General features: G+C 67.5%; 102 protein-coding genes, 2 tRNA genes and 2 pseudogenes (1 of these 106 only partly in view). 40 read left to right on the top strand and 66 right to left on the bottom strand.

The features are described from left to right. Positions 1-154: 154 nt before the first annotated feature. Genes QM788_RS14570 through QM788_RS14550 form a run of 5 tightly spaced genes read right to left on the bottom strand, consistent with a single transcriptional unit; the run spans position 155 to position 6228 of the window. Positions 155-1339 carry an efflux RND transporter periplasmic adaptor subunit gene (locus tag QM788_RS14570; RefSeq protein WP_415662179.1) on the bottom strand — a complete coding sequence of 395 codons (1185 nt, stop codon included), beginning with the start codon at positions 1337-1339 and terminating at the stop codon, positions 155-157. 3 nt (positions 1340-1342) lie between these two features. Beyond that, complete coding sequence (locus tag QM788_RS14565; protein WP_415662178.1) at positions 1343-2779, bottom strand: efflux transporter outer membrane subunit; 1437 nt, start codon at positions 2777-2779, stop codon at positions 1343-1345. Positions 2780-2787: 8 nt separating this feature from the next. Continuing rightward, the gene (locus QM788_RS14560; protein WP_415662177.1) at positions 2788-4293 is read right to left on the bottom strand and encodes a DHA2 family efflux MFS transporter permease subunit; all 1506 of its coding nucleotides are present in this window, start codon (positions 4291-4293) and stop codon (positions 2788-2790) included. Between the two features lie 50 nt (positions 4294-4343). After that, positions 4344-4778 (bottom strand): MarR family winged helix-turn-helix transcriptional regulator, encoded by a 435-nt coding sequence (locus QM788_RS14555; protein ID WP_415662176.1) that lies wholly within the window; start codon positions 4776-4778, stop codon positions 4344-4346. A gap of 46 nt (positions 4779-4824) precedes the next feature. Further along, positions 4825-6228: a short-chain fatty acyl-CoA regulator family protein gene (locus QM788_RS14550; protein WP_415662175.1), complete on the bottom strand. Its 1404-nt coding sequence runs from the start codon at positions 6226-6228 to the stop codon at positions 4825-4827. A 117-nt stretch (positions 6229-6345) separates the two neighbouring features. Between QM788_RS14550 and QM788_RS14545 the strand changes: the two genes are divergently transcribed. From QM788_RS14545 to QM788_RS14520, 6 genes and pseudogenes are all read left to right on the top strand, one after another. Beyond that, positions 6346-6783 (top strand): acyl-CoA thioesterase, encoded by a 438-nt coding sequence (locus tag QM788_RS14545; protein WP_415662174.1) that lies wholly within the window; start codon positions 6346-6348, stop codon positions 6781-6783. 34 nt (positions 6784-6817) lie between these two features. Further along, complete coding sequence (prpC, locus tag QM788_RS14540) at positions 6818-7972, top strand: 2-methylcitrate synthase (RefSeq protein ID WP_415662173.1); 1155 nt, start codon at positions 6818-6820, stop codon at positions 7970-7972. Positions 7973-8096: 124 nt separating this feature from the next. Then, a pseudogene (acnD, locus tag QM788_RS14535) lies at positions 8097-10725 on the top strand (Fe/S-dependent 2-methylisocitrate dehydratase AcnD). Position 10726: 1 nt separating this feature from the next. Continuing rightward, positions 10727-11905, top strand: a complete 1179-nt coding sequence (gene prpF / locus QM788_RS14530; RefSeq protein WP_415662172.1) for a 2-methylaconitate cis-trans isomerase PrpF — start codon at positions 10727-10729, stop codon at positions 11903-11905. A 20-nt stretch (positions 11906-11925) separates the two neighbouring features. Beyond that, positions 11926-12786, top strand: a complete 861-nt coding sequence (locus tag QM788_RS14525; RefSeq protein ID WP_415662171.1) for an isocitrate lyase/PEP mutase family protein — start codon at positions 11926-11928, stop codon at positions 12784-12786. Between the two features lie 7 nt (positions 12787-12793). Continuing rightward, entirely contained in the window at positions 12794-13459 is a 666-nt protein-coding gene (locus tag QM788_RS14520; protein WP_415662170.1) for a phosphohydrolase, read from the top strand. Between the two features lie 70 nt (positions 13460-13529). Here the strand turns inward: QM788_RS14520 and QM788_RS14515 are convergent, their stop codons facing one another. Together QM788_RS14515 and QM788_RS14510 are read right to left on the bottom strand one after the other, a co-directional pair. After that, positions 13530-13733, bottom strand: a complete 204-nt coding sequence (locus QM788_RS14515; RefSeq protein WP_415662169.1) for a hypothetical protein — start codon at positions 13731-13733, stop codon at positions 13530-13532. A gap of 265 nt (positions 13734-13998) precedes the next feature. Beyond that, positions 13999-15456, bottom strand: coding sequence for a short-chain fatty acyl-CoA regulator family protein (locus tag QM788_RS14510; RefSeq protein ID WP_415662168.1), 1458 nt, complete (start codon positions 15454-15456; stop codon positions 13999-14001). A gap of 133 nt (positions 15457-15589) precedes the next feature. Between QM788_RS14510 and QM788_RS14505 the strand changes: the two genes are divergently transcribed. The 5 genes from QM788_RS14505 to mmsB all read left to right on the top strand — a co-directional run bounded on the left by QM788_RS14505 (position 15590) and on the right by mmsB (position 21211). After that, the gene (locus QM788_RS14505; protein ID WP_415662167.1) at positions 15590-17098 is read left to right on the top strand and encodes a CoA-acylating methylmalonate-semialdehyde dehydrogenase; all 1509 of its coding nucleotides are present in this window, start codon (positions 15590-15592) and stop codon (positions 17096-17098) included. A gap of 150 nt (positions 17099-17248) precedes the next feature. Next, entirely contained in the window at positions 17249-18409 is a 1161-nt protein-coding gene (locus QM788_RS14500; protein ID WP_415662166.1) for an acyl-CoA dehydrogenase family protein, read from the top strand. A gap of 10 nt (positions 18410-18419) precedes the next feature. Further along, positions 18420-19202, top strand: coding sequence for an enoyl-CoA hydratase (locus QM788_RS14495; protein ID WP_415662165.1), 783 nt, complete (start codon positions 18420-18422; stop codon positions 19200-19202). Continuing rightward, entirely contained in the window at positions 19195-20295 is a 1101-nt protein-coding gene (locus QM788_RS14490; protein ID WP_415662164.1) for an enoyl-CoA hydratase/isomerase family protein, read from the top strand. The genes QM788_RS14495 and QM788_RS14490 overlap by 8 nt, the downstream gene beginning before the upstream one ends. A gap of 10 nt (positions 20296-20305) precedes the next feature. Continuing rightward, positions 20306-21211: a 3-hydroxyisobutyrate dehydrogenase gene (mmsB, locus tag QM788_RS14485; protein ID WP_415662163.1), complete on the top strand. Its 906-nt coding sequence runs from the start codon at positions 20306-20308 to the stop codon at positions 21209-21211. 245 nt (positions 21212-21456) lie between these two features. On the opposite strand, the gene QM788_RS14480 is transcribed toward mmsB, so the two are convergent. Beyond that, positions 21457-21807 carry a helix-turn-helix domain-containing protein gene (locus tag QM788_RS14480; protein ID WP_415662162.1) on the bottom strand — a complete coding sequence of 117 codons (351 nt, stop codon included), beginning with the start codon at positions 21805-21807 and terminating at the stop codon, positions 21457-21459. A gap of 148 nt (positions 21808-21955) precedes the next feature. On the opposite strand from QM788_RS14480, the gene QM788_RS14475 reads away from it, so the two are divergent. Continuing rightward, a complete protein-coding gene (locus QM788_RS14475) occupies positions 21956-22450 on the top strand; it encodes a hypothetical protein (RefSeq protein ID WP_415662161.1) in 495 nt (164 codons plus the stop codon). A 56-nt stretch (positions 22451-22506) separates the two neighbouring features. After that, the gene (locus tag QM788_RS14470) at positions 22507-23520 is read left to right on the top strand and encodes a transposase (RefSeq protein WP_415660644.1); all 1014 of its coding nucleotides are present in this window, start codon (positions 22507-22509) and stop codon (positions 23518-23520) included. Between the two features lie 755 nt (positions 23521-24275). Here QM788_RS14470 and QM788_RS14465 read toward each other — a convergent pair. The 11 genes from QM788_RS14465 to QM788_RS14415 all read right to left on the bottom strand — a co-directional run bounded on the left by QM788_RS14465 (position 24276) and on the right by QM788_RS14415 (position 44206). After that, on the bottom strand, positions 24276-25379 hold the full coding sequence (locus QM788_RS14465; protein ID WP_415662160.1) for a plasmid recombination protein: 1104 nt from the start codon (positions 25377-25379) through the stop codon (positions 24276-24278). A 482-nt stretch (positions 25380-25861) separates the two neighbouring features. Continuing rightward, on the bottom strand, positions 25862-27070 hold the full coding sequence (locus QM788_RS14460) for a tyrosine-type recombinase/integrase (RefSeq protein WP_415662159.1): 1209 nt from the start codon (positions 27068-27070) through the stop codon (positions 25862-25864). A gap of 60 nt (positions 27071-27130) precedes the next feature. Next, a complete protein-coding gene (locus QM788_RS14455) occupies positions 27131-28144 on the bottom strand; it encodes a transposase (RefSeq protein ID WP_415660644.1) in 1014 nt (337 codons plus the stop codon). A 60-nt stretch (positions 28145-28204) separates the two neighbouring features. After that, entirely contained in the window at positions 28205-28438 is a 234-nt protein-coding gene (locus QM788_RS14450) for a DUF6538 domain-containing protein (protein ID WP_415662158.1), read from the bottom strand. A 348-nt stretch (positions 28439-28786) separates the two neighbouring features. Then, positions 28787-29899 carry a hypothetical protein gene (locus QM788_RS14445; protein ID WP_415662157.1) on the bottom strand — a complete coding sequence of 371 codons (1113 nt, stop codon included), beginning with the start codon at positions 29897-29899 and terminating at the stop codon, positions 28787-28789. Continuing rightward, positions 29896-32742 carry an ATP-binding protein gene (locus QM788_RS14440; RefSeq protein ID WP_415662156.1) on the bottom strand — a complete coding sequence of 949 codons (2847 nt, stop codon included), beginning with the start codon at positions 32740-32742 and terminating at the stop codon, positions 29896-29898. The genes QM788_RS14445 and QM788_RS14440 overlap by 4 nt, the downstream gene beginning before the upstream one ends. After that, a complete protein-coding gene (locus tag QM788_RS14435) occupies positions 32739-34010 on the bottom strand; it encodes an ATP-binding protein (protein ID WP_415662155.1) in 1272 nt (423 codons plus the stop codon). Before QM788_RS14435 ends, QM788_RS14440 begins: the two co-directional genes overlap by 4 nt. A 1-nt stretch (position 34011) precedes the next feature. Next, on the bottom strand, positions 34012-36798 hold the full coding sequence (locus tag QM788_RS14430) for a TrlF family AAA-like ATPase (protein WP_415662154.1): 2787 nt from the start codon (positions 36796-36798) through the stop codon (positions 34012-34014). 13 nt (positions 36799-36811) lie between these two features. Next, positions 36812-39703, bottom strand: a complete 2892-nt coding sequence (locus tag QM788_RS14425; RefSeq protein ID WP_415662153.1) for a DUF1156 domain-containing protein — start codon at positions 39701-39703, stop codon at positions 36812-36814. 11 nt (positions 39704-39714) lie between these two features. Continuing rightward, the gene (locus QM788_RS14420) at positions 39715-43242 is read right to left on the bottom strand and encodes a helicase-related protein (RefSeq protein WP_415662152.1); all 3528 of its coding nucleotides are present in this window, start codon (positions 43240-43242) and stop codon (positions 39715-39717) included. A gap of 70 nt (positions 43243-43312) precedes the next feature. Further along, entirely contained in the window at positions 43313-44206 is an 894-nt protein-coding gene (locus QM788_RS14415; RefSeq protein WP_415662151.1) for a WYL domain-containing protein, read from the bottom strand. Between the two features lie 100 nt (positions 44207-44306). Here QM788_RS14415 and QM788_RS14410 point away from each other — a divergent pair, with 100 nt between their 5' ends. Together QM788_RS14410 and QM788_RS14405 are read left to right on the top strand one after the other, a co-directional pair. Beyond that, positions 44307-44942, top strand: a complete 636-nt coding sequence (locus tag QM788_RS14410; RefSeq protein ID WP_415662150.1) for a hypothetical protein — start codon at positions 44307-44309, stop codon at positions 44940-44942. Continuing rightward, complete coding sequence (locus QM788_RS14405) at positions 44939-46075, top strand: hypothetical protein (RefSeq protein WP_415662149.1); 1137 nt, start codon at positions 44939-44941, stop codon at positions 46073-46075. Before QM788_RS14410 ends, QM788_RS14405 begins: the two co-directional genes overlap by 4 nt. 46 nt (positions 46076-46121) lie before the next feature. Here QM788_RS14405 and QM788_RS14400 read toward each other — a convergent pair whose 3' ends face one another. Continuing rightward, positions 46122-47138 (bottom strand): MobA/MobL family protein, encoded by a 1017-nt coding sequence (locus QM788_RS14400; protein ID WP_415662148.1) that lies wholly within the window; start codon positions 47136-47138, stop codon positions 46122-46124. 224 nt (positions 47139-47362) lie between these two features. On the opposite strand from QM788_RS14400, the gene QM788_RS14395 reads away from it, so the two are divergent. Continuing rightward, positions 47363-47677, top strand: coding sequence for a hypothetical protein (locus QM788_RS14395; protein ID WP_415662147.1), 315 nt, complete (start codon positions 47363-47365; stop codon positions 47675-47677). A gap of 66 nt (positions 47678-47743) precedes the next feature. On the opposite strand, the gene QM788_RS14390 is transcribed toward QM788_RS14395, so the two are convergent. Further along, positions 47744-49165, bottom strand: coding sequence for an AAA family ATPase (locus tag QM788_RS14390; RefSeq protein ID WP_415662146.1), 1422 nt, complete (start codon positions 49163-49165; stop codon positions 47744-47746). A 313-nt stretch (positions 49166-49478) separates the two neighbouring features. After that, complete coding sequence (locus tag QM788_RS14385) at positions 49479-49805, bottom strand: helix-turn-helix domain-containing protein (protein WP_415662145.1); 327 nt, start codon at positions 49803-49805, stop codon at positions 49479-49481. 456 nt (positions 49806-50261) lie between these two features. On the opposite strand from QM788_RS14385, the gene QM788_RS14380 reads away from it, so the two are divergent. Next, positions 50262-51380 carry a hypothetical protein gene (locus QM788_RS14380; RefSeq protein WP_415662144.1) on the top strand — a complete coding sequence of 373 codons (1119 nt, stop codon included), beginning with the start codon at positions 50262-50264 and terminating at the stop codon, positions 51378-51380. 114 nt (positions 51381-51494) lie between these two features. Here QM788_RS14380 and QM788_RS14375 read toward each other — a convergent pair whose 3' ends face one another. From QM788_RS14375 to QM788_RS14365, 3 genes are all read right to left on the bottom strand, one after another. Further along, positions 51495-52463 (bottom strand): DNA-binding protein, encoded by a 969-nt coding sequence (locus QM788_RS14375; RefSeq protein WP_415662143.1) that lies wholly within the window; start codon positions 52461-52463, stop codon positions 51495-51497. Positions 52464-52541: 78 nt separating this feature from the next. Next, positions 52542-53291 carry a hypothetical protein gene (locus QM788_RS14370; protein ID WP_415662142.1) on the bottom strand — a complete coding sequence of 250 codons (750 nt, stop codon included), beginning with the start codon at positions 53289-53291 and terminating at the stop codon, positions 52542-52544. After that, on the bottom strand, positions 53288-54271 hold the full coding sequence (locus QM788_RS14365) for a hypothetical protein (RefSeq protein ID WP_415662141.1): 984 nt from the start codon (positions 54269-54271) through the stop codon (positions 53288-53290). The genes QM788_RS14370 and QM788_RS14365 overlap by 4 nt, the downstream gene beginning before the upstream one ends. Positions 54272-55058: 787 nt before the next feature. Between QM788_RS14365 and QM788_RS14360 the strand changes: the two genes are divergently transcribed. From QM788_RS14360 to QM788_RS14350, 3 genes are all read left to right on the top strand, one after another. Next, positions 55059-56072 carry a transposase gene (locus QM788_RS14360; RefSeq protein ID WP_415660644.1) on the top strand — a complete coding sequence of 338 codons (1014 nt, stop codon included), beginning with the start codon at positions 55059-55061 and terminating at the stop codon, positions 56070-56072. Positions 56073-56653: 581 nt separating this feature from the next. Next, complete coding sequence (locus QM788_RS14355; protein WP_415662140.1) at positions 56654-56866, top strand: excisionase; 213 nt, start codon at positions 56654-56656, stop codon at positions 56864-56866. Beyond that, a complete protein-coding gene (locus QM788_RS14350) occupies positions 56863-58143 on the top strand; it encodes a tyrosine-type recombinase/integrase (protein ID WP_415662139.1) in 1281 nt (426 codons plus the stop codon). Before QM788_RS14355 ends, QM788_RS14350 begins: the two co-directional genes overlap by 4 nt. A 70-nt stretch (positions 58144-58213) precedes the next feature. Here the strand turns inward: QM788_RS14350 and QM788_RS14345 are convergent. The 7 genes and pseudogenes from QM788_RS14345 to uvrC form a co-directional block, all read right to left on the bottom strand. Beyond that, positions 58214-58289: transfer RNA gene (locus QM788_RS14345), tRNA-His, on the bottom strand. Between the two features lie 28 nt (positions 58290-58317). Then, on the bottom strand, positions 58318-60231 hold the full coding sequence (locus QM788_RS14340) for a SurA N-terminal domain-containing protein (RefSeq protein ID WP_415662138.1): 1914 nt from the start codon (positions 60229-60231) through the stop codon (positions 58318-58320). Positions 60232-60353: 122 nt separating this feature from the next. Continuing rightward, a tRNA-Val gene (locus tag QM788_RS14335) sits at positions 60354-60429 on the bottom strand. A 26-nt stretch (positions 60430-60455) separates the two neighbouring features. After that, the gene (locus QM788_RS14330; RefSeq protein WP_415662992.1) at positions 60456-60752 is read right to left on the bottom strand and encodes an HU family DNA-binding protein; all 297 of its coding nucleotides are present in this window, start codon (positions 60750-60752) and stop codon (positions 60456-60458) included. A 124-nt stretch (positions 60753-60876) separates the two neighbouring features. Then, complete coding sequence (gene pgsA / locus QM788_RS14325; RefSeq protein WP_415662137.1) at positions 60877-61443, bottom strand: CDP-diacylglycerol--glycerol-3-phosphate 3-phosphatidyltransferase; 567 nt, start codon at positions 61441-61443, stop codon at positions 60877-60879. Between the two features lie 43 nt (positions 61444-61486). Beyond that, positions 61487-62011 (bottom strand): hypothetical protein, encoded by a 525-nt coding sequence (locus QM788_RS14320; protein ID WP_415662136.1) that lies wholly within the window; start codon positions 62009-62011, stop codon positions 61487-61489. Positions 62012-62049: 38 nt separating this feature from the next. Beyond that, positions 62050-63970 (bottom strand): annotated as a pseudogene (gene uvrC, locus QM788_RS14315) (excinuclease ABC subunit UvrC). Positions 63971-64001: 31 nt separating this feature from the next. Here uvrC and earP point away from each other — a divergent pair. Further along, positions 64002-65012 (top strand): elongation factor P maturation arginine rhamnosyltransferase EarP, encoded by a 1011-nt coding sequence (gene earP / locus QM788_RS14310; RefSeq protein WP_415662135.1) that lies wholly within the window; start codon positions 64002-64004, stop codon positions 65010-65012. A 70-nt stretch (positions 65013-65082) separates the two neighbouring features. Beyond that, positions 65083-65637, top strand: a complete 555-nt coding sequence (gene efp, locus QM788_RS14305) for an elongation factor P (RefSeq protein ID WP_331176222.1) — start codon at positions 65083-65085, stop codon at positions 65635-65637. A 177-nt stretch (positions 65638-65814) separates the two neighbouring features. On the opposite strand, the gene QM788_RS14300 is transcribed toward efp, so the two are convergent. From QM788_RS14300 to mltG, 7 genes are all read right to left on the bottom strand, one after another. After that, complete coding sequence (locus QM788_RS14300; protein ID WP_415662134.1) at positions 65815-66036, bottom strand: hypothetical protein; 222 nt, start codon at positions 66034-66036, stop codon at positions 65815-65817. Positions 66037-66152: 116 nt separating this feature from the next. Next, entirely contained in the window at positions 66153-66818 is a 666-nt protein-coding gene (locus tag QM788_RS14295; RefSeq protein WP_415662133.1) for an ankyrin repeat domain-containing protein, read from the bottom strand. Continuing rightward, positions 66815-67600 (bottom strand): TatD family hydrolase, encoded by a 786-nt coding sequence (locus tag QM788_RS14290; RefSeq protein ID WP_415662132.1) that lies wholly within the window; start codon positions 67598-67600, stop codon positions 66815-66817. Before QM788_RS14290 ends, QM788_RS14295 begins: the two co-directional genes overlap by 4 nt. After that, the gene (locus QM788_RS14285; RefSeq protein WP_415662131.1) at positions 67600-68052 is read right to left on the bottom strand and encodes a PilZ domain-containing protein; all 453 of its coding nucleotides are present in this window, start codon (positions 68050-68052) and stop codon (positions 67600-67602) included. Before QM788_RS14285 ends, QM788_RS14290 begins: the two co-directional genes overlap by 1 nt. Positions 68053-68065: 13 nt before the next feature. Then, a complete protein-coding gene (locus QM788_RS14280; RefSeq protein ID WP_415662130.1) occupies positions 68066-69067 on the bottom strand; it encodes a DNA polymerase III subunit delta' in 1002 nt (333 codons plus the stop codon). Beyond that, entirely contained in the window at positions 69061-69681 is a 621-nt protein-coding gene (tmk, locus tag QM788_RS14275) for a dTMP kinase (protein ID WP_415662129.1), read from the bottom strand. Before tmk ends, QM788_RS14280 begins: the two co-directional genes overlap by 7 nt. Beyond that, positions 69678-70673, bottom strand: a complete 996-nt coding sequence (gene mltG, locus QM788_RS14270; RefSeq protein ID WP_415662128.1) for an endolytic transglycosylase MltG — start codon at positions 70671-70673, stop codon at positions 69678-69680. The genes tmk and mltG overlap by 4 nt, the downstream gene beginning before the upstream one ends. Before the next feature lie 47 nt (positions 70674-70720). Here mltG and QM788_RS14265 point away from each other — a divergent pair, with 47 nt between their 5' ends. Then, the gene (locus QM788_RS14265) at positions 70721-71608 is read left to right on the top strand and encodes a YgfZ/GcvT domain-containing protein (protein WP_415662127.1); all 888 of its coding nucleotides are present in this window, start codon (positions 70721-70723) and stop codon (positions 71606-71608) included. Positions 71609-71610: 2 nt separating this feature from the next. Then, entirely contained in the window at positions 71611-71859 is a 249-nt protein-coding gene (locus QM788_RS14260; RefSeq protein ID WP_415662126.1) for a DUF4936 family protein, read from the top strand. Positions 71860-72132: 273 nt separating this feature from the next. On the opposite strand, the gene QM788_RS14255 is transcribed toward QM788_RS14260, so the two are convergent. Continuing rightward, positions 72133-72944 (bottom strand): IS5 family transposase gene (locus QM788_RS14255; RefSeq protein WP_415659607.1). Its coding sequence is split into 2 segments (ribosomal slippage): positions 72133-72614 and positions 72614-72944, totalling 813 coding nucleotides; the frame shifts between segments, so codons are not numbered across the junction. A 97-nt stretch (positions 72945-73041) separates the two neighbouring features. On the opposite strand from QM788_RS14255, the gene QM788_RS14250 reads away from it, so the two are divergent. After that, positions 73042-73852, top strand: a protein-coding gene (locus QM788_RS14250) for an IS5 family transposase (RefSeq protein WP_415659828.1) whose coding sequence is annotated in 2 segments (ribosomal slippage) — positions 73042-73305 and positions 73307-73852 — 810 coding nt in all. Because the reading frame shifts where the segments join, the coding sequence is not laid out codon by codon here. A 2-nt stretch (positions 73853-73854) separates the two neighbouring features. Here the strand turns inward: QM788_RS14250 and QM788_RS14245 are convergent. The 4 genes from QM788_RS14245 to QM788_RS14230 form a co-directional block, all read right to left on the bottom strand. Continuing rightward, positions 73855-73980, bottom strand: a complete 126-nt coding sequence (locus QM788_RS14245; RefSeq protein WP_415662125.1) for a hypothetical protein — start codon at positions 73978-73980, stop codon at positions 73855-73857. A gap of 82 nt (positions 73981-74062) precedes the next feature. Next, complete coding sequence (locus QM788_RS14240) at positions 74063-74272, bottom strand: type II toxin-antitoxin system HicB family antitoxin (protein ID WP_415662124.1); 210 nt, start codon at positions 74270-74272, stop codon at positions 74063-74065. 41 nt (positions 74273-74313) lie between these two features. Further along, positions 74314-75171, bottom strand: a complete 858-nt coding sequence (locus QM788_RS14235; RefSeq protein ID WP_415662123.1) for a YbgC/FadM family acyl-CoA thioesterase — start codon at positions 75169-75171, stop codon at positions 74314-74316. Next, a complete protein-coding gene (locus QM788_RS14230; protein ID WP_415662122.1) occupies positions 75168-76097 on the bottom strand; it encodes an alpha/beta hydrolase in 930 nt (309 codons plus the stop codon). The genes QM788_RS14235 and QM788_RS14230 overlap by 4 nt, the downstream gene beginning before the upstream one ends. A 97-nt stretch (positions 76098-76194) precedes the next feature. On the opposite strand from QM788_RS14230, the gene QM788_RS14225 reads away from it, so the two are divergent. Together QM788_RS14225 and QM788_RS14220 are read left to right on the top strand one after the other, a co-directional pair. Next, entirely contained in the window at positions 76195-77334 is a 1140-nt protein-coding gene (locus QM788_RS14225) for an iron-containing alcohol dehydrogenase (RefSeq protein WP_415662121.1), read from the top strand. Positions 77335-77578: 244 nt separating this feature from the next. After that, positions 77579-79129: a methyl-accepting chemotaxis protein gene (locus QM788_RS14220; RefSeq protein ID WP_415662120.1), complete on the top strand. Its 1551-nt coding sequence runs from the start codon at positions 77579-77581 to the stop codon at positions 79127-79129. 103 nt (positions 79130-79232) lie between these two features. Here QM788_RS14220 and aceA read toward each other — a convergent pair whose 3' ends face one another. Beyond that, positions 79233-80531 (bottom strand): isocitrate lyase, encoded by a 1299-nt coding sequence (aceA, locus tag QM788_RS14215; protein WP_415662119.1) that lies wholly within the window; start codon positions 80529-80531, stop codon positions 79233-79235. Between the two features lie 277 nt (positions 80532-80808). Here aceA and QM788_RS14210 point away from each other — a divergent pair, with 277 nt between their 5' ends. Then, positions 80809-81384, top strand: coding sequence for a GNAT family N-acetyltransferase (locus tag QM788_RS14210; RefSeq protein WP_415662118.1), 576 nt, complete (start codon positions 80809-80811; stop codon positions 81382-81384). Positions 81385-81412: 28 nt separating this feature from the next. On the opposite strand, the gene QM788_RS14205 is transcribed toward QM788_RS14210, so the two are convergent. The 4 genes from QM788_RS14205 to QM788_RS14190 all read right to left on the bottom strand — a co-directional run bounded on the left by QM788_RS14205 (position 81413) and on the right by QM788_RS14190 (position 84165). Then, entirely contained in the window at positions 81413-81868 is a 456-nt protein-coding gene (locus QM788_RS14205; protein WP_415662117.1) for a globin family protein, read from the bottom strand. A 16-nt stretch (positions 81869-81884) separates the two neighbouring features. Beyond that, positions 81885-82598, bottom strand: coding sequence for an MYXO-CTERM sorting domain-containing protein (locus QM788_RS14200; protein WP_415662116.1), 714 nt, complete (start codon positions 82596-82598; stop codon positions 81885-81887). A 32-nt stretch (positions 82599-82630) separates the two neighbouring features. Then, complete coding sequence (locus QM788_RS14195) at positions 82631-83332, bottom strand: hypothetical protein (protein ID WP_415662115.1); 702 nt, start codon at positions 83330-83332, stop codon at positions 82631-82633. A 62-nt stretch (positions 83333-83394) separates the two neighbouring features. Next, on the bottom strand, positions 83395-84165 hold the full coding sequence (locus QM788_RS14190) for a hypothetical protein (protein ID WP_415662114.1): 771 nt from the start codon (positions 84163-84165) through the stop codon (positions 83395-83397). 208 nt (positions 84166-84373) lie between these two features. Between QM788_RS14190 and QM788_RS14185 the strand changes: the two genes are divergently transcribed. Both QM788_RS14185 and QM788_RS14180 read left to right on the top strand, forming a co-directional pair. Continuing rightward, positions 84374-84649: a BrnT family toxin gene (locus QM788_RS14185; protein ID WP_415662113.1), complete on the top strand. Its 276-nt coding sequence runs from the start codon at positions 84374-84376 to the stop codon at positions 84647-84649. Next, positions 84627-84899 carry a BrnA antitoxin family protein gene (locus QM788_RS14180; protein WP_415662112.1) on the top strand — a complete coding sequence of 91 codons (273 nt, stop codon included), beginning with the start codon at positions 84627-84629 and terminating at the stop codon, positions 84897-84899. The genes QM788_RS14185 and QM788_RS14180 overlap by 23 nt, the downstream gene beginning before the upstream one ends. Before the next feature lie 156 nt (positions 84900-85055). Here QM788_RS14180 and QM788_RS14175 read toward each other — a convergent pair whose 3' ends face one another. The 6 genes from QM788_RS14175 to QM788_RS14150 are packed head-to-tail and all read right to left on the bottom strand — an operon-like array spanning position 85056 to position 90617. Continuing rightward, complete coding sequence (locus QM788_RS14175; RefSeq protein ID WP_415662111.1) at positions 85056-86249, bottom strand: hypothetical protein; 1194 nt, start codon at positions 86247-86249, stop codon at positions 85056-85058. Next, complete coding sequence (locus QM788_RS14170) at positions 86249-86653, bottom strand: hypothetical protein (RefSeq protein WP_415662110.1); 405 nt, start codon at positions 86651-86653, stop codon at positions 86249-86251. The genes QM788_RS14175 and QM788_RS14170 overlap by 1 nt, the downstream gene beginning before the upstream one ends. Beyond that, entirely contained in the window at positions 86650-87309 is a 660-nt protein-coding gene (locus QM788_RS14165; RefSeq protein ID WP_415662109.1) for a hypothetical protein, read from the bottom strand. Before QM788_RS14165 ends, QM788_RS14170 begins: the two co-directional genes overlap by 4 nt. 25 nt (positions 87310-87334) lie before the next feature. Next, complete coding sequence (locus QM788_RS14160; protein WP_415662108.1) at positions 87335-87661, bottom strand: hypothetical protein; 327 nt, start codon at positions 87659-87661, stop codon at positions 87335-87337. Beyond that, positions 87658-89334 carry a hypothetical protein gene (locus QM788_RS14155; RefSeq protein ID WP_415662107.1) on the bottom strand — a complete coding sequence of 559 codons (1677 nt, stop codon included), beginning with the start codon at positions 89332-89334 and terminating at the stop codon, positions 87658-87660. The genes QM788_RS14160 and QM788_RS14155 overlap by 4 nt, the downstream gene beginning before the upstream one ends. Before the next feature lie 8 nt (positions 89335-89342). Then, positions 89343-90617, bottom strand: a complete 1275-nt coding sequence (locus QM788_RS14150) for a hypothetical protein (RefSeq protein ID WP_415662106.1) — start codon at positions 90615-90617, stop codon at positions 89343-89345. 152 nt (positions 90618-90769) lie between these two features. Here QM788_RS14150 and QM788_RS14145 point away from each other — a divergent pair, with 152 nt between their 5' ends. Both QM788_RS14145 and QM788_RS14140 read left to right on the top strand, forming a co-directional pair. Next, on the top strand, positions 90770-93334 hold the full coding sequence (locus tag QM788_RS14145) for an ATP-binding protein (protein WP_415662105.1): 2565 nt from the start codon (positions 90770-90772) through the stop codon (positions 93332-93334). A gap of 46 nt (positions 93335-93380) precedes the next feature. Further along, positions 93381-93527, top strand: coding sequence for a hypothetical protein (locus tag QM788_RS14140; RefSeq protein ID WP_415662104.1), 147 nt, complete (start codon positions 93381-93383; stop codon positions 93525-93527). Positions 93528-93545: 18 nt separating this feature from the next. Here QM788_RS14140 and QM788_RS14135 read toward each other — a convergent pair whose 3' ends face one another. The 5 genes from QM788_RS14135 to queG form a co-directional block, all read right to left on the bottom strand. Next, a complete protein-coding gene (locus tag QM788_RS14135) occupies positions 93546-94148 on the bottom strand; it encodes a MarC family protein (RefSeq protein ID WP_415662103.1) in 603 nt (200 codons plus the stop codon). A 44-nt stretch (positions 94149-94192) separates the two neighbouring features. Continuing rightward, the gene (xerD, locus tag QM788_RS14130; protein WP_415662102.1) at positions 94193-95071 is read right to left on the bottom strand and encodes a site-specific tyrosine recombinase XerD; all 879 of its coding nucleotides are present in this window, start codon (positions 95069-95071) and stop codon (positions 94193-94195) included. A gap of 212 nt (positions 95072-95283) precedes the next feature. Next, positions 95284-96249, bottom strand: a complete 966-nt coding sequence (locus tag QM788_RS14125) for a tripartite tricarboxylate transporter substrate binding protein BugE (RefSeq protein ID WP_415662101.1) — start codon at positions 96247-96249, stop codon at positions 95284-95286. 36 nt (positions 96250-96285) lie between these two features. Continuing rightward, positions 96286-96897, bottom strand: coding sequence for a chalcone isomerase family protein (locus QM788_RS14120; protein ID WP_415662100.1), 612 nt, complete (start codon positions 96895-96897; stop codon positions 96286-96288). Next, complete coding sequence (gene queG, locus QM788_RS14115) at positions 96888-98042, bottom strand: tRNA epoxyqueuosine(34) reductase QueG (protein ID WP_415662099.1); 1155 nt, start codon at positions 98040-98042, stop codon at positions 96888-96890. Before queG ends, QM788_RS14120 begins: the two co-directional genes overlap by 10 nt. Between queG and tsaE the strand changes: the two genes are divergently transcribed. Continuing rightward, positions 98037-98510, top strand: a complete 474-nt coding sequence (gene tsaE / locus QM788_RS14110; RefSeq protein WP_415662098.1) for a tRNA (adenosine(37)-N6)-threonylcarbamoyltransferase complex ATPase subunit type 1 TsaE — start codon at positions 98037-98039, stop codon at positions 98508-98510. The two genes, queG and tsaE, sit on opposite strands and share 6 nt — an antisense overlap. Continuing rightward, on the top strand, positions 98507-99907 hold the full coding sequence (locus tag QM788_RS14105) for an N-acetylmuramoyl-L-alanine amidase (protein ID WP_415662097.1): 1401 nt from the start codon (positions 98507-98509) through the stop codon (positions 99905-99907). The genes tsaE and QM788_RS14105 overlap by 4 nt, the downstream gene beginning before the upstream one ends. A gap of 7 nt (positions 99908-99914) precedes the next feature. On the opposite strand, the gene QM788_RS14100 is transcribed toward QM788_RS14105, so the two are convergent. From QM788_RS14100 to QM788_RS14090, 3 genes are all read right to left on the bottom strand, one after another. Next, positions 99915-100130 (bottom strand): YbdD/YjiX family protein, encoded by a 216-nt coding sequence (locus QM788_RS14100; protein WP_415662096.1) that lies wholly within the window; start codon positions 100128-100130, stop codon positions 99915-99917. After that, positions 100123-102189: a carbon starvation CstA family protein gene (locus QM788_RS14095; RefSeq protein WP_415662095.1), complete on the bottom strand. Its 2067-nt coding sequence runs from the start codon at positions 102187-102189 to the stop codon at positions 100123-100125. The genes QM788_RS14100 and QM788_RS14095 overlap by 8 nt, the downstream gene beginning before the upstream one ends. A gap of 119 nt (positions 102190-102308) precedes the next feature. Then, positions 102309-103007 (bottom strand): class I SAM-dependent methyltransferase, encoded by a 699-nt coding sequence (locus tag QM788_RS14090; protein ID WP_415662094.1) that lies wholly within the window; start codon positions 103005-103007, stop codon positions 102309-102311. 87 nt (positions 103008-103094) lie between these two features. Here QM788_RS14090 and QM788_RS14085 point away from each other — a divergent pair, with 87 nt between their 5' ends. Together QM788_RS14085 and QM788_RS14080 are read left to right on the top strand one after the other, a co-directional pair. Beyond that, a complete protein-coding gene (locus tag QM788_RS14085) occupies positions 103095-103838 on the top strand; it encodes a GntR family transcriptional regulator (protein WP_415662093.1) in 744 nt (247 codons plus the stop codon). Between the two features lie 91 nt (positions 103839-103929). Next, positions 103930-106656: a TonB-dependent receptor plug domain-containing protein gene (locus QM788_RS14080; protein WP_415662092.1), complete on the top strand. Its 2727-nt coding sequence runs from the start codon at positions 103930-103932 to the stop codon at positions 106654-106656. Between the two features lie 21 nt (positions 106657-106677). On the opposite strand, the gene QM788_RS14075 is transcribed toward QM788_RS14080, so the two are convergent. The 3 genes from QM788_RS14075 to QM788_RS14065 are packed head-to-tail and all read right to left on the bottom strand — an operon-like array spanning position 106678 to position 109327. Then, a complete protein-coding gene (locus QM788_RS14075; RefSeq protein WP_415662091.1) occupies positions 106678-107313 on the bottom strand; it encodes a response regulator transcription factor in 636 nt (211 codons plus the stop codon). Next, positions 107310-108677, bottom strand: a complete 1368-nt coding sequence (locus tag QM788_RS14070; protein ID WP_415662090.1) for a cache domain-containing protein — start codon at positions 108675-108677, stop codon at positions 107310-107312. The genes QM788_RS14075 and QM788_RS14070 overlap by 4 nt, the downstream gene beginning before the upstream one ends. Before the next feature lie 2 nt (positions 108678-108679). Continuing rightward, entirely contained in the window at positions 108680-109327 is a 648-nt protein-coding gene (locus QM788_RS14065) for a DedA family protein (RefSeq protein ID WP_415662089.1), read from the bottom strand. Between the two features lie 39 nt (positions 109328-109366). On the opposite strand from QM788_RS14065, the gene mutL reads away from it, so the two are divergent. The 4 genes from mutL to QM788_RS14045 form a co-directional block, all read left to right on the top strand. Further along, positions 109367-111223 (top strand): DNA mismatch repair endonuclease MutL, encoded by a 1857-nt coding sequence (gene mutL, locus QM788_RS14060; protein WP_415662088.1) that lies wholly within the window; start codon positions 109367-109369, stop codon positions 111221-111223. A gap of 1 nt (position 111224) precedes the next feature. Continuing rightward, positions 111225-112346 (top strand): pseudouridine synthase, encoded by a 1122-nt coding sequence (locus QM788_RS14055; RefSeq protein WP_415662087.1) that lies wholly within the window; start codon positions 111225-111227, stop codon positions 112344-112346. Continuing rightward, positions 112313-113269, top strand: coding sequence for a tRNA (adenosine(37)-N6)-dimethylallyltransferase MiaA (gene miaA, locus QM788_RS14050; protein ID WP_415662086.1), 957 nt, complete (start codon positions 112313-112315; stop codon positions 113267-113269). Before QM788_RS14055 ends, miaA begins: the two co-directional genes overlap by 34 nt. A gap of 72 nt (positions 113270-113341) precedes the next feature. After that, positions 113342-113397, top strand: partial view of an SPFH domain-containing protein gene (locus QM788_RS14045; protein ID WP_415662085.1) — the beginning only. It continues 832 nt past the right edge of the window; only the first 56 of its 888 coding nucleotides appear in the window; its start codon is at positions 113342-113344; its stop codon lies beyond the right edge, outside the window.

Raw genomic sequence — 113397 nt, 5'->3', positions numbered from 1 at the left:
CGCCGCCGTGGGCGGCGGGACGGTTCATTCTTGGTAGCGCCGGTAAGCCGGCTGTGTTCAGCCTGTGTCGGGGCGGACACAAAGGGGTGGGGCAAGCCGCGAGCAGGGCGGGGATCGCGGTGCATCTCGAAAAGGCCGCGGCTTCCCCCGCAGTTCAGCCCTTGGGCGGGCGCAGGGCCTGCTTCGCGATGATCGCGTCCGCCGCTTGCTCGGCCTGCTGCAGCGGCTGGCCCAGCGCCTGCGTGCTGTAGGCGGGGGCGGCCGGCGCGGCGGTGCCGAGCACGGCGCCGCTGGTGTCGCGGGTGTCCACAGTCACGTCCATCGACAGGCCGATGCGCAGCGGGTGCGCGCGCAGTTCGGCCGGGTCCAGCCCGATGCGCACCGGCACACGCTGCACGACCTTGATCCAATTGCCCGTCGCGTTCTGCGCCGGCAGCAGCGAGAAGGCGCTGCCCGTGCCGGGCGACAGGCCCAGCACCTTGCCGTGGAACTCGACCTGGCTGCCGTAGACGTCGGCCTCCAGCAGCGCGGGCTGGCCGACGCGGATGTTGGGCAGCTCCGACTCCTTGAAATTCGCGTCCACCCAGAGCTGGTCCAGCGAGACGATGGACATCAGCGCCGTCCCCGGGATCACGCGGCCGCCGACCTGCACGCTGCGTTTGCCGACATAGCCCGTCACCGGCGACACCACGGCGTTGCGGCGCAGCGCGATCCAGGCCGCCACGTACTCGGCCCGCGCGGCCAGCACGCTGGGGTGCTCGGCCAGGCTCACCCCCTGCACGCCGGCGCGGGCGCCGTCCACCTGCCGCTGCGCGACGTCCAGCGCCGCCTGCGCGCTCCTGACGGCCTGGCGCGCGTGGGCGATTTCCTCGGCCGGCAGGGTGTCGCCGGCCGCCAGCGGCTCGCGGCGGGCGAGGTCGTCCTGGGTGCGCCTCAGATCCTGGCGGCGCAGCTCGACGGCGGCCTCGTACTGCGCGACGCCGGCATAGCGCTCGCGCAGCTGGCGCACCGTGTTGCCCAGCCGCGCCTCGGCCTGGGCGAGCGCGACCTCGGCGTCCACCGGGTCGAGCCGGACGAGTTCGGCACCCGCCTGCACCAGCTGGGTCTCGTCGGCGCGGATCTCTGCGACGTTGCCGGCCACCTGGGACGACAGCGTGACCATGTTGCCGCCCACGTAGGCGTTGTCGGTGGTCTCGCGCCGGGACAGCACGAGGTGGCCATAGGCGGCGTACAGCAGGCCGGCGATGACGAACAGCGCCGTGATGCCGGCGAGGGCGCGGCGGCGCCTGCGTTCGAGCGGGGTGGCGCCGGGGGTCGGGTCGGAGGTGGTCGTGGACATGGTTCAGTTCCGGGAGGGCTGTGAGGAGGGCTCGGCCTGGTAGCCGCCGCCCAACGCCTGCGTGAGGGCGACTTCCGCCTGCAGCCGCTGGCGGTCCAGCTGCAGCGCGGCCTGGCGCTCGCGCAGCACGGCCAGGGTGGCCTGCACGGTGCTGGCGCTGCCGGCCAGGCCCTGGCGTCGGCGTGCTTCGGCGCTGCGCTGCTGGGACTCGGCCAGAGAAATGGCCTGCTGCTGCTGCCGCGCCTGGGCGGCCAGACCTTGCAGCGCGGCGGCGGCCTGGGCCACGTCGCGCACGGCATCGAGCACGCGCTGGTCGTAGTCGGCGATGCGTTCGTCGCGCACGTCGCGGGCCTGGCCGAGCTGGCCCTTCAACGTGCCGGTGCTGAACAGCGGCAGCGCCAGTGCCGGGCCGATGAGGAAGGTGCGGCTCGCCGTCCGGAACAGGCGCGGCAGCGTGAGCGCGTCCAGGCCGAGGGCGGCGCTGAGGTCGATCTCCGGGTAGAAGGCGGCCCGGGCCGCCTCCACGCGGCTCATGGCGGACTCGACCTGCCAGCGCGCGGCCTGCAGGTCGGGCCGGCGCGCGAGCAGCTCGTAGCCGAGCCGGGGTGGCAGCGTCGCCTGCGCCGCGGGCAGCGGGCGCGGGCGCAGCGCGGCCGGCAGGTCGTCGCCCGGGCCGAGCAGCGCGCGCAGCGCCTCGCGCCGGCCCAGCGCGCCGGCCTCGGCCTCGGCGATGCGCTCGCGCAGCGCGGCGAGCCGGGCGGCCTGGGCGCGCGGCTCGTCGGCCGAGGCCAGGCCGTGCGCGACGCGGCGCTCCTCGTCGTCGATCAGCCGCTGCTGGGCCTCGGCCTGCTCGCGCAGGCCGGCGGCCAGCGCCCACAGCCCCTGCAGCTCGAAATAGCTGCCCGCCACCGCGCCGGCCAGCGCCTGGCGCACCTGGGCGGCCTCGGCGCGGCGCGCGAACTCCTCGCCCGCGGCGGCGGTGACCTGGGAGCGATGGCGGCTCCAGAGGTCGAAGTCGTAGCGGGCCTGGATCTGGGCGCTGAAGTCGTTGACGCTGGCGCCGCCGATGGGCGACGGGAACAGGCCGTTGGCCGAGTAGCGCTGGCGCTTGGCGCCCGCCACCACGCCGGCTTCGGCGCCGGCCGCGGCATGCGCGACGAGCAGCGCCTGCCCGGCCGCGTCGACGCGCGCGGCCGCCGCCCGCAGCGTGGGGCTGGAGGCCAGGGCGCGGGCCACCAGGGCGTCGAGCTGGGGGTCGCCGTAGCGCGCCCACCACGGGTCCGCGGGCCAGGCGGCGGCGCCGGCGGCGCGGATGTCGCCGGGCAGTTCGGCGGGCGGCGGCGCAGGCATGGCGACCGCGTGCGGCTCGGGCGGCACGCTGACGCAGGCGGTCAGCGCGGCCGCGAGCGCCGCCGACGCCAGGATTCGGATGTCGGGCATGTTCACTCTCACTCCAGCGCCGCGTGGTTGGCGGCCGGGTCGGGCTTGGATCGGGGTGGCCGCATCAGCAGCAGCAGCGGGATGATGGACAGCGTGACGAGGAACATCATCCAGAAGTTGTCGACGTAGGCGACCATGGCCGCCTGCCGCGTGATCTCGGCGTTCAGCAGCGTGGCGCCGGCCGCGCCGCCGGCGCCGTAGCTGGCCGTCACGGCCGGGTCCTGCAGCATCGGGTTGGCGATGTTGACGTGCTCGGTCAGCGAGGCATGCACCACCTGCACATTGCGGGTCAGCAAGGCCTGCACCAGCGCGATGCCGACGCTGCTGCCGATGTTGCGCACTAGGCTGTAGATGGCGGTGCCCTCGGCCCGCACCTCGGGCGCCAGCGTCGAGAACGTGGCCGCGCTCAGCGGCACGAACACCAGGCCCAGGCCGACGCCCTGGATGATGCCGGGCCAGACGATGTCGGCCTGCGACAGCACCAGTGTGTACTGGCTCATCTGCCACAGCGAAAACGCCGTCACCGCGAAGCCCGCCGCCAGCAGCGCGCGCACGTCCACGCGGCCGACGAGCTTGCCGACGATCATCATCGACACCATGGTACCCAGGCCGCTGGGCGCGGTGACGAGGCCGGCCGTGGCGGCCGGGTAGCCCATCAGGCCCTGGAGCATCGACGGCGTCAGCGCCCGCGTGGCGAACAGCACCATGCCGACGATGGCGATGAACAGCAGCCCGGTGACGTAGTTGGCGTTCCTCAGCAGCCGGTAGTCGAAGAAGGACTGGCCGGCCGGCCGCAGCGCAGTGTGCGCGACGAAGAAAGCCAGGCTGACCGCCAGCAGGATGGCCTCGACCCAGGTCTCGGTGGCCGCGAACCAGTCGTTCTGCTCGCCGCGGTCCAGCAGCATCTGCAGCGCGCCGATGGCGAGGCTGAGCGTCGCGAAGCCGAACAGGTCGAACCGCATGCTGCGCGCGGCGCGTGCGGCGTGGATGTATTTCCAGACGCCCCAGAAGGCCAGCGCGCCCACCGGCACGTTGATGAAGAACACCCAGCGCCAGTTGTAGGCGTCGGTCAGCCAGCCGCCCAGCGTGGGGCCGAGGATGGGGCCGATCATGACGCCCATGCCCCAGACGGCCATGGCCTGGCCGTGCCGCTCGCGCGGATTGATGTCCAGCAGCACGGCCTGCGACAGCGGCACCAGCGCCGCGCCGAACACGCCCTGGATGAAGCGCGCCAGCACGATCTCCGTCAGATTGCCCGCCATGCCGCACAGCACGGACGCGACGGTGAAGCCGCCGATGGACGCGAGGAAGATGGTCTTCTGGCCGAAGCGGTCGCACAGCCAGCCGGTCAGCGGCATGGTGATGGCCGACGCGACGATGAAGGAGGTCAGCACCCAGGTGATCTGGTCCTGCGAGGCCGACAGGTTGCCCTGCATGTGCGGCAGCGCCACGTTGGCGATGGTGCCGTCCAGCGCCTGGATGACCGTCGCCAGCATGATGGAGACGGTGATCATCACGCGGTTGGGCTCCGCTGCTGCGGCGACGGGGGCCCTGGCGGCGGCGCTCACAGGCTGGCCTCGACCCGCGCCTGCAGCGCCTCCAGGAACTCGGTGGCTGCCTGCAGGCGCGCGCGGTCGACGCCGCCCAGCAACTCCTTGCGGTAGGCGTCGGCCACCGTGCGGACCTTGTCGTAGAGCGCACGGCCGGCCTCGGTCAGTACGACGTGCTTGACGCGCCGGTCCGTCGCGGACGGCGCGCGCGCGACCAGCCCCGCCTTGGCCAGCCGGTCCACCAGGCTCACCACGGACGGCCCCTCCACGCCCAGCCGGGCCGCCAGCTCGGTCTGCGACAGCGCTTCGCGGGCGTTGGCGACGTTGGCGATCGCCATCCAGCCGGCCTGCCCCACGCCCAGGTCCTTCAGGCGGCGGTCGAGCGCCTGCCGCCAGGCCCGCGCCATGTGGTGCAGCGCCATCGAGAAGCGCTCTTCGGTGGAGGGCATGGTTCGCTCTCTAATCGTTAGACCGCGCCTGGCAGGCGCCGGCGGCTCAGCCGGCCGCGTAGGGCTGGGCGGCGCGCTCGTTCTCGTCGATGCGCAGCCGCTTGCCCAGCGCCGGGAAGGCGCGCTGCCCGCAGTCCTCGCGCTCGCAGAGCTTGCAGCCGGGGCCGATGGGCGTGGCGCTTTCGGGGTCGCTCAGGTCCAGGCCGCGGGCGTAGACCAGCTGGCTGGCGTGGCGCAGGTCGCAGCCCAGCGCGACCGCGAACTCCCGCGCCGGCGAGCCGTAGCCGCCGGTGGCGCGCAGCTCGCCGTGCGCGATCCACAGGTAGCTGCGCCCGTCCGGCATGCGGGCCACCTGGGTCAGCACGCGCCCGGGCTGGGCGAAGGCTTCGTAGACGTTCCACAGCGGGCAGGTGCCGCCGCTGCGGGAAAAGTGGAAGTCCGTGGCCGACTGGCGCTTGGAGATGTTGCCCGCGCGGTCCACGCGGATGAAGAAAAAGGGCACGCCGCGCGCCTCGCGGCGCTGCAGCGTGGAGAGGCGGTGGCAGGCCGTCTCGAAGCTGACGCCGAAGCGGCGCGCCAGCAGCGCGATGTCGTAGCGCAGCTCCCGGGCGGCGGCCAGGAACTCGCCATAGGGCAGCACCAGCGCGCCCGCGAAGTAGTTGGCCAGCCCGATGCGGGCCAGCGCCGCCGCCTCGGGGCTGAAGCGGCCGCTGGCGACCAGGCGGGCAATCTCGGCCTCGTTCTCCAGGTAGGCCAGTTGCGTGGCCATCTGGAAGGCGCGCTGCCAGGGCGCCAGCGATTCCGACAGCAGCAGCAGGCGCCGCGCCGGCTCGAAGCGGCGCAGCCGCCCCTCGGGCACGGCCTGCACGTACACGCCGTGCGCCTGCGCCAGGTGGGCCTCGAGCCGCGCCGGCAGGTCCTGCCCCGCCGCGCCGGCCGCCAGCCGCCGCGCCAGTGCCTCGGCGGCGCGGTCCAGCACGTCCATGTGGTTGTGGTGGGCGTAGAAGAAGTCGCGCACGTCCTCGTGCGGCCCCTGGCCGGCGCCGGCCGCGGCGGCGTCGCGCTCGCCCAGGCCCAGGCTCTCCACGCGCTGCTCGGCACCCCGGGCGCGGGCGTGCAGGCGCAGCAGCAGCTGGGCCATCGCGGGCATCTGCTGTGCCAGCGTGCGCAGTTCGGCGTCCGGCACGCCGCCGGCCGGCGCGGTCTCGGCGACGATCTCGTGCAGTTGCGCGAACAGCCGGGCCTCGTCGTCCTCGGAGAAGAACTGCAGGTCCACGCCCAGCGCGGACTGCAGCCGCAGCAGCACCTGGACGCTGAGCGGCCGCTCGTTGTTCTCCAGCTGGTTCACATAGCTCGGCGAGAGCTTCAGCGCCTGGGCCAGCGCGGCCTGCGTCAGGCCGCGCTGCTCGCGCAGGGTCTTGAGCTTCACGCCCAGAAAGGTTTTTCTCATCTTTGCAATGTTCGCAAATCGCAGCGACCGGCTTCGCAATTTATTGCCAATTCAACCATTGAACCCCTCGTGCGAGGATGCAAAGATTGCGAACTGCAATGACTATCCCATGCCGGCATGGACTGGATCAAGACCCTCGCCGCGGCGCCGCTGGATGCGCTGACGCGCACCGAACTCGTGCTGCCGCAGCAGGCCAACCACTACGGCACGCTGTTCGGGCCGGCGGCGCTGTCGCTGCTGGGCGAGACGGCCTACCTCGCCGCGGCCCGCTTCGGCCGGCAGCCGGTCGTCATGGCGGCGGCCCGCGACATCGAATTCCTCGCGCCGGTGGCCGTCGGCGCGCTGCTGCACCTGCACGCCCGCGTGGCCCGGCGGGGGCACAGCTCGATGACGGTCGAGGTCTGCGCCGCGCTCGACGCCGACCCCGGCGCGCCGCCGCAGGAGGTGCTGCGCGCCTGCTTCGAGATGGTCGCGGTGGACGCCGCCGGCCACCCGACGCCGCTGACCGCCCGCGACGGCCGCCTCGCGCCGCCCCCCGCTTCCCCCACGCATTGACCCCTTCGACACCCCAGCCCTTCCAGGAGTCCCCATGAGCGAAACCACCACCCCCGGCTTCAAGCCCAAGAAGTCCGTCGCGCTGTCCGGCGTGACGGCCGGCAACACCGCGCTGTGCACCGTCGGCCGCAGCGGCAACGACCTGCACTACCGCGGCTACGACATCCTGGACATCGCCGAGGTCTGCGAGTTCGAGGAGATCGCCCACCTGCTGGTCCACGGCAAGCTGCCGACCCGCGCCGAGCTGAAGGCCTACAAGGCCAAGCTGAAGGCGCTGCGCGGCCTGCCCGACGCGGTGATGGGCGCGCTGGAGACGCTGCCCGCCGCCGCCCACCCGATGGACGTGATGCGCACCGGCGTGTCCGTGCTCGGCTGCGTGCTGCCCGAGAAGGACGACCACAACCTGCCCGGCGCACGCGACATCGCCGACCGGCTGATGGCCTCGCTCGGCTCCATGCTGCTGTACTGGTACCACTTCAGCCACAACGGCCGCCGCATCGACGTGGAGACCGACGACGACTCCATCGGCGGCCACTTCCTGCACCTGCTGCACGGCGAGGCGCCGAGCGAGAGCTGGGTGCGCGCGATGCACACCTCGCTGAACCTCTACGCCGAGCACGAGTTCAACGCCAGCACCTTCACCGCGCGCGTCGTCGCCGGCACGGGCAGCGACATGCACTCGTCCATCGCCGCCGCGATCGGCGCGCTGCGCGGCCCCAAGCACGGCGGCGCCAACGAGGTGGCCTTCGAGATCCAGAAGCGCTACGACAACCCCGGCGAGGCCGAGGCCGACATCCGCGCCCGCGTCGAGCGCAAGGAAGTCGTCATCGGCTTCGGCCACCCGGTCTACACCGTCAGCGACCCGCGCAACGTCGTCATCAAGGGCGTGGCCAAGCAGCTCTCCGACGAGGCCGGCTCGACCAAGATGTACGACATCGCCGAGCGGCTGGAGTCGGTCATGTGGGAGGTCAAGAAGATGTTCCCCAACCTCGACTGGTTCAGCGCGGTGAGCTACCACATGATGGGCGTGCCGACGGCGATGTTCACGCCGCTGTTCGTCATCGCGCGCACCAGCGGCTGGGCGGCGCACGTGATCGAGCAGCGCATCGACAACAAGATCATCCGCCCCAGCGCCAACTACACCGGCCCGGAAGACCAGAAGTTCATCCCCATCGACGAGCGCCAGTGAACCGGCCTCAGTCCCCGAGGGGACGGCGATGTGCTCGCGGCATCGAGCCGCGAGCACATCGCCAGCGCGGGCCGGCTTGGGGCGGCCCGGCGCTCAGCCCGCAACTATGCGAATGGATGACTGAATGAACATGCAATACCGCAAGCCCCTGCCCGGCACAGCGCTGGACTTCTTTGACGCCCGCGAGGCCGTCGATGCGATCGAGCCGGGCGCCTGGGCCACGCTGCCCTACACCGCCCGCGTCCACGCCGAGAACCTCGTGCGCCGCGCCGACCCGGCCGAGCTGGGCGCCTACCTGCGCCAGCTCATCGAGCGCCGCCGCGACCAGGACTTCCCCTGGTTCCCGGTGCGCGTGGTCTGCCACGACATCCTCGGCCAGACGGCGCTGGTGGACCTGGCCGGCCTGCGCGACGCCATCGCCAAAGAGGGCGGCGACCCGGCGGCCGTGAACCCGGTCGTGCCGGTGCAGCTGATCGTGGACCACTCGCTGGCCGTCGAGTGCGGCGGCTTCGACCCCGACGCCTTCCGCAAGAACCGCGAGATCGAGGACCGCCGCAACGAGGACCGCTTCCACTTCATCGAGTGGACCAAGCAGGCCTTCGACAACGTGGACGTCATCCCGGCGGGCAACGGCATCATGCACCAGATCAACCTGGAGAAGATGTCGCCGGTGGTCTACGTGCAGGATGGCGTGGCCTTCCCGGACACCTGCGTCGGCACCGACAGCCACACGCCACACGTCGACGCGCTGGGCGTCATCGCCGTCGGCGTCGGCGGCCTGGAGGCCGAGAACGTGATGCTCGGCCGCGCATCGTGGATGCGGCTGCCGGACATCGTCGGTGTCGAGCTGACCGGCCGGCGCGCGCCCGGCATCACGGCCACCGACGTGGTGCTCGCGCTGACCGAGTTCCTGCGCCAGCAGAAGGTCGTCGGCGCCTACTTGGAGTTCTACGGCGAGGGCGCCGACAGCCTGTCCATCGGCGACCGCGCGACCATCGCCAACATGTGCCCCGAGTACGGCGCCACGGCCGCGCTGTTCTACATCGACGCGCAGACCATCGCCTACCTGAAGCTCACCGGCCGCAGCGACGAGCAGGTGAAGCTCGTCGAGCACTACGCCCGCACGGCGGGCTTCTGGGCCGACACGCTGGCGACCGCGCGCTACGAGCGCGTGCTGCGCTTCGACCTCGGCAGCGTCGTGCGCAACATGGCCGGCCCGTCCAACCCGCATCGCCGGCTGCCGACTTCGGCGCTGGCCGAGCGCGGCATCGCCGACGAGGCCAAGCTCGCCGCCGGCCGGCAGCAGGAGGCGCAGGGCCTGATGCCGGACGGCGCCGTCATCATCGCGGCCATCACCAGCTGCACCAACACCAGCAACCCGCGCAACGTCATCGCCGCCGGCCTGCTGGCGAAGAAGGCCAACGCGCTGGGCCTCGCGCGCAAGCCCTGGGTCAAGAGTTCGCTCGCGCCCGGCTCCAAGGCCGTGGAGCTGTACCTGAAGGAGGCCGACCTGCTGGGCGAGCTGGAGAAGCTCGGCTTCGGCATCGTCGCCTTCGCCTGCACGACCTGCAACGGCATGAGCGGCGCGCTCGACCCCAGGATCCAGCAGGAGATCATCGAGCGCGACCTCTACGCGACCGCCGTGCTCTCGGGCAACCGCAATTTCGACGGCCGCATCCACCCCTATGCGAAGCAGGCCTTCCTCGCGTCGCCGCCGCTGGTCGTCGCCTACGCGCTGGCCGGCACGGTGCGCTTCGACATCGAGCACGACGTGCTGGCCGTCGTCGCGGGCCGCGAGATTCCGCCTGAAGGACCTCTGGCCCAGCGACGAGGAGATCGACGCCGTGGTGGCCCGGGCCGTCAAGCCCGAGCAGTACCGCGCGGTCTACGAGCCGATGTTCGCCATCCGCGCCGACAGCGGCGAGCGCGCCGCGCCGCAGTACGACTGGCGCCCGCAGTCCACCTACATCCGCCGCCCGCCCTACTGGGACACCGAGGGCGTCGGCGCGCTGGCCGCCAACCCGCGCACGCTCGCCGGCATGCGCCCGCTGGCGCTGCTGCCGGACAACATCACGACCGACCACCTGTCGCCGTCCAACGCCATCCTGCCGGACTCGGCGGCCGGCGAATACCTGGCGAAGATGGGCCTGCCCGAGGAGGACTTCAACTCCTACGCGACCCACCGCGGCGACCACCTGACCGCGATGCGCGCCACCTTCGCCAACCCGCAGCTCGTCAACGAGATGGCGGTGGTGGACGGCCGGCAGCAAAAAGGCTCGCTCGCCCGCGTCGAGCCCGAGGGCCGGGTCGTGCGCATGTGGGAGGCCATCGAGACCTACCTGAACCGCCGCCAGCCGCTCATCATCATTGCCGGCGCCGACTACGGCCAGGGCTCCTCGCGCGACTGGGCCGCCAAGGGCGTGCGGCTGGCGGGCGTGGAGGTGGTGGTGGCCGAGGGCTTCGAGCGCATCCACCGCACCAACCTGATCGGCATGGGCGTGCTGCCGCTGGAGTTCCAGCCCGGCAGCAACCGCCTGACGCTGCAGCTCGACGGCACCGAGACCTTCGACGTGACCGGCGAGCGCACGCCGCGCGCGGTGCTGACGCTGGTCGTGCGCCGCCGCAACGGGGAGGTCGTCGAGGTGCCGGTCAACTGCCGGCTGGACACCGCCGAGGAGGTCTCGGTGTACGAGGCGGGCGGCGTGCTGCAGCGCTTCGCGCAGGATTTCCTCGCACAACAACAGGCCGCATGACATGACAGCCCCACAGACCAAGATCCCCGCCACCTACATGCGCGGCGGCACCAGCAAGGGCGTGTTCTTCCGCCTGCAGGACCTGCCGCCCGCCGCGCAAACGCCGGGCCGCGCGCGCGACCGGCTGTTCCAGCGCGTCATCGGCAGCCCCGACCCCTATGCCGCGCAGATCGACGGCATGGGCGGCGCGACCAGCAGCACCAGCAAGTGCGTGATCCTGTCGAAGAGCAGCCGCCCCGGCCATGACGTGGACTACCTCTACGGCCAGGTCGCCATCGACAAGGATTTCGTGGACTGGAGCGGCAACTGCGGCAACCTGTCCACGGCGGCCGGCGCGTTCGCGGTCCACGCCGGCTTCGTGGCGCCGGCCGGCGACGGCGTCTGCACGGTGCGCATCTGGCAGGCCAACATCGGCAAGACCATCGTCGCCCACGTGCCCGTCAAGGATGGCCAGGTGCAGGAGACCGGCGACTTCGAGCTGGACGGCGTGACCTTCCCCGCCGCCGAGATCGTGCTGGAGTTCATGGACCCGGCCGAGGACGGCGACGACGGCGGCGGCTCGATGTTCCCGACCGGCCGCCTCGTGGACGAGCTGGACGTGCCCGGCCTCGGCCCGCTGCGTGCGACGCTGATCACGGCCGGCATCCCGACCATCTTCGTCAACGCCGCCGACGTCGGCTGCACCGGCACCGAGCTGCGCGAGGCCGTCAACGGCGACGCCGCCGCGCTCGCGCGCTTCGAGGCCATCCGCGTGGCCGGCGCGCTGCGCATGGGCCTCATCAAGTCGGCCGACGAGGCGGCCACGCGCCAGCACACGCCCAAGGTCGCCTTCGTCGCGCCGCCGCAGGGCTATGCCGCGTCCAGCGGCAAGCGCATCGCGGCCGGCGACATCGACCTGCTCGTCCGCGCGCTGTCGATGGGCAAGCTGCACCACGCGATGATGGGCACCGCTTCTGTCGCCATCGCGGCGGCGGCGGCCGTGCCCGGCACGCTGGTCAACCTCGCGGCCGGCGGCGGCGAGCGCCACGCGGTCTGCTTCGGCCACCCCTCGGGCACGCTGCGCGTCGGCGCCGAGGCCCGCTGCGTGGAGGGCCAGTGGCGCGTCGCCAAGGCCGTCATGAGCCGCAGCGCGCGCATCCTGATGGAAGGCTGGGTGCGCGTGCCCGGCGACAGTTTCTGAACCCCTCCCCCGCACACACCATGTCCACCCGCAAGCAACTCAAGGCCCTGGCGCAGGCGCGCCGCGGCGTCATCGTGCCCGGCGCGTTCAACGCGCTGTCCGCCAAGGTCGTGGCCGACCTCGGCTTCGAGGCGATCTACGTCACCGGCGCCGGCGTCACCAACATGTGGTTCGGCATGCCCGACCAGGGCTTCATGGGCCTGGCCGAGATCGCCGACCACACGGCCCGCATCCGCGACGCCGTGGAGCTGCCGCTGATCGTCGACGCCGACACCGGCTTCGGCAACGCGCTGAACGTCATCCACACCGTGCGCACGCTGGAGCGCGCCGGGGCCGACTGCATCCAGTTGGAGGACCAGGTCGCGCCCAAGCGCTGCGGCCATTTCTCGGGCAAGGAAGTCATCTCCACCGAGGAGGCGGTCAGCAAGATCAAGGCCGCCGTGGACGCCCGCCGCGACCCGGACTTCCTCATCATGGCCCGCACCGACGCGGCGGCCACGCACGGCTTCGAGGCCGCCGTCGAGCGCGCGCAGAAGTTCGCCGAGGCCGGCGCCGACATCCTCTTCGTCGAGGCCGTCACGAAGGAGGACGAAGTGCGCGCGCTGCCGCAGCGCCTGGCCACGCCGCAGCTGATGAACATGGTCATCGGCGGCAAGACGCCCATCTTCGGCGCCGAGGAACTGGGCCGGCTGGGCTACGGCATCGTGCTGTACGCCAACGCCGCGCTGCAGGGCGCGGTGATGGGCATGCAGAAGGCGCTGACCGCGCTGCGCGACGACAAGCAGGTGCTGGAGAGCAGCGGCCTGGTCGCGCCCTTCGCCGAGCGGCAGCGGCTGGTTGCCAAGCCGCAGTGGGACGAGCTGGAGCGCCGCTACACCTGACTCGGCCATGAGCAGCGCCCGCGCCTGGATCCGCCTGCCCTCCGGCGCGGCGCTGGACCTGATCAACCCCTCGCCCGGCGCGTGGACGGACGACGACCTCGCGCTGCGCCTGGCGCGCACCTACCGCTGGGGCGGCGAGTCGACCTGGGCCTGGCCGCTGTCGGTGGCGCAGCACTCGCTGTTCGTGCTCGCGCTGCGCCGCGAAGGCAGCGCGGCGCCGCTGGCGCCGGGCGAGGCGCTGGCCGAACTGCTGCACGACGCGGAGGAAGGCTTTCTCGGCTTCGACTGCATCTCGCCGCTGAAGCGGGTGCTGGGCGAGCCATTCCAGGCCGTGGCCGGGCGGCTGATGGCGGCCATCGCGCAGCGCTACCGCCTGCCGGCCTGGACGCCCGAGGCCCATGCGGCGCACAAGCACGCGGACAGCGTGGCGGCGGCGTCCGAGGCGGTGCATTGCACCGGCTGGTCGCGCGACGAGGTGCGCGACGTGCTGGGCATCGCCCACCCGGTGCTGGCGCACGACCCGCTGCAGGCCGTCTACGGCGGCACCGCCTGGGAGCCCTGGCCCACCGACGTGGCGGCGCGGCGGTTTCTCGACGAACTGCGCCGGTTGTGCGGCGCGGCGGTCGAAGAGAACCCATCAGGCAGCAGCGGCTTGATGCGCGACCGTCCGTGAACCGGCCGCGAAGGCCGGGTTGGGCGCCGCGATGCAGGGCATCCGGGCCGCCCGCCCTCCTCGCCCGCCCTCACCGATACGGCTGGCCCGGGGCCGGCGCCGCCTGCACCCGCTGGCCGTTGACGTAGGCCGCGCCGTCGATCACCTCGATCAGCATGTCCCCCCATTCGCTGCTCCACACATAGCGCAGCACGCCCTCGGTGGCGAGCTCGAGGTCGGCCTGCGCGTCATCGTCCGGTCTCAGCAGGATCTGGGGCAGCAGCGGGGCGTTCATGGCGGGTATCGGGTGCGGCAGGCCGCACAGAATACGCCGCCCGGCGGGCGGGCGCCGATGCCGGACGCGCTTGGAAACAACCCGGGACCGACCCGGGTCGTTCGGCAAGGTGCTGCCCGGTCGCTCATCTGTCGTTTAGTGGGCACGTAGCCTGTCACCGCATCTCCCTGGCAGCAAGGACGTGGTTCGCTGACCGCTTACGCGGAAGGCGTCCATCGCCGACATCAGCCGCAGGCGCCGCGGCGCGCCGGCGGGCCGGCACGCCTCACGCCCCACTGAAACGGTAGGACACCAGCGACTCCCGGTCGCTGTCCGCCACCAGCGGCTTGCCGGCGGGCGGGAAGGCCCGCTGCACGCAGTGCTCGCGCGGGCAGACGCGGCAGCCCGGCCCGATCAGCGCGGCCTGCGCGGCGCCGCCCAGGGCCAGCCCGTCCGCATAGACCAGCTCGTGCGCCTGCGCGAGGTCGCAGCCCAGGCCGATGGCGAAATGCTTGCGCTGCGCGCGGAAGCCGCCGCCGCCCTGGCGCTCGATGGTGCGGGCGATGCCGAAGAAGCGGCTGCCGTCCGGCATCTCCGCCACCTGCGTCAGGATGCGGCCGGGCTGGGCGAAGGCCTCGTGCACGTTCCACAGCGGGCAGGCGCCGCCATGGCGCGCGAAGTGGAAGGTGCCGGCGCTCTGGCGCTTGGAGATGTTGCCGGCCTGGTCCACCCGCACGAAGTAGAACGGCACGCCACGCGCGCCCTGGCGCTGCAGCGTGGACAGGCGGTGGCACACGGTCTCGAAGCCGACGTGGAAGCGCTGCTGCAGCAGTTCCACGTCGTAGCGGCTCTCGCGCGCGGCGGCCAGGAAGTCGGCATAGGGCAGCAGCACCGCCCCGGCGAAATAGTGCGCCAGGCCCTGGCGGGCCAGCGCGCAGGTGGCGTCGTCGGCGAAGCCGGCCTCGCGGATCTCGCCGGCCAGCACGTCGGCCGCCGTCAGCAGCGCGTATTGCGTGGCCATCTGGAAGGCCTGCTGCGCGTCGCTCAGGTGCGGCGGCAGTTGCAGCCGGCGGCGGCGCGCGTCGTAGTGGCGCAGCAGGCCGCCGTCGCCCGGGTCGGCCAGCGCCTCCACCGCCACGCCGCAGCGCTGCAGCAGCACCTCGCGCAACGCGGCGGCGCGCTGCGCGGGCCGCAGCGCCAGCTCGCGCGCCAGCGCCTCGGCCCGCCGGTCCAGCGTATCGAGGTAGTTGTTGCGGCGGTTGAAGAAGTCCCGCACCTCCTCGTGCGGCAGCGGCGCGGCCCAGGCGCGCGGCTGGCCGGCGCCCTCCTCGCCGTAGAAGCGGTCGATCAGCTGGGCATGCTCGTCCCGCAGCCGCTGGTGGCGCTGGTACAGCGCCACATAGGCCTCGGCCAGCTCGGGCGCCTGCTCCACCAGCCGCGCCAGCTGCGCGGCGGCCGGCGGCTCGGGCGCCAACGTGCGGTCGCTCAACGCGGCGTCCAGGTCGGCCAGCAAGCGCTTGTCCTGGTCCTCGGAGAACTGCGCCACGTCGCCGCCGAACACCTCGGCCAGCTTCAGCAGCACGCCGGCGGTGACCGGGCGCTGGTTGGTCTCGATCTGCGAGACATAGCTCAGCGACAGCCCCAGCCGCGCGGCGAGCTGGCTCTGGTTCCAGCCCCGCTGCTCGCGCAGCCGGCGCAGCCGCGGGCCGACGAAGAGCTTGCGGCCGGGCGCGTCGGATTTCACAACGTTGGCAGGCTTCACTGAATCCTTGCGAAGTGGTTTGCAATGTTTCTCTTTCACACCCGCCACCGCTTGAGCAATGTGAAATGTGTGGATAAATTCTGTGTGAAATTCCATCCCCCGTCGAGGAGACCCCATGAGCGGCGATTCCCTGCCCCGCGTGCCGTTGCTGATCAACGGCGAATTCGTCCAGTCCGCCACCACCGAATGGCGCGACGTCATCAACCCCGCCACGCAGCAGGTGCTGGCCCGCGTGCCGATGGCCACGGCCGACGAGGTGGCCGCGGCGGTCGCGGCGGCGCAGGCCGCGTTCAAGACCTGGCGCAAGGCGCCCATCGGCCAGCGGGCGCGCATCTTCCTGAAATACCAGCAGCTGATCCGCGACAACATCAAGTCGCTGGCCGCCATCCTGACCGCCGAGCAGGGCAAGACGCTGGCCGACGCCGAGGGCGACGTGTTCCGCGGCCTGGAGGTGGTGGAGCACGCGGCCAACATCGGCACGCTGCAGATGGGCGAGCGCGCGCACAACGTCGCGGGCGGGGTGGACACCTACACGCTGCTGCAGCCGCTGGGCGTGTGCGCCGGCATCACGCCGTTCAACTTCCCGGCCATGATCCCGCTGTGGATGTTCCCGATGGCCATCGCCACCGGCAACACCTTCGTGCTGAAGCCCAGCGAGCAGGACCCGATGGTGACGATGCGCCTCGTCGAGCTGGCGCTGGAGGCCGGCGTGCCGGCCGGCGTGCTGAACGTGGTGCATGGCGGCGAGCAGGTCGTCAACGCGCTGTGCGACCACCCGGACATCAAGGCCGTCTCCTTCGTCGGCTCGACGCGCGTCGGCACGCACGTCTACGAGCGCGCCAGCCTCACCGGCAAGCGGGTGCAATGCATGATGGGCGCGAAGAACCACGCCATCGTGCTGCCGGACGCGCACAAGGAGCAGACGCTCAACGCGCTGGCGGGCGCGGCCTTCGGCGCGGCGGGGCAGCGCTGCATGGCGGTGTCGGTGGCGGTGCTGGTGGGCGCGGCGCGCGAGTGGATCCCGGAGATCGTCTCCCGCGCCCGGGGCCTGACCGTTGGTGCCGGCGACGCCGCGGGCACCGACGTCGGCCCGCTGATCTCGTGCGCGGCCCGCGAGCGCGTGGAAAGCCTGATCGAGCGCGGCCTGCAGGACGGCGCCACGCTGGAGCTGGACGGCCGCCGGCCCGCGCTCGGCGGCCCGCTGCAGCAGGGCAACTTCGTCGGCCCGACCATCTTCAGCGGCGTCCGGCCCGGCATGGCCATCTACGAGCAGGAAATCTTCGGCCCGGTGCTGTGCATCGTCGGCGCCGAGACCATGGACGACGCCATCGCCCTCATCAACGCCAACCCGAACGGCAACGGCACGGCCCTCTTCACGCAGTCGGGCGCGGCGGCGCGCAAGTTCGAGGAGGAGATCGACGTGGGCCAGGTCGGCATCAACGTGCCGATCCCGGTGCCGGTGCCGCTGTTCTCGTTCACCGGCTCGCGCGCGTCCAAGCTCGGCGACCTCGGCCCCTACGGCAAGCAGGTGGTGCTGTTCTACACGCAGACCAAGACGGTCACCGCGCGCTGGTTCGATGACGCCTCCACCGGCGGCGTGAATACGACGATCAGCCTGAAATGATGCCCCTCGTCCAAGGCCTACCTTGGCCGGTCCCCCGAGGGGACGGCGATGCTCGCGGCATTGAGCCGCTCGCACATCGCCAGCGCGGGCCGGCTTGGGAGCGGCCCGGCGCTCGGCCCGCCGGAACCCACGGCAGGGAGACTCGCTGACATGGACTTCGAACTGAACGACGAGCAGCGCGCCTACGCCGACGCCGCGCGCGCGTTCGCGCAGGCCGAGCTGGCTCCGTTCGCGGCGCAGTGGGACCGCGAGCAGACCTTCCCGCGCGACGCCCTCCGCGCGGCGGGCGGGCTGGGCTTCTGCGGCCTCTATGCGCCCGAGCGCATCGGTGGCCTGGCGCTGCCGCGGCTGGACGCCACCCTCGTCTTCGAGGAACTGGCCGCCGCCGACCCCTCCACCACCGCCTTCATCACCATCCACAACATGGCGACGTGGATGATCGGCACCTGGGGCGGCGACGCCGTCCGCGAACGCTGGGGGCAGGACCTGGCGCACGGCCGCAAGCTTGCGTCCTACTGCCTGACCGAGCCCGGCGCGGGGTCGGACGCCGGCGCGCTGCAGACGCGCGCCGACTGGGACGGCGCGGCCTGGACGATCAACGGCGGCAAGGCCTTCATCTCCGGCGCCGGCGCGACCGACGTGCTCGTGCTGATGGCGCGCACCGGCGGCGCGGGGCCCTCGGGTATCTCGGCCTTTGCGGTGCCGGCCGACGCGCCGGGCATCAGCTACGGCAAGAAGGAGCACAAGATGGGCTGGAACAGCCAGCCCACGCGCGCCATCGCCTTCGACCAGGTGCGCCTCGGCCCCGAATGCCTGCTGGGCGAGCAAGGCCAGGGCTTCAAGATCGCGATGAAGGGGCTGGACGGCGGGCGCATCAACATCGCCACCTGCTCCGTCGGCGCCGCCCAGGGCGCGCTGGATGCCACGCGCCGCTACCTGCACGAGCGCCGGCAGTTCGGCCAGCCGCTGGCCAGCCTGCAGGCGCTGCAGTTCCGCGTCGCGGACATGGCGACCGAGCTGGTCGCCGCGCGCCAGATGGTGCGCCTGGCCGCCGCCAAGCTCGACGCCGGCCACCCCGAGGCCAGCACCTACTGCGCGATGGCCAAACGCTTCGCCACCGACGCGGGCTTCGCCGTCTGCAACGAGGCGCTGCAACTGCACGGCGGCTACGGCTACCTGAACGAATTCCCGCTGGAGCGGCTGGTGCGCGACACGCGCGTGCACCAAATCCTCGAAGGCAGCAACGAAATCATGCGCGTCATCGTGTCCCGCCGCGTCCTCCGGGACGATGCGGGCGATGCGATCCGCTGAAGGACTCTTTATGAGCAACTACCCCGGCCTAAGGCTCGAAAAGCGCGGCCACACCGCCCTCGTCACGCTGCACAACCCGCCCGCCCACACCTGGACGGCCGACAGCCTGGCCGCGCTGGAGCGGCTCGTGCAGGCGCTGAACGCCGACCGCGACGTCTACGCCCTCGTCATCACCGGCGACGGCGAGAAGTTCTTCAGCGCCGGCGCCGACCTCAAGCTCTTCGCCGACGGCGACAAGGGCCGCGCCGCGACCCTGGCCAAGCGCTTCGGCGATGCGTTCGAGGCGCTGTCCGCGTTCCGCGGCGTCAGCATCGCGGCCCTCAACGGCTATGCGATGGGCGGCGGGCTGGAATGCGCGCTGGCCTGCGACCTGCGCGTGGCCGAGGCCCATGCCGTCATGGCGCTGCCCGAGGCCGCCGTCGGCCTGCTGCCCTGCGCGGGCGGCACGCAATGGCTGACCTGGGCCGTCGGCGAGAGCTGGGCCAAGCGCATGGTGCTGCTCGGCGAGCGCGTGGACGCCGAGACCGCGCTGCGCATCGGTCTCGTCGACGAACTGGCCCCCAAGGGCGAGGGCCTGGCGCGCGCGCTGGCGCTGGCCGGGCAGGTGCAGAAGCAGAGCCCCAGCAGCGTGGCCGCGTGCAAGCAGCTCATCCAGGGCGCGCGCCACACGCCGCCGCAGCAGCAACTGATCCAGGAGCGCGAGCGCTTCGTCGCGCTGTTCGACACCGAGGACCAGCGCGAAGGCGTGCAGGCCTTCCTCGCCAAGCGCACGCCGGTGTGGCGCCATGGCTGACGCGCCCGTGCTGTTCCGCACGCTGGACACCGTGTCCGGCCACCGCTTCGGCCACGCGACGCTGAACGCGCCGGCCAGCCTGAATGCGCTGACGCTGGACATGGTGGACGCGCTGCACGCGCAGCTGCGCGCCTGGGTCGCGGACGCGCAGGTCGCCGGCATCGTGCTCGACGGCAGCGGCGACAAGGCCTTCTGCGCCGGCGGCGACGTGGTCGGCCTGTACCGCGCGATGCGCGCCGCCGGCCCCGGCCGCGTGCCGCCCGAGGCCGCCGCCTTCTTCGAGCGCGAGTACCGGCTCGACCACGCGATCCACACCTGCCCCAAGCCCGTGCTCTGCTGGGGCCACGGCATCGTCATGGGCGGCGGCATCGGGCTGATGGCCGGCGCGTCGCACCGCGTCGTCACGCCGCGCAGCCGGCTGGCCATGCCCGAGATCACGCTGGGCCTGTACCCGGACGTGGGCGGCAGCTGGTTCCTGCCGCGCCTGCCGGGCCGCACCGGACTGTTCCTCGCGCTGACCGGCGCGCCGCTGAACGCCGCCGACGCGCTGTGGGCCGGCCTGGCCGACCACGCCGCGCGCGCCGAGGACCACGGCACGCTGCTGGCCGCCATCGCCGCCACGCGCTGGGCCGGCGAGCAGGCGGCCGACGCCGAGCGGCTCGGCGCGCTGCTGCAGGCGCTGCCGGCCGCCGAACTCCCGCCGCCCCGGCTCGCGCCGCACCGGGCCACCATCGACGCGCTGATCGGCCCGCACGACAGCCTCGCCACGCTGGCGCCCCGGCTGCGCGGGCTGGCCGGCCACGAGGACGCCTGGCTGGCCCAGGCCGGCGCCGCCTTCGACCAGGGCTCGCCCAGCTCGGCCGCGCTGTCCCTGGCGCTGCAGCGGCAGCTGCGGCAGGCGTCGCTGGCCGAGGTGTTCCGGCTGGAATACCAGACCTCGGTCGGCTGCTGCGTGTTCCCCGACTTCGCCGAGGGCGTGCGCGCGCTGCTGATCGACAAGGACAAGGCGCCGCGCTGGCAGCCCGCGGCCGCCGTGGACGAGCTGCTGCAAGCGCGCTTCGCCGGCCCGCATCCACTCGCCGACCTGCATTGAGGAGACAAGCATGAAGAACACCCGCATCGCCTTCATCGGCCTCGGCCACATGGGCGGCCCGATGGCCGCCAATCTCGCGCGCGGCGGCTTCGCCGTGTCGGCCTTCGACCTCAGCGAGGCCGCGCTGCAGCAGGCCCGCGAGGCCGGCGTCGCGGTCGCGCCCTCCGCCGCCGCCGCCGTGGCGGGTGCCGCCGTCGTCATCTCGATGCTGCCGGCCAGCCGGCACGTCGAGCAGCTCTTCCTGGGCCAGGGCGACGACGGCGGCCTGCTGGCCCGCCTGCCGGCCGGCACGCTCGTCATCGACTGCTCCACCATCGCGCCGGCCTCGGCGCAGAAGGTCGCGCAGGCCGCGCGGGCGCGCGGCGTCGCGATGCTGGACGCGCCCGTGTCCGGCGGCACGGCGGGCGCGGCGGCCGGCACGCTGACCTTCATCGTCGGCGGCGACGCCGACGCGCTGGAGCGCGCCCGGCCCGTGCTCGGCGCGATGGGCAAGAACATCTTCCACATGGGCGGCTCGGGCGCCGGCCAGGTCGCCAAGCTGTGCAACAACATGGCGCTGGGCGTCATCATGGCCGTCACCGGCGAGGCACTGGCGCTGGGCGTCGCGCACGGGCTGGACGCCAGGGCGCTGTCGCAAATGATGGCCGTCAGCACCGGCCGGAGCTGGGCCACCGAGGTCTGCAACCCCTGGCCCGGCGTGCTGGAGAACGCGCCGGCCTCGCGCGGCTACGCCGGCGGCTTCGGCAACGACCTGATGCTCAAGGACCTGGGCCTCGCCGTGGAAGCCGCGATGGGCGTCGGCGCGACCATCCCGCTGGGCGAACTGGCGCGCAACCTCTACGCGCTGAACAAGCAGGCCGGCCGCGGCGGGCTGGATTTCTCCAGCGTCGTGAAGCTGGTGTCCGACAAGGCTTGAAGCACGGAGGCGTCGCCGGGACCGCCACCGGCAGCGCCCAAGAAAAATCCCCGATGGGCGCCTGGCACATCGGGGATTTCGTGTTATTTGGGGTGGCTGATGGGAGTAAATCCAGATTGCATCTAGGCTGTTGATTACAAAGGATTTTTTCAGCAAAAGTGGATGAAAAACAACAGAAAAAGTGCTAGACCTGCACTCATGGCAAGTGCTAGACCAGCATAGCACACACCTCATGCGCCAGAGCTCTACAGCCGCTCCTTGAGTCTTTCTGCAATCTTCTGAACCACCTCAACCACCATCGCTCTGTCTCCTTCTGGCAAGGTCTTGAGCACTTGGGCAATGAGTTCTGCTTGGTCACTGGTGCGGGTGCTGCTGGCTATGAGCAGTTCGTCTATGCCGCAGTCATAGATTTCAGCCAGTTCAGCCAGCCGCTGCACAGTGGGCATGGTCAAGCCTCGCTCCATGCGGGACACCGCCTCAGTGCCAATCTCCAGCCGTTCAGATACCTGCTCTTGTGTCAACCCCCTAGCTTCTCTTCGCTGGGCCAAGGTGCGACCAATGGTCTTGAAAAGCTCCCTGTGCTCGTTGTTCTGCATGCGCCTTCCTGTGTCATCTACACCACCCCAATGGTGGCTAGACACCCGAAAAGGTTGAACATGTTGTAAAGTTGATTTCCAACTTTAAAGGTTGTTTGACACAGCAGCCTGCTAAGCGAACACACCCTCAACCTCCAATGGAGCAAAAATGAAAGAAGTTGTCGGCAGTTTGAATTTACTTGGAAATGCAACGATCAACAGCAAAAATGGCCGCCATACTTACACCACCATTGAGATTGGCGAAAACCTTTTGCAGAACATTATCGTAGAACGATCACTGGATAATTTTCTTGAGCGAGCATTGAACCTCGGTGGAAAAGTAAAGCTCTATTTGCTGGATAAATATCTTGTTGGAGTTGAATTGCCAGACGGAAAACTCTACTACCAGCAATCACGAAATCTGAAAATGTTCTTTATCCTGCTGTTTCCATTTCTCGTAACCTCGTGCAGTGGCCTCATTTTTCTGACAGACGGACAACACGACAATCAGGCAAGAAACTGGAGTTTAGCAATCCTCATTCCCTTTGGCCTCATTCTACTTTGGGGCCTGAAATCGTGGAGAAGATTATTCAAGGCAGCACAAACACTCAAAGCCAAAGGTGGAATCGGAATATCAGTAGGACTTACGCAAACGTTTAAATAAATAGACCCTGCATGGTATTTGTTGGATAATGTGCCGCATCGACCTCAGCATGCAAATTGTCCATCAAAAGAATCGACTACTGCCAGTTCATCCTGACCAGCCAGACCAATTTCACCATGACGAACTTTGCGGATCACGGCCAGGGATTCAGCCACGATGCGGTGAAGCGGTACCTGCAAGGCGACAAGCTGTCGGCCAGCTTGGTTTGGGAGCATGCGCAGCGTGAAATCGTTCCATCCCCCCGGGGATGCATCGTGTTTGACGACACCATCCTCGACAAGGGCCATTCGCACCAGATCGAGTTGGTTCGCCGGCAGTACAGCGGCAATGCCCACGGCATCATCAAAGGGATCGGCCTGGTGAACTGCCTCTACGTCAACCCCGACACCGGCGAGTATTGGCCCATCGACTATCGATTGTTTGCGCCCGAGCAGGACGGCAAGACCAAGCTGGAGCACGTGCGCGACATGTTGGTCAGCGCTGCGGGCAACAAAGCACTGCCCTTCACCCGGGTGCTGTTCGACACCTGGTACGCCACGATGGAGCTGATGCTGCTGGTGGACAGCCTGGGCAGACGCTTTTACTGCCCGATCAAGGCCAACCGGCTGGTCGATGACAGCGCCGGCCAAACGCCGTACCGGGCAGTGAGCGGCTTGTGCTGGACGGCACAAGAGGCTGAGCGCGGCAAGCTGATCAAGATCAAGGGATTCCCCAGGGACTACAAGGTGAAGCTCTTCCGGGTGACGGTGTCTTCCCACCGCACGGATTGGGTCGTGACGAACGATCTGGCTCAAGATTCGACGCAGGGCACGCAAAAGGCGTGTGCGCTGCGCTGGAAGATCGAGCAGTTTCATCGAGAACTCAAGCAGCTGACGGGCGTTGAGAAGTGTCAGTGCCGCAAGGCGCGAATGCAGAGAAACCACATCGCCTGCGCGATCTTGGTTTGGCTGCGGCTGCGGGCGGTGGCCAAGGAAAAACTCTCTTCGATGTATCAGATCAAGACCAGTTGGCTGTCCGAGCGAATGCGCCAGGAGCTGCGAAGTCCTTCGGTTTTGATGCGTTTTGCGTAAGTCCTAATCAGCATAAAATAAAAAGCCAGTCATTTGACTGGCTTTTTATTTGCAATCGCACTCTTGACATTTTCTCAAATTCAATTAAATTGTACGATAACCGTGTGGAAGCGGCAATTAAATCATAATTGAAAATCACAGATTGTCAAGACAGAATCAAGACTAAATTGCCCAACCGGACGGTTAGGGCAATTTTTTTATGCGTCGATTAAGTTCCACGATTCAGAAAGTTGCTAACGTGAATGGCTAACATGAAGGCAGATAAGCATAGTGGGGTGACGCCCGCAACTGCCCCCTTAGCAGGTAGCAACACCACTAATGCGAACTTCATTATGGTGTAAGTAGGTAAGAATGGTATTTGGAGCACAGCCATACGGATAGGCGAAATTGAGGAACCCGGCTCCAAGCAGTAATCAGGACTGTGAATCCTCAAAGTGAGACAACTTGATTGAAGTCCACCGAAGCATGTAGTCATGTGGGAAAAGCCCCGACACGGATTTTAAGATTCGTGATTGGGATAGGCTTTTCTTCGCTTAGTAGTGAGGAGCCAGAGGCGACGAACTACTATGCGAAGAAAAGATTAATTAATAGTACATAAAAATAATTAATTAATTAATAGTACACAGCAAAATAGAATAACACCACCCAAGCAAAGAATAATCTCGTAGAGGTTCTATGAAATAGAACAAAATTGGCAGCGGAAAAAATTTCACCCATTCTTTGGCAAATTATCAGGAGATTTGCCAAAGCTCTTTTCATACCAAGCAAGTACAGCACCCAAGGATTCTGATTTTGTCGCCCTGCTTTTCAACCTCTTTTTCTAGCTCTGCATTCTTGGACTTCTCTATGGTGATTTGATTGCCAACAGCAGCAACGCGGCGATCAGCTTCTTCCTTAGCCTTCTTTTCAGCTTCTAGCCTCTTTTTCCTCTCATTCTCAGCAAGAGCATTGGCTTTTTCAGTTTCTGCTTTGGCTCTGGCAGTGGGTTCATGCCACCCACCTATAACACCAGCCACCAAAGAGGCAGCCTTGTTGCCGATACTATTAGCCTTCTTTTGTGAATTTTCAATAATGGCTTTGGCTTTTTCCTCAGCTTGAGCTTTTCCTTTGTTATAGCCTTTGTTCGCATGAACCTGGGCTACCTTCTTTGCATCTGCAAAGTAAGCAGCCTGGGCTTTCTCTGCTTTCCACTGGGCACGGGTCAAACGGCGGCGCCCTGGCCCGATTCGGGTTAAGCCATGCCTCATAGCTACCCTCTTGCTGAACTCGTCTTGTAGACCCCTCATAGCCTCTATATAGGCAAGATTCTGTTCACCCTTCTTCTTGCCCTCGGTCTTAGCCAGCTTGCTGGCTCTGTAGCCTTCATGAACATCATCAAACCTTTCTCCAATGCGGGGCACCACAGAGAAATGCAAATGAGGGTGAGCTTCGTCGTCGTGGACGACCACGGATTTAAGACGGTCCCCGTATTTCTGCTTCAACCATGCCAAGGTGCTCTCTGCAAATTCAGGAAAGCTATCTTCCATTTCACGAGGTAAAGAGGCTACCCCAATCAAAACACACAGCCCGTCCTTTCTTAATTTGTGCCCTCTGGCATCTGTCGTTTGTTCTGCCCATTCTTCAATCATGGGCAAAACTTCCATAGGTGGCACCCCATATAAAAGCCCCGGTTTACCTGGTTCTTTAATATGCGGACAAGCCCCTTGCTCTCTCCATTGCTCCGCAAGAATTTCGCGGGCATCTCTTATTTTTGTTATTGTAGTAACCTTGTCACCATTCTTTTTGGTGACGGTTGTTTTTCGTTCTGAGCCCTCGCGGGCATAAGAATCTATGTGGATAAATTGATAGCTTCCTTCCATTTTTGCCTCTCTCATTATTCTTGTTGGCTTTCATCTTTTTTACCAAATTGAGGCTTAATGTCAACGCCATAGTGACCGACTATGTATCTTGCAGATACGCGGTCCTACCGGAGGTCCTGGCTGGGGCCTAAAACCAAATACAAAAACCAGCCGCTTGACTTGTTGATTTTATTTTTAGTCTGCCATCGCTTGACTTCGCTTCGCTTTTTGTCTGCTCTGGATTTGCCAAATCAATTTGCATAAATTGATTTATGGCTGCAAATTACAGCGAGCAACGTAACCGCATTTTTTAGTGACGAGGGCACAAATCAATGCAGCCTACCGCCCTAATCTTTGGATTTTTTTAGCTTGACCTAACCAGTCAGGTTTTTATTGTTTCCTACTTCATTTGGCTTCGCCAAATAAAGCAGGCATAAAAAGCACCCCACTATGGAGGTGCCGCAGGCAAAAAAGAACCGCTTCGTCGTGTCCTTACGGGATATTCAAGAAGACAGGTTAAGCCTTTTTTGCAATTCCTTTTTACGGGCTTTGATTGCTTTGGCATTGACCAACCCTGCAAGCACATTCTCATTCTTGAACTCAAATTGGAATCTGGAGAAGTCAATATTCCATTCCAAACCTTCCAGCAACGATTTAAGGTTTTGCAGCGAATATTCGCTGCCATAGACAGTTTGAGTGACATCCTGATTTTGAGTGTGACCAAGAACCCGCTTCCTCAATGGAAGGTCAATCAGTTTATCAGCCATCGCCGCACCTACATTCTTTCGCAGGCTATGAAAAACCTTTTGTGGCTCATCCACAGCAATCAACTTTTGCTTGTATTGAGTCCAGTTGTAGCAGATATTCTTAGAATATCCATTAGAGGCAGTCTTGGTCAAATATGGGAAAAGAAGAGAATTTTCACCATATTTTTCCTTGACCATGTGGTAATAATCTAAGAAATTCGTTTGAAGCAACTGGCTTGTAAGAGGCATTAAGCGAATTGAAGCCTGATTCTTGACTTCTTTATCATCGCCATTGTCATTGACATCAAGAACCCAAATGCCATCTTTTTGATAAATGTCACTGATATAAAGCTGTGCAATCTCATCCTCGCGCATTCCAAGGGCAAGAGCCACCAATGGAGCAAAGAACAAATCGGGCTTCTTGAACCTCTTACAATAGGCTTCAAAATTTTCAACGAACAACCGCTGAATTTCATCCTTGGTGTAAGGAATATATGAGTCAGTGTGTTTATCTCGTTCCGACTTCTTGACAAGGTGCATGTTGGAAAATGGATTCTCAAACCCATACTTGCCAACACTGATAGCAAAGTCAAAAAAACCTTTCAGAGTCTTGGTGTAGTTATCAATGGTCAGAGGACTATCTTGCAACCGAGTGACTTCATCCCTGTAATCACTGGCATGGGCTTTTCTGATTTCGTCAATGAACACCACCCCTTTTGCACGGTAGAAGTCAATGAACTTCTGAATGCGAGGGAAGTAGCCATCCTGTGTGGACTGTGAGAAGGTTTTGACCTTTGCCAGCTTGTAAGACTCAAAAATATCAATTAAACGAGCCCTAGAAGCCCAAGCAGGCACCGAAGGTAGGGGAGTAGCTTCCCTGACTTGATCAACGGATTTAGAGGCGTTTTGAACCACTGGTGAGCCCATTAATGACTCATAGGCTTCCTTCTCAATGACCTTTTCCAAGTCATATTCCAACTTCACACCGTTGGGCAGAGTGACAACAAGCTCTCTATTGTTTAGGACTTACGCAAAACGCATCAAAACCGAAGGACTTCGCAGCTCCTGGCGCATTCGCTCGGACAGCCAACTGGTCTTGATCTGATACATCGAAGAGAGTTTTTCCTTGGCCACCGCCCGCAGCCGCAGCCAAACCAAGATCGCGCAGGCGATGTGGTTTCTCTGCATTCGCGCCTTGCGGCACTGACACTTCTCAACGCCCGTCAGCTGCTTGAGTTCTCGATGAAACTGCTCGATCTTCCAGCGCAGCGCACACGCCTTTTGCGTGCCCTGCGTCGAATCTTGAGCCAGATCGTTCGTCACGACCCAATCCGTGCGGTGGGAAGACACCGTCACCCGGAAGAGCTTCACCTTGTAGTCCCTGGGGAATCCCTTGATCTTGATCAGCTTGCCGCGCTCAGCCTCTTGTGCCGTCCAGCACAAGCCGCTCACTGCCCGGTACGGCGTTTGGCCGGCGCTGTCATCGACCAGCCGGTTGGCCTTGATCGGGCAGTAAAAGCGTCTGCCCAGGCTGTCCACCAGCAGCATCAGCTCCATCGTGGCGTACCAGGTGTCGAACAGCACCCGGGTGAAGGGCAGTGCTTTGTTGCCCGCAGCGCTGACCAACATGTCGCGCACGTGCTCCAGCTTGGTCTTGCCGTCCTGCTCGGGCGCAAACAATCGATAGTCGATGGGCCAATACTCGCCGGTGTCGGGGTTGACGTAGAGGCAGTTCACCAGGCCGATCCCTTTGATGATGCCGTGGGCATTGCCGCTGTACTGCCGGCGAACCAACTCGATCTGGTGCGAATGGCCCTTGTCGAGGATGGTGTCGTCAAACACGATGCATCCCCGGGGGGATGGAACGATTTCACGCTGCGCATGCTCCCAAACCAAGCTGGCCGACAGCTTGTCGCCTTGCAGGTACCGCTTCACCGCATCGTGGCTGAATCCCTGGCCGTGATCCGCAAAGTTCGTCATGGTGAAATTGGTCTGGCTGGTCAGGATGAACTGGCAGTAGTCGATTCTTTTGATGGACAATTTGCATGCTGAGGTCGATGCGGCACATTATCCAACAAATACCATGCAGGGTCTATTTATTTAAACGTTTGCGTAAGTCCTATTGTTATCATAAATCCCATAGTTTTTCTTCATATCTAGCACCCATCGTTCAAAAGCCAAGCTGGCTTCCATTGAACGAATGTAAGCCTGACGGCGATCCTTTGTCTTGAGACTCTGGACCACCTTCTGGCGGGTGACATGAGGGTGAAGAACCTTGGGGACAAGAAGACGGAGGTAGAAGGTTCCGTGCTTGTCTTGGTAGGTGTTCCGCATGGAGTTCCGTGGGGTGGAACCTACATGCAACCTTGGAAGTGCTAGACCAAGTGCAAGACTTGGTGCTAGACCGATCAACTTGCCGCTGATCTAAGTCGTTGATTTTCAACGACTTTTAGAACTTGGGGTGGCTGATGGGGCTCGAACCAGAAATGGGGGGTATTAGGGGGTCTTCCGGGGTACTTATCAACCGCCCGCCCCAAGTAAATGCCCCTCCGCTACCCTTGGCTGCCCCGGTGGTGTCCCCAGGATTGACCCTGGAGGCGCATGAGGAGCGAGCTGCAGTCATCTCGACAGCACGTCCAACATTGTTACCTATGAACGAGATCTCACTGAGGTCCAAAATGCCTAAGGCATCTGCACATCATTCAGCCCCGGCTTCCGCTGCGAAGTGGCCGGTCTGCCAGCGAGTGAGACGGATGCGGTCTTAGCAATCTTGGCCTCAAGGTCAGCCACCTGGTCGCGCAAGCGCTGAGCCTCACTTTTGGCATCAGCACTTTGGCGATTGCCTTCCCGAACGGCGGCTATGAGTTCTGACTGCCACTGATCGCCAGCAAGGTTGTTGTCCTTGTCCTGGTAGTAGGCTAAGCCCGAAACGATGAGTGCAAACAGGGCCAAGACCGCAGACACGCCCACCGACCAGACCGCGATGCTGATTTGTTTGTGCGTCGAATGATCGGCTTTTTTGTCGCGCTCGTCCAACTGCTCAAGAAGGAACGTCGCCGCCTCCGCAAGATCCTTGAGCGTCTTGGCTGACTCTGCGGTCATTTTCCCAGTCAGTCTGACCATCTCAAGCTCTTCAGCTCGCTCACGGGCTTGACGAGCGAACTGTTCGTTCATCGCATGGAAGTGATCCATGTTCGGCGCACGAATCTCAACCGGCGGTGCACTCTTCGTGAACTGATCGTATGCGGACAAGGTTGAGCCCAAGGCCGAGGAGCTTTTTCGAACCTGATCGAAGACGCTGCTGGTCGATTCCAGCATCTTCTCGCGCATCCTCCGCAGCTGTAGGGACTGCACCTGGACTTCATGTTTGAGTAGTCGGTCCAGGAAGGCTACAGCTGACTCAGAGGTTTCGCGTTCGGGCTTTCCGAGGGAATCGTCCCCGTCGGACAAACCTCGAAGAAGCGTCTTGACGTAGACCTCTGAAACCTGCTCCCAGTCTGGGGGGGTGAGCTGATCAACATCCGCTGTTGCCAGCGGTGGCCGTTCGTCCTTAAAGCCTCTGGCCTCGACCCGGCTCGCTATGTGGGGTAGGAACGCCCGGATGCGGTCAGTAGGCTCTTCATCGGGAAGCGCTGCCAAGGCGCTCAGGTCTGAAGTGCGCAGCCCGTACAGATACAACGTACCGACGGATGTCGATACGGCTGTGGCAGGCCTGAACAGCTGATCAAGGTTAAGCACCTTCTTCTTTGCAGCGGACTGCTCGCCATTGGATGAATTGCTGTCCTTCGCCATCATTCTCCTGACTCGAACTCGGCGTTCTTGAACTTCAGCACGTTGCAGTTCTCCTTTACCGCCCGCTGCAACCCCTCATCGAAGCCAGTGGATGCTTCGGCTTGAATCTCAATGGCAATCTTCACCTTCACCCCGGGGCGAGTCGTGAACTGCTGAACGACCTCATCGACCAGATCCGCGAACTGTTTTTTCGCCAGGAATGGGTCGAGCTCGATGCTCCCGTAGAACTGCTTCTTTACGGCCTGCCCCGCGGCCGGTGATCCGGGACGGTATTCACCTTTGGCCGAATCCTCAACACGAGGCGCGCCGCCATCCACCGGAACACTAGTCGTCGATGCGCCACCGCCGGCCTCGGTAGCCTTCGCACGCGAAGCCTCCTCTGTAGCGCGCAGTGCCTCCATATAGGCGGCTGCCGCAAACGGCTCGATCAGCTGCAGAGACGAGTCCATGATCAGCGAAGTGCGCTTGCCATAGCTGAACCCGACGTAGCGACCATCGTCTTTGCCCTGCGCGAAGCCGAAGAAGTCGCGGCTGTCCGCCCCCGCAGCCATCGTCATCTGAAAGACCGTGTCATCTTTCAATCGCGGCAGGTACAGCTGTTGGCAGCTTTGCTGCCAGACGTTGAGTGCGCTGGTTTCCTTGGCGTCGTCCTTCCAGAACCAATCCTTCAGAACCTTGGCCAAGTGAATCGGTGCCCACTCGTTGATGAGCAGTTCATTCTCCTTGAGCACGCGTTCGACTTCCTGCGCCCAGTTTTGCGCGCCCGGGTTGACCTGGAAGTGTTCCCACCGCAAGTCAGACAAGCCTTTGCCGGGCCGCGCCTCCTGCATGGGTGCCACGATCCATTTGTATGTCTCGCGGATCATGCGGCGCACCGTGTCCTCGGCTGTTTCAAGGCTGCCTGCTGCCTGCTTGGCCATCAAGTTGTCGAGAACGATGCGGTTCTCCTTGTAATCGGCAACGATGCTGCGCCACGCCAAGTAGGAGCGCACATGATCTTTCAGCCGACTGACGCTGTCGTAGTCGGCCGCCAGGAAGATCAATCGGTTCTGCTTGAAACGGGGCTGGTCACCGCGCTTCTTCAGGATCTCCGTCGCACGATCGATGGCAAGGCTTTGCCCGCTTTTGCTGAAAGCAGCATCGGGCGGAAGGACCACCAAGCGCAACGCCCAGTCATCGGGTACGTCGCCGCTGTCGGTAAAGACATGGACACCACCGAACACACCGCTTGCAAAGCCGCGCTGCACGCGCTCACGGACTGTGGGGAACACGTCTTCCTTGTCCTGGAAGCGGCGCTTGCGCTCTTCCATCTCTCGACGCAGGTTCGGCCTCGTATCAAGCCAGAAGTGATTGTTGGCATGATTTAGATAGTGCAGCCGGTCGGCAAGACGGCGCAGCGCATCCTTAAACAGACCGATCTGCTGCCCCGGCTGAACGACGCCAAGCATGACGCGGTCCAGCTCAAGTCCACGAACCAGCTGGTTCGTCGTGCTGGGTGCACTGCCCAGAAACACCGCCCGCGCTGAGCGACGGCATGCCTGCACACTACCGAAACGGGTGTCTTTGTTCTCGATCTCGGTCGTTTCAGCGCGCTCGCCATCAACGTCTCTCTCGATGACCGGATCCCAGCCTTGAGGCAGGTGATAGATCACCTCGTTACGCACGTCCGCGTCGTACAGCGGGAGGCTGCCCGGCATGATCAACGGGTCGTTGTTTCCATCCTTCCACAAACGATGGATCACCTTGGCCATCAGTTTCAGCACGCCCCGAGTGCGCTGGAAACCGTCCAGCGTGGACCAATCCTCATAGAGCCGATCAAACACCTCGGGGTGTATGGGGTAGGCGTGTACGAGTCGATCAAAGTAGCGACTCTCCTGCGTTTCCTGCGGAAAGTCGTCTCTGTTGCCAGTGTAGAAATCAGCGAATGCGCGGCACACCGATTCCATCGCCAGCCTGTCGTTGATTGAGATGAACAGACGCCGCCGAACGATCTCGAAAGCTTCCTCGGTGGCCACCGGCTTCCAAAGTGCCTGCACGCGGCCGAAGTAGTGAGCAAGAGCCTCAAGCGCCTTCACGCCGCGCTGGCCGGCCGCTTCCTTGTCCGACTCGGGCAGCGATGCCAGCAGCACTGCTGTAGGCACAGCCTTCAGAGCCTCGGTCAATGCCTGCACGAACGACATGTTGGAGTCGAAAGTGCCGCCACTGAGAGCCTTACCTTCCTCGAACTGCCGCACGTAAGCCACCAATTCGTCGACCAGAATCACGCATGGTGCGCAACGCGCCAGAAGCGTTTCCAGCACAGCCTTGCCGGGAGAGGTGCCGGACGCGTCGGCCTCAGCCACCAGTGCGTAGCCTTCAGCGCCGCCAAGCTGCCAAGCCAGGTCGCCCCAAAGCGTGCGGATCGCCTGTCCCTCGCGCAGCAATGGCTGGTTGGGCGACGACTTGATGCCATCTAATACCGCAACGCGCGCACGCGGCAGCTCCACGATTTGTGCTGCGCCAAGGATCTCGCCCAAGCCCTGAAGATCGCTGGCAGGCACCTCGCCTTTGGCGAGGTGGTACACCGCCAGCATCGTATGGGTCTTGCCGCCGCCGAACGCGGTCTGCAACTGAATCACGGGGTCGCCGCCCTTACCAGCAAGGCGCCGAACCACCGAATCCAGCAGCAGACGCATGCCCTCCGTGATGAAGGTGCGCTGGAAGAACAGTGCTGGATTCTGATATTCGGCTGTAGCTGTACCGGCGTGCACGCGCGACAGATCAGCCGCGAACTCGGCCTGCTGGAACGTGCCCTTGAGCACGTCCTCGTGAGGAACGGCGACTTCGCGCCAAGGTTTCAAACTCATGCTTCTTGCTCCGTAGCAGCGGCGAAGATCGTCAGCTTCAGCTCGCTGTCATCACTAAGTTGGTACTCCGGGCGTTTGCCCGAAAGGCGTTCACTGGTTTCCAGGACGATGGACACACCCTCGCCGCGCTTATCCATAATGTGCTGTCGGTGAGCCGCCAGTGTGTCGTCGACGATCGGGCAGCGCGCCAGCAGGCTGGTCAGTGCCTCGTTGCGGGCCGCCTGCCTAAAGGGCAGGCTTTCGGGCGTCATCGTGTTGGGCAACATGCCAGGTGAGTACAACTCCAGCCGGTCATCGAACAAGCGCAAGCGCACCTTCGCGCCGGCCATCGAGTAGTCCCGGTGAGCCACCGCGTTGGTCACCGCCTCGAACACCGCCAACATATCGAATTGGGGAAGATCCTCACGCCCACCTTGCGCAAGCTTGCGCGCAGCCATCTGCATGTTCTTGCGCACGAACGCGCAGGCGTCGAGGATCTGCTGATCCAGAGGTCCCACGATGTCCTGAGCATCACGTTGATATGCCCCCTCACCGGTGGGCACGACATCCTTGCCTTGATAGGCCACAGCCTGGATGAACGCGCCCGGCAGGAAGTGCTGGGCGACCGAACTACCTAGCAGGAGGCCTGCGACGGTGGGGCGCCACTCGCCTTGCTCATCACGGGCAGCCATCGCCAGCTTGCTCATCAGCACCTCGGGCGCATCACTGCTGCGCTGAGGTGCAAACCGCCTCCACAGCGCTTCGTTCAAGTCGCCCAACGTGGCCCGAGGCACTGGCGTTTCATCGAAACGAATCAAGCGGGACTGGCTGCGCTGCTGGAACAGCCTCGCCAGCTGATCCGGCGCAATAGGGCGTTTGGATGAGCCGACTCGATGTAGGTAACCACCAGGGCTTTGATGCACAAAGAGGCTGCGCTCAATCGCCAGCCGAATGACTGGCTGCTCAACACCGCCGCCATCAGGCAATGTCATGCGTTCGATGATGGGCGCCAGTGGTGGCTTAATGGACTGCTCACACGCCTGGCGGACCAGTTGTTCCACATCGTCGAGCTTGTCTACCGGAATGCCCAGCACCTCACGGCTCGTGTCTTCTACGCCGAGCAGCAGCACGCCGCCCGAACTGTTGGCGAACGCTGCCAGTTCATCAGCCAATCCGTCCTGCGACGGCCCCCTGACCTTCCCCCCCGCGAACTTCACCTCTTTGAGTTCGAGGAACGTGTCCTCACCGAGCCTGATTTTTTCCAGCAATTCACTGCGTGTTGCAAACATGTCAAACCTCCCGGCCAAGCCGCTTCCAGCGGCGTTCGAAGGCATCGCGACCTCCCTCCATCACACGACAGACCTCATCGCGCACCGCCTTGTCCTGAAGAGCACCGCTTTGCTGCACAAAACATTGCCCTCGGCCGAACTCCATCACGTGCACCAGCTCGGCGTCCCCGTTCACCACCACATTCGGGTTGTGCGTCACAACGATCAGTTGACGTCGCAGCTTGTTTTCCCTGATCTGTTGAACGATCAGCTCGTAGATCAGATGGTTGTCCAAGTCGTCCTCGGGCTGGTCCAACACGATGGGCTTTTCACCGAAGGCCAACAGGAAGGCCAACAACGCAGCCGAGCGCTGCCCTTGTGACCCTTGGCTGATGGCGGTCCACCGGCCATCGCGCTGGTACTCGATTCGCAAGTCGTCCTCGGGGGACCAGGTCGAAATGCGATCAGCAAACTCCGGCTTTTCATGCTGCCGCTGCAGATAGTTGCGTAGGCGACCGCCTAGGTCGGCATCGGTCGTCAGCAAGCGCTGGCGGACCTTTTCGACCACCTGAGCCCTCGCAGCGTCGTCGGCATGCGCCAGATCGAAGGCCATTCCACCCGATGCATCGTCGTTCAGGATGTCGTCGGCAAACCGGTCATCGGTGACGTCGATCAGCTCTCGCAGCTCGCGTTCGAGTTGCTTTGCTTCGAAGCCGAAAGGCACGACTGATATCCGTACATAGGGGTTCCGGTCCAGAGCCTGCTGGACAAAGGCTCCCCGGGCCCCCGTCACGGCACGCCGCTTCTCATCGAACAATGCGCGTTGCGCATCGATCTGCGTCACCAAGACCTGACGGTCGCCCTGCATCTGCTGCAGCGTCTTGCGCTGTGCCTCTAATTGCTGGCGCTCCTGAGTCAAGCGGGCAAAGGCCTGCGGGTCGCTGACGCCTTGCTCTACAAGTTGCTGTTGCAGTGCTGAGTGCGCTTGCTGAGCCGCCTGCGCACGCCCTCGCCACTGCACATACCGTTCATCAGCCTGTGCGGACTCGACCACCGCGGCCAGCTTGCGCGCGCGCTCCAACAAATCAATGCGAACCTGTTCAAGCTGCGCATCAAGTCCCTGGCGCCAGGAAAGCAGATCTGCATCCTGCTCGGTGAAGTGCTGGCTCGACCAGTCATCCAACACCAGTTGCTCTGGCAAGTCTGCAATGCGTCTGGTGGCTGCGTTCAGCTGCTCGAGAACGCCCTTCACTTCGCGAGCTTGATGCTGAGCCTGGGCGTAGGCGCGAAGAACGGCAGCATGATCAGCCTGTGAAAGAGCAGCCAATTTCCGCCCCGACTCCTCCAACCTCCGATCCACTTCGGCCAGTCCAGCCAGCTTGCCGTCCATCTCACGCAAGCGCGCACGCTGCGTGAAGTAGGTGCGCTTGGCTTCCTCGACCGCCTGCCTTATCGGCTCGATCTGGGCTGCCTCGTCGATGATGCCCAGCAAGGTTTGCCGCCCACCGCCAGCAAGAGCCGCAATCTGCCCCTGAGAGAAGATGCGCAGTGGGAACCGTGCTGCATTGACGCTCTGGCTGGCAGCGGGCTCCCAGAGACCATTACGCCACTCCTCCACTACGGTGCCTTGACCATCGGCGCGCCACAGCAGCCGCAGGCGATCCGCGTCGTGCTGCCATTCCACGCGAATCACCGTGTTGGCGCGAACTGCCCCCTTGTCATCGCGGCCATTAGCTACCTTCCGGAACGCCTCAAACTGTGTGCGCGGCTCGCTGCCTGCCGGCAATGCGGCCAGTTCCTGATCTCGACGTGCGGCCAGACGCAACGCGTGAACCACGGTGGATTTGCCCGTACCACGACCACCCACGACGGCATTGAAGAACGGAGAGCATGCCAAACGGACTGGAGCCCCATTGCCCATGAAGCGCGCGTGCTCGATTTCAATAGACGTGACCAGGTGCGCGGGCACGCGAAACGGATCGAAAGCGCCCTCGTCACTGCGGCGGATGGATACGCCATTGCCGTCGAGAAGTGCCAGTCGCAGGCCTTCGAGCCTGGGGCTTCCCATCTTGACCCAGGTGTAGCGGCTGCCAGGGGCACCGGGGCCCTGGAAGGTGTGGCAGTCACTGCCAAGGACTCGGGCCAGCTTTTCAACCTGAGCCTGCACGCAAGTCGGCGGGTTCCGGGTCATATCTTCCCACTCGACCGCGAGGAGCTGCGCACTGTCAAAGATGCCTCGCAGCGTGTTCGCGTCCAGACGGCTTGCATTGCTGTCGTTGCGTCGAGCCAAGAGACCCTTGCCACCGTCATCGGGCCGGTCCGCATGTGCGGGTATTGGAATGCCGCCCGCTGCCAAGACGGCCTGGAAGACATCCTCGGGCCCTTCTCTCGTCACGCCGTCGCTATCTCCATCCGTGCCTTGGTAGCGAACAGCCGCCAACAGGTCGGTGATTGTGCGCGTTGTCTGGGTCGGATCGAAAATCGCCAGCAGATGGAATCCGCCACTGACTGAGATCTCGACGCCGGGGAACAATGTCAACTCACGAAAGCCGGCCGGCGCTTGCCCGCCGTCAGCCAGTGCCTTCATCTCCGCATATGCCGCTTTCAACGGATCGATCCAGGCACCGCTGTTGTGGTCGGTCACGGCCACGCAGTCGATACCCGCCGCCATGTACTTCAGTAGCCAATCCTGCGGCGTCAACGTCAATCCGTTGCGATGCCATGGCGTGTCTGTGGAAGCCGGCGTATGTGTGTGGAAGTCGAACTTCCACCAGCGCGAACCGGGGTAGGGCCAAGCAGTTTCCGGCATAGCATGTCCTCCTTTAGATGTCCAACTGCGACTGCGCACCGATGACGCCAGCCTCTGTGGCAGCTTGCTCAATGCTGGCCCAGGCAGTCACGATTTCGTTGTACGCGCGAGCGTCGTCGGTCCAACTCTTGCGTTCACACAGCGTGTAAAGGCGATAGGCCAATGCTCGGATGGAATCGGCATGACTAGGCATCCGAGCCAAAAGAGCCCCAGCCGCCGCTTCTCCCTCCTGATTCAGTGAGCGGATCAGGTGGTGTAGAGCCTCCCAAATAGACAGTCGGCGGTCTGACTCTGGAGACCATCCGCGAGGCAATTCCGCAAAGCGCAGCAGACGCAAATCGCCCTTCCCGGACTGGGCTACGCCTGAGGCTTGCAGACCCGCGACGCTGGTCCCTTTCGCACGCGCGAGCACATCGGCCTCGCCGAACTTGCCAGTAGCCCAGCCGTGCTGCTCGAACCAGTGCAAAGAAAACTGCGTGTCATGATCAAAGTCGTCTTCAGCAAAGAATCGGTTGATCAGTTGCAGCGCCGCCTTTACCCGCATCGATGTACCGTCTGCCTCGAGTACGCCTGCGTACTGGCTAAAGATCGCCATGCCAGGGCCAATGATCGCTTGTGATAAGTCGACCGGCTTGACAGGTGAGCTCACGCCGCCGCGAGTCATCTCATCAAGAGCTTCTGGCAATGTCGCATTTAGCTGACGAATAAAATCTCTTCGTCCAACTACGGGCGCATTCGCCAGCCGCCTTCGACAGACCAAAATGATGCTGGAGCTGAGCGCGTTCGCGTTATTTCCGACTTGCCGGTTGTCCCCCTCAGTTCTCATTGGCCAAGTGCCGGTGACCGTGAACCCCGCATCGACAACAGCTTGCAAGAACGTTTCCCAACCCGTGTTAGAGGTTCCCGCAACGTCCTCCGTTTCGGATTGCCTAAAGGCGTAATAGATCGTCGTTGGGAAAGCTGGGTGGGTTCGAAGAAGGAGAGATCTAAAAGCAGAGGTCATTCCTTCCATGAAGAAAGCTTCGGCCATTTCTGCACTACCGTGTCGGTATGGCGTAGCAACAAGCTCTTCAGCTTTGGGCACCGTCATAGTAGCGAACAGCCCCGGAAATACTGATCGCAAGCAGCGACGCAACCAGACGTACAGAAAGTCAGACAGGTCGGCGTAGCTAATGTTGTTGTAATACGGCGGATCGGTGCTGATGACCGCGTTGCTCAGCGGCAGGGGAAACGCAGAGGACGTCGCACTTTCTTGAAAAGCATGTCCAGATGGAGAAGACAACAATGCCGTCTCAACCACTTTTGCAACGACTTGGCAGCAATCAAGGAATCCTGAACTTGAACTTGCAAATGGCGAGCCCTCGGCGAAATCCCAGGACATCTGAAGGGCCTGCTTCGGCATCCCCGATCTCATGGCATTGTCTTTGGGGCGCCAGGTAGCTAGTGAGCACCCATAGTCGGCAAGTCTGCTCACCGCGCATGCCAAATACACACCGATAGCCTCTGCATATGCAGCGGCACCCGTGCCTCCAGCCTCTAGAGAAACTCCGTCGTCTTTGCCCGACGCTATAGCGTCCTCTCGACACTTCACAATGGCAGCGCCGACGAGATCAGAAAGTGTCCCAAGAGCAACCAGCTGACGGGATGTAAAAAGATCGCCGTACTTTCTCAATCCGTAGAGTTGTGTCCGGATATCGCGAGGGTTGTGATTAATTTCAACATCCGGCCGCCATTCAGGAGTAGCTGCGAGGGCTGCCGACTCATGCTCTGGTGTTGGACTCAAGTAGATGCGACCACGCATACCCTCAACGACTATTGCCATTAGGCGTTGCCCCAGCGTACCCGCTTGGCCCTGGGTTCGAATGTATGTGACGGGTATCGGGGCATCACTCAAAATGCACCGAAAGTGTCCGCCACGGCCCTCCTTGGTCCCTTTCGATGCTTGGCCATCCGGTTTTCCAATACGAACTTCAAATCTATACGTATCGCCCCTAATGATCGGCACAACGTAGCTCTCCTTTCCTGCTTTGCTTGAAAGCACGAAGGTCGATACAAGTGGGACATCTGCGTGAGAGAAGGCGGGGCTGGGGCTCCTTACTGTTCTTGCCCACAACCAAGCGACAACAGGAAGATCTTTCCCTAAGAGTGCTCTTAGATCTGGCCGTTCTGCGACCATGGCAGAAGTGACGGTGACGGACGGATACAGATGGCCCAAGCGCCGGCGGGCCTCATCGAGCATCCACGCTCCATAACGGCGTACGTCTTCGGCCATTCCGGTTACACCCGCCCACGAATCCTCGAGTCGCCTCTGCCTTTGACCTACCAACGCCGGTCCAACTGGTTCGTATCCAGCGAAGCGTGGCGGCAATTCGATCATCGCCTTGTTGATCGTCACTGGCACAGGGTTTAGGTCCGAGCCGTAGCTTTCCATGCCCAAGCGTTGTGCCTCCAGCGGGATCGCACCACTTCCTGCAAAGGGATCGTGAAAGACGGGCAGGCGAGCGGGATCAAACAACTCGGCCGCCTGAGGGTGGGACTTGTTTAAGCGGCAGGTTTCTTCCCAACTCCTTCGGATTTCTGCCCGTGCTCGCTCAAGAACGCTCTGATTGTTTGTGCTCTCCCACTTCACCAACTCTTGAATGATTTCAAACAGCTCCTCTCTTCGAGCCGCCGCTTGCGCCTTGGTCATTCCTGCAAAGTAGCCTCGCTCGCCGCCAGGATCATTCACCAACTGGGCAAAAAGAACTGCGCGCGCAGCCGCAACCGGGCGCTGGGCCCACCATTTATGAAGCGTTGTCGGATACCCCCCTGGGGCCTTTCGCTTTCTTAACGCTGCCTCCTCGTTGATCGCGTCTAACGGCAAGGCAACTTCGATTAGCTTCTTAGGACTCTTTATAGCGTTCATTCTTCTTCTTTCTATCCTGCGCGATAGGCACGATCAAGCAGTTGCTCAAGATCGAGGTTGATACTCGTTACGGCCCAATCGGGCTCTTGCGTGAACGGCTCTTGCACGTAGAACGGTCCTTCATGCTGCTCACCATCCACCAACACGACAGCCAAGATGAATTTGTCGGCTTGGTTGAGCCCATAGAGGATCTCGTTACGTGTGACGGTGATCGTGGTTTGCCCTTTGGCACGGCCCTTGACCTCAATGTGGCGCGATGGCATGAGTCGGCCGTCCGGCGCTTTGGGCAGGCTGGTGACGTCCCATCCACACTTCTCCGCCGACACGTCGATGACCTCGTGCCCGAGAGCGCGCTCGGCGTTCATCACGGCGCGCATCGCGATTTGCTCCACGCGGGCCCGGGCGGCGGCATCCGCTGTCCAGCCGGGCTGCCCCTTGCGCTGCAATAGCAAGCCGGCGGGAATAACAAGGGCGCCACCCAAGATCACCGGCGTCGCGGAGATGACGTGGCGCATCGCCAGTAGCTCCTTCTCACGCGACTCGCGGCGAGCTGTGAGGTCGTCGATGGTTCGGCGAACGTTCTCCAGCGTCAGCCGCACGTCTTTACCGGCAGCGATGTCGTCCTGCAGCTTGATGTATCGGTCAGACCAGAAGTTGATTTCCCTGACCAAGCGTCCGTGCACGGCGGCCAAGGTCTTATCCACAGTCTTCTCGCGGCGGACCCGGACCTCGTCAAAGTGCTCGGGCACCAGATGCGCGGATGCATGGGCCAGAGCCACCTGCTCCAGATCCTTGGCAATCCAGGGGGCAGCCAGCACGTCCTCGACCAGGGCAAGGTCAGCAAGAGCCAAGGGTGCGAGGTCGAGGTGGGGCGCCCACCCCGCGTTGATCGCGTTGCCTCTTGGGTCGATCTCAACGAACTGCATGCGACGTGAGACCACATGTACCGGGTCGCCACCCTCTCTCACCGAGTGGTCGATGATGAACATCACCTTCGGCGTCAACCCCATGTCGCTGGGGTCTACCAATACAGCGCCTTGTTTGAGCTTGTTGCGATGGACTTCGAGCACTAGGTCGGTCACCGACTGCATCAGTGGGTGTCCAGGGTGCAGCAGGCTCGCCATTGGCGCGCCAACCCGATCGGCAACGCGCACGAACTGCTTTTCAAAGCAGACGCGCTCGTAGCGGCGCAGTACAGGGTCGGCGTTGCGGCGGTCGCGGCCAGTGATCTGGCGGTCACGCTCACGGATGTTGGCCGGGACGTTCGTAATCTCGTAGCGGCCCGACTCGCGTGGGCGCAACTCGCCACCGATCTGCTCAAAGGCTTGATTGAAGAAGGATCGGATGAAGAAGGGTTGGAGCTTGCGGGCCTCGGCCTTCTCCATTTCCTCCTTTACAGCGAACAGCCGTCGCGCGTCCATCACCTCTTCGCACAGTGCGTTGCGCTTGATGATGTCTTCGAGGTGTTGCGTATCCAGCGCGCCTTCGACTTTCTGCAAAAGGCGGGCGCGAACCTCGGGGTCGGCGCCGTAGCGAATTGCTTCGATCAGCAGGTCTTTGAGGCTGCGGTCCTCGAACACCTCGCCCAGGATGTCAAAAACACGTCCGCCCAAGGCCTCGCGCTCCACCTCCAGCTTCTCGAACAAGCGTTGGAACACGTCGCCCTCGCGGGTTTCTGCAGCCACCATATTCCACAGGTGGCAGACCTCTGTCTGGCCGATGCGGTGAATGCGGCCGAAGCGCTGTTCCAGGCGGTTCGGGTTCCAAGGCAAGTCGTAATTGACCATCAGGTTGGCGTTCTGCAAGTTCACGCCTTCCCCCGCCGCATCGGTGGCCAGCAGCACGCGCGAAGCAGGATCGTTGCGGAACAGCTCCTGCACCTTCCGACGATCTTCGCGCTTGACTCCGCCGTGAATCATGACCACAGCCTCCTCGCTGCCGATCAGGCCGCGGATCTTGATGGCGAGGTAGTTCAGCGTGTCTCGATGCTCTGTGAAGATGATCAGCTTGCGCTGCCGACCTGCAGCGTCTTGCATCTGGGGCGTGTCTTGCAGCAGACGAGAGAGCTCGTCCCACTTTCGGTCCTGTCCAGAGTGCACGACTTGGCGTGCCTGTTCCTCCAAGGCTTCTAGGATGATGATCTCGGCCTCAAGCTCCTGAATGGTCTGCGCAGCAGTGGCCTGATCGACAACAGCTTCCTCGAAGTTTTCATAGTCTTCGGGCGACAGTGCATCTGCAGATTCCCAGATGTCATCCGGACCGCCGTTTGCGCTGGTACCAACAAGTGTCTCGGCAAGTGACCGCCCGCGCTGGCCCAGCTTCTCCTCCTCAACACGTCGCTTGAGCTTGTTTCGGCGTCGCTTGAGCGATTGATAAATCGCCTCGGGGCTGGAGGCAAGTCGGCGCTGCAGAGAAGTCAAAGCGAAGCCGACGGTACCCTTGCGCCCGCCATCAGCGAGCCTTTCGGCGTTGTTAAACTCGTTCCGAACGTACTCGGTCACGGCTTCGTAAAGCGCCGCCTCAAGATCCGACAGCTTGTAGTTGACGGTGTACGCGAGCCTTGGAGGAAAGAGACGCGTGCCATCGAATCGCAGCATGTCTTCCTTGACCATGCGCCGCATCAGATCGTTGACATCGACCTTGTGTGCACCGTCACGGAACTTGCCGTAGAAGCGGTCTGCATCCAGCAGTGACATGAACAGCTGGAAGTCCTCTTCCTTGCCGTTGTGAGGTGTTGCGGTCATCAGCAGGAAGTGCCGCGTGATGGAGCCCAGCAGCTCACCGAGCTGGAATCGTTTTGTCTTGTTGACCTTGTTGCCGAAGTAGTTGGCCGACAGCTTGTGCGCTTCATCGACGACTACCAAGTCCCAGTGCGACAGTCGCAGTTTCTCTTGAAGGTCTTCGGCACGGGCGAGTTGGTCGACGCGAGCAACCATCAAGTCGATGTCGTCGAAGGGATTGCCGCTACGGGATTGTTCAACCTGCTCTCGCGAAAACAGAGAGAACGTCAGTCCGAACTTCTCGAACATTTCGTCCTGCCACTGCTCGACCAGGCTGCCTGGCGCCACGATCAGCACCCGCTTGGCATCAGCGCGCATCAGCAGTTCGCGGATGAACAGGCCAGCCATGATGGTCTTGCCGGCGCCGGGATCGTCTGCCAGCACGTAGCGCAGCGGCTGGCGAGGCAGCATCGACTCGTAGACCGCTGTGATCTGGTGCGGCAGCGGCTCCACGTTTGACGTGTGAACGGCCATCATCGGATCGAACAAGTGAGCCAAGCTGATCCGATAGGCTTCGGTAGCGAGCTTGAAATCCTCACCTGGTGCGTCAAAGGCCCAAGGGCGCCCGACCTCGGCCAACGACAAGTTGGCCTCGTCTGTACGAAACAGCATCCGCTCGAGCAGCTTTCCGTCGGCGGTCTTGTAGTAGACGGTCAGCGCGTTGTCACCTACCGGCTCGGTCGTGACGATCCGCACTACCTGCCCGGGCTCAAGGCCCGAGATGGCGGCGTTCTTCTGGATTTGTTCGAGCTTTAGCATCGTGCTGCCCCCTGTCGTTGTGGCCGCATTGCTCGCAGGCGTGCCGCTGGGTGTTTACGCTTCATGGCCATCATCGTTGCTGGTTGGATTCAGCGTAACCTGGCGCAAGAATGAGATTCGTCACGCCGTAGAGCGCCTGCCGGTTCTTCAGCCAGAGATGGTTCTCCCCGCCACGGAGACTGTGATCGGGCGTGCAGTCCACGTTCCAGCGTCGCAGCATGTAGCCCACCAACGCAGCGCGGACACGGGAGACCAGCATCCCGTCGGTCATGCCGTACTCCGCTTCGATGGTGTCTGGATTGCTCATGTTGGCGGGATGGGGGACCATCTCCAGCTCAACGATCCGGTTCCACTGGATGTCGTGCTCCGGCAACTCTTCGTCGTCGATCGGCCCGCTTTCGAAGCGAGCGTCAGCGATGCGGGCCAGAACGAAGTCGCGAAACTCTTGGGAGCGTCGGTCATACGCGCGGACATGCCAACGGCTACCGCTGTCGGCCAAAGCGAAAGGCACGATGACGCGCGACGTCATGCCGCTGCTCACAGCCCGATAGCTGATGTGGACAGCTGACCTGCGATGGATCGCGCGCGTAATCACCGACAAAGCGTCGAGGTTTGGGTCGTTGATCTCTATCGCCGGCTCGGAGGCAATTAGAGGGCGCTGCTTGACGGGCTCCTGATCACCGTAGCCTCGTGTTAACCAAGTCAGCACACGGGCCGGCGAGAAGTCGAAGACCGGGCGGAACAAGTTGGCACGCACGTAGACCTTGTTCTTGCTGTCGTAGTCGAGGTTGCCGGGTGCCAGGTCTTTGTAGGCAGCCAAGTCCCGCGAAGCTGCCGCGGCCTGGATGCCAAAGCGGCCAAACAGATCCTGCCTGCGCACCTCGCCCAGGAAACGAATGCGCAGCTCAATCAGCGCCAAGCGATCCCGCTGGGTCCGCGTCAGGTCATGAAGTTCAAGGGGCATCTCGGTGCAAGAGGGATAGGCGCAGTCTAGATACTAACATCCAACTCAAAAAGAGTCGAACTTCCGTTTTTCAACGAGGCGTAATATCGTACTTTCCAGCATGAGTGAACACGAATACACCCTTCTTGGCGGCCCAAACCGTGCGGCGATCGGCCGTACGCTGAGTCTCATCGCCGCTGCGGCCGCGTCGATCCTCGTTGCAGTGGTCCTGGCTGCAATCGACCTGGCTCGTACGCTGGGGATCGCAAACTCAGTCCCACAAGTTGTCTTGTGGCCCGTGACCGCCGGGCTGATCTATGGCGGGCTGTACTGGCTGTTTGATCAACATGTCTGGAAGCTTCCCCGCCTTTCGAAGCTCCTGAAGGTGCCCGATCTGACGGGCACCTGGGTCTGTTACGGACAGACCCTCAAAGCGGATGGCACGCCTGATCGCGACTGGATCGCTGAGCTGGCCATTGTTCAGAGTTGGGACCGGCTCCGCGTCCGGCTGAAAACGGCACAGTCGACATCGCAAAGCATTGCCGCGGCACTGGTGTATGACCAAGCCGACGGCTATCGCCTTCTGTACAACTACCGCAACGAGCCGGGCATCGGGCAGCCGCATCTATCCGGGCATCGCGGGTCGGCTGAGCTACTGTTCTCACCAGACCTGAAATCAGCCAAGGGCGAATACTTCAACGGCCACGGCCGCTACACCTTCGGAACCATGCAACTTGAGCGAAAGGCCCAGCAATGATGCGCGACATCGGCAAGCGACTCCAACAACTCAAGACTCGACGCAGCGGCGCTGACCGTATTGGTCAGGTGGACTTCAGCGAAGGCCTGCAAGTGCTTGCAAAGAGCCTCTCCGACGAGCCGTACGCGCGGAGAGCGACCGGCCAGAAGCACACTCAGTACGCACTTGGCGCCATGCAGCCCGTTGACGCCAACTACACACGCATCAGCCTCGAAGAGGCTGAACGGGTCGGCAAACAGCTGGACACCGGTTTGCGCGCGCGCGGCGTTGATGTGGGGTTCCGCCTCCAGGGTTCGGTACCTTGCGACATTCACATTCGTGGGGTCAGCGACGTCGATCTTCTGGTGTTGGACGAAGGCTTCTTCACCTATGACACCAACGGACTGCGCGCCCGCTCTGGTCACTTCACCTCGCCCGTGGCCTACACGCCCCTCTCGGCATTGATGCGGTTGCGAGGCAGTGCAGAAACGATCTTAAAGGACAAGTTTCCCCAGGCGACGGTCGACACGCGCGGCGCCAAAGCGATCAAGTTGTCGGGCGGCTCTTTGCGTAGGCCGGTGGACGTGGTGCCTTCGCATTGGCACGATACCGCCGACTATCAGACCTCCCGCAGGGAGGCCGACCGCGGCATCCAAATCCTTGACAAGTCGGTGCCAGAGTCAGTTCTCAACATGCCCTTCCGGCACATTGAGCGGATCAATCAACACGACGCGTTGGCACGTTCGGGGCTGAAGAAGGCCATTCGGCTTCTCAAGAACGTCAAGGCAGATGCCGTCGAAGAAGGTTCGAAGATTCCGCTGCCGAGTTTCGACATTGCCGCGGCAATGTGGCATGCGGATCTCACAGCACTTGCTGCCGGATCCGTGTACGAACTCGCAATCGTCGCCGAGGCCACCCGACACTTGGATCACTTAGCACGCAACACGGCGTTTGCAAAGACGCTGATGGTTCCTGACGGGTCACGCCAAATCTTTAATACGCCGGAGAAGGTCGAGGCCTTGATCCAGCTATCGTTGGAGATGGATGACCTTTCTCTGCAGATCGGACGCGAACAAGAGCGGTTGCTGCAGCAAATACAGCCCTCGCGCCAACAGATTGACGCGGTTCTTCGCCGGGCAATCGTTCCAACCTAAAGCTCAATAGCGGCTGGTCAGTTGCGACATGGCGATGCCGCGCCTCTCAGTGCCGGAGAACGGTCGCAAGAGGACGGGCCACGGCCCCCACGTCAAAGCGCTTCATGAGGGGGATCAAGGACCGCAGCTCTTTGCTGTAAGTCGCAATGAGTTGCTTGAGCTTCATTTTGTCGCCGCCACGGAGGGATGGCAATTGCGAGAGCCTCGCTTCTGCCTCAGCGCTGCGCATCAACAAGAATTCCATTCGGCGTCGTGCTTGTTCGCGTGACGCAATAGTCGGCTGCGCGGGTTTCATGAGCCGAGATCGCATCAATCGCAGTGCGGCTATCTCATGTTCAATTGAGTCGACCTCTACGTTCTTGGCAGTCAACCGTCGGTTGAGCGAGCTTCTGCGCTGCGCTAGGGAGCCGCGAGCTCCGACATGAATAGTCGGCAGTCGATCAATTCGACGTGCCTGGTGGCTTCGGTGGTCGACCTGATTTGCGAATCCTGCTGTCGCAAGCGCCTCGTTCACCAGTGCTGCCCAGTGGGGGCGCAGCCATGCGACGGAGTCCGCTTGACCGGCTCGCCTGCAGAGGATTGGATCCAGGGAATCTGCTTTTTTCCCCAGTGCACCATCGACCCCGACAGTACACGCAGTCAGCATCAAATGGGCATGGAAGTTCCGGTCATCTCCTGAGACTGAGGGTGCATGCAATGCACAGTCGACAGCGACAGAAAATTGATTCGCGATGTTCCGCGCAAACTCGAATGCCAGCACTGCACGTTGATCGGCGTCGATTTCATTCGGTAGGGCGACAACTACCTCGCGGGCTGTCACAGCATCCTTTCGCCGGTGATGTTGTTCGACTTGGTTCCAGAAACCAGGTCGATCCATGACGCATGCGCCACCAGGCAGTATGAGGCGAGCTCCGATAACCCCGCGCCGACGGCTGTAGTCGAACATCTGGCCTGTGCGCTCGTCGCGGATCGCGATGGCAGCTCGGTATGCCATGGCGGCTGTCGCGCATCGACCTTGCGAGCGCGCAATAGGCGGTTTTGCCGAAAGGTGATAGATCGCCATAAGAGTGGTCGTCGCTTGGGTCAAAGGGTGTCGGGGTGGAGCCCTGACCGCACGTGTTCGCAGAACACTCTAAGTGCGCCCTTGCGGGATAGGTCGTCCGCGACTCCCATCCAAGAGCCATTCGCAATATGGGCGAAATGAACAGGGGCAATCGGGATCGCGCAGCCCCACAGCTGGCTTGCCTATTCATACACTGTACTGAGCAAACGTATCCAAATGCCGCCATGACACCCAACAACATCGAGTCAATTGACATCAAACTGCAGCAGCTCAAAAACCGACGCGCCCAGTTGCTCGCACAGCACGATGCGGCCGAGCGAAAACGCATCACGCGCCAGGCCGTGATCATCGGCAAGTGGATCATGTCCAAGCGGCCGGAACTCGTGTCGGAGATCGCCGGCATGCTAGTGCGTGATCAGGACCGCGCGGTGTTCAAGCTGCCACCCACGGCTGGCACAGGACAAGTTGCGTCCGGGGCTACCCACATCGACATCTTGCTGCCACCGGATGAAGACGCCGCGGCCCCAGCCCTCGTGTGAGCGGCAGCAGCGACGAGCAGAATGGCTGGGCACTGCTGCAGATCTACGCGCGCTTTCACATGCCCATCAGCTGTGCACAAACCCCATTGCCGTGCGTCGAGCTGGCAGGCGCTCATCCATGCGCAGCGTGGGCCAGTCATCTTCAACAAGATGGCTGCGTTGCGCCATCAACGCGCGCGCGAACGCGATCTCCGCAGCGAGCTTGATAGCTCGCGGGCTCATGTCCGCAATCTGCTTGTTAAGCGCTACCGGCAGCTCAGCGGAAAACCGCACTCCCATCCTGCGAATCAGCTCGCTCAGGATCTCCTCGGCGATGGCCACCAGTTGCCCTGGTGAAGGCGGCGAGATCTGGAAAACCAGCATTCGCGAGCGCAACGCGCCGGGGATCTGATCGATGTCGTTGGCTGTTGCGACAAGCCTCAAATGACTGGCATCGAAGACCAGATCGGGCAAAGACTGGTCTACGAAAAATTTCGCTGTGTGCTCCTCCAAAAGCGAGTACAGCGGCCCGAGCCCGCTGTACCCGGTCGTGTTGGCCTTGTCGATTTCATCGAGCACGAGAAGTCCATTCGCCACCGGGTCGTGCCCGGCACGGCCCCAGGCGAGGAACTCGAAGACTTGACCTGGCGATGAGTTGGACCAGAAAGTGCTCGATCCGCCGATCGAGCTGCCGTTGGTCTCGGCTGCCATGGATACGAACAGCGGTGGTGGCGTGCCCAGCAGGTCAGCCAGCAAATTGGCGAATCTCGTCTTTCCGATCCCGGGCGCGCCCACGAGCAGGATGGGCGCAAGCCGGTGCGGCAGGCCCTGCGCGCACAGTGAAATATGCGGGCGGATGGCCGTCTCGATCACCTGATCGAAGCTTGGGAAGCTCTCCGCCAGCGCGTCGAGGCGCTTCAACCAATCTGCAGGCGGTGGCGCCATCGGCCGGCTGATGCCGGTGAGCGCCAAGCGCTCCAGTGTTTGCGCGATCCTGCGGCCGGCTTCGCCATCACGGCCTTTGATGCGCTGCTCGAGCTGATCGGCGTCTTCTGCGAATTTGAAGACATTGACCGGCTCGCATGCCCGCGGCCCTGTGACCAGCGCCATCAGATCGAGGCCGCCTTCCACGTCTGGCAGATCGAAGTCCGGCACAACTTTTCCGGCCGGCTGCGTGCTTTCGCGTAGCTCGGCCACCAGACGACGGTTGTGCAGCTCCTGCAAGGCTTCGGCCAAGCTGGTCAGTACCGAGTGCTCCAGATCGCCGCGCCGCGGCGAGAAATCGAACATCACGTGCAGAGCACCGGCCACTTTCACGCAGCTCACAGCCGCCCGCCGGGGCTGCCTGCGCCCCAGGATCAGCGCGAACGCGCGCAGGAAGATCTCGCTCAGCTGCCGACCATCGCGCGAGAGCTCAGGGTCGAGGCGAACGCTCAGCCAGTCAGGGCATTGGAACAACGGTAGCAGCTCGGCCACGCTGACGGTGGGTTCAAACAGGTTTTCAGTCATACATAACGCTCAGTTGGGGCGAACGAAGTCCGCGATGACGCCGTCAAGTGCGGCGCGCCAACTGAGGAACGAGTGACCTAGCTTCCGGCTATGCCTGCGAAATCTGGCCGGCCGCGCTCACGCACCACCTGCTGAGGCGGTGAAGTCCGGGCTTCGAAGAACTGGGGCATGTGGTGTGTGAGGCAGAAACGCGGGATATCGTTGATATGAGATGCGAGCAATAACGCCACCGTCACTGTAGCGGCACACCCATCGTCCTCACAAGAAAAATACCTGGCCGGCCGGCCGGTGAAGGCGGCAATGCGATCTCCGGTCACCCGGCCGGCTCGTCACCCACTGTGCCATGAAGGAGCTCCTTGTAGGCACGCTCGAACTCCCGAGACAGCACAGGCAGGCTGCATCCCAGTGCAGCGGCAATCTTCACAACGCCCACCAAATTTGGAACCGTCCGGCCGTTCTCGATGGACGACATGTTCGAGCGCCCGATAGCGGCTGCCAGTCCAACAGATTCTTGCGACAAACCCTTGGACGTTCGCAACACAACAACCGCTTGGCCAAAGGCCTTTGCAATCGTCGGATCGGTCGATTTGGAGCCGACGGGCCTGCCCCTGAGGATGACTTTTTTGCTTGCTGCTGCCATCCCGCAAGGGTCGTTTTACGTATGCATAAAAACCACATTTAATTAAATACATCAGTGTTAGAGTCGGTGCAAATGCTTTGAAAACTGGAGGTTCCACTACTGGAACCACTTCAGGCATTTCCCTCAATACCTATCGCTGATGACCCCATCCAACTGGACTGACCTGAGAACCGCCACGGCCCTTCTGTTGACGGGCTTAGTGCTGAACGGCCCTTTAGGGGCGCAGACTGCTCAGACGCAGCCCAGAACATCGCCGCCCACGGCGACACCTCAACACGCCGCGACCACCGTGTCCACGGGTGCGACTCAGCGTGATCTCGAGGCCCGGGCAGCGGCAGCCGCTCAGAAAGATACGGACCCGCAAGTCAACGGATCGGTTCGGGACGTCCCGCGGCTCACTTCAGCCAGATAGCTCGCCTCGCTCGCCACTTGTTCAACAACTGTGGGGGCTAGTCCGTGATCGCATCCATCCTTCTCATCGCCTACGCCGCAGCGTCCGTCGCGTTGGCCTTCTGGGTCCGCCGCGCGGTCAAACTGCGGCTTGACTGGACCCACCCGCGCATGCGTGCGCCTGTTTTTTCTGGGGCCGTGCGCAGCACTGGCGGCGAAGGCGCCCTCGGCGCCGCTGATGCAGTCAGCACGGCGGTGCTGAGCAGCGCTTCTCCAAATGTGGTCATGGTGTTCGTCATCGTCGTCGCCGGCCTAATCGGCAGCGTCATCGGCGCAGGCGTGCTGCCCGCCCTCGTGGGCGGGATTGGGCAGCCTGGGTGGCCGGGCTTGATGGCGCTGGCGGTGATCACTCTGGCCTGGGCTTGGATCGGGGGATCCCTCGCGCTGCCCGTGCTGGCCCTGGCATTCAGCCTCGCCCCCGTCCTGGCTGGCCTGATGGTGATCGGCTTCATCGGCCTGGCGCTCGGGCAAACCTTCGGCTCTGGGCACCCCGGGCTCTTCTCGTCAACAGGCACCTGGCAAGCTGGCTTCGGCGCACGGCTGGACTACAACCTGTGCGCGGCGGGCACCTCGCTGACCACGCTGGGCAACCCGCAGGAGATCGAGCGGCGGTGCAAACAAAAGGTCGTCGGCGCACACCCCGTCGAAGGCCGATTCGCCGGCGCCTACAGCTGTCAGCCAGGCCAGCGCGTGGCGGCGATCGTGGATGTGCGCCCCTACGGCCCCTTCCGGGGCGGTCTGAAGACTGCCGAGTTCAGTTTCGGCGATCGGCCTGAGGCTATGTTTCCGAACGGAATGTTTGCTGGCGTCATCCGCCCGAGCGGCGCCGTGAGCGAATTTCGATCTGACGAGCTCAAGTGGATCCAGAATCCCACAGCCGGCTGGGGCAAACCTGATCGCCTGTCCATCAAAGCACTGGCCTCCGGCGGCATCAGTGTGATGCTGATGAACACGCCATGCACGGAAATCCAGGCCAAGCGCTGCGAGCCTGCCGAGCCGGGCCGCGTGCCCACCTGCGAGAAGGAATTCACGCAATTGGGCATCAAGCTCTACAAACCTGGCACGCTCAAAGAACTGAGCCAAGTGATCGCCGACCAAGAAGCCCGGCAGAAGGCCGGCCGCTGAGGCGTTCAGCCTGCGGTCAGAAGCCGGCCTATTCCCGGCGCCGCACCGCGATGGTGGCGACGGGATCCAGGCTGAGTCGGTGACACGCTGACCAGCGCGGATGGACGCCGGGCATCAGACGGTGCCGCTCGGTTCGCGCGGTGTGGGGGCAACCTCCTCACCGTCACGGTCACTGGCGTGCTCATCGTCTTTGGCAACGGCCTTGCGCGCGGCCTCCCGCAGCTGCGCGATCTCGGACAGCTGGACCAGGCAACGCGCTTCCAAGGCTGACCCCACGTTGGACAGCTTCAAGATCTCCTGTTGCAGCGCGCGCTCCGTGGCCAGCGCCCTTTCCTGCTGTTCCTGCAGACGCAGCAGTTGAGCTTCGAGCTTGGTCTCACGCAAAGCGGTTTGGCAGGCTCGGTCGAACTGGGCCTCGGCCCGCTCTTCTGCCACGGCGGCTGTCTTCCTGGCCTCGGCCACCTGGTCGGCACTGCTCTTCGCCGTTTGCCGGGCTGTCTCCAGCTCTTCCTTCAGACCCGGCACCTGCGCCAGGTCAATCGACTTCCGCACCAGCTCCTGACGAAGCTCTTCCGCCTGAGCTCGTTCAGACGCGGCACGTTTATTGGCCTCATCGATCGCCGCAACGTGCTCCGCTTTTTGCTTTTCCAGTGCCCCGGCCCGCTCCAACAGCTGTCCCTGTTGCTGCTGCAGCTGGGTCTGCGCCGTGCTCAGCTCACTCTCTCGTTCGGCCAGTCGACCTGCCATCGCCTCGATTTCGGCGGCCAGTTGAACAACTGTTTCTTCCGCATCTGCAGCGCGCATGTTGGCATCGTTCGACGCCTGATTCGAGATCGCCACGTACTGGGCACGGAACCGCTGGATGATGACGGGGTCGAGGGGGATATCGTCAGCAGCGCTCGCCGCGCAAAGCTCCCTCCAATACTGCACCCCCCGCAGCACGGTGGTGTAGGAGCCGCCGCCCATCCGCTCACGAACGGAACGGGTGGTGGGCTTCAGCCCCTCCTTCACCATGGCATCGCAGACGGCAGCAACGGCTGCGTCGGCTGCAACGACCGCGTCGGTCAGGTCAAGTTTCATCATGCTTTCATTCCTTCATTTCTTCGGTTGGTAACAGGTAGCGTTACGGTGCGTTATCGCGTGTAGCTTTACGCAGCGTTATCAGGCGGGCGTTACGGGCAGCGCCGATGGCGACGGCTCGGTCTCCCACCATGTCGGGGTGATGCGCACAGGTGGCCCAGGTGGCGCGGCCATGTGCTCAGGACCCAAATGCGCCGGCCAGTCCTGCAGGTGTTGCCAGGGCAAGAGCTCGACCTGGGGTTGCAGGATGTCGATTCCGGAGAAGCAGGCTGCGCCCCTCTTCGCACCATGCCGGTAGACCTCCAGCGCGCGTTCCCGGTGTCCGATCAGGACCGCATTGACTCCGTTGAACCCACCCAACCCAGCCGGGTAGCTGATCGAGGGGCGATGGTCCTCAAACGCCTTCATGAAGTCGCGTCGAGCGAATGAGACGCTGCCTGGATCTCGGACCAGCCGAATCACTGAGTGCCACCCCCCGATCACCTCGATGGAAAAGTGGATGGCTGCGTGCTCGAAGATGACGAAGAAGTTGCGGTCCGCGCACGCCAGGGCTGCCTCCCTGACCATCAGCCACGCACCCGAGATGCCGCCGAATCGAGAACGGTCCAGCTCCTGGCGAATGGCGGCCATGCTGGGTGCGAAGGGCGAGGCCAAGGCATAGTTGTCAAACGCCTCACGGAGTTCGGAAGGCTGACAGACAGCGAACGCCTCGTACCACTTCGCCATCTCCAGGGCGCCGACCTCCTTCCCGGTGCGCTCCGCGACCTCGCACAGGCATTCGGTCACCACACGCACGACCGATGGCGACGGCTTAACAGTCACGCGGCTCATGCTGCGCTCGCTTCGATCGTCAGCACCGGTGGCGCTTCGGCATCGATCACGTCGGCCTGGTACCGTGCTGCCACGGCTGCGGCGATTTCTGCTGTGCGCTGGGCCGCAGGCTTGAACATGCTGATCTGCGGGGCGTTGTCTAAACGGGCCTCGCTGGCCAGGCCCACGACGCGATCGGTGGTCTTGCAGATGACCTCGAGCGTGTCGAGCCTGCGGGTGCTTTTGGCCGTGCGCCCTTGGTAAAAGGGGTCCTGCGCAGCATGGCTGATGGCGCGGCAGATCAGCGCTGCGCTGACACCTTCGTCCAGCCGGGCCTGAATGACGCTTCTGCGGGACTTCAACAATGGCTCATCGGGACGCGCTGTTGCCTGCTTCCAGTGCTCAAAGATCGCCTGAACAGGATCGACCTCGCCTACCGATTGGCTGTCTTCCTTTGTGCCTGTGTCCCGGTTGGCACGAGAAGAAGCATCACCCCCATCGAAAGGGGGCAGTGAGCCTGTTGACGACGCGCTTCTATCCCTCTCCCTCTCATGTGTCTTTTCATCTACCTTATGTTCTGACTCTTCGGTCATCTCATATGGCTGAGCCGCGGCAGGGCCGTGGCCCGCTCCCGACGGCAAGCCCGCTGCGGCAGCGGCCTGCCTGCGGGCAACGCCCACCAGCGCGCGCTCGCGTTGCTTCTCCGAACTGCGGTCGGTCTTCTGTTTGCTGTCCCATGCCTGCAAGGCCCACCCTCCGAACTCAGGGTGATGCCAGCGACCATCGCTGGCCAGGTACCAGTCAGCCAGGACTTCGGGGCGAATGACCGTCCAGCCGGCGACATCCCGGCCAAAGCCCGCCATCGCCGCCAATTGCGTGTCGTTGTCCGGCAGCGTCATGGCGGGCTGCTGACGCCAGGCCTGCGCCATCAGCAGCACCAGGGCCCGGAATGGCTCTGGGTTGGCGGCCAGCGCGAGCAGGTGCCCGGTGAAGTAGTCCATGCGGACAGGCGCCCAGGGGTACGTGACCAGATTGACTTGCGCAGGAACCAGCGGCTCGTCTTGCTCTGCGGCAGGCCCGCTGGCCGCGCTTGTTTCTGATTTACTCAGTCTCATTGGTTCCCAAATATGTGTTGGCCTGAATCGGCCGTAACTTTGATGGGAATGAAATGGGTACTCTGACTCAGGGTGCCCTTTTCAAATCCCGCGAAGGGGACGAATTGCAGAAATCCCGGACCATCAAAAACAACGGCAAACCCCACACTGGTGAGGAACACGGATTTCAAACATTCGCCATCAAAACGCCTTCTTCTTCGGCGATTGACGGGTAAAGTTTGCCGGATATGACGCAAATTGGCACGCAGGCCAATTCGGCGGAAGTTACATCTGACGATTCAGGCTAGACAATAGTTTTTGAACTACTCGATAAACCATCGATTCACGTCGTAACGTGAATAACAGGTCAAATCAAACGTCTAGACGTTTAGTAACTTGCCCGCCAAATAAGCCGCTTGCCGCCTCGCAACAAATGAAACGAAATGCAACTGAGGAAAATGGGACGAAGCTGCAGCAAGACGTTTGTTGATGAGCGAAGCACCCGCCAGCCCCTCGGCCTATAGCGTCGCGGCACACCATCTGACCGAGCGGCGCAGCGCCGCCACGAATCCTGGCGGCGGTCGAGTCAGCGCCTCCGGCACGCGTTGCATATAGGACTTACGCAAACGTTTAAATAAATAGACCCTGCATGGTATTTGTTGGATAATGTGCCGCATCGACCTCAGCATGCAAATTGTCCATCAAAAGAATCGACTACTGCCAGTTCATCCTGACCAGCCAGACCAATTTCACCATGACGAACTTTGCGGATCACGGCCAGGGATTCAGCCACGATGCGGTGAAGCGGTACCTGCAAGGCGACAAGCTGTCGGCCAGCTTGGTTTGGGAGCATGCGCAGCGTGAAATCGTTCCATCCCCCCGGGGATGCATCGTGTTTGACGACACCATCCTCGACAAGGGCCATTCGCACCAGATCGAGTTGGTTCGCCGGCAGTACAGCGGCAATGCCCACGGCATCATCAAAGGGATCGGCCTGGTGAACTGCCTCTACGTCAACCCCGACACCGGCGAGTATTGGCCCATCGACTATCGATTGTTTGCGCCCGAGCAGGACGGCAAGACCAAGCTGGAGCACGTGCGCGACATGTTGGTCAGCGCTGCGGGCAACAAAGCACTGCCCTTCACCCGGGTGCTGTTCGACACCTGGTACGCCACGATGGAGCTGATGCTGCTGGTGGACAGCCTGGGCAGACGCTTTTACTGCCCGATCAAGGCCAACCGGCTGGTCGATGACAGCGCCGGCCAAACGCCGTACCGGGCAGTGAGCGGCTTGTGCTGGACGGCACAAGAGGCTGAGCGCGGCAAGCTGATCAAGATCAAGGGATTCCCCAGGGACTACAAGGTGAAGCTCTTCCGGGTGACGGTGTCTTCCCACCGCACGGATTGGGTCGTGACGAACGATCTGGCTCAAGATTCGACGCAGGGCACGCAAAAGGCGTGTGCGCTGCGCTGGAAGATCGAGCAGTTTCATCGAGAACTCAAGCAGCTGACGGGCGTTGAGAAGTGTCAGTGCCGCAAGGCGCGAATGCAGAGAAACCACATCGCCTGCGCGATCTTGGTTTGGCTGCGGCTGCGGGCGGTGGCCAAGGAAAAACTCTCTTCGATGTATCAGATCAAGACCAGTTGGCTTTCCGAGCGGATGCGCCAGGAGCTGCGAAGTCCTTCGGTTTTGATGCGTTTTGCGTAAGTCCTAGCATAAAAACATCAGCCCAAAGGGAGCCGAGACGCGCATTTCTTGACCCGAGGGACGATGTATCCAGATACTGACGACGTCCCTGAGCGAAAAAGAGTCTGAAGCGGCATATGGGTGTACGGGATCGCAGCAGACAGTGATGGGACTTCATAAAGTGCACTGACGACATCAGAGGTAGCCCTCTGATCCACGACGGAGCCCAGGAACAAGTTCTCTTGGGGCAGTGGACGGTCGGACATCAGTAGATCCGGTTCGCATCCCCCAATTCTGGGTAAGGGGATCAGGAGCGCAAAGTTGCGACGAACGGTGACCCGGTTCTTTCCCCTCGGGGATTTCGAACCTTGGATCACCATGCACGATTGCCAAAAATCGGCCACCCGCCCGAGCCATACACTCAGTCCCCTTCTGTCGCAAATCGCGGTTTTTACTGCGGTCGACGATTTGCGCTGCGATTCAGCGCCGGAATCACCGCGCCAGGGATTCGCCCCATGGCATACGCAAGCCGAAGAACTCCAGGGTGCAGCGCGGCACAATGCTGAATGGGCACTGGGCCAACTGAGCGAGGGGGCCACCCAATGAGCGCAGCCCAATCCCTGACCATCGACGCGGCAGCCGGGTTGGTGACCGTGAACAAGGCCGCCGAGTTGACAGGCCTCTCGGTGAAAGCCATTCGCCGCAAACGCGAGGAAGGTATCTGGCGCGAAGGACGCGAAATCGTGGTCGGCCCTGACAAGCGGATCTACGTGGACATCGAAGCCTTCCAGAAGTGGGTTCGGGGGCTGCAATGAAAACGGAAACCTCGACCAAAAGCCTCCCCGGCGTAGAAAAGCGCGACAACTCGATCCGCATCTCGTTCACAACCCGGGACGGCACCCGCTACAGGAAGACCTACAAGCTCGACGGCATCGTTATGGCACCCACAGGGCCCAACATGAAAGCCGCAATGCGACTAGTCCAAGAGATCAAGTCAGAGATCAAGCTCGGCGTCTTTGAGATGTCACGGCACTTCCCGGAGGATGCGACTGTGCTGGCGGCTGCCGCCGAAGCGGCGGCCAAGACGCGGTCGGTGGGGAAGCAGCTTGATCACTGGAAAGCGTTGACGCCGACTGCGAGCTCGACATCGCTCGGGTACGACTCTGCGATCAAATTCTGGAAAGGGGCGCCTGCCCAAATTCCGGAGGTTGGCGAGCAATGGGACGACATGCCACGAATCGGTGATCTGAAGATCGACACCATCCAGCTGTCGCACATTAAAGCCGCTGTCGCCAGCAAGGCTGACTGCCGGGCCAAAACTGTAAACAACTACTTGGCGGTCCTGCGACTCGCGCTCGAAGCGGCAGTGGACGACGGTCTGATCGAAAAGTACCCCACGATCTCAAAAGCCCGTCGGAAAAAAGATCAAGAAGAGGATCCTGATGCGTTTGATCTCCAAGAGATGAATGCCATCATCAAGGCCTTCCAAGAGGTCTGCCCTGGTCAGGTGGCCAACTTCACGGAGTTCTGGTTCTTGACTGGGTTGCGAACGAGCGAGCTCCAGGGGCTGCGCTGGCCGAGCGTGGACTTCCGAAAAGGTGAGATCAAGATCCACGAAGTGCAGGTGCGGGGCGAGTACAAAGCAACCACGAAGACCAACAAGGCCCGGCTCGTGAAGCTCACCGCACGCGCTCTGGACATCCTGATCGCGCAGAAGAAGTACACCTTCCTGGCTGGCGAGCACGTTTTCCACGACCCCAGGTTCGACATCTGCTGGAAGGATGAGCTGCCGTTCCGCAGGACGTACTGGACACCGATCCTGAAAAAGCTCGGGATTCGCTATCGGCGGCCGTATCAAATGCGACACACGAATGCTTCGATGCGCCTCACGGCCGGGCAGACGGTCGGCTACGCTGCGGCTCAAATGGGGCACTCGCCGGAAATGTTCGTGAAGCGCTACGCTAAGTGGATCGACGGCGCACACAACCGGATCGAGGACGACAAGCTGGAAGCGTTACTCACGTCGCCAGCGTCTGAACCGCAAGAGGCTCTGCACGGCTTCATCCCAGGCGTGGCGGTGGGGACGAAATAGCCAGATTGTCCCTAGCCTGTCCCCAGAAATGAAAACAGGCACCTAAGTGCCTGATTTCATTCAACATTTATGGGGTGGCTGATGGGACTCGAACCCACGACAACAGGAATCACAATCCTGGACTCTACCAACTGAGCTACAGCCACCGCAGAGCCAAAGAGTATAGCGCAGAAATCAGGGCGCGCTGGCGGCCGATGCCGGCGCTGCGGCCTTGATGACCGCCTTGTATTGGGATTTCAGCGCGGCGAGGTAGGCCTGGCCTTCGGCGCGGGCCCAGGCCGCAGCGTATTGCTGGGCGGCGAGCTTGTCGTCGATGACGGCGGCGTCGCGCGGCTGGACGCGGTTGATGCGGGCCACGACGTAGCCGCCGTCGTCCGCCGGCACGCCCAGCACGGCCGGCAGCCGGGTGGCGTCGGCGCCCAGCACGGCTTCGAGCTGCGCGCGGCTCAGGCCTTCGGGCTTGGCGCGCGACACGGTGACCGCGGGCGCCAGGCCTGCCAGGTCGGCGGCGTTCGCCTTCAGCGCGGCCAGGCGCGCTTCGCCGGCCTTTCGGGCCTGCTCGGTGGCCAGCTTGCGCACGAGTTGGTCGCGGACCTTGTCCTTCACGTCGGCCAGCGGCGGCATGCGCACGGGGTTGTGCTGCAGCACGCGGGCGGAGACGAGCTGGCTGGGGGCGGTCTCCACCGCCTCGGTGTTGCGCTTGTTGCGCAGTGCGTCGGCGCCGAACACGGCGTCCAGCAGCTTGGCCGAGGCCAGCGGGCCGGCGGCACCGGGTTGCGGCTGGCGCTGCACGGTGGCGGTCTGCACCACCAGCTTGAGCTTGTCGGCCACGGGCTGCAGGCTGTCGGACTGCTCGTAGACGATGTTGCCGAACTGCTCGGCCGCCTCGGCGTAGCGGCGCTGCGCCAGCTGCTTGCGCACCTCGGCCTCGACCTCGCCGCGCACGGCCTCGAAGGGCTTCTTCTCGCCGCCGCGGGCGCTGGTCATCTGGATGATGTGGAAGCCGAAGTCGGTCTCGACGAGGTTGCTGATCTCGCCCGGCTTCATCGCGTACACGGCGGCGTCGAATTCCTTGACCATCGCGCCGCGGCCGAAGAAGTCGAGGTCGCCGCCGTTGACGGCCGAGCCCTCGTCCTGCGAGTTCTTGCGGGCCAGTTCGGCGAACGACGCCGGGTCCTTGCGCACCTGGGCCAGCAGTTCCTCCGCCCGGGCCTTGGCCTTGGCGCGCTCCTCGGCGGGCGCGCTGCGCTCGGCCTTGATGAGGATGTGGCTGGCGCGGCGCTCTTCCGGCACGCCGTAGCGCGAGGCGTTTTCCTCGTAGTACTTGCGCAGGTCGTCCTCGGTGAAGCTGACGTCCTTCTTCAGCGCCTCCAGGTCCAGCACCACGTACTGGATGCTGGCCGACTCGGGCAACTGGAACTTGGCGGCGTTGGCGGCGTCCTTGTAGAAGGCGTCGATGTCGGCGTCGCTGGGGTGGACCTGCGCGGCAAACTCCCGGGCGTCGAAGCGCTGCAGCTGCACCTCGCGCTGCTGCAGCAGCGCATCGAAGGCCAGCTTGGGGACGCTGGCGCCCACGGCCACCGAGGTCTCGACCGGCGTCAGCACCTGCCGCATCGCGTAGTCCTGGCGCAGGCGTTCGAGGAACATCGACGGCGACATGCCCTGGGCGGCCAGCAGGCCCTTGTTGACGGTGCCGTCCGGGTTGCGCAGGAAGGCGAACTGCGGGTCGTTCCAGAAGCGCGCATTGACCGCCTCGGCGCTGGGCGTGAAGTGCTGGTGCGTGGCGGCGGCCTGCAGCGTGCGCTGCGTCACCAGCATCTCCAGCGCCTGGTGCTTGATCTCGGGCGAGTCCAGCAGCTTGGCGTCCACGGTCGGGTTCTGGCGGCGGATGTTGTCGGTCTGCTCGCGCAGCGCGTTGTCCCACTCGGCCTGGGTGATCTTGCGGCCGTCGACCGTGGCCACGCCGGCATTGGCGCCGCCCATCATGCTGGTGTAGCCCTGCATGCCGACGAAGGCGAAGGACGGGAGGATCAGCACCAGCAGGATGAACTGGAACAGGCGCGTGTGGGCGCGGACGAATTCAAACATCTCGGGAAACCTTGAGGGTCAGACGCGGCGAATCAAACGCAACGAAGGCGAACCGGGGTTCGCCTTCGAGGGGAGCCGCATTCTATAAGTCGCGGCGGCGGTGGCCGCGGCAGGCGGTGGGGTGGTGGGCGCTGACGGGCTCGAACCGCCGACAATCTCCGTGTAAGGGAGGTGCTCTACCCACTGAGCTAAGCGCCCGGGAATCCGGGTCCGGCCTGGGGAAATCAGTTCACGGCGTCCTTCAACGCCTTGCCGGGTTTGAACTTCGGCACCTTGGCCGACTTGATCTTGATGGCATCGCCCGTGCGCGGGTTGCGGCCGGCGCGCGCGGCGCGCTTGGTGATGCTGAAGGTGCCGAAGCCGACCAGCGACACGGTGCCGTTCTTCTTCAGCGTGGTCTTGACGCCGCCGATCATGGCCTCGAGCGCCCGGCCGGCGGCGGCCTTGGAGATGTCGGCCTGCCTGGCGATGTGCTCGATCAATTCGGACTTGTTCACTCCTGCCCCCCAAATTTGGACGATCAGCGGTCTGTCGGTTCCGCGCTGTGCAGCCGCCGGGGCGCTCGCGGGAGGCGGATTCTAGACGCCGCGCCCGGCCGCCACCCGGCCGGGAAAAGTCCCGATACAACTCCGGGCGCGCGCGGCCTCAACGCGCCTTGGCGCGGATCTCGGGCAGCGCCTTCTGCAGGTAGTACACCATCGACCAGATGGTCAGCACCACGGCCGCGTAGATCAGCCAGGTGCCCCACAGCCGCGTGGGGATGAGGCCGAACAACACGCCGTCGAACAGCAGGAAGGGGATGGCGACCATCTGCACCGTGGTCTTGAGCTTGCCCACCATGTGGACGGCCACGCTGCGCGAGGCGCCGATCTGCGCCATCCATTCGCGCAGCGCCGAGATGGCGATCTCGCGGCCGACGATGACCAGCGCGACGAAGGCGTTGACCCGCCCCAGCTCCAGCAGCACCAGCAGCGCCGAGCAGACGAGGAACTTGTCGGCCACCGGGTCCAGGAAGGCGCCGAAGGACGAGGTCTGGTTGAGCTTGCGGGCCAGGTAGCCGTCCAGCCAGTCGGTCAGCGCGACGACGATGAACAGCACCGTGGCGAACAGGTTCTGGTGGGCCGGCGCCAGGTTCAGGTGGAACACCCCGACGATCAGCGGGATGGCCACGATGCGGGCCCAGGTCAGCAGAGTCGGCAGGGTCAGGAACATGCCGGCATTGTGCCCAAGCCCGGCGCGCCGCCGGGGGTGGCCGTCAATCCAGGCTGCGCGGCTTGAAGCGCCGGTACTCGTCGAACAAAAAGGTCTCGGTGAACTTCCACGGCCGCGGCATGCGGCGCACGTCGCCGAAGGGCGCGGCGCGATGCACGGCGTCGAGCGCCATTTGCAGCGTCTCGGGGCCGAACCGGGGCGGGCGCACGACGTTGATCTTGCGCACGCTGCCGTCGGCCTTGAGCTCCACCTCCAGCACGATCAGCGTCAGCAGGTGCGACGGAGCCGGCGTCATGTAGCTGCGCTCGGGGTTGGCCATGACCAGGCGCTCCGCGGCCTGGCGGCGCAACTCCTGCTCGCTGCGCACGGGCCGGGGCGCCGGCAGGCCCGGCGGCGGTTTCGCGGCGGGCGTGGCCGCCGCGCCGGGCGCGGGCACCGGCGTGGCCAGCGGCGGCGGCGGGCGGGACACCGGCGCGGGCGCCGGGGCGCGCGGCGCGGCGCCGCAGGCGGCCAGCAGCGGCGCGATGACCCAGTGCGCGGTGCGCTTGATGCGGTCGACGATGGACATGCTGCTTCTCCCTGCGATGGATGGTGGTGTGGGCGCCGTCAGTGCAGCGCGCGGTAGATGTCCTCGGCCAGGTCGCGCGAGATGCCTTTCACGCTGCACAACTCGTCGACGCTGGCGCCGGCCACGCCGCGCACGCCGCCGAAGCGCTGCAGCAGCTGCGAGCGCTTCTTCGGGCCGACGCCCGGCACGTCCTCCAGCCGCGAGCCGCCGGTGCGCGCGGCCGCGCGGCGGGCGCGCATGCCGGTGATCGCGAAGCGGTGCGCCTCGTCGCGGATCTGCGCGACCAGCATCAGCGCGGCGGAGTCGCGGCCCAGGTAGACCTTCTCGCGCCCGTCGGCGAACACCAGTTCCTCCAGACCCACCTTGCGGCCCTCGCCCTTTTCGACGCCGACGATCAGGCCCAGGTCCAGCCCCAGCTCCTCGAACACCTCGCGCGCCATGCTGACCTGGCCGCGCCCGCCGTCCACCAGCACCAGGTCGGGCAGCCGGCCGGTGCCGAGCTGCGCGGCCTCGGCCAGCTTGCCGTAGCGGCGCGTCAGCACCTGGCGCATCGCGGCGTAGTCGTCGCCGCCGGTCACGCCCTCGATGTTGTAGCGGCGGTACTGGCTGCTCTGCATCTGGTGGCCTTCGAAGACGACGCAGCTGGCCATCGTCGCCTCGCCGGCCGTGTGGCTGATGTCGAAGCACTCGACGCGGAAGCTGTCGATCTCGGCGACGGACGAGATCCAGCGCCTCCACCAGCGCGCGCGTGCGCGCCTGCTGCGAGCCCTCCTCGGCCAGCAGCCGCGCCAGCGCCAGCTCCGCACCCTTGACGCACATCTCCAGCCAGATGCGACGCTGGCCGCGCGGCTGGGCCTGCACGGTCACGCGGCTGCCGGCCTGGGCACCCAGCGCGTCGGCCAGGCCGGCGTCCACCGGCTCGCTGACGACGACCAGCCCCGGGGCCGGCGCCGCCAGGTAGTGCTGCGCGATGAAGGCCTCCAGCACCTGCCGCTCCGGGGGCAGCGCCTCGTCGCCCTCCAGCCGCAGCGCGGTGGCGTCGTCCACGTGCCTGGGAAAGAACGCGCGGTCGCCCAGGTGGCGGCCGCCACGCACCATGGCCAGGTTCACGCAGGCGCGGCCGCCCTGCACCTTGACGGCCAGGATGTCCACGTCGCGGTCGCGGCCGGTGGCGCTGCTCTCCTCGATGACCTGCTGCTGCAGCACCTTGGACAGCGCCTGGATCTGGTTGCGCACCTCGGCCGCCAGCTCGTACTGGAAGCGTTCGGCGTAGGCGCCCATCTGCAGTTGCAGCGACGCCATCACCTCGTCCGTCTCGCCGCGCAGGAAGCGCTCGGCGCTCTCGACGTTGCGCGCGTACTCGGGCGTCTGCCCGGCCGGCACGCAGGGGCCGGAGCAGCGCTTGATCTGGTGCAGCAGGCAGGGCCGGCTGCGGTTGTTGAAGACGCTGTCCTCGCAGGTGCGCAGGCGGAACACCTTCTGCATCAGCTGGATGGACTCCTTCACCGCCCAGGCGCTGGGGAAGGGGCCGAAGTACTGGTGCCGCTTGTCCACCGCGCCACGGTAGTAGGCCATGCGCGGCCAGGCGTGCGCGGTGATCTTCAGGTAGGGGTAGCTCTTGTCGTCCCGGAACAGGATGTTGAAGCGCGGGTTCAACGCCTTGATCAGGTTGTTCTCGAGCAGCAGCGCCTCGGCCTCGGTGCGCACCACCGTGGTCTCCAGGCGGGCGATGCGCGCCACCATCAGGCCGGTGCGCGTGCCGCCGTGGTTCTTCTGGAAGTAGCTGCTGACGCGCTTCTTCAGGTCCTTGGCCTTGCCGACGTAGAGCACCTCGCCCCTGGCGTCGAAGTAGCGGTAGACGCCCGGCAGCGCCGGCAGCGCGCCGACCTCGGCCAGCAGCTTCTCGCGCGCCTCGCGCGGGACGGCGGCATCAACGGTGGAAGGGGTCGCGCTCGACATCGGCGGGATTCTCGCCTGGGACAATCCGCCCATGCTCTGGGACCTCTTCTGCCGCGTCATCGACAACCACGGCGACCTCGGCGTCTGCTGGCGGCTGGCGCGCGACCTGGCCGCGCGCGGGCAGCGGGCGCGGCTGTGGGTGGACGACGCCGCCGCACTGGCCTGGATGGCACCGCAGCGGCCCGCCGGCGTCGAGGTGCGGCCCTGGCCGGACGGCGGCGTGGACGCGACGCCGGGCGACGTGGTCATCGAGGCCTTCGGCTGCGAGCTGCCGGCGGCCTTCGTCGCCCGCATGGCGGCCCGGCGCCCGGCGCCGCACTGGATCAACCTGGAATACCTCAGCGCCGAGGACTACGTGGAGCGCAGCCACGGCCTCGCGTCGCCGCAGTCCGGCGGCCCGGGCGCGGGGCTGGCCAAGCACTTCTTCTACCCCGGCTTCACGCCGCGCACCGGCGGGCTGCTGCGCGAGCCGGGGCTGCTGGCGCGCATCGCCGCCTTCGACGGCGCGGCCTGGCTGCGCGAGCACGGCTGGGCGCCGCGCGCGGGCGAGCGGGTCGTCAGCCTGTTCGCCTACGCCAACCCGCAATTGCCGGCGCTGCTGGACGCGCTGGCCGGCGCGCCCACGCTGCTGCTCGCCTGCCCCGGGCCGCTGCAGCCGCAGGTCGCCGACCGACCGGGGCTGCGCTGCATCGCCCTGCCCCATCTGCCGCAGGACGGCTACGACCGGCTGCTGTGGGCCTGCGACCTGAACTTCGTGCGCGGCGAGGACTCCTTCGTGCGCGCCCAGTGGGCCGGCAAGCCCTTCGCCTGGCACATCTACCCGCAGCACGACGGCGCCCACCACGCCAAGCTGGACGCCTTCATGACCCGCGCCGCGCTGCCCGAGGACTGGCGCGCGTTCTGGCGCGGCTGGAACGGCTTGGGCGCGCTGCCGCCACTGCCCGCGCCGGACGCCGCGCCCTTCCGGCGCTGGCGCGCGCAGTTGGCGGCGCAGCCGGACCTGCTGACCCAGCTGCAGGGCTTCCTGGACGGTTCACGCTAGAATCGCGGGCTTTGCCGCGCCAAGCCGTTTCCTGGAATCTGGTGCGCCCCCTCAAGCAGGAACCCCACCCATGAAACTCGCTCAAGAAATCCGCGCCGGCAACGTCATCATGCAGGGCAAGGACCCGATGGTCGTGCTGAAGACCGAATACAGCCGCGGCGGCCGCGGCGCCGCCACGGTGCGCATGAAGATGAAGAACCTGCTGAACGGCGCCGGCGCCGAGCTGGTCTTCAAGGCCGACGACAAGATGGAGCAGATCATCCTCGACAAGAAGGAGTGCACCTACACCTACTTCGCCGACCCGATGTACGTCTTCATGGACACCGAGTACAACCAGTACGAGGTCGAGGCCGAGAACATGGGCGACGCGATCTCCTACCTGGAAGACAGCATGCCCGTCGAAGTGACCTTCTACGACGGCAAGGCGATCTCGGTGGAACTGCCCACCAGCGTCGTGCGCGAGATCGAGACCGAGCCGGCCGTCAAGGGCGACACCTCGGGCAAGGTCATGAAGCCCGCCCGCCTGAAGGGCACCGGCTTCGAGATCGCCGTGCCGCTGTTCGTGGAAAACGGCGACAAGATCGAAATCGACACCCGCACGCACGAGTACCGCAAGCGCGTCTGACAGCCCCCTCGTCCAGTCTCGCACCGCTGAACGCGGGCGAGCCTGGCCGGTCCCCCGAGGGGCGGCGATGCTCGCGGGGCTTGCCCCGCTCGCACATCGCCAGACGGGCCGGCTTGGGGCGGCCCGGCGCTCGGCCCGGAATACACGAAACGCCCGCAGCCGCGGGCGTTTCGCTTTTCAGGGCGCGTCGTCCGAGAGGTCGGGCACGTCGAGTTCGGCGTCGATCCCGCGGTCGAACTCGGCGCTGGCCTTCACCGGGATCCAGGGGCGATCCAGCGGGCGGTAGACACGGCGCTGCAGGCGGGCCAGGCGGTCGGAGCGCTCGATGGCGTTCATCACCTGGTCGGGGGCGATCAGCATCGCGAAGGGATCGGCCAGGTTCGGGATGGTGGACAGCATGGTGGGCCTCCTGTGGTTCGATGCATCCACTGTAGGCAGACCCGCGCGGGCGGGCCAGTCGGGCCAGCGCCGTCCGGGCTGTCAGGCTTTTTCCTACACCCGCGCCCGGCTGCGCACTAGTTGGCGGCCGCCCCGGCCTGCGCCGCGCGCTGCCGCTCCTGGATGACGCGGCGCAGTTCCTTGGCCACCGCGTCGCGGCCGCCGCGCTGGGCGAAGTCGGCCGCCGTCAGTTCCTGCTCGTTGGCCGCGCGCGGCTCGGCGCCGGCCTTCAGCAGCAGCGGCACCAGGTCGCCGTTGCCGTAGCGGGCGGCCATCATCAGCGGCGTGCTGCCGTTCTCGGAGCGCGCCTCCAGGTCGGCGCCCTGGGCGATCAGGAAGGCGGCCACGCCGTTGTCCGGCCCGCTGGCGGCGTAGTGCAGCGGCGTCCAGCCCTTGCGGTTGACGGCCGCGCCGCGCCGGACCAGCGCCTGCGCCGCCGGCAGCGAGCCGCGGATGGCGGCGATCATCAGCGGCGTCTCGCCGCTGGCGTTGGCGGTGTCCACGTCCAGCCGGGGCGAGGCCAGCAGGCTCTCCAGCGCGCGCAGCGAGCCCTCGCGCACGGCGGTGAACAGCGCGGTGCGGCCGCGCGAATCGGCCAGGTTGGGGTCCACGCCCTGTTGCAGCAGGGCGGCCACGCCGCGCGGGTCGTTCAGTTCGGCGGCCATGACGAGGTCGTCGACGGGCGCGGCATGCGCCAGCGCCGTCGCGGCCGCCAGGGCCAGGGAAGTCAGCCAGGTCTTCATACGGTCTCCGGAAGGCGGAACAGCCGCCGTGTGTTCGCCGCCGTGAGGGCGGCCAGTTCGGGCGGCGGCAGGCCCAAAGCGTCGGCCACGGCGCGCGCCACATGCGGCACGTAGGCCGGCGAGTTGGTCTTGCCGCGGAAGGGCACGGGCGCGAGGTAGGGGCTGTCGGTCTCGACCAGCAGGCGCTCCAGCGGCAGCAGCTTCAGCAGGTCGCGCAGGTCCTGCGCGTTCTTGAAGCTGACGATGCCCGAGAACGAGATGTGGTAGCCGCGCTCGATGGCGGCCAGCGCCACGGCGGCCGATTCGGTGAAGCAGTGGAACACGCCGCCCGCCTGCTCGCCGCCCTCCTCGTCCAGCACGCGCAGCGTGTCGGCCGCGCTGGCGCGGGTGTGGATGACGAGCGGCTTGCGCGCCGCCCGGGCCGCGCGGATGTGCGTGCGGAAGCGCTCGCGCTGCCACGCCATGTCCGCGATGCTGCGGCCTGCGAGGCGGTAGTAGTCCAGCCCCGTCTCGCCGATGGCGACGACGCGCGGCAGCGCCGCCAGCCGCACCAGTTCGTCCACGTCGGGCTCGCGCATCTGCTCGGTGTCCGGGTGGACGCCCACCGTGGCCCAGAGCTGCGGATGCGCCAGCGCCAGCGCATGGACCTCGTCGAACTCCTCCATCTGGGTGCAGATGCAGATGGCCTGGTCCACCTGCGCATGGCGCATGTCGGCCAGGATGTCGGGCAGCCGCTGCTTCAGTTCGGGGAAGCTGAGGTGGCAGTGGGAATCGATGAACATCAGAGCGTCTGCGTGGGCTTGCTGGACGACACCGCCGTGCCGAGGATTTCCTCGATGCGGGCACGGATCAGCCGCGTCTTCTCGTCGCCGGGGAAGCGCACGCCCACGCCCTGGGTGCGGCCGCCGGAGGCGTTGGCCGGCGTCAGCCAGGCCACCTTGCCGGCCACCGGGTAGCGCTGGTTGTCCTCGGGCAGCGCCAGCAGCAGGTAGATGTCTTCGCCGAGCCGGTAGTCGCGCGTGGTCGGCACGAACAGGCCGCCCTCGGTGAAGGCCGGGATGTAGGCCGCGAACAGCGCCGATTTCTCGCGGAACACCAGCTGGATGACGCTGGGCCGGGCCCCCGAGGCCGACGCGCCCGCGCCGCCCACCGTGGGCAGCGGCAGCGTGCCGCCGAGCTGGCTGGGCTGGAATTGCAGGGAGGCCGGGCCGGGCCTGGAGGGGGCGTCGCTCATGGGCCGAGTGTATTCACCGGGCGGCGGCGATGGCCGCCTGCGCCTGGGCCACCAGCGCCTCGATCCACAGGCCCGCGTTGAGCGGATGCTCGGCATGGCGGGCGGCGCGGCGCAGCTCGGCCTCCCAGGCCAGCAGCGGCGCGGCGCGGCGCGGCGTGGGCAGCGAGGCCGGCGCGAAGAACTGGCCGGGCTGGCCGTGGCAGCGGCGCAGCAGGTCATGGCACAGGCGCTGCAGCGCGTCGATGGCGCGCGGCGGCGCCAGGTCCGCCAGCGCCGCCACCTCGCCGCGCGCCACGCGCTTCGGGACGGCCTGCCAGGCCGCGTCGCTCAGCCCGGCCTCGGCCCAGGCCAGCGCCTGCTGCGGCCGCCCGCCGGTGGCGGCCAGCAGGCCCTCGGCGCCGTCGACGCCCCGGGACGCCAGCCAGGCCAGCGCCGCGTCGCGCGCCGGCAACGCCAGCGGCAGCGGCTGGCAGCGGCTGCGGATGGTGGGCAGCAGCGCGGCGCCGTCGTGGCTGGCCAGCACGAAGCGCAGCAGCCCGGCGGGCTCCTCCAGCGTCTTCAGCAGCGCGTTGGCGGCCACGCCGTTCAGCGCCTCGGCCGGGAAGATGACGGCCACCTTGGCCTGGCCGCGCGCCGACGTCGCCTGCGCGAACGCCAGCAGCTGCCGCACGGCCTCCACCTTGATCTCGCGGCTGGGCTTGGCCTTGCCGGCCTTCGCGTCGGGCTCCTCGAACGGCAGGCCCAGCGACTCGCGCGCGGGCGCCTCCAGCGCCTCGGGCAGCAGCAGCTGGAAGTCGGGGTGCGTGCCGCTGGCGAACAGCCTGCAGCCCGGGCATTGCCGGCAGGCGGGCTGGCCCGCGGCGGCGGCCTCGCACAGCCAGCTCTGCGCCAGCGCCACCGCCAGTTCGAGCTGGCCCACGCCGGCCGGCCCCTGCACCAGCAGCGCATGCGAGCGGGCGCGGGCCAGCGCGTCGGCCAGCGGCGCCTGCAGCCAGGGCAGGTCGAGGTTCAGCATGCCGGATAGCGCGCGGCCAGCACGGCCAGCACCTGGGCGCCGACCTGCGCCACCGTGCCGCTGGCGTCGATGCGCACGATGCGCTGCGGCGCCTGCGCCGCGCGGGCCGCGTAGCCGGCGCGCACGCGCTCGAAGAAGTCCAGGTCGAGCTGCTCGATGCGGTCCGCCTCGCGCGCGCCGGCGCGGCGGGCGGCGGCCTGGCGCGCCGGCAGGTCGAACCACAGCGTCAGCTCGGGCTCGGTGCCTTCCTGCACCCAGCCGGCCAGCGTGTCCAGCACCGGCTGCGGCAGGCCGCGGCCGCCGCCCTGGTAGGCGAAGCTGGCGTCGGTGAAGCGGTCGCACAGCAGCGTCTTGCCGGCGGCCAGCGCCGGGCGGATCACGGTTTCCACGTGGTCGCGCCGGCCGGCGAACATCAGCAGCAGCTCGGTCAGCGAGCCCATGGGCCGGTTCAGCACCAGCTCGCGCAGCGCCTCGGCCAGCGGCGTGCCGCCGGGCTCGCGGCTGAGCTGCACGTCGGCGCCGCGGGCGCGGAACCAGTCGGCCACGGCCTGGATGTGGGTGGACTTGCCGGCCCCGTCGATGCCTTCGAAGCTGATGAAACGTGCTGGACTCACGGGCCGCCGCGCTGGTATTTGTTGACCGCGCGATTGTGCGCGGCGAGGTCGTCGCTGAACTCGCTGCTGCCGTCGCCGCGCGCGACGAAGTACAGCGACTTCACCGGCGCCGGGTGCAGCGCCGCGTGCAGCGACGCCGCGCCGGGCATGGCGATGGGCGTGGGCGGCAGGCCGCCGCGGGTGTAGGTGTTGAAGGGCGTGTCGCGGGTCAGATCTCGCTTGCGCAAATTGCCGTCGAAGCGCTCGCCCAGGCCGTAGATGACGGTCGGGTCGGTCTGCAGCGGCATGCCCAGGCGCAGCCGGTTGACGAACACGGCGGCGACCTTGCTGCGGTCGCCGGCCACGCCGGTCTCCTTCTCGACGATGGAGGCCAGGACCAGCGCCTCGTCGGCCGAGCGCAGCGGCAGCCCGTCCGCACGCCCGCTCCACGCGGCGGCGAGCCGCTTGCGCATCGCCGCATGGGCGCGCCGCAGCACCGTCAGGTCGCTGACGCCGCGGCTGTACGCATAGGTGTCGGGGAAGAAGCGGCCCTCCGGCGCCACGCCGGGCTCGCCCAGCGCGGCCATCAGGTCGGCATCGCTCATCGCCGCGGCGACCGGCTTCAGCGCCGGCGCGGCGGCCAGCGCGGCGCGCACCTGGCGCCAGTTCCAGCCGTCGATCAGGCGCAGCTGCTCCAGCACCTCGTCGCCGCGCACCATCTTGTCCAGCAGCCCGCGCGGCGTGATGCCGGCATGCGCCTCGTAGCTGCCGGCGCGGATCTGCCGGGCCTGGCCGGACCACTTGAACCATTGGTAGAGCAGCCGCGCATCGGCCTGCACGCCGGCCGCCACCCAGGCGCGGGCGACCTCGGCCGGGCTGGTGCCGGGCTCGATGGACAGCTCCACCGACGGCGCGGCCAGCGCCAGCGGGCTGCGCAGCCACTGCCACGCGGCGCCTGCCGCCAGTGCCGCGATCAACAACGATGCGAGCACCGCCCGCCACAGCCACTTCATGCCCCTGCCCAGGCTCCGTCAAAAGGGCGCTGATGATAATTGCCGCCATGACCGCACCGACCTCACTGCGCCTGGCCGACTGGGGCGTCATCCGCGCCCAGGGCGCCGATGCCGCCCGCTTCCTGCACGGCCAACTGACCCAGGACTTCCTGCTGCTGGACCGCGACCATGCGCGGCTGGCCGGCTTCTGCAGCCCCAAGGGCCGGCTGCTGGCGACCCTGGTGGGCTGGCAGCACGGCGACGACGAGATCCTGCTGGCGCTGCCCGCCGAGACGCTGGCGGCGGCGCTGAAGCGGCTGTCCCTGTTCGTGCTGCGCGCGAAGTGCCGGCTCACGGACGCGAGCGCGGCCTTCGCCGTCCACGGCCTGCTGGGCACGCCCGCCGCCGAGGCCTGGACGCTGGCGCGCGACGGCGACGCGGTGCTGATCGCGCTGCCGGCCACGCCGGATGCGGGCCGCGCGCTGCGCATCCAGCCGGCCGACGCCCCCGTCCCGGCCGGGGCCGCGATGACGCCCGACGACTGGGCCGCCGCCGAGGCCGAGGCCGGCATGGCCTGGGTGCGCGGCGCCACCATCGAGGCCTTCGTGCCGCAGATGATCAACTTCGAGGCGCTGGGCGGCGTCAACTTCAAGAAGGGCTGCTACCCAGGCCAGGAGGTCGTCGCGCGCAGCCAGTACCGCGGCACGATCAAGCGGCGGCTGCAGGTGTTCGAGGCGGACGGTGCGGCATCGGTCGGCCAGGAGGTGTTCCACAGCGCCGACCCCGAGCAGCCGGCCGGCGTCGTCGCCGGCTGCGGCATGCGCGGCGGCCGCACGGTGCTCGCCGCCGAGATCAAGCTCGCGGCGCTGGACGGCGGCAGCCTGCACCTGGGCAGCGCCGGCGGCCCGGCGCTGCGGCCACGCGCCCTGCCCTACGACCTCCCGCCGCAGGACTGACCGTGCAGCTCTACGTCTACTACCGCATCGTCGGCGAGCACGCCGACGCCGCGCTCACCGCCTTCCGCAAGGCGCGCGTGGAAGCCCCCATCGAACTGCTGCGCCGCCCCGAGCCGGACGCGGACGGGCGCTGGACCTGGATGGAGATCTACCCGGAAGGCTGGGGCCACCGCGAGCCGCCGGTGGCGGCGGCGATGGCGCCGTGGGTGGCGGGCGAACGGCGGATCGAGCGCTTCGAAATGCTGGGCTGACGCACGCCCCATGGGCCGCGCCCTGCGCCGGTCACCCTAAATCCGGTAGTTGGGCATGCCCGAGGGGCTGGCGAGGCGGGCCGCTGGCAAGGCGCGCCGACGAAGTGGGCTGGTGCCCACGAGGAGAAGCAACGCCGCCAGCGGGCCGCAGCGCCAGACCAGCGGGCGTGCAGCGGTGTTCATCGAAGTGGTGATCTCCGCATCGGCGACAAGGTGCTGAAACATCAGGGCTTTCGATGAATGGCAAGCGGTCAACTGCCGGATTTAGAGCGGCTAACAAAACTGAATCAATGCTCGCACGCAGATGACGCTGCACGCCAGGGATAGCAAGGCCACATGGGTATGAACGCTTCGCTCGAAACGCACGCGCAGCTTGCCGAAGGCGGCCAGCCAAGCATGCGTGCGTTCGACGACCCAGCGATGGCACCCGAGTCGGTCGTTGCGCTCGATACCCCTGCGGGCGATCCGATCCTGGATGCCTCGGCGCTTGAGGTGCTCCCGACAGCGTGCAAAGTCGTAGCCCTTGTCCGCGTGCAGCTTGTCGGGCCAGCGGCGCGGCTTTCCACGCTTTCCTCGCACATCGGGCAAGGCATCGATCAACTGCTCGAAGACCACCGAGTCGTGGCGGTTGGCTCCGGTCACGCAGAACATCAGCGGGATGCCCTGGCGGTCCGTGATGATGTGACGTTTGCTGCCGAGTTTTCCTCTGTCCGTGGGGTTGGGGCCAGTGTGCGAGCCCCCCGGGGGCTGGGCACGCTGGCCCCGTCCAGGCTGGCTCGGCTGAAGTCCAGCCGCCCGGCGCTACGCAGTTCGGCCAACAACAGCATATGCAATTGGTGCCACACACCGGCATCCTGCCATTGGCGCAGTCGCCGCCAGCAGGTCATGCCACTGCCGAAGCCCAGTTCCTGGGGCAACTCTTCCCAGGGGATGCCGGTGCGCAGCACGAACAGGATGCCGTTCAGAGCCATCTCGTCGCTCACCCGTGGACGACCGCCCTTGACCGAGGGCACGAATACCGGCAGCAGTGGCTCAATCTTCTTGAACAGCGCCGCGCTGATTTCCTTGTTCTTGGTTCGACCCATGTACCGTCAAACGCACTTCAACCGCCTGACGATGACAGGGTTGTGTTAGCCGCTCTTAGAGCGTGTTTACGATCTCATTTCCTCCGACAATTGTTGGGTGAAGAGGAAGCCGTACCCAAGCGACATCAGTCGAGAGAAGTTTGCCGAGATCGAGCCGCTGCTGCGCAGCGTTCGGCGCAGCACCAAGCCGATCAAGGTCGATCTGTACGAGGTGTTCTGCGCAGTGCTGTACCTGCTGCACACGGGTTGCCAATGGCGCTATCTGCCGCCGCAGTTCCCCAAGTGGCCCAGCGTCTATGCGTACTGGCGCAAATGGAGCGAGCCTGACCAGCACGGAGTGAGCGTGCTGGAGCAGGCTTTAAAAAAATCAGGTTGGCGCGGCCCGCGAGAGACAGGGGCGCAACGCCTGCAGCGCGTTCTTGATCGTGGACGCGCAGAGCGTGAAGAACACGGACACGGCGGGGTTCAAGGGCTATGACGCAGGCAAGAAGGTCTCGGGGATCAAGCGCCACATTGCGGTGGACACCCAGGGGCTTCCCCATGCCGTGGCGATCACGACGGCCGAAGTGACGGACCGCAAAGGAGCGCTGGCGGCATTCAAGCGCTGCAAGCCGTCGCTGGGACGGGTGCAAAGCGTGCTGACGGACAGCGGCTACACAGGCCAGCCCTTCGCGCAAGGCGTCAAGGACATCCTGGGTGAGCACGTGACGGTGCAGATCGCCAAGCGAAGCGAGTTGCACACCTTCAAGGTCATGCCCAAGCGCTGGGTTGTCGAGCGCAGCTTTGCCTGGTTGGAGAAAAACCGCAGACTGTGGAAGAACTGCGAGCGTTGGCTCAACACCAGCTTGCAGTTCGTCCATTTGGCGTTTCTGGCTCTGCTACTCAGGAGATCGTCAACACGCTCTTAGGGTCACAGGTGCCGGATGAATTCGTCGGCATCGACATCGGCCTGGTGCAACAGCCCTGCCAGCGTTCCAACCTTCAGTTCCGCGTGCAGCGGCACGACGCAACCCTGCATGCCCCGGCGCAGCACCACATGGCTGCCGGACTACCGCTGCTTTTCGAACCCCAAACGCTGCAGCGCCCGGATCGCTTGCGCGCCGGAAATGCGCGGCAGCTTAGGCATGCGCCGCGTCGAGCGTGAACGTCGTCACGAAGGGATGGCCGGACGCGCTGACCGGGAATTCCTCGACGTAGAGCGCGGTGGCTTCGCGCAGATTGGCCAGCGCTTCCTCGACGGATTCGCCCTGGGAGACGGTGCCCGTCTCGGGGTTGAGTGCAACGAATCCGCCTTCCTCGGCGGGCGTGAGCACGGCAGTGAATTGCATGGCGGGCCTCCTGCGGCGAATTGTCCGTCAAGCGCCCCCGGTCACAGCGCCCGCACCATCTCCACATGCCCGATGCCCGCCTCCTCGAACGGCTCGCTCCGTCGCTCGAAGCCGGCGCGCCGGTAGAAGGCCTCGGCCGACAGCTGCGCGTGCAGCAGCGCCTCGCGCAGGCCCCGGGCGCGCGCCGCCGCCAGCAGCGCGTCCAGCACCTGGCGGCCGATCCGCGTGCCGCGCAGCGGGCGCAGCACGGCCATGCGGCCGATCCGGGCGACGCCGGGCGCCTGCACCAGCAGGCGGCCGGTGGCCAGCGGCATGCCGAGGCGGTTGCGGGCGACGGCGTGCAAGGCGTCCGCGTCGGCGGCGTCCCATTCCAGCTCGGCCGGGATGCCCTGCTCCCCGATGAAGACCTCGCGGCGGAGGGCGCCCGCCGCGTCGCCCTGCTCGGCCCAGCCGGCCACCGCCACGTCCACCACCGGCTCGCCGGCCTCGAAGCCGTCCGCGACGGCGCGCAGCGCGTCGGGCAGGCGCTGCGGCGTCTGCGTGGCCGGGTCGGCGAACACGTAGACCATGTCCGCCCGCACCAGCAGCCGGTCGCCGCAGAAGATGGCGCCGTCCACCTTCATGGAGCTGTGGCCGAACTCGCGGCGGCGGATGCCGACGTCCAGCCGGTCGTCGCAGCGGGCCGAGCCCAGGTAGTCCAGCGCGGCGCGGCGCACGTAGAGGTCGCCGCCCAGCCGCTTCATCGTCCCGGCATACGGCAGCGCCAGCGCGCGCCAGTAGCCGCTGATGGCGGTGTCGACATAGGTCAGGTAGTGGCCGTTGAAGACGATGCCCTGGGCGTCGACCTCGGCCCAGCGCACGCGCAGCGGTTCGAGGTGGCGGAAGTCCTGGCGTTTCATGGCTGCAGATGCTCCCGGATCGCGGCGGCGCAGAAGTCCAGCGCGGCGCGCGCCTCGGGCAGCGCACGGCCCATCTTGATGAAGTCGTGCGTGACGCCGCGCGTCAGCTCCAGTTGCACCGGCACGCCGGCCGCGCGCAGCGTGTCGGCGTAGGCCAGGCCCTCGTCCACCAGCGGGTCGGCCTCGGCCAGCAGCACGGCGGCGGGGGCGAGGCCGCCGTGGTCGTCGGCGTGCAGCGGGGCGAAGCGCCAGTCGCCGCGCTGCGCGGGGTCGATGTAGTGGGCGAAGAACCATTCGATGCCCTTCGCGTCGAGCAGGAAGCCCTCGGCGAAGCGGCGGTGGGAGTCGTGGCTCATGTGGCTGTCGGTGCCGGGCGTGATCAGCAGCTGCAGCGCCAGCGGCAGGCCGCGCTCGCGCGCGAAGAAGGCGGCGCCGGCGGCCAGCGTGCCGCCGGCGCTGTCGCCGCCGACGGCCAGCCGGCTGCCGTCCAGGCCGAGCGCATCGGCCTGCTCGTGCAGCCAGGCCAGGCCGGCCCAGGCGTCGTCGACGGCGGCGGGGAAGCGGTGCTCGGGCGCGAGGCGGTAGTCCAGCGACAGCACGGCCGCGCCGCTGCGCAGGCTGAGCTGGCGGCACAGGCTGTCGTGCGTCTCCAGGTCGCCGATGGTGAAGCCGCCGCCGTGCAGGTAGAGCAGCACCGGCAGCCGGCCGTCGCCCGGCGCATAAAGGCGCGCCGGCCGGCCGGCGGCCTGCAGGTCTTCGACGCGGGGCAGCGGCGCGCGCGGCAGGTCGAGGATCTCGGCGCCCATGCGGTAGGCGATGCGGGCGTCGCGCGGCGCCAGCGTGTGGAAGGGCGGGCGGTTGGCGCGGCGGATGCGCGCCAGCAGCTCGGCCATGTGCGGCGTCAGCGGGGGGGTCTTGTCGGTCATCGGGCCGCATTGTCCGCGCCGGCCGCCGTCGCGCGCATGACGGCGCGCCCGGGCGGCGGCCACTACGATGCGCCGCAGCCCACGCGGAGCGAACACCATGGCCCAGATCCTCTACCTGACCCGCATCGAACTCGAATTCGGCGCCAGCCGGCTGCTGCCGGCCGAGTGCGAGCGCATCGGCATCCGCCGCCCGCTGGTCGTCACCGATGCCGGCGTGCGCGCGGCCGGCGTGCTGGACGAGGCGCTGGCCGCCTTCGCCGAAAAGCCGCCGGTGTTCGACCAGACGCCCCCCAACCCCACCGAGGCCGCCGTGCGGCTGGCCGTGCAGGCGGCCCGGGCCGCCGGCTGCGACGGGCTGATCGCCGTCGGCGGCGGCTCCAGCATCGACCTGGCCAAGGGCGTGGCCATCGCCGCCACGCACGACGGACCGCTGACCACCTACGCCACCATCGAGGGCGGCGCCGCGCGCATCACGCCGAAGGTGCTGCCGCTGATCGCCGTGCCCACCACGGCCGGCACCGGCAGCGAGGTGGCGCGCGGCGCCATCCTGATCGTCGACGACGGCCGCAAGCTCGGCTTCCACAACTGGGAGCTGCTGCCCAAGGCCGCCATCTGCGACCCGGCGCTGACGCTGAAGCTGCCGCCCGCGCTGACGGCCGCCACCGGCATGGACGCCATCGCCCACTGCATCGAGACCTTCCTGGCGCCGGCCTTCAACCCGCCGGCCGACGGCATCGCGCTGGAGGGCCTGCGCCGCGGCTGGCAGGGCATCGAGCGCGCCACGCGCGACGGCCAGGACCGCGACGCGCGCCTGGACATGATGTGCGCCAGCGTGCACGGCGCGATGGCGTTCCAGAAGGGCCTGGGCGCGGTGCATTCGCTGAGCCATTCGCTGGGCGGCCTGAACCCGCGCCTGCACCACGGCACGCTGAACGCGGTGTTCCTGCCGGCCGTCATCCGCTTCAACGCCGAGGCCGACAGCGTGCGGCGCGAGCGGCGCATCGAGCGGCTGGCGCAGGCCATGGGGCTGGCGGGCGGCGACGCGGACACGGTGGCCGGCGCCATCACGGCGCTGAACGCGCGGCTGGGCCTGCCCGCGGGCCTGGCGGCGCTGGGCGTCGGGCCGGCGCTGGACGAGCGCATCGTCGAGCACGCTCTGCGGGACCACTGCCACAAGACCAACCCGCGCATCGCCAGCCGCGACGACTACCTGGCCCTGCTCGCCGCGTCGCGGTGAGCCCGGCCCTGCGCCGGCTGAAGGCCGAGGTCGATCCGCACGGGCGCTTCGGCAACGAGATGTGGCGGCGCTACCTGGCGCCGACGTTCGCAACGGCGAAGGCGTGAATCCTGCGCAGTGCGTTCACGGCCAGAGCGTGAACGAAGTCGCTCCCCGGCCCGGCGCCCGCGGCAGCGCCGCACTAGCATCGTTCGGTGTCTGACCCACGTGGTGTGGGGCCGGGACGACGACGGGAGAGGACCCCATGAAGCTTTCGATTGGCAACCGCCTCGCGGCGGGCTTTGCGCTGGTGCTGGCCCTGGCCGCGCTGACCATCGCGGTGGCATGCTGGCGGCTGGCCTCCACGGCCACCGCCACGCGGCAGATGATGGACGTGCCGCTCACCAAGGAGCGGCTGCTGTCCGACTGGAACCGCAACATCAACGCCGGCGTGCGCCGCACCACCGCCATCGCCAAGAGCTCGGACACCTCGCTGGTACAGCTGTTCGCCGAGGAGCAGGCGCAGTCGAGCAAGACTTCCAGCGAGCTGCAAAAGCGCGTCGAGGCGCTGGTCAGTTCGCCCGAGGAACGCAAGTTGTTCGACGCGGTGAGCCAGGCGCGCAAGATCTACCTGGACTCGCGCGACGAGATCACCAAGCTGAAGAAGGACGGCCAGGCCGAGGCGGCCGACAAGGTGCTGACCGACGTGTTCGTGCCCGGCGCCAAGGCCTACCTGGCGCGGATGCAGGACTTCCTGGACTTCCAGCGCCAGGCCATCGACCGGACCGCCGCCGACATCGACCTCGCCAACGAGCGCGGCCGCACGACGCTGGTCGTGCTGGGCATGGCGATGCTGGCACTGGGCATCCTCGCGGCCTGGCGGATCACCCGGGACATCACGCACCCGCTGCTGGCGGCCGGGGATTTGGCCGAGCGCGTGGCCAGCGGCAACCTGACGCGCTCGGGCGCCGGCATGGCGGCACGCTCCGACGAGATCGGCCAGCTGCAGACCACGCTGCGCGGCATGCGCGAATCGCTGGGCCAGACCATCGGCAGCATCCGCGATTCCGCCGAGTCCATCGGCACGGCGGCCGCGGAGATCGCCAGCGGCAACCAGGACCTGAGCGCCCGCACCGAGAAGGCCGCGTCCAGCCTGGAAGAAACCGCCAGCGCGATGGAGCAGCTGAGCGGCACGGTGCAGAACTCGGCCGCCGCGGCCGGCCAGGCCAACCAGCTCGCGATGTCGGCCGCCAGCGTGGCGCAGCGCGGCGGCGAGGTGGTGGGCCAGGTGGTCCACACCATGGACGAGATCAACACCAGCTCGCGCAAGATCGCCGACATCATCGGCGTCATCGACGGCATCGCCTTCCAGACCAACATCCTGGCGCTGAACGCGGCGGTGGAGGCGGCGCGGGCCGGCGAACAGGGGCGCGGCTTCGCGGTCGTGGCCGGCGAGGTGCGCTCGCTGGCCGGCCGCAGCGCCGACGCGGCGAAGGAGATCAAGACGCTGATCGGCAGCAGCGTGGAGCGCGTGGAAACGGGCTCGCGCCTGGTGGCCGAGGCGGGCCGGACCATGGAGGAACTGGTCGGCGCCGTGCAGCGCGTGAAAGACATCATGGGCGAGATCACGACCGCGACGGCCGAGCAGTCGGACGGCATCGCTCAGGTCCACGTCGCCATCACGCAGCTCGACCAGGTCACGCAGCAGAACGCCGCGCTGGTGGAGCAGTCCGCCGCCGCCGCCGAGAGCCTGCGCGAGCAGGCGCAGACGCTGAACGCGGCCGTCGGCACGTTCCAGATCGCGCGGGCGGCATAGCGCGCCTGGCTGCGCCCCCCACAGCGTCACGAACCGGCAAAAAAAAACGGCCCGCCGAGGCGGGCCGAAAAAGTCAGGAGTTGACGCTTCCGACTCTGATCGATCAGCCGTGCTTGGCGTCGAAGAACTGCTCGTCTTCCGTCGAGCCCTTCAGCGCTGCGGTGGAGGCCTGGGCCTCGATGGTGGTCGTGACCGCATCGAAGTAGCCGGTGCCGACCTCGCGCTGGTGCTTCACGGCGGTGAAGCCCTTCTCGGCGGCGGCGAATTCCTTCTCCTGCAGCTCGACGAAGGCGCTCATCTGGTTGCGGGCGTAGCCGTGGGCCAGTTCGAACATCGAGTAGTTCAGGCTGTGGAAGCCGGCCAGCGTGATGAACTGGAACTTGTAGCCCAAGGCGCCCAGCTCGCGCTGGAACTTGGCGATGGTGGCGTCGTCCAGGTTCTTCTTCCAGTTGAAGGACGGCGAGCAGTTGTAGGCCAGCAGCTTGCCCGGGAACTTGGCGTGGATGGCTTCGGCGAAGGCCTTGGCGAAGGCCAGGTCGGGCTTGCCGGTCTCGCACCAGATCAGGTCGGCATAGGGCGCATAGGCCAAGCCGCGGCTGATGGCCTGGTCCAGGCCGTTCTTCGTGCGGTAGAAGCCTTCCACCGTGCGCTCGCCGGTGCAGAAGGGCTTGTCGTTGTCATCGATGTCGCTGGTGACGAGGTCGCCGGCTTCCGCGTCGGTGCGGGCCACGAGCAGCGTGGGCACGCCCATGGTGTCGGCGGCCAGGCGGGCCGCGACCAGCTTGGCGACGGCTTCACGCGTCGGCACCAGCACCTTGCCGCCCATGTGGCCGCACTTCTTGGCGCTGGCCAGTTGGTCCTCGAAGTGCACGCCCGCGGCGCCGGCCTCGATCATGGCCTTCATCAACTCGAAGGCGTTCAGCACGCCGCCAAAGCCGGCTTCCGCGTCGGCCACGATGGGGGCGAAGAAGTCGATGTCGTCCTTGCCTTCGCTCCACTGGATCTCGTCGGCGCGCTTGAAGGTGGCGTTGATCTTGCGCACGACCTTGGGCACCGAGTCCACCGAGTACAGCGACTGGTCGGGGTACATCTCGCCGTTGCTGTTGGCGTCGCCGGCGACCTGCCAGCCCGACAGGTAGATGGCCTTCAGGCCGGCCTTGACCTGCTGCATGGCCTGGTTGCCGGTCAGCGCGCCCAGCGCGTTGACGAAGGGCTCGGTGTTCACCAGGCCCCACAGCTTCTCGGCGCCGCGCTTGGCCAGCGTGTGCTCGACCGCCACCGAGCCGCGCAGGCGCACCACGTCGGCAGCGGTGTAGCCGCGCGTGATGCCCTTCCAGCGCGGGTTCTCGGCCCAGTCTTTTTCGAGGGCGGCGATCTGTTGTTCACGGGTCAGGCGGGTCATGCAGGGCTCCTAAGGCAGTCAAGAAACATCGAAAACCGATGCCTCAAGGTTAGGGTCTCAGCGCTCCTCCGTGAAGCATCAAGTCTTATACAAGACAAAAAACTTTCTTGTTGAAAATCAATGATATGCGCTTGTTTTTTCGGATCACAAAACGTCATTCGCCATAATGAGAAAAATTGCGGCGGCGCAGCATCGGCATTTTTCATCGTATGAAAACGGACTTTCGAATCGTGAGACTGCGCGTTCCAGAATGCGCCGGCACGACGGAGCCGCCCCCATGACCCTCCTCATCACCCCGCGCCTGCGGCTGGAGCCGCTGAACGACGGCCACCTGGACGGCCTGTGCCGCCTGAACGGCGACCCCGCCGTCATGCGCTACATCACCGGCCAGCCCGAGACGCGCGAGGAGACGCAGGCCATGATCGGCCGCGTGCAGGCCCGCTGGGCGGAGTTCGGCCATTCGTGGTGGGCATTCGTGCGCCGGGACGGTGGCGACGTCATCGGCATGGGCTGCATCCAGCACCTGGGCCGCGATCCGGCCGGCCCGCTGGAGACGGGCTGGCGGCTGCGCCCGGACGCCTGGGGCCGGGGCCATGCCAGCGAGGCCGCCCGCCACATGGTCGGCTGGGCCTTCGACACGCTGAAGCCCGCGTTGATCTGCGCCGTCTGCCACCCGGAGAACACGCCCTCCTCCACCGTCATGGCGCGGCTGGGCATGCGCGACAGCGGCATCGGCCGCTGGTATGGCATGGACTGTAAGCGCTACGACCTCACCGCCGCGCAGTGGCTGGACAGCGCCGCGCGGCAGCAGTGGCTGGCCGAACTGAAAATGGGGTCGGAGTCAATTAAATAAATCGACTCCGACCCCATTTTCATTATGGTCAGGCCGCCTGCCGCTCCGTCGGCGGCACGGCCCGGAGGGCGCGGGCCTGGCAGTGCGCGCCCTCCAGCATCACCCGGCTGACCCGTCCATAGAAGCTCCCCCACGCCTCCCGCAACTCGGGCGTGAAAGCCTCGCCCAGCGCGCCGGACAGCGTGTCCAGCAGCGCGCCGCCCACCGTCTCGTAATGCTCGTCGCGCACGCCATAGGCCAGGTGGCGCGCGCCCAGCGCGGCCAGCATGGCGTCCAGGTGCTCGGGCGCGTCCAACAGCCGCACCGCGTCGCCGATCATCTCGAACAGCCGCCGCGCCTGTGTGGCCATGTCGGTGTGGAACAGCATGCCGATGGACGGGTCGCGCTCGAACAGCTTGTCGTAGAACAGCGCGCCCGCCTGCACGGCCCGCGGCACCACGAGCGCGAAGCTCTCGCGCACCAGCTCGATCTGACTGGGATTCATCACACGCCCTCCCCCATCAACCACGCCGACGGCGCAGCAGCAGCGCCAGGCTCGTCACCGCCAGCACCAGGCTGCCGGGCTCGGGCACCGTGTTCGGCGGCGGCGTGCCGCCACCTTCCGGGTTGTCGCCGCCCCCGCCAGGGTTGCCCGGATCGCCCGGGTCGCCGCCGCCCCCCGGGTTCCCGCCCCCGGTGGCGCAGCCCGCCGTGCAACTCAGCGACGTGAACCGGCCCTGCAAGGTCAGCGACGCCGCCTCCCAACTGAAGTCCGACCACCCGAAGTCCGCCAGCGTGTAGCCGCCCTCGCGCAGCGGCAGCCCCGCATCGCCGAACAGCGCCGCCGTGAAGTCGTACAGCCCAGCGCTCACCGTGCCCGCGCTGCCCATGCCCAGCAGGCCCAGCCAGTCGTAGCCGCCCAGGCCGTTCGTCACGTTCACGTGGAAGCCCTCGCTGCTGAAATCCAGCAACGCGCCGCCGTCGAACGACAGGCTCATGGCCCACGCCGGGCCCGTGCCGGTGTAGTTGCCCATGCTGCCGCTCGGGTCGTTGATGTTGTTGGTGGCCGCGCTGTCGAAGCTGAAGCTGCCGGCAAAGCCCTGGTAGCCCCGGTCGGCCTCGTCATGGTCCACCTGGCCGGTGAAGTTGTAGACCACCGGGTCGGCGGTGGCGGCCAGGCTCAGTGCGCCGCAGGCTGCGGCCAGCAGGCCGCGAAGGGATCTGGAAAACGTCATCGTCAATCTCCTGTGTGGATGGGGGTTGGCGCTCAGAAGTTCGAGGTGAACGACTTGTCCGTGCCGTTGTAGGAGGCGTTGACCGTGTTCAGCGACATCCTGTACACGCCAACGGCGTTGAGGCTGGCTGCGCTGTTGATGAGCGTGGCCATCGACTCGTTGGAGCGGAAGCCAACGCTGTTGAACATGGCCCACGAGTCGCTGACGAGGCCGTTCGTCTGCACGCCCGTCTCGTTCATGCGCGCAGTGATGCGCGATGCCAGCAGGTGGGCGTTGCCAAACAACCCGATCTTGTTGTGCAGCACCGAAAGGTCGTGGACGCGACCGTGCGTCATCACCACGCCACGCCAGAAGCCCTGCACGGTGCCGTTGCGCACCACGCTCTCGGCTTCGGAGCTGCTATTGACGACCACCCCCGCGTGATGCGAAGGCGACGAACAGGTCACCGAATAGCCGTTGCTGGGCATCGTGCAGGTGGTGGCGCCGCGGATGGTGAAGCCGTTCAGGTCCAGCGTCACGTTCTCGGCCTTGACCAGGATGCCGTCCACGCCGGGCGGCACCGTGAGGTTGCCCGTCAGCTTGTAGCTGCCCGGCTGGTTGATGGTGACGGGAAAGCCCGGCGTATCGCCCGGCGTGACGTTGCCGGCCATCGCCTTGTTCTGGTCGATGGTGACCTGCGCAAAGGCGGAGGAAGCGCCCAGCAGGGCGGCGAGGAAAAGGATGTGGTGCTTCATGGTGTGGAGGTGATGGCAGTCGAATGAGAAGTCCAAGGGGCGAGGGTCGGCAGCGGCCGCGCTCAGAACGGCACGCTGCTGTCCAGGTTGCCGCCCATCGAGGAGACGTTCTGGCGGTTCACGCCGTTGTTGTGGGTGTAGCTGCCGCGCACCGCCACGCCCTTGAGGCCGACGCCGCGGTTCAAGAGGGCCTGGCTCACGCTCACCGTGACGCCGGAGCTGCCCACGAAGCCGTCGCCGCCATTGCCGAACACGCGGCTGTTGGTGATGACGCCGACGATCATGTTCATGCCGTAGCCGGCATTGGTGTCCGCCACGGTGTTGGAGATGATCGGGCCGGCGCTCATCAGGCCGATGCTGCTCAGGCCGAGCTTGTTCTCCGTCAGGCGCAGGTTGTCGATGCGGGCATGGTCGCCCGCGGCCAGGCCAATCCCGCCAAAACCCTTGACCGTGCCGTTGCGCACCGCCGTGCCGGTGGCCATGTAGGCGTCGATGCCCGACGCTTGCGGGTTGTCGTGGGTGCAGCTCACGAACCTGCTCTGGTCGTCCCGCGTGCAAGTGGACGGGCCGCTGACGGTGAAGCCGTTCAGGTCCAGCGTCACGTTGTTGGCGGTGATATGGATGCCCTTGACGTTGGCCGGCACGGTGAGGTTGCCCGTGAGCTTGTAGCTGCCCGGCTGGCTGATCGTGATGGGAAAGCCCGGCGTGTCGCCCGGCGTGACGTTGCCGGCCAGGGCCTTGTTCTGGTCGATGGTGGTCTGCGCCAGGGCCTGGCTGCAGGCCAGGCCATAGCCGGCGAGGCCGGCAGCGAGGGTGATGAGGAGCTTTTTCATGGGGAGTCTTTCGTGGATGGAGGTGAGGTGGAAGGCCGCTGCGGTATGGACAGCAGTCTCGGCAATCGGACGGTTCAAGTCGTCTGCGCGCGGTTAGGCTTTGGTTAAACCTGCGCCGGGTGGGGGCGTGCAGCGACGGACATTGCGGCGGCAGTTGAAGCGGCGGCCCATGTTGGAGGTTGAATTTATTGGGGGTACATTAATTGGCATGGACATCGACTTCGACGCGGCCAAGAGCGCCCGCAACTTGGCGGAGCGCGGGCTTGCTTTCGAGCGCGCGGCCGAGTTCGATTTCGAGACGGCGGCCTTCTCGGTGGACACCCGGCGCGACTACGGCGAAATCCGCCACCGCGCTTTGGGCCTGCTCGATGGCCGCGTCCATGCGCTGGTGTTCGTAGAAACCGAAAAGGGCATCCGCGTCATCAGCTTTCGCAAAGCCAACCCACGCGAGGTACGCCGGTATGAACAAGCGCCGCACGCCTGAATCGACAGACGACGACAACCCCGAATGGACCACGGCAGAGGCGCAGCGCGCCGTGCCGTTCTCTGGCCTGCCGGCCACCTTGCAGGCCAAGCTGCGCGGCCGACCGAAGGCCACCGTGACCAAGGAACCCGTGAAGTTGCGCCTCGACCGCGACGTGCTGGCCGCGCTGCGCGCCACGGGTGACGGCTGGCAGACGCGCGTGAACGACGTGCTGCGCGCGAACCTGGCGCTGTCGGGGAAGCTGGGGTGAGAGGATGCCGGCGATGTCATCCCCGGCTCTGGCGGCTTGCGCAAAGTGCGCTGAGCAGCCAGGGCACGCCAGGGCATGGGCAGGCGCGGCGGTGCGCGGGTGTTGACTACGCGCGTAACGAGCGGGGCGAGGTGCAGGCACCGCGTTCGCCGCACCTCAATCCAGCAGCACCGGCTGCCACACCCAGCCGGCCGCGCTCACCACCTCGATCACCGGAGCCTTCAGCGCCTGCAGATCCAGCCCCATCGTGTGGTGCCACTGGCCGGTAGGCCGCCCCTGGACGTCGAGTTGCAGGCCCAGCACGGCGTCACGGCTGCGTTCGAAGAAGCGCACGCCGCGCGCGGTCTGCCAGCGGATCTGCAGGCCGGACGGCCCCGCGTCGGCGCTCCACGCGCCCCATTGCTCGACGACCTCCACGCGCGGCCGGGCGGGGTCCAGGCGCAGCAGCAGCCGGCCGGTGCGTTTCACCGTGTGCAGGCCGGCGCCGTCGAGCCAGCGCGCGTCGTCGTGGCGCCAGGTGATGGCGATGCGGCCGTCGGGCAGCGCCTCGGTGCGCAGCGGCCAGCTGCCTTCGCCCAGCGCCAGCAGCCGCTGGCGCAGTTCGGCCACGGGCAGGGTTGGCGTGCCGGCCGGCGGCGCCACGCGGCCGGCCCAGGCGATGCCGGCGAAGAACCAGGCCACGCAGGCCGCCACGGCCAGCAGCAGGCCGCCCAGTTGCAAGGCCAGCGAGCCCTGGAAGGCGCGCACCAGCGGCTGCAGCGCGGGTAGCAGCGGCGTGCCGCTGCGCACGGCGGCGCCGGGCGCCGGCCAGGGCTGGTCCAGCGCGGCGGGGTCGAGCGCGGTGTGCACGTCGAGTTGCGCGCCTTCGCGGCGCAGCCGGGCCCAGCCGCCGCCGAGGCCGCGCGCGCCCATCAGTTCGGCGCCGCCGATGTCGCGCTGCGGGGCCAACTGGTGCAGTTGGGCGTAGGCCAGCAGCCCGGCCGAGGCGGCGGCTTCGTCGGCGAAGCGCAGGCGCAGCCAGCCTCGGCCGGTGGCGGCGGATTCGGCCGATTCAACGGACAGAAGGCCGGGCATGCGGCTGGCGTAGAGGGCGTGCTGGTCGGCGTCGGCGCGCAGGCTGGGCGCAGCGGATACCTGTGGCGGCTTTGCACCGGGCCGCACCGCCAGCGCAAGCTGTGCCAGCAGTTGCGGCAGCAGCACCAGGCCCATGAAGACGGCGACGAAGGCCAGGCCGCGCAGGGCCGTGGGTTGGCTGCGCAGCGGCCAGGCCAGCCCGCCCAGGATGAGCGTGGCGCCGAGCACGAGGCCGAGCAGCACGGCCAGCCCGGGGTTGGCGCGCAGGAGGTCCATCACCGCGCCTCCCCGTCGGCGCTGAATTCGCGCAGCGCCCATTGACTACCCGGGCCGCCCTGGGCGTCGAAGTGCAGCCCGTAGGGGCCGCAGAACAGTGCGCGTTCGCCGGGTTGGCCCGGCTCCGCCACCGGGGCGGTGCGCGCCCAGCAGCGGCGCAGCGCGGGGGTGAAGAGCACCGGCCAGGCGTGGCGCCGGAAGCCGGCGGCGTCGAGCGCCCGGCCTTCCCACAGGAAGGGGCCACGCAGCCGGCGTGCCACGGCGTCGGCGTCGCCGCGCGCCACGGCGGCACGCCAGTCGGCCAGGAAGGGGGCGAAGTCGGGGGTGGCCTGGGCCAGCGTGGCGAGGCACGACGACGCCAGCAAGGCCAGCGTCCACGGCAGGCGGTTCGGGTTCGGGGTCATGTGGCTTGCGGGTTGGAAGAAAAGTCGGGGTCGCCGATGCGCGCGCGCAGCGCGGCAATGGCGGCGGCGCACGCGGCCGGGTCGTCGGTGGCGAAGCGCAGCACGAAGGGGCGGTGTTCCAGCGCCAGGCGTTGGCGGGCCAGCCCGTGCAGGTGCAGCAGCAGCGCGGCGACGGTCGGCGCCACGCGGGCGTCGCGCTCGCGCAGCGCCTGCCACAGCGCATGGATCACGGGCGTCGGGTGCCAGGCCACGGCCTCGTCGAGCGCTTCGGACAGGCCCTGCATCGGCTCGCCCTCGCGCAGCGCGCGCAGCAGCGACGCGGTGCGCGTGGCGGCGTCAGCAAGCTGCGGGCAGCGGCGCACGACGCGCATGCGCACCGGCACCGGGCCGTGCTGCAGCGCGTCGCGCAGCGCGGCCAGCGCGCGCGGAGAGGCAGAGGCCAAGGCCAGTTGCGCCAGCGCATCGACGTCGCGCCAGTTGCGCAGGCCGCGCTCGATCAGCAGCCGTTCGGCGCGGCGCTGCTCGTGCGCGGGCAGCGCGGCCAGCGCTTCGAGGTCGTAGCCCGTGCCTTCGCGCCATTTCTCGTAGTCGATCGACAAGCTGGCGACGAAGCGCCGGTAGGTGCCGGAGGCGGCGGGCGGCGGTGGCAGGGGCATCGGCAGGGGCGGGGGCAGACCGTGTTCAAGCACGCGCGGCTCCCGCGGCGCGCGCCAGTGCGCTGCTGGCCCTGTCGATGTGCAGCGAGCGCTCAAAGCCGTCGCCGCCGCTGGTGGCGCAGGCGCCCCAGGCGTGCCAGAGCTGCAGGCTGCGCTGGCACAGCCACGCGAAGCCGGCGTCGTCGCCGACGCGGCGGCCTTCGCTCCGGCATTGCTCGGCATGCGCCAGTGCGGTGTTGGTCAGCGCGCGCGCTTCGCCCCACAGCGCATGCTCGTCGGCTTGTTCGAGGCGGCGGTCGAGTGCGGCGGCCAGCGTGTGCAGGCCGGGCGGCGGTGTCAGGGGTGAGGTCATGGCTGGGGCTCCTGCAACACGGCACGCAGGCTGTCGCCGCGGCGGTCGGTGATGTCGTCGATGCGCCAGCCGGCCGGCGTGCGCAGCAGTTCGTAGTGCAGCGCATGGCTGCGCCGGCCGTCGGTAAAGCGCACCGTCACGCGGGCGCGGTCGCCGCGCAGCCGGGTCGCGCCGACGGTGAAGCGCGTCGGCGGCTCCTGGGTGTCGGTGAACGGGTCGCCGTCGATCTCGGGCACGTCGTCCTGCTGCGCGGCGCGCGCCCGCTCGGCCTGCAGCGCGGCCAGCAGCGACGGCGACAGCCAGGGCGCCAGGCGCGGCAGGTCGGCCTGCGTGTAGCCCAGGCCGGCGGCGAAATGCGTCTGCAACAGGCGCTGCACGGTGGACTGCGGCGTAGCCGTGTCAGGTGCTGCAGTGTCGGCCGGCGCGCCCGTCAGCATCGGCGCCTGCACACCGGCGACGATGCGCTGGGCCAGCAGCTCGGCCTGCCAGAACGCGGCCTGCCGCAGCAGCTCGTCCACGCGCTGCGCGTCGTCCAGCGCGGGCGGCTGGTAGTAGCGGCGGTCGATGATGAAGTGTGCCGCCTCGCGCGCGCCGGGCACGGCGTCCAGCCGCGCGGCCACGGCCTGCTGGAAAGGGTTCAGCGGATCGTTCTCGTGCAGCGTTTGCGCCTGCACGTTGCTGAACTGCCAGCGCTGCAGGGCCGGGTTCCAGTACAGCAGGCCAAAGCCCAGTTCCGGCAGGCCCTTGCGGGTGGGGCCGTCGTATTGGCCGGGCTTGAGCAGCAGTGGCAGCAGCGGGCGGCCGGCAGGGTCGCGCGGGGTCGCGGCGGCCAGCGGCAGCGAGGCCAGCAGCCGCAGCGCGGCCAGCGAGCGGCGGCCGTCGCCCAGCCAGGCCGCCACATTGGGGCCGAACGTGGTGCCGCCCGGGGCCGGGGGCGGCAGGTCCAGCGCCTTGAAGAAGGCGGCGATGCGCGCTTCCCGCAGCAGTTGCATGCGCTGCGCCTGCGTGCCGGGGCGCTCGAAGTACGCGGCCAGCGCGGGCGTGGTCTGCAGCGAGCCCAGCACGCCGCGCAGCAGCGCCAGGGCTTCGTCGCGGCTGCGGCGGCGCTGCCAGACGAAGTAGTCCAGCCGCACACCGCGCGCGGCGTCCAGCAGCGTGACGGCCCAGCGCGGCGGGTGATCGGCGCTGAAGTGGTCGTCCATCGCCAGCACGCGCCAGCGCAGCGTGCCGTCGCCGCCGTCCTGCCAGCGCGGGTCGTCCAGCGGGATGGTGCTGCCGGTGGGCGAGTGGTAGCGGGCGATGCTGAAGCGCCTGAACGCCTCCGCGCCGCGGTGCTGCTGCGGCAGCAGCACGATGTTCAGCAGTTCGGGCTCGCGCGCGTGGCCGCCCCAGTCGTAGCTGGGGTCGCGCTCGTAGCGGAACACCAGCGGGTGGGCGGGGTCGTGCCGCTGGAGCTGGTCGTCGGCCGGCAGGCTGCGGTCGGCGCCGTCCAGGCCGCGGGCGCGAAAGCCGGATGGCAGTTCTACCCGCGCCAGGCCGTGCAGGTCGCCAGGTGGAGGTTCGATGGGCACGGCGGGCGGCGCGGCACGCGGTGGCACAGGGCCCGCAAGGCAGCCGATGACGGCCAGCGCCGCGAACACCGCGGCGGCGCCGATGAGCAGCATCTTCAGCATGGGCGGCCTCAATCCAGCAGCGCGATGTGGCGGTCGTGGCGGCCGGTGGCCAGCTCGGCGTCCATGGCCTCGGCGATGCGGCGCAGCACCGGGATGCAGGCGGCGGCTTCGCGGTCGCTGGCCTGTGCCGGGTACAGGCCGACGTGGCCGCTGGCGGTGTCCAGCGTCGCTTCGTCGCTGCCGGGCTCCGGGTAGGCGCTGTCGGGCGACGAGAGCCCGAACAGGCAGCCGTCCACGCGCAGCGTGTGGCCGTCGGGGGCGCCTTCGGCGCCGGGCTGTTGCAACGCGACGCGGCGCAACTCGGGGATGAGGCCGCTGCGGGCGCGTGGCACGGTGTAGCCGATGCCCCGGCCATGGACGTCCCTGGCCAGACGGAGGACGCCGTGCCAGGGCAGCGGGCGCACGCCGGGGCGCGGCAGCAGGCGTTCGCGCCCGGCGGCGTCTTGCTGCCAGGCGAAGTGGTGGGCGATCCAGGCGGCGTCCATGCTCCCGGCGTCGGCGAAGGGCATGCGGCGCCGGTCCACGCGCAGCTCGTAAGTGGGCTCGCCGTGCAGGTCCACGACGATCAGGCCGTACACCCGGCCCTGGCCGCGCGCGTAGTCGACCTGCGAGCCGGCCAGCACGTATTGCGTGCGGCCGGGCGAGAAGGCGCGGGCGTCGTCGCCGTTGCGGTCCAGGCCGGTCACCGGCTCGCCGGGGCGCACGGGCACCCAGGGCTCCACGGTGTGCACGGCCAGGCGCTGCACGTCCAGCACCAGCTTGGAGCCCAGGCGCAGGAAGCGGCCGCCCTGCAGCGTCGTTTCGGTGGCGATATCGACCCGGCCCATGCCCCAGGACAGCGGCTCGCCCGGCTGGCCGCCTGCGCTGTCCAGCCACTGCGCCTCGGCCAGCGAGTCGCTGGCGCCGGACAGCGGCTGCACTTGCAGTTGGCCGTCCTGCTCGGTGACCAGCGTGAAGTCGCGCTGCACCAGCAGCAGCGCGGGGCGCGGCGCGTCCGTCAGGCGCAGTACGTTCCAGAAACGGTCGCCCCGGCCGGGCACCTGCACGGCCTGGCCGCGCCAGCGCACCGACAGCCCCGAGACCTCGCGGGTGGCGAAGGGGCTGCCGCCCTGGTTGGGAAAGGTGCCGGTGGAGATGCGCCGGCCCTTGGCGACGATCTCGAACGGGCCGTGCTGCAGGGTTTCGTCCTGCGGCGGCGTGCGGGCGGCGCCGCAGGCGGCGAGCAAGGCGCCGGCTGCGGCAAGAACGGCAGTGGCGGCGGTGGCGAGGCGGTGGCGGGGCATGGCGTGGACTCTTTCTCGATGCGTGGCCGGCAGTCTCGGCAGTCGGGCGGCGCAAGTCGTCTGCGCACGGTTAGGGTTTGGTTAGACCTGCTCCGCGTCTGCGGGTCAGCCCTGGGCTCAGGCCCCGGCACCACCCGGCAGAATCCGCCGCCGTGAACGCCCCCGACACCGCCGCCGCCCCGCTCGCACCGCCCGGCCCGGTGGCTTTCGGCCCCTTCGTGCTGGACTACGGCCAGGCCCGGTTGACGCGCGACGACGAGCCGGTGGCGCTGGCCGGGCGGCCGCTGGCGGTGCTGGCGCTGCTGGCGGCGCGGCCGGGGCAGCTCATCGGCAAGGACGAGGTGCTGGACGGCGTCTGGGGCCACCGGCACGTGACCGAGTCGGTGCTGAAGGTGGCCGTCAACGCGCTGCGCAGCGCGCTGGGCGACGACGCCCGGGCGCCGCGCTACGTGGAGACGGTGGCGCGGCGCGGCTACCGCTTCCTGGCCGAGGTGCGGCCACGGCAGCCGCCGCCTGCCGCCGCGCCACCGGCCCCCACACAAGCGACCGCCACGCCGCAGCCGGCGCTGATCGGCCGCGAGCGCGACCTGCAGCAGCTGATGGCGTTGCTGGCGACCTGCCGCCTCGTCACGCTGTGCGGCCTGGGCGGCGTCGGCAAGACGCGGCTGGCGCTGGCGGCGGTGGACGCCGCGCAGCGCCAGGGCGGCGCGTGGCCGGACGGCGTCTGGCTGGTGCGGCTGGAAGCGCTGGCGGACGCGGGCCTGCTGGTGCCCGGCATCGCGCAGGCCCTGCACCTGGGCGCGCGGGCCGGCGGCGACGCGGCGGCGCTGGCCCAGGCGCTGGCGCCGCTGGACCTGCTGCTGGTGCTGGACAACGCGGAGCACCTGGTGGACGGCGTGGCCGCGCTGCTGGCCCCCCTGCTGGCTGCCGCGCCCCGCCTGACGGTGCTGGCCACCAGCCAGCTGCCGCTGCGCGTGGGCAGTGAGCAGGTGCTGCCGCTCGCGCCGCTGGCGCTGCCGCAGGACGTGACCGACACCGCGCCGCCGCCCGAGGGCTACGCGGCCGCCCGGCTGTTCTGCGCCCGGGTGCGCCAGTGGCAGCCCGGCTACGAGCCGACGCCGGCCGAGCACGCCGACATCGCCGCCATCTGCCGCAGCCTGGACGGCGTGCCGCTGGCGCTGGAACTGGCGGCGGCGCGCGTGCCGCTGCTGGGCACGGCCGGCGTGCGCACGCGCTTGAGCCAGCGCTTCGCGCTGCTGACGCGCGGCGCCCGCGACGCCGCCGCCCGCCAGCGCTCGCTGACCGCCGCGCTGGACTGGACCTATGGCCTGCTGCCCCTGGCCGAACAGCGCGCGCTGCAATGGCTGAGCGTGTTCGCCGGCAGCGTGACGCCGCAAGCCGCCGAGGCGCAACTGGCGCAACTGCCGGAGCTGGACGAGTTGCCGCTGGACATGGTCGGCGCGCTGGTGGAGCGCTCGCTGCTGGTACCCGAGGCCACGCCGGAGGGGCCGCGCCTGTTCTTCTTCAACAGCGTGCGCCGCTACGCGCTGGAGCGCCTGGCCGAGGCCGGCGGCGAGCCCGCCGCACGCGCGGCGCACCTGCGCGGGTTGCGGCTGCGCTTCGAGCAGGCCGACGCCGAGGAACTGCACACGCCGCAGCACCGCTGGCTGCCGCCGCTGCGCGAGGAGCAGGGCAATCTGCGCGCCGCGCTGCACTTCGGCCTGGCCACCGACGCGCCGCCCGGCGTGCGCGAGGACGCGCTGCGCCTGCTGTGCGCGAGCGGCCAGTTCTGGGCGCTGGGCGGGCTGCGCGTCGAGGGGCAGCGCTGGTTCGAGGCCGCCGAGGCGGTCGCGCCCGAGGCCGGCGACACCGCGCTGCTGCTGGCCCATGCGCGGGGCCTGTTCTGCGCCTACAGCCAGCTGGGCCCGCCGCAGCGGGCGCTGGAACTGCTGCGCCTGGCCCAACCCCTGCTGCGCGAGCGCGGCGACCGGCGGCGGCTGTACCAGTCGCGCCACGCCGAGCGCCGGCTGCTGATGCGGCTGGCCTCGCCGGACGACGTGAGCGAACTGCTCGCCGACATGGCCCGGCAGCTGGAGCCCGGCTGGAACATCGTCGCCCGCCGCCTGCTGCTCCAGCTGCAGGCCTATGTGCTGCGCGACCGGGGCGACCTGGAGGGCTACCGCGGCGCCTGCGCCGCGCTGCTGGCCGGCTGCCAGGCCGAGGGCGCGGAGTTCGAGTGCTGGCCGGTGGCCAACGCGCTGGGCCAGGCCCTCGTGCAACTGGGCCGTCTGGACGAAGCCTGCCAGGTGCTCGCCGCCGCCGCCGCCGAAGTCTGGGCCCGCGACATGCAGCGCGAGCAGGTGCCGCTGCTGGCCGTGCACGCCAGCGTGCAACTGCGGCGCAGCGCCGACGCCGACGCGCTGCAGGCCGGCCGGGACGCCGCCGCGCTGCTGCAGGCCGAAGGCATGCTGTGGTGGATGGCCGACGCCCTGCCCTGGGCCGCCTGGCACCAGGGCCGCCACGACGACGCCCGCCGCCTGCAGGCCTGGGCCGACGCCCAGGTGCTGCGGCGCGGCGAGACGCGGGGGCCGCTGTTCACGTCCGTCCGCGCCGCCTTTGCCGCTGCGGCCGGCATGCCCGTGGGCGCGGACGCGCCACAGGAGGCCGCGCTCAGCGACGCCGCGGCCGCGGCGCTAGCCTTCGGCCCGGCGCGCTGAGGCATAGTCCGGCCTTCTTCTTTTTCATGCCTTGCACGGAGGATCCATGGCCAACACCGAACAGCGCAGCAACAAGATGGCGAAGAAGCCCAAGAAGGACACCGGCCCCGCCAAGACGGCCGGCTCCGACCGGCCGGTGGCGCCGATGACCTCGGTGATCCCCAAGGGCAAGGAAGCCAAGAAGAACAAGTGAGCCCCTTGCGGGCCGGCCTCACAGGCCGCCGATGAAGTAGCGCTTCAAGCCGGCCAGCACCATCTCGACCGCGATCGCGGTGAGCACCAGGCCCATCAGCTTCTCGATCGCCGAGACCACCGAGTCGCCCAGCAGCTTGCGGATGCGGTCGGCCAGCACCAGCGTCAGGCCCGACACCAGCATCGCCACGCTGAGCGCGCCTATCCATTCGTAGATGCGGTCCGGCTGGCGCGAGGCCAGCAGCAGCACGGTCGCCATCGCCGACGGCCCGGCCAACAGCGGCACCGCGAGCGGGAAGATCAGCGGCTCCTTGCCCGCCTCCAGCCCGTAGGCCGAGTCGCCCGAGCCGCCGAAGATCATGCGCATCGCGATGATGATCAGGATCACGCCGCCGGCCACCTCCAGCGAGCGCTCGGACAGGTGCATCACCCGCAGAAAGCCCTCGCCCACGAACATGAAGGCGAACAGCACGCAGAAGGCGATGCCCACCTCGCGCACCGCCACGCGCGTGCGGCGCTCCTTGGGCACCGACCGCATGATGGGAATGAAGATGGGCAGACTGCCGAGCGGGTCGAGCACCAGCAGCAGCAGGATCAGGGCGGAGAGAAAACTGTGGTCCATGGGCGTGGATTGTCGGTGACGCCCATCGCAGCGGCGCCGGGCGCTCACCCGCGCGGATGGTGCTGCGCGTGCAGTGCCTTCAGCCGCTCGCGCGCCACGTGGGTGTAGATCTGCGTGGTGGACAGGTCCGCGTGCCCCAGCAGCAGTTGCACCGCGCGCAGGTCCGCGCCGTGGTTGAGCAGGTGGGTGGCGAAGGCGTGGCGCAGCGTGTGCGGCGACAGCGGCGCGGTGATGCCGGCCATCAGCGCGTAGCGCTTGACCAGCGTCCAGAACATCTGCCGCGTCATGCCGGCGCCGCGCGCGGTGACGAACAGGTCGTCGCTGCCCTGCCCGGCCAGGATCCCGGCGCGGGCCTCGCGCAGGTAGCGCGCCATCCAGTCGCGCGCATGCTCGCCGAAGGGCACGAGCCGGCTCTTGCCGCCCTTGCCGGTGACGTGCAGCACGGCGTCCTTGAACACCACATGGGCGCTCTTCAGCGTCACCAGCTCGCTGACGCGCAGGCCGCTGGCGTACATCAGCTCCAGCATCGCACGGTCGCGCAGGCCCAGCGGCGTGCCCACGTCCGGCGCCGCGAGCAGCGCCGACACCTGGGCCTCGCTGAGCAGCTTGGGCACGCGCATGGGCTGCCTGGCGGCGGTGAGCTTGAGCGTCGGGTCGGCCGCGATGCGGCCCTCGCGCAGCGCCCAGCGGAAATAGCGCTTGAACACCGACAGCCGCCGGTTCGCGCTGCTGGCCTTGGCCGCCGGCCGGGCGACGGCGTATTCCAGCAGCCGCGTCTCGGTGCAGCCGTCCAGCGGCGTGGGCGCCAGCCAGGCGGCCAGCGCGGCCAGGTCGCGCCGGTAGGCGGCCTGGGTGTTGGCGCTCAGGCCGTCTTCCAGCCAGAGCGCCTCGATGAAGGCTTCGATGCCGGGGTCAACGACCATCAGGCGTTCGAATTTCGGGCCGAGCGCCGGGCCTGCCATGGGCCAGAGGCCCATGGCCTTCCATAGGCACAAGCAGTCCGCAGGGACTGCTTGTGTCCGATTCCAGTTCCCAAGCCGGCCCGTCCTGGCGATGTGCTTGCCGCTCAATGCCGCAAGCATCGCCGTCCCCTCGGGGGACCGGCCAAGGTACGCCTTGGACGAGGGGCGTCAATTCAATCAAGTTTGAGCTTCTGCTGCACCACGACCTTCTTGTAGACATCGAACTCGGCCGCGATCTGCGCGGCGAACTGCTCGGGTGTGTTGGCCACGATCAGCGAGCCGGTGTCCTCGATGCGCTTCCTGACGTCGGGGATCTCCACGGCCTTCTTCATCGCCGCATGGACCTTGTCGATGACCTCCCGGGGCAAGCCCTTGGGGCCCTGGATGCCGTAGTAGGCCATGCGGTTGACGGGCTCCAGCCCCACCTCCTTGAAGGTGGGCACGTTGGGCAGAGCGGCCAGGCGCTGCGGCGCGGCGACGACGATGGGCACCAGGCGGCCGTCCTTGATGAAGGGCAGCGCCGAGGGCAGGTTGTCGAAGATCATCGGCACCTGGCCGGCCACCGTGTCGTTCAGCGCCGGGCCGGCGCCACGGTAGGGGATGTGCAGCACGAACACGCCGGCCAGCGTCTTGTACAGCTCCATCTGCAGGTGGCCGATGCCGCCGGTGCCGGACGTGGCGAAGCTGTACTTGGCCGGGTTCCGCTTCAGCTCGGCCACGAAAGACTTGTAGTCGCGCGCGGGAAAGCTGGGATGCACCGCGATGACGTTGGGCGTGGCCGCGATGTTGATGATGGGCGTGAAGTCGGTCAGCGGGTTGTAGCTGATCTTGCGGTTGATGGCCGGGTTGGTCGCCGTGGTCGAGACGGTGGCCACGCCCAGCGTGTAGCCGTCCGGCGCCGCGCGCACGATCTCCATGGCGCCCACCGTGCCGCCACCGCCGGCCTTGTTGTCCACCACCATGGTCTGGCCCAGGATGCCGTTCATGCGCTCGGAGACGATGCGGGCGATGATGTCGGTCGTGCCGCCGGGCGCGAACGGCACGATGAGGCGCACGGGCTTGTTCGGGTAGCCCTGGGCCCAGGCCAGCGGGCTGAGGCCCGCGAGCGCGGCGGCTTGGAGGAGGGAGCGGCGTTGCATGAGGTCGGTCTCCTGGGGGGTGAAAGGTGGCCGATGCTAGCCCGGCTGGCCCAGCAGCCCGGCGCGCAGCCGCGCATCGCTGTTCCGGTCGCCCAGGAACACCTTCAGGAACGCGGTGTAGAAGTCCTGCCCCGGCACCGGCTGGCCCCAGACCTTGCCGTTCACGGTCAGCACCGTGCCGCCCTGCGCGGGCAGGTAGTCCACCGTCATCAGGTCGCCCTTCTTCACGCGGCCCACGGCGGCGATCGCGGCGTTGAACTGCTTGACGCGCCCGGCCAGCGCGGCCCGCTCGGCCTCGCTGCTGTTGCGGTTCACGCCCTTGTCGATGGCCTTGACGAATTCCTGCGTGGACACGTCCTTCACCAGCGGGATGACGATGCGCATCTCCAGCCGCTTGGGGCCGGCCTGCGCATAGAGCGCCTCGGGCGTGCCGGCCTTGCGCGGCACGTACAGCGCGGCCAGGTACAGCGGGTAGACGGCCACCTGGCGCTTGCCGGTGCCGTTCAGCACCAGCGTGCCGCCGCCCAGCGGCAGGCTGTCGGCGAACTCCTGGCCCTCGTAGCGCACCGCGTGGGCGGGCATGGCGGCGGCCAGCGCGATGGCGGCGGTGGCGGCGAAGGCGGTCGAACGGCGTGGGGTCAGGGGCATTGCAGGGCTCCGGTGGACGGCGGCGACGATAACGCGCCGGCCGCCCCCGGCGCCGACAGCGCCCACGCGGCATGCCCGGCGACCAGCTCGCCCGCCTGCGCCGCCACGCGCTGCAGCGCGTGGCGCAGCGCCGCGTCGTCGCGCGCCCGCAGCGCGTTGCCGGCCGCCACCGCCAGGTTGCGCTGCCAGCGCGCGAAGCCGATGCGCCGGATCGCCGAGCCCTCGGTGCGGCGCAGGAACTCGGCCTCGTCCCAGCCCAGCAGCTCGGCGATCGGCGCGCCCGCCATGCCGGGGCGCGCGTCGAAGTCCGCCAACACCGCCGGCCGGGCGAACTTGTTCCACGGGCAGGCGAGCTGGCAGTCGTCGCAGCCGTACACGCGGTTGCCCAGCGCCGGACGCAGCGCCTCGGGGATGGCGCCGTCGTGCTCGATGGTCAGGTAGGAAATGCAGCGCCGCGCGTCGACGCGGTACGGCGCCGTGATGGCCGCCGTGGGGCACACGTCCAGGCAGGCGCGGCATTCACCGCAGTGCGCGCTGACGGGCTCGGTGAGCGGCAGCGGCAGGTCGACGAACAGCTCGCCGAGGAAGAACATCGAGCCCGCGTCGCGGTGCAGCGCCAGCGTGTGCTTGCCGCGCCAGCCCAGGCCGGCGCGCGTCGCCAGTTCCACCTCCAGCACCGGCGCCGAGTCGGTGAACACGCGGTGGCCGAACGGGCCCACCTCGGCCTCCAGCCGCTCGGCGAGCTTCTGCAGGCGCGAGCGCAGCACCTTGTGATAGTCCCGGCCGCGCGCATAGAGCGAGATCTGCGCCTGCTCCGGCCGGGCCAGGCCGGCCCATTCGACGGCCTGCCAGCCGGGCCCGGCGCCGCCGGCCGGCGTGTTCCGGGGCAGGTAGTCCATGCGTGCCGTCACCACGCGCAGCGTGCCCGGCACCAGCTCCGCCGGCCGCGCGCGCTTCAGGCCGTGCGCGGCCATGTAGTGCATGCGGCCGTGGTGGCCCGCGTCCAGCCAGGCCTGCAGGCCGGGCTCGGCGCCGCGCAGGTCCACGTCGGCCACGGCGATCTGTGAGAATCCCAGCTCGCGCGCCCAGCCGCGCAGGCGCTCCAGCAGCGCGGCGGCATCGACAGTGAACGGGACCTCTTGCATTTGCCTCCGATTTTAGAAACCCGACTCTGCTGGCCCGACGAGGCAGCGGCCGGCGCGACCGCCGAGCGCCTGTCGTCCGCGCTGCGCCCCGCCCCCGACGCCGTCATCGAACTGCACGGCCCGCTGGGCGCCGGCAAGACCACCTTCGTGCGCCTGCTGCTGCGCGCCCTCGGCGTGCAGGGCCGCATCAAGAGCCCGAGCTACGCGGTGATGGAGCCCTACGAACTCCCCGGCGGCGGCAGCGCCAGCCACTTCGACTTCTACCGCTTCGGCGACCCACGCGAGTGGGAGGACGCGGGCTTCCGCGACGTGTTCGCCGCCCCCGGCCTGAAGCTCTGCGAATGGCCCGAGAAGGCCGCCGGCCAGTTGCCGCCGCCCGACCTGCAGCTGTTCATCGAGCTGGCGCCCGGCGACGGCCGCCACGTGCGCGCGAGCGGCCGCGCCGACCTGGTGGCAGCGCTGGCATGAGGCGCCGCAGCTCGCTCGGCGCGCTCGCGCTGCTGCTGCAGGCGCCCGCCACGCTGGCCCTGCCCGCGTCGCCCGGCCAGGCCCGCATCGTCGCCGTGCGCGTCTGGCCCGCAGCCGACTACACACGGGTCACCCTCGAGTCCGACCAGCCGCTGGCGGCCCGGCACTTCCTCGTCGACTCGCCGCACCGGCTGGTCATCGACATCGACGGCCTGCAGCTCAGCCCCGGCCTGCGCGAGCTGATCGGCAAGGTGAAGGCCGACGACCCCTACATCGCCGGCGTGCGCGTGGGCCAGAACACGCCCACCGTCGTGCGCATCGTGCTGGACCTGAAGCAGCCCGCCGCGCCGCAGGTGTTCACGCTGGCGCCGGTGGCCAGCTACCGGCACCGGCTGGTGCTGGACCTGCACCCGCGCGTGGCGGCCGATCCGCTGGTGGCGCTGGTGCAGCAGCACGACCCGCCCGCGCGCCGCGCCGAGGCCGCGGCCAGCGCCGTCAACGACGCGCTGGAGGAGCTGATCCAGAAGATCGAGCGCCCGCCCGGGCCGGCCGCACCGGCTGTACCGACCGCGCCGCCTGCTTCGCCGCCGGTGGCGGCCGCAGCGCCCAAGCCCGCCCCTGTGCCCCCTCCCCCGCCCACGGCGGCGACGAAGACGGCGGCGGCGGCCAAGGTGGACCGCCTCATCATCGTCGCGCTGGACCCCGGCCACGGCGGCGAGGACCCCGGCGCCGTCGGCCCCTCGGGGCTGAAGGAAAAGGACGTGGTGCTGGCCGTGGGCCTGAAGCTGCGCGACCGGCTGCAGGCCAACCCCAACATCCGCGTGCTGATGACGCGCGACGCCGACTTCTTCGTGCCGCTGCAGGACCGCGTGCGCAAGGCGCGGCGCGTGCAGGCCGACCTGTTCGTGTCCATCCACGCCGACGCCTTCATCAACCGCCAGGCGCGCGGCGCCTCGGTGTTCGCGCTCAGCGACGGCGCCGCCACCAGCGCCGCCGCGCGCTGGATGGCCAACAAGGAGAACGCGGCCGACCTGGTCGGCGGCGTCAACGTCGGCGCGGCCACCCGGGACGCGCACGTGCTGCGCGCGCTGCTCGACATGAGCACCACCGCGCAGATCAAGGACAGCCTGAGGCTGGGCGGCGAGGTGCTGGGCCAGATCGGCCGCGTGGGCCGCCTGCACAAGCCGCGCGTCGAGCAGGCCGGCTTCGCGGTGCTGAAGGCGCCGGACATTCCCAGCATCCTGGTCGAGACCGCCTTCATCTCCAACCCCGAGGAGGAGAAGAAGCTCGCCGACCCCGGCTACCAGGACCAGCTGGTGGACGCGCTGGCCGGCGGCATCGCCAGGTATTTTGCGAAGAACCCGCCGATGGCGAGGAAGCGCAGCGCGACGCTGTAAAGGCGGCTCAGCAGCACTTGCCGACGCGCGCGCTGTAGCGCGCGGCCTGCCGCTCCCTGAAGAATTCCTCGTAGCTCATGGGCTCGCGGTCCGGGTGGGTCGCGCGGTGGTGGGCCAGGTAGCCGCCGTAGTCCGGCACGCCCACCATCAGGCGCAGGCTCTGCGTCAGATAGCGCCCGGCGAGGGCGGCGTCGCGGGCCAGGCCGCCCAGGCGCTCACGCATGCTGGCCCGCCGGCAGCGCCACGAAGGCGGTTTCCTGCACCGTCGGGCGGCCGCTGCGGCGCGCCGCCAGCACGGACTTGACGCTGTAGACCAGCACGCTGATCACCACGCCCATGAACAGCGCGCACAGCGCGGCGTCCAGCCGGTCGTTGAACACCACGCGCCCCATCGCCGCCAGCGACTTCGCGGGCGCCAGCACCTCGCCGCGCGCGATCGCGTCGGCGTACTTGTCGGCATGGGCCAGGAAGCCGAGCTTGGGGTCGCTGGAGAAGATCTTCAGCCAGCCCGCGCTCATCGTGCAGACCAGCAGCCAGGCGGCGGGCAGCGCCGTCACCCAGGCGTAGCGGTCCTTCTTCATCTTGAAGATGACGACCGTGCCCAGCAGCAGCGCGACGGCGGCCAGCATCTGGTTGGCGATGCCGAACAGCGGCCACAGCGTGTTGATGCCGCCCAGCGGATCGACGACGCCCTGGTACAGGAAATAGCCCCAGGCCGCCACGCACAGGCCGGTGGCGATCAGGTTGGCCACCCAGCTCTCGGTGCGCTTCAGCGACGGCACGAAGCTGCCCAGCAGGTCCTGCAGCATGAAGCGGCCGGCGCGGGTGCCGGCGTCCACCGCGGTCAGGATGAACAGCGCCTCGAACAGGATGGCGAAGTGGTACCAGAAGGCCATCATGGCCTTGCCGCCCACCACCTGGTGCAGGATCTCGGCCATGCCGACGGCCAGCGTCGGCGCGCCGCCGGCGCGGGCCAGGATGGTCTTCTCGCCCACGTCCGACGCGGCCTGCGTCAGCATCTCGGGCGTGATGACGAAGCCCCAGGTGGACAGCGTCTGCGCGACGCTCGCCGCGTCCTTGCCGACCACGGCGGCCGGGCTGTTCATCGCGAAGTACACGCCCGGCTCGATGCACGAGGCCGCGACCAGCGCCATCACCGCGACGAAGCTCTCGGCCAGCATGCCGCCGTAACCGATGTAGCGGGCGTGGGTCTCGTTCTCCAGCAGCTTCGGCGACGTGCCCGACGAGATCAGCGCATGGAAGCCCGACACCGCGCCGCAGGCGATGGTGATGAACAGGAAGGGGAACAGGTTGCCCGCCCAGACCGGGCCGTTGCCGGCGGCGAACTGCGTCAGCGCCGGCATCTTCAGCGGCGGCGCGACGACGACGATGCCGATGGCCAGCGCGACGATGGTGCCGATCTTCAGGAAGGTGCTGAGGTAGTCGCGCGGCGCCAGCAGCAGCCACACCGGGATGCACGCGGCGACGAAGCCGTAGCCGATCAGCAGCCAGACCAGCGTCGTCGGCGCCAGCGTGAACAGGTGCGACAGCGTCGGGTGCTCGCTGACCCACTGGCCGCCGAAGATCGCCGCCATCAGCAGCGCGAAGCCGATCACCGACACCTCGCCGATGCGGCCCGGGCGGATGAAGCGCAGGTACACGCCCATGAACAGCGCCACCGGGATGGTCGCCGCCACGGTGAACAGGCCCCAGGGCGAGTCCGCCAGCGCCTTCACGACGATCAGCGCCAGCACCGCCAGGATGATGATCATGATCATGAACGCGCCGAACAGCGCGATCAGGCCCGGGATGGTGCCCATCTCCTGCTTGACGAGGTCGCCGAGCGAGCGGCCGTCGCGGCGCGTGGAGATGAACAGCACGATGAAGTCCTGCACCGCGCCGGCGAACACCACGCCGGCCAGGATCCACAGCAGCCCCGGCAGGTAGCCCATCTGCGCCGCGAGCACCGGGCCCACCAGCGGGCCGGCGCCGGCGATCGCCGCGAAATGGTGGCCGAACAGCACATGCTTGTTGGTCGGCACGTAGTCCAGCCCGTCGTTGTACTTCCAGGCCGGCGTCTGGCGCCGGCCGTCCAGCCCCAGCACCTTGTCGGCGATGAACAGGCTGTAGTAGCGGTAGGCGATCAGGTAGGTGCACAGCGCGGCGGCCACGACCCACAGCGCGCTGATCGTCTCGCCCCGGCTCAGGGCCACGGTGGCCAGGGACGCGGCGCCCAGGAGGGCGACACCCGCCCACGCGAGGTGGCGGCGCAGATTCGACATGCTTGTCTCCGTTTGTCGGCGCGCACGTCGAAGGGGCATGCGCTGCCGTGCGCGCAGTGTCGGCAACGCAGCGCCGCCGGGCATCGGTCAAGCCACGCGGGCCGGCCGCGCGGCATCACCTAAGGGTCAACCCGCAAGCACGCGGCCACCAGCAGGTAGGACAGGGCCGCGCCGGTCCCGGGGTGGGCGGGCTCCCGCAGCTGCGGCGCGCCGAAGCCGGCCGCCGCCAGCAGCGCCCGCCAGGACGCCAGGCTGCGGAAATACCAGGGGATGGGCTCGGCGAAGTCGCCGCCGCAAGGCCCCCAGCTGCCGGGCTGCCAGCCGTCGGCATCGGCCTGGGCCGCGTTGGCGTGCAGGGTCTGGATCACCAGCCTGCCGCGCGGCGCCAGCCGGGCCGCGGCCGCCCGCAGCAGGTGCAGCGCGTCGTCGGGATGGAAGAGGCTGAAGTTGCAGACCCAGAGGTCGAAGCCCGCGTAGGCGGCATCGTCGAGCTGGTCGAAGCGGGCGGTGGCGAACCGGGCGCCGTCCGCCCCGCTGGCGGCACGGGCGCTTTCCACCAGCGCCGGGATGGCGTCGACGCCCAGCACCGCCACCCCCTGCGCGGCCAGGCAGCGGCTGAGCCAGCCTTCGCCGCAGCCCACGTCGAGCACGCGGCGCGGCGCGGCGGCCAGCACCGCCTGCACGACGGCGGCATCGGTGGCCACGCGGCGGCTCTCGATGCGGCGCCCGCGCACGGCATCGACCCATGGCGCCGCATTGCTGCGCCACAGCCCGAGCAGGTCCCGCGGGCTCGCGGGCCCGGGAGCGTTCAACGGCATGCCAGCCTCCTTCAATGGTCGCCAGAATAGTACCAATGCATAACCAATCGTGATACCTTTCCGGCGCCGCCCTCCTCCCCCGCCGTCGTGGCCCCGCTGATCTCCCACCTCCCCAAGCTCGACCCCTCGGGCAGCCTTCCCCTGTACGTGCAGCTGGAGCGGGCGCTGCGCCAGGCCATCGGCGCGGGCGTCCTCGGGCCGGACGACTCGCTGCCGCCGGAACGGGAGCTCGCCGCCCGCCTCGGCGTCTCCCGCATCACGGTGCGCAAGGCGCTGGACGCGCTGGCGACGGACGGCCTGCTGATCTCCCGGCGCGGCGCCGGCAATTTCGTCGCGCCCGCGCCCCACGTCGAGAAGCAGTTCGGCAAGCTGTCCTCGTTCTCGGAGGACATGCGGGCGCGCGGCCTGGTGCCCAGCAGCGAATGGCTGCGACGCAGCGAGGGCGTCGTCAGCGCCGACGAGGCGCTCAAGCTGGGGCTGAGCCCGGGCTCCACGGTCTACCGCTTCCATCGCCTGCGCCGCGCGGACGGGCGGCCGATGGCCATCGAGACCGCCACCGTGGTGGGCAGCGCGCTGCCGGCGCTGGACGCCGTCGGCGACTCGCTGTACCAGGCGCTCGAAGCGCTCGGGCGCCGGCCGGTGCGGGCGCTGCAGCGCCTCACCGCCACGCTGCTGGACGAGGAGCAGGCCCGGCTGCTGGCCGTCGCGCCCGGCTCGGCCGGCCTGCTGGTGGAGCGCGTGGGCTTCGGCCGCGACGGGCGCGCCATCGAGCGCACCGTGTCCGTCTACCGCGCCGACAGCTTCGACTTCGTCGCCGAGCTGGTCACCTGACGGATGTCAAGCGCTCACGCCGTCCGGAAATACCAAAGATCAAAAATTGGTTCTATGTAGGTACTATGTCGGCATTCAACCGGAGTGCGCCATGACATCGACCCCCACCCACCCCACCACCCGCCGCGCCGGCTTCGCGCTGAGCCTGCTGGCGCTGGCCTCGCAGGCCTGCCTCGCGCAACAGACGGCGGACGTCCAGAAGGTCGAGGCGGTCGTCATCACCGGCACGCGCATCAAGTCGGTCGAGCTCAGCGGCACCAGCCCGGTCAGCAGCTTCGGCGCCCAGGACATCGCGCTCGGGCGCGCGGTGACGGTGGAGGACTTCTCGTCCAAGCTGCCGCAGCTCGCCGGCGGCGTGAACAGCACCAACGTCGGCAGCGACGCCTTCGGCGCCCAGACGCTGGACCTGCGCAACATGGGCCAGAACCGCACGCTGGTGCTGATCAACGGCACGCGCGCCGTGCCCTTCAGCTTCCGCAACGCGGTGGACGTGAACTTCATCCCGGCCACGCTGATCAAGCAGGTGGACGTGCTGACCGGCGGCGCCGCCGCCGTCTACGGGGCCGACGCGGTGGCCGGGGTGGTGAACTTCATCATGGACGACCGCTTCGACGGCGTCCGCCTGGACCTGAACCGCAGCCAGGCCAGCGGCGGCGGCAGCACGACGGCGGCCAGCGTGACGGCCGGCCGCCGCTTCGGCAACGCGCACGTCGTCGGCTTCGTCGAGTACGCGCAGCGCGACGCGCTGCTGGCCGGCGACCGCGCGGACTGGGCCTTGCGCGGCGCGGCCACGGTGGCCGGCAACGGCGGCAACTACCGCGACGTCGTCAGCGGCCGCACCTTCTCGGCTGACGCCCGCGGCGCCTTCACGACCACGCCGCAGACGACGAACTACGCCGCCGACTACCTGCTGGTGCAGCCGATGAAGCGGATCAACGGCTCGGTCTTCTTCACGGCCGACCTGGGCGCGGACGTCGAGGCCTACGGCCGCTTCATGGTCAGCAGCAGCGAAACCACCGGCGCCCCGCGGCTGGGCCAGGCGCCTGCGGTGGTGAACGGCGTCTACGGCATCCGCGAGGACAACCCCTATTTCCCGGCCGAGGCGAAGGCGCTGATGACCTTCGTCAACGGCGTCGCGCAGGTCAACATCAACCGCAGCCTGGGCGAGCTGGGCGTGCAGACCGCCCGCAACGAGCGCACCACCAGCCAGGCCCAGCTGGGCCTGCGCGGCTCGTTCACCGACGACATCGACTGGGACGTCTATGTGCAGACCGGCCGCAGCGCCGAGGACATCGTCGTGCGCGGCGACGGCGTCAAGTCCCGCTTCGCCGCGCTGGTCAACAGCGTGGACCTGTTCGGGCCGGGCGCCGACCTCTCCAGCTTGGCGCAGGACTGGAGCTACGGCACGCGCGTGCGCCGCCAGACCGTGGCCGCCGCGACCGTGAGCGGCAGCATCGGCTGGCTCGACCGGCTGCCGGCCGGCGCGCCGCAGTTTGCCGTCGGCATCGAGGCCCGCCGCGAGCGCGGCGAATTCGGCTACGACCAGGCCCTGTCCGGCTCCTTCAGCCAGAGCGTCGAGACCCCGCCCGCCCGGCCGCCCAAGCTCGACGCCGACGAGGCCTATGCCGAACTCAAGCTGCCGCTGCTGAAGAACCTGCCGGCCTTCAAGCGCCTGGAGCTGGAGGCGGCCTTCCGCCGCAGCAAGTACGAGCGCAGCGTCGGCGAGGGCGGCACGCACGACACCGACAAGCTCGCGTTCAACTGGCAGGTCGTCGACGACCTGCGCCTGCGCGGCAGCCGCCAGAAGGTCATCCGCGAGCCGAACTTCGGCGAGTTCTCCAACCCGGTGTTCAGCATCCCGTTCGCCAATCTGCGCACCGTGCCGCGGCTGCAGTCGCGCTATCTCGGCGACCCCTGCGTGATCGCCGGCAGCGGCGCCAGCCAGGAGCAGTGCCAGCGGCTCGGCGCCCCGGCCGTCGGCGCCTACGACTCGCTCGACCCCGCCAACCTGCCCGGCGGCTACTTCTTCGGCGGCAACCCCGACATCCGCCCCGAGAAGGGCAACACCCGCACGCTGGGCTTCGTGCTGACGCCGACCGCCCTGCCCGGCCTGTCGGCGACGGTGGACTTCTACCACCTGCGCCTGCGCGACGCGGTGGGCCAGATCCAGCCCGTGGCGGCGCTCACCAACTGCTACATCACCGACCCGACGCCCGGCAACCCGCTGTGCGGCGCCGTCACCCGCGACCCCGCCACCGGCCGCATCAAGGACGCCTTCGTCACCGACATGAACCTGGGCACCATGGAGCAGCGCGGCTACGACGTCGAGCTGCGCTGGCAGCAGAAGGCGCCGTTCGGGCGGGCGGGCGAGCAGCTGGACCTGAGCTTCATGGGCAGCGTCGTCACCAAGTACACGCTGCAGCGCAACGCCACGCTGTCGCCGCTGGACTGCAAGGGCACGTTCGGCGCCAACTGCTCGTCCGACAGCGTCTCGCTGGTCGCGCCCGACTACCGCCACCGCGTCGGCGCCACCTGGGTCATGCCGCGGCTGACGGCCGGCGTGGTCTGGAAACGCATCGGCAAGGTGCGCGACTCGGCCGCCAACGCCACCGAGACCATCGCCGCGCAGGACAGCTTCGACCTCAACCTGGCCTACCGCCCGGCGTCGGTCCAGGGCATGACGCTGAGCTTCGGCATCGGCAACCTGACCAACAGGAAGCCGCCCGCGCCCACCAACGCCGCGACCTTCGGCACCTACCCCGACACCTATGACGTGCTCGGCCGCACCTACGGCGTCAGCGCCAGCTGGCGGCTCTGAGCGGCGGCGGGGCTGCGCGGGTCAGCGCGCCTGGCGGGCGTGCTCGACCGCGTAGCGGATCAGCTCCGCCTGCCCGTCCAGCCCGAGCTTGCGCTTGATGCTCTGCCGGTGCGCCTCGACGGTGCGCACCGACAGGTCCAGGTCGCGGGCGATCTGCTTGCTGGACGCGCCCTGCCCCAGCTGGCCCAGGATCTCGCTCTCGCGCGGCGTCAGCACCGGCCGCGGCGCCTGGCCGCGGAACAGCCGGCCCGACACGGCCGCGCTCAGGAAGGTGCCGCCGGCGGCCACCGCGTCGATGGCCGAGACGATCTCGCTGGCCGGCGCGTCCTTCAGCACATAGCCCCGCGCGCCGGCGGTCAGCGCGCGCTGCACGTACTCCGGGTTGTCGTACATGCTGAACATCAGCAGCTTCATGGCCGGCCGCGCCGCCAGCATCTCGGCGCCCAGCGCGATGCCGTTGCCGTCCTTCAGCCCCACGTCCATCAGCACCACGTCGGGCGCACCGTGCTGCAGCTGCGCCAGCGCCTCGGCGCGGCCGCCGGCCTCGCCCACCACGTCGAAGCGCGGCACCGCCTGCAGCCGCGCCACCAGGCCCTCGCGCACCATCGGGTGGTCGTCGACGAGCAGGATGCGGATGGGGGCGGCGGGAGTCGTCATGCGGCGATGCGGGCGAGGTCGGCGGCCGACAGTGTGACCGCAAGCCGGCAGCCGCGGCCCGGCGCGGTGTCCAGCGCCAGCCGCGCGCCCAGCGCAGCGGCGCGCTCACGCATGCTGCGCAGGCCCAGGCCCCGGTCGGCCACGGCCTGGGCGGCCTCGGCGTCGAAGCCGCGGCCGTCGTCCGCCACCTGCAGCGACAGGCCGCCGCGCGGCTCGAAGCGCAGCGCCACGCTCACGCGCGAGGCCCGCGCGTGGCGCGCGGCATTGTTCAGCGCCTCCTGCGCGATGCGGAACAGCGCCGTCTTCACGGCCTCGGGCAGCGCCAGCTCCTCGCCCGACACCGCAGCCTCGAAGCGGGTGCCGCCGGCCGCGTCGAACTCGCCGGCCAGGTGCTGCAGCGCGGCCGGCAGCCCCAGCGTGTCCAGCAGCGCCGGGCGCAGCGCATGCGACAGGTGGCGCACCTCCGCGAGCGCACTGTTCAGCCGCTTCAGCGCCAGCGCCTGCAGCCGCTCGGCGCCGCCGGGCTCCTGCTGGGCCGACTCGATCAGCAGCTTGGTCGCCACCAGCGCCTGGCTGACGCCGTCGTGCAGCTCGCGGGCCAGCCGGGCGCGTTCGTCCTCCTGGCTCTGCACCACCTCGCGGGCCAGCGCGCGCAGCTTGGCCTCGACGCTGCGGTGCTCGCTGAGGTTCAGCGCCAGCGCCCCGGCGCTGATCAGCGCCACGCCGACCACCGCCACCGCGCCCACCCACAGCAGCGTCGCGGTGATGTTCTGGCGCGCGCCGCGCTCCAGCTCGGCCATGGTCGCCTCGATGCCGTCCAGGTACAGCCCCGTGCCCAGCATCCAGCCCCACTCGGGCACGGCCACCACATAGCCCAGCTTGGGCCCCTGCAGGCTGCTGGACGGCTGGCGCCACAGGTATTCCACATAGCCGCCGCCGGCCCGGGCGCGCGCGACCAGCCGCTGGATGGTCGGCCGGCCCTGCGGGTCGCGCAGCGCCCACAGGTCGCGGCCGACCAGCTCGGGCTGGCGCGAGTGCATCAGCACGCGGCCGTCCAGCGTGTAGACGAAGAAATAGCCGTCCGGCCCGTAGTCCAGCGACTGCAGGATTTGCAGCGCCTGCTGCTGCCCGCCGGGCCGGCCGAGCAGCGGCTTGACCGTGCTGAAGGCCAGGTCCACGTAGTGCTTGAGCTCGGTGCGCCGCGCCTCCATGTAGCTGGCCCGCACCAGCGCATGCTCGCGCCCGGCCAGCGCGCGCTCCTGCTGGCGCACCGCGAAGGCGATCAGCAGCAGCGACGCCAGCAGCGGCAGCAGCGCGAGCAGGAACAGGCGGCCGCGCAGGGACAGGGCCGCCCAGGGCTTCACGGTCAGCCCGGCTGGCGCTGGAAGCGGCCCTTCAGGCCGCCGGCGATGACGATCAGGCCCGGGATCAGGATCAGCGCCCAGATGATCTTGCTCAGGTTGGCCTGCACCCAGGGCAGGTTGCCGAACAGGTAGCCGGCCAGCGTCAGGCCCACCACCCAGACCAGCGCGCCGACGACGTTGAAGGCCGTGAACTTGCCACGGCTCATCGCCGCGACGCCGGCCACGAAGGGCGCGAAGGTGCGCACGAACGGCATGAAGCGGGCCAGCACGATGGTGATGCCGCCGCGCTCCTCGTAGAACGCATGGGCCGCGTCGAAGGCGCGCTTGTTGAAGAAGCGGGACTGCTCCCACTGGAACACCTTGGGGCCGATGCGCCGGCCGATCAGGTAGTTGACCTGGTCGCCGAGGATGGCCGCCGCCAGCAGCACGGCGATGGCCAGCGGCAGGCTCATCATGCCGGCGCCGCACAGCGCGCCGACGACGAACAGCAGCGAGTCGCCCGGCAGGAAGGGCATCACCACCAGGCCGGTCTCCACGAAGATGATCAGGAACAGCAGCGCGTACACCCAGGTGCCGTAGGCCTGCACGAAGCCGGCCAGGTGCTGGTCGACGTGCAGGATGAAATCGATGAGGAAGTGCATCAGGTCCATGGCGGGGGATTATCCCGGCCCCGCCGATAATCCCGGCCGATGGATGTCTCCCTGCCCGACCTTGCCCCGCCCCGCGCCATCCGCGAGCTGCCCGACGAGCTGATCAGCCAGATCGCCGCGGGCGAGGTGGTGGAGCGCCCCGCCTCGGTGGTGCGCGAGCTGGTGGACAACGCGCTGGACGCCGGCGCCCGCAACATCCATGTCAAGCTGATGGCCGGCGGCGTGCGCGCCATCGTCGTCGAGGACGACGGCTGCGGCATCCCGGCGGCGCAGCTGCCGCTGGCGCTGCGCCGCCACGCCACGAGCAAGATCGCCAGCCTGCACGACCTCGAATCGGTCGCCACGATGGGCTTCCGCGGCGAGGCGCTGGCCGCCATCGCGTCGGTGTCGGAGATGGCGATCGCGTCGCGCACCGCGGCCGACGCCCACGCCCACCGGCTGGACGCCCGCAGCGGCGAGCTGCAGCCCGCCGCCCGCGCGCGCGGCACCAGCGTCGAGGTGCGCGAGCTGTTCTTCTCGACGCCCGCGCGCCGCAAGTTCCTGAAGACCGACGCCACCGAGCTGGCCCACTGCGTGGAGGCCGTGCGCCGCCATGCGCTGGCGCGGCCCGACGTGGGCTTCGCCATCTGGCACGAGGGCCGGCTGGTGGACCAGTGGCGCGCCGCCACGGCCGAGCAGCGCATCGCCGACGTGCTGGGCGAGGACTTCATCGCCGACAGCCGCGCCTTCGCGCACGCGGCCGGGCCGCTGGCGCTGACCGGCCGCGCCGGCCTGCCCGAGGCCGCCCGCTCGCGCGCGGACCAGCAGTACGTGTGGGTCAACGGCCGCTACGTGCGCGACAAGCTCATCAGCCACGCGATCCGCTCCGCCTACGAGGACGTGCTGCACGGCCAGCGCCAGCCCAGCTATGTGCTGTTCATCGAGATCGCGCCCGAGCTGGTGGACGTGAACGTGCACCCGACCAAGATCGAGGTGCGCTTCCGCGACGGCCGCGCCCTCCACCAGGCGGTGCGCCGCGCCTTCATCGACGCGCTGGCCCCGTCGCGCAGCGCCGAGGCGGCGGGCCTCGACGCCGCGACGGCGCCGCCGGCCTTCGCGCCCGTGGCCACCGCCGCCGCCGCGCCGCACGTCGCCGAGAACCGGCCCGCCTACCAGTACGCGCCGCCGGTGCCGGCCTCGGCCGAGCAGGTGCGGCTGTCGCTGGTGCAGCACGAGGCGCTGTGGCGGCCCGGCACCTCCACTGCCGCCCCGGCCGCCCTTCCCGCAATCCCGACCGCCGCCGCACCGCAGGCGCTTGCCGGCGCGCCGGACGACTGGCCGCTGGGCCGCGCCATCGCGCAGATCCAGGGCGTCTACATCCTGGCCGAGAACCGGCAGGGCCTGGTCATCGTCGACATGCACGCGGCCCACGAGCGCGTCGTCTACGAACGGCTGAAGGCCCGGCTGGGCGCCACCGCCATCGAGAGCCAGCCGCTGCTGATCCCGGTCAGCTTCGCCGCGACGGCCGAGGAGGTCGCGGCCGCCGAGCAGCATGCCGACACGCTGGGCCGGCTCGGCCTGGACGTGGCGCCGCTGTCCGCCCGCACGCTGGCCGTGCGCTCGCGGCCGGCGCTGCTGGCCGCCAGCGACCTGGTCGCGCTGACCCGCGAGCTGCTGGCCGAGATGGCGCAGTTCGACGCCAGCTCGGTGCTGGAGCGCGCGCAGCACGAGATCCTGGCCACCATGGCCTGCCACGGCGCCGTGCGCGCGAACCGGCAGCTGACGCTGGACGAGATGAACGCGCTGCTGCGCGACATGGAAGCCACCGAGCGCGCCGACCAGTGCAACCACGGCCGCCCCACCTGGCGCCAGCTCGGCATGAAAGAGCTGGACGCCCTTTTCCTACGCGGACGTTGACATGGCCACGATCACCCTGAAGGGCAAGCCCAAGCCCGCCGCCAAGACCCGCAACGCCGACGGCGAGAAGCGCGCGCCGCTGCGCGGCAAGGGCGTCTCCAAGCCGCGCCCGACGCTCGCCAAGGCGCAGGCCGAACGCGCCGAGCGCGAGGAGCAGTTCCAGAAGGCCCAGCAGCGCCGCGACGAGCGCCCCGCGCCGCCACGCCGCGACGAGCGCCCGGCCCGGCCCCAGGCATCCGCCTTCCGGACCGAGCCGCCGCGCCCCGAGCGCGGCCCGCGCGTGGACCAGCGCCGCGCGTCCAACCGCGGCCCGGACGACGCACCGCGCCGTGCGCCGCGGCGCGAGGTCGATGCCGAGGCCGGCGACCGCCTGTCCAAGCGCATGAGCGAGCTGAAGCTGGCGTCGCGCCGCGAGGCGGACGAGTGGATCGCCGCCGGCTGGGTGCGCGTGGACGGCCGGGTCGCGGTGCTGGGCCAGCGCGTCGTCGGCGACGTGCGGATCGACATCGACCCCGCCGCCCGGCAGGCGCAGTCGCAGCTCGTCACGGTGCTGCTGCACAAGCCCGTCGGCTACGTGTCCGGCCAGGCCGAGGACGGCTACGAGCCGGCGGTGGTGCTGTTCCAGCCGGAGAACCGCTGGCAGGACGACCCCTCCGGCATCAAGCCCCACCCCAACCACCACCGCCACCTCGCGCCCGCCGGCCGGCTGGACATCGACTCCACCGGCCTGCTCGTGCTGACCCAGGACGGCCGCATCGCCCGCGCGTTGATCGGCGACGACTCCGACATCGAGAAGGAATACCTGGTACGCGTCGAGTTCGTCGGCCACCCGGTGCCCGAGGGCACGCTGCCCAACGCGGCGCTGGCGCCCGAGCAGCTCGCGCTGCTGAACCACGGCCTCGAACTCGACGGCGAGCCGCTCAAGCCCGCCAAGGTCAGCTGGCAGAACGAGCAGCAGCTGCGCTTCGTGCTGCGCGAGGGCAAGAAGCGGCAGATCCGCCGCATGTGCGAATTGGTCGGCCTCAAGGTCGTCGGCCTGAAGCGCGTGCGCATCGGCCGCATCCCGCTCGGCCATCTGCCGGTCGGCCAATGGCGTTATCTGTCGCCGTGGGAGAAGTTCTGACCCCGATCTGCCTGGCCGGGCCGACGGGCTGCGGCAAGACGGCGGCGGCGCTGGCGGTGGCCGAGGTGCTGCCGGTGGAGATCATCAGCGTCGATTCGGCACTGGTCTACCGCGGCATGGACGTCGGCACCGCCAAGCCCACGGCCGCCGAACAGGCCGCCGTGCCGCACCACCTGATCGACATCCTCGACCCGGCGCAGAGCTACTCGGCCGCCGAGTTCGTGCGCGACGCGCAGCGCCTGGCCGCCGACATCGCCGCGCGCGGCCGGCTGCCGCTGCTCGTCGGCGGCACGATGCTGTACTTCAAGGCGCTGTTCGACGGCCTCTCCACGCTGCCGCAGGCCGACGCCGCGCTGCGCGCCGCGCTGGACGCCGAGGCCGCCGAGCGCGGCTGGCCGGCGCTGCACGCCGAGCTGGCCAGGCTGGACCCCGAGACCGCCGCGCGGCTGGCGCCCCACGACAGCCAGCGCATCCAGCGCGCGCTGGAGGTCATCCGCATCAGCGGGCAGACGATGAGCGCGCTGCACGCCGCCACCCGCAAGGACGGCGACATGAAGGGCGTGGACTGGCCGCTGTTCTCGCTGGAGCCCACCGACCGCGCCTGGCTGCACGAGCGGCTGGCGCGGCGCTTCGACGCGATGCTGGCGGGCGGCCTGGTCGACGAGGTGCGGGCGCTGCGCGCGCGCGGCGACCTGTCGCTGCAATTGCCGTCGATGCGCTGCGTCGGCTACCGGCAGGTCTGGGAAGCGCTGGACGCCGACGACTTCCACGACCTGCGCGAGCGCGGCATCGCCGCCACCCGCCAGCTCGCCAAGCGCCAGGTCACCTGGCTGCGCGGCATGCCCCGGCGCCGCGTCATCGCCTGCGACGGCGCCCAGCCCGTCGCCGAGCTGCTCGCCGGCCTGCAGCGGCTGCTCGGCTGAGCCCGCTTGCGCCCACGCGCAAGCCCCGTTAAAGTGATATCACTTTGATTCACTTCTGACCCAGGAGCCGCCATGCCCACTCCCACCCCGCCGCGCGACACCCCCGTCAGCGAGCGCCAGGCGCGCAG

It is taken from the genome of Roseateles sp., from assembly GCF_047654785.1.
Classification (GTDB): domain Bacteria; phylum Pseudomonadota; class Gammaproteobacteria; order Burkholderiales; family Burkholderiaceae_C; genus Pelomonas.
This window is presented reverse-complemented; position numbering and strand designations above follow the sequence as displayed.

Bases quoted from the DNA above. Each gene is read 5' to 3' on its own strand.
- QM788_RS14570 (WP_415662179.1), bottom strand. From the start codon at position 1,339: ATGTCCACGACCACCTCCGACCCGACCCCCGGCGCCACCCCGCTCGAA.
- QM788_RS14565 (WP_415662178.1), bottom strand. From the start codon at position 2,779: ATGCCCGACATCCGAATCCTGGCGTCGGCGGCGCTCGCGGCCGCGCTG.
- QM788_RS14560 (WP_415662177.1), bottom strand. From the start codon at position 4,293: ATGATCACCGTCTCCATCATGCTGGCGACGGTCATCCAGGCGCTGGAC.
- QM788_RS14555 (WP_415662176.1), bottom strand. From the start codon at position 4,778: ATGCCCTCCACCGAAGAGCGCTTCTCGATGGCGCTGCACCACATGGCG.
- QM788_RS14550 (WP_415662175.1), bottom strand. From the start codon at position 6,228: ATGAGAAAAACCTTTCTGGGCGTGAAGCTCAAGACCCTGCGCGAGCAG.
- QM788_RS14545 (WP_415662174.1), top strand. From the start codon at position 6,346: ATGGACTGGATCAAGACCCTCGCCGCGGCGCCGCTGGATGCGCTGACG.
- prpC (WP_415662173.1), top strand. From the start codon at position 6,818: ATGAGCGAAACCACCACCCCCGGCTTCAAGCCCAAGAAGTCCGTCGCG.
- prpF (WP_415662172.1), top strand. From the start codon at position 10,727: ATGACAGCCCCACAGACCAAGATCCCCGCCACCTACATGCGCGGCGGC.
- QM788_RS14525 (WP_415662171.1), top strand. From the start codon at position 11,926: ATGTCCACCCGCAAGCAACTCAAGGCCCTGGCGCAGGCGCGCCGCGGC.
- QM788_RS14520 (WP_415662170.1), top strand. From the start codon at position 12,794: ATGAGCAGCGCCCGCGCCTGGATCCGCCTGCCCTCCGGCGCGGCGCTG.
- QM788_RS14515 (WP_415662169.1), bottom strand. From the start codon at position 13,733: ATGAACGCCCCGCTGCTGCCCCAGATCCTGCTGAGACCGGACGATGAC.
- QM788_RS14505 (WP_415662167.1), top strand. From the start codon at position 15,590: ATGAGCGGCGATTCCCTGCCCCGCGTGCCGTTGCTGATCAACGGCGAA.
- QM788_RS14500 (WP_415662166.1), top strand. From the start codon at position 17,249: ATGGACTTCGAACTGAACGACGAGCAGCGCGCCTACGCCGACGCCGCG.
- QM788_RS14495 (WP_415662165.1), top strand. From the start codon at position 18,420: ATGAGCAACTACCCCGGCCTAAGGCTCGAAAAGCGCGGCCACACCGCC.
- QM788_RS14490 (WP_415662164.1), top strand. From the start codon at position 19,195: ATGGCTGACGCGCCCGTGCTGTTCCGCACGCTGGACACCGTGTCCGGC.
- mmsB (WP_415662163.1), top strand. From the start codon at position 20,306: ATGAAGAACACCCGCATCGCCTTCATCGGCCTCGGCCACATGGGCGGC.
- QM788_RS14480 (WP_415662162.1), bottom strand. From the start codon at position 21,807: ATGCAGAACAACGAGCACAGGGAGCTTTTCAAGACCATTGGTCGCACC.
- QM788_RS14475 (WP_415662161.1), top strand. From the start codon at position 21,956: ATGAAAGAAGTTGTCGGCAGTTTGAATTTACTTGGAAATGCAACGATC.
- QM788_RS14465 (WP_415662160.1), bottom strand. From the start codon at position 25,379: ATGGAAGGAAGCTATCAATTTATCCACATAGATTCTTATGCCCGCGAG.
- QM788_RS14450 (WP_415662158.1), bottom strand. From the start codon at position 28,438: ATGCGGAACACCTACCAAGACAAGCACGGAACCTTCTACCTCCGTCTT.
- QM788_RS14445 (WP_415662157.1), bottom strand. From the start codon at position 29,899: ATGATGGCGAAGGACAGCAATTCATCCAATGGCGAGCAGTCCGCTGCA.
- QM788_RS14440 (WP_415662156.1), bottom strand. From the start codon at position 32,742: ATGAGTTTGAAACCTTGGCGCGAAGTCGCCGTTCCTCACGAGGACGTG.
- QM788_RS14435 (WP_415662155.1), bottom strand. From the start codon at position 34,010: ATGTTTGCAACACGCAGTGAATTGCTGGAAAAAATCAGGCTCGGTGAG.
- QM788_RS14430 (WP_415662154.1), bottom strand. From the start codon at position 36,798: ATGCCGGAAACTGCTTGGCCCTACCCCGGTTCGCGCTGGTGGAAGTTC.
- QM788_RS14425 (WP_415662153.1), bottom strand. From the start codon at position 39,703: ATGAACGCTATAAAGAGTCCTAAGAAGCTAATCGAAGTTGCCTTGCCG.
- QM788_RS14420 (WP_415662152.1), bottom strand. From the start codon at position 43,242: ATGCTAAAGCTCGAACAAATCCAGAAGAACGCCGCCATCTCGGGCCTT.
- QM788_RS14415 (WP_415662151.1), bottom strand. From the start codon at position 44,206: ATGCCCCTTGAACTTCATGACCTGACGCGGACCCAGCGGGATCGCTTG.
- QM788_RS14410 (WP_415662150.1), top strand. From the start codon at position 44,307: ATGAGTGAACACGAATACACCCTTCTTGGCGGCCCAAACCGTGCGGCG.
- QM788_RS14405 (WP_415662149.1), top strand. From the start codon at position 44,939: ATGATGCGCGACATCGGCAAGCGACTCCAACAACTCAAGACTCGACGC.
- QM788_RS14400 (WP_415662148.1), bottom strand. From the start codon at position 47,138: ATGGCGATCTATCACCTTTCGGCAAAACCGCCTATTGCGCGCTCGCAA.
- QM788_RS14395 (WP_415662147.1), top strand. From the start codon at position 47,363: ATGACACCCAACAACATCGAGTCAATTGACATCAAACTGCAGCAGCTC.
- QM788_RS14390 (WP_415662146.1), bottom strand. From the start codon at position 49,165: ATGACTGAAAACCTGTTTGAACCCACCGTCAGCGTGGCCGAGCTGCTA.
- QM788_RS14385 (WP_415662145.1), bottom strand. From the start codon at position 49,805: ATGGCAGCAGCAAGCAAAAAAGTCATCCTCAGGGGCAGGCCCGTCGGC.
- QM788_RS14375 (WP_415662143.1), bottom strand. From the start codon at position 52,463: ATGATGAAACTTGACCTGACCGACGCGGTCGTTGCAGCCGACGCAGCC.
- QM788_RS14370 (WP_415662142.1), bottom strand. From the start codon at position 53,291: ATGAGCCGCGTGACTGTTAAGCCGTCGCCATCGGTCGTGCGTGTGGTG.
- QM788_RS14365 (WP_415662141.1), bottom strand. From the start codon at position 54,271: ATGGACTACTTCACCGGGCACCTGCTCGCGCTGGCCGCCAACCCAGAG.
- QM788_RS14355 (WP_415662140.1), top strand. From the start codon at position 56,654: ATGAGCGCAGCCCAATCCCTGACCATCGACGCGGCAGCCGGGTTGGTG.
- QM788_RS14350 (WP_415662139.1), top strand. From the start codon at position 56,863: ATGAAAACGGAAACCTCGACCAAAAGCCTCCCCGGCGTAGAAAAGCGC.
- QM788_RS14340 (WP_415662138.1), bottom strand. From the start codon at position 60,231: ATGTTTGAATTCGTCCGCGCCCACACGCGCCTGTTCCAGTTCATCCTG.
- pgsA (WP_415662137.1), bottom strand. From the start codon at position 61,443: ATGTTCCTGACCCTGCCGACTCTGCTGACCTGGGCCCGCATCGTGGCC.
- QM788_RS14320 (WP_415662136.1), bottom strand. From the start codon at position 62,011: ATGTCCATCGTCGACCGCATCAAGCGCACCGCGCACTGGGTCATCGCG.
- earP (WP_415662135.1), top strand. From the start codon at position 64,002: ATGCTCTGGGACCTCTTCTGCCGCGTCATCGACAACCACGGCGACCTC.
- efp (WP_331176222.1), top strand. From the start codon at position 65,083: ATGAAACTCGCTCAAGAAATCCGCGCCGGCAACGTCATCATGCAGGGC.
- QM788_RS14300 (WP_415662134.1), bottom strand. From the start codon at position 66,036: ATGCTGTCCACCATCCCGAACCTGGCCGATCCCTTCGCGATGCTGATC.
- QM788_RS14295 (WP_415662133.1), bottom strand. From the start codon at position 66,818: ATGAAGACCTGGCTGACTTCCCTGGCCCTGGCGGCCGCGACGGCGCTG.
- QM788_RS14290 (WP_415662132.1), bottom strand. From the start codon at position 67,600: ATGTTCATCGATTCCCACTGCCACCTCAGCTTCCCCGAACTGAAGCAG.
- QM788_RS14285 (WP_415662131.1), bottom strand. From the start codon at position 68,052: ATGAGCGACGCCCCCTCCAGGCCCGGCCCGGCCTCCCTGCAATTCCAG.
- QM788_RS14280 (WP_415662130.1), bottom strand. From the start codon at position 69,067: ATGCTGAACCTCGACCTGCCCTGGCTGCAGGCGCCGCTGGCCGACGCG.
- mltG (WP_415662128.1), bottom strand. From the start codon at position 70,673: ATGAAGTGGCTGTGGCGGGCGGTGCTCGCATCGTTGTTGATCGCGGCA.
- QM788_RS14265 (WP_415662127.1), top strand. From the start codon at position 70,721: ATGACCGCACCGACCTCACTGCGCCTGGCCGACTGGGGCGTCATCCGC.
- QM788_RS14240 (WP_415662124.1), bottom strand. From the start codon at position 74,272: ATGCAATTCACTGCCGTGCTCACGCCCGCCGAGGAAGGCGGATTCGTT.
- QM788_RS14235 (WP_415662123.1), bottom strand. From the start codon at position 75,171: ATGAAACGCCAGGACTTCCGCCACCTCGAACCGCTGCGCGTGCGCTGG.
- QM788_RS14230 (WP_415662122.1), bottom strand. From the start codon at position 76,097: ATGACCGACAAGACCCCCCCGCTGACGCCGCACATGGCCGAGCTGCTG.
- QM788_RS14225 (WP_415662121.1), top strand. From the start codon at position 76,195: ATGGCCCAGATCCTCTACCTGACCCGCATCGAACTCGAATTCGGCGCC.
- QM788_RS14220 (WP_415662120.1), top strand. From the start codon at position 77,579: ATGAAGCTTTCGATTGGCAACCGCCTCGCGGCGGGCTTTGCGCTGGTG.
- aceA (WP_415662119.1), bottom strand. From the start codon at position 80,531: ATGACCCGCCTGACCCGTGAACAACAGATCGCCGCCCTCGAAAAAGAC.
- QM788_RS14210 (WP_415662118.1), top strand. From the start codon at position 80,809: ATGACCCTCCTCATCACCCCGCGCCTGCGGCTGGAGCCGCTGAACGAC.
- QM788_RS14205 (WP_415662117.1), bottom strand. From the start codon at position 81,868: ATGAATCCCAGTCAGATCGAGCTGGTGCGCGAGAGCTTCGCGCTCGTG.
- QM788_RS14200 (WP_415662116.1), bottom strand. From the start codon at position 82,598: ATGACGTTTTCCAGATCCCTTCGCGGCCTGCTGGCCGCAGCCTGCGGC.
- QM788_RS14195 (WP_415662115.1), bottom strand. From the start codon at position 83,332: ATGAAGCACCACATCCTTTTCCTCGCCGCCCTGCTGGGCGCTTCCTCC.
- QM788_RS14190 (WP_415662114.1), bottom strand. From the start codon at position 84,165: ATGAAAAAGCTCCTCATCACCCTCGCTGCCGGCCTCGCCGGCTATGGC.
- QM788_RS14185 (WP_415662113.1), top strand. From the start codon at position 84,374: ATGGACATCGACTTCGACGCGGCCAAGAGCGCCCGCAACTTGGCGGAG.
- QM788_RS14180 (WP_415662112.1), top strand. From the start codon at position 84,627: ATGAACAAGCGCCGCACGCCTGAATCGACAGACGACGACAACCCCGAA.
- QM788_RS14175 (WP_415662111.1), bottom strand. From the start codon at position 86,249: ATGGACCTCCTGCGCGCCAACCCCGGGCTGGCCGTGCTGCTCGGCCTC.
- QM788_RS14170 (WP_415662110.1), bottom strand. From the start codon at position 86,653: ATGACCCCGAACCCGAACCGCCTGCCGTGGACGCTGGCCTTGCTGGCG.
- QM788_RS14165 (WP_415662109.1), bottom strand. From the start codon at position 87,309: ATGCCCCTGCCACCGCCGCCCGCCGCCTCCGGCACCTACCGGCGCTTC.
- QM788_RS14160 (WP_415662108.1), bottom strand. From the start codon at position 87,661: ATGACCTCACCCCTGACACCGCCGCCCGGCCTGCACACGCTGGCCGCC.
- QM788_RS14155 (WP_415662107.1), bottom strand. From the start codon at position 89,334: ATGCTGAAGATGCTGCTCATCGGCGCCGCCGCGGTGTTCGCGGCGCTG.
- QM788_RS14150 (WP_415662106.1), bottom strand. From the start codon at position 90,617: ATGCCCCGCCACCGCCTCGCCACCGCCGCCACTGCCGTTCTTGCCGCA.
- QM788_RS14140 (WP_415662104.1), top strand. From the start codon at position 93,381: ATGGCCAACACCGAACAGCGCAGCAACAAGATGGCGAAGAAGCCCAAG.
- QM788_RS14135 (WP_415662103.1), bottom strand. From the start codon at position 94,148: ATGGACCACAGTTTTCTCTCCGCCCTGATCCTGCTGCTGCTGGTGCTC.
- xerD (WP_415662102.1), bottom strand. From the start codon at position 95,071: ATGGTCGTTGACCCCGGCATCGAAGCCTTCATCGAGGCGCTCTGGCTG.
- QM788_RS14125 (WP_415662101.1), bottom strand. From the start codon at position 96,249: ATGCAACGCCGCTCCCTCCTCCAAGCCGCCGCGCTCGCGGGCCTCAGC.
- QM788_RS14120 (WP_415662100.1), bottom strand. From the start codon at position 96,897: ATGCCCCTGACCCCACGCCGTTCGACCGCCTTCGCCGCCACCGCCGCC.
- queG (WP_415662099.1), bottom strand. From the start codon at position 98,042: ATGCAAGAGGTCCCGTTCACTGTCGATGCCGCCGCGCTGCTGGAGCGC.
- QM788_RS14105 (WP_415662097.1), top strand. From the start codon at position 98,507: ATGAGGCGCCGCAGCTCGCTCGGCGCGCTCGCGCTGCTGCTGCAGGCG.
- QM788_RS14100 (WP_415662096.1), bottom strand. From the start codon at position 100,130: ATGCGTGAGCGCCTGGGCGGCCTGGCCCGCGACGCCGCCCTCGCCGGG.
- QM788_RS14095 (WP_415662095.1), bottom strand. From the start codon at position 102,189: ATGTCGAATCTGCGCCGCCACCTCGCGTGGGCGGGTGTCGCCCTCCTG.
- QM788_RS14090 (WP_415662094.1), bottom strand. From the start codon at position 103,007: ATGCCGTTGAACGCTCCCGGGCCCGCGAGCCCGCGGGACCTGCTCGGG.
- QM788_RS14080 (WP_415662092.1), top strand. From the start codon at position 103,930: ATGACATCGACCCCCACCCACCCCACCACCCGCCGCGCCGGCTTCGCG.
- QM788_RS14075 (WP_415662091.1), bottom strand. From the start codon at position 107,313: ATGACGACTCCCGCCGCCCCCATCCGCATCCTGCTCGTCGACGACCAC.
- QM788_RS14065 (WP_415662089.1), bottom strand. From the start codon at position 109,327: ATGGACCTGATGCACTTCCTCATCGATTTCATCCTGCACGTCGACCAG.
- mutL (WP_415662088.1), top strand. From the start codon at position 109,367: ATGGATGTCTCCCTGCCCGACCTTGCCCCGCCCCGCGCCATCCGCGAG.
- QM788_RS14055 (WP_415662087.1), top strand. From the start codon at position 111,225: ATGGCCACGATCACCCTGAAGGGCAAGCCCAAGCCCGCCGCCAAGACC.
- miaA (WP_415662086.1), top strand. From the start codon at position 112,313: ATGGCGTTATCTGTCGCCGTGGGAGAAGTTCTGACCCCGATCTGCCTG.